The organism is Streptomyces sp. NPDC048257 (assembly GCF_043201855.1).
GTDB lineage: Bacteria > Actinomycetota > Actinomycetes > Streptomycetales > Streptomycetaceae > Streptomyces.
Genome location: NZ_JBICZI010000018.1, coordinates 54,171 through 157,131 on the forward strand (window position 1 = coordinate 54,171; position 102,961 = coordinate 157,131).

The following is a 102,961-nucleotide window of genomic DNA, read 5'->3' on the forward strand; positions in this document are numbered from 1 at the left end:
GCAGGTCGTCGATTCCGAAGCTCACTGGGTGGGCACCTTCCAGCCGAAGCGCGCCTTCAGGGCGGCGCCGTGCGCGGGCAGGTCCTCGGCCTCGGCGAGCGTCACCACGTGGTGGGTGACCTCGGCGAGGGCGTCCCGCGTGTAGTCGACGATGTGGATGCCGCGCAGGAAGGACTGGACGGACAGGCCGGAGGAGTGGCAGGCGCAGCCGCCGGTGGGCAGCACGTGGTTCGACCCGGCGCAGTAGTCGCCGAGCGAGACCGGGGCCCACGGGCCGACGAAGATCGCGCCGGCGTTGCGTACGCGGGCGGCCCAGGCGGCGGCATCGGCGGTCTGGATCTCCAGGTGCTCGGCGCCGTACGCGTCCACGACCTTGAGGCCGTCCTCCAGGCTGTCGACCAGCACGATCGCGGACTGCTTGCCGGCGAGCGCGGGCTTGATCCGGTCCTCGACGTGCTTGGTCGCGGCGACCTGCGGCTCCAGCTCCTTCTCCACGGCGTCCGCGAGCTCCGCGGAGTCCGTGACGAGCACGGCGGCGGCCAGCGGGTCGTGCTCGGCCTGGCTGATCAGGTCGGCGGCGACGTGCACCGGGTCGGCCGTGGAGTCGGCGAGGACGGCGATCTCGGTCGGGCCGGCCTCGGTGTCGATGCCGATCTTCCCGGTGAAGTAGCGCTTGGCGGCGGCGACCCAGATGTTGCCGGGGCCGGTCACCATGTTGGAGGGCAGGCACTCGTCGGTCCCGTACGCGAACATCGCGACGGCCTGGGCCCCACCGGCCGCGTACACCTCGTCCACGCCGAGCAGCGCGCACGCGGCGAGGATCGTCGGGTGCGGCAGGCCGCCGAACTCCCTCTGCGGCGGGGACGCGAGCGCGATCGACTCGACGCCCGCCTCCTGGGCCGGTACGACGTTCATGACGACGGAGGAGGGGTACACCGAGCGGCCGCCCGGGGCGTACAGCCCCACGCGCTCGACGGGAACCCACTTCTCGGTCACGGTGCCGCCGGGGACCACCTGGGTGGTGTGCTCGGTGCGGCGCTGGTTGCGGTGCACGATCCGGGCGCGCCGGATCGACTCCTCGAGGGCGGCGCGGACGGCCGGGTCCAGCTGCTCCAGGGCGGCCTCGATGGCCTCCGCGGGCACCCGGACCTGCGAGAGCTCGACCCCGTCGAACTTCTGCGCGTACTCGATCAGCGCCGCCGTGCCACGATGATGGACGTCCTCGCAGATGGGCCGCACCTTCTCCAGGGCAGCTTCTACGTCGAACTCGGCACGGGGCAGCAGATCGCGCAGGGCGCCACCCTCGGGGAGGGCGTCACCGCGCAGGTCGATACGAGAGATCACCTCACAATTCTCTCAGACCGCTTCGCGCCACCGTTCGCCCGTATCACTGGCTGATACAGGCCCCGGATGTCACAGGTGCCCGTTAGCGTTCCCTCTCCACGTAGATGACCGCGGAGGGGGGCCGCCGTGACCGAGGCGCGCACGGACGAGGAACCGGCGGATCTCACCGCTGCCGAACGCCGCATGTGGGACGCGTACCGCACGGGCAGCGTCTGCGACCTCAGCGCCCGCGCCGCCGACCGGGACGATCCGCACGCCGAGCACGTCTGGGGGCCCGAGCGCAGCGTCCGCGCCCGGGTGGTCGCCCGGCTGCTGCTGCACGGGCCGCCGCCGGTGCCGGGCCGGGTGGCCTCGCTCAAGCTGCGCGGGGTGCGGATCAGCGGGCGGCTGGAACTGTCCGGTGGCACGGTGGCCCCGTACGTGGAGCTCCAGTCGTGCCGCTTCGACAGCGAGATCCAGCTGTCGGAGGCCCGTTTCGGCACGCTGCGGATGGTCAACTGCGCGATACCGCGGCTGGAGGCCGCCCGTCTGCACACCGAGGGCGATCTGCACCTGCCGCGCTGCCGCGTGGCGCGCGGGATCCGGCTGACCGACGCGCAGATCGGCACCGACCTGCTGGTCAGCCAGGCCGTGGTGCAGCGGGACAACAAGGGCCGGGCGATCGCCGCCGACGGGCTGTCCGTCGCGCAGGACTTACAGGGCGAGCTGCTGGAGACGTACGGGGAGGTGAGCCTGCGCGGCGCCAAGGTCGGCGTGTCGATGAACCTGCGCGGGGCCCGCCTGCTCAACCCGTCCGGGCGGTTCGCGCTCAACGCTCCGCAGCTGACGGTCGAGCGGACCCTGTACCTGACCTCCATCGCGCTGGACTACGCGGCGTACGGGGGCTCCTCCACTCCCCCGTACGGGCTGGGGCCGACGCCCACCCGCGGCCGGCGGGCCCGGCACTTCGAGTGTGACGGCGGGCTGCGGCTGGACGACGGCCGGTTCGGGGACGCCATCGACTTCTACGGCGCGCGGTTCACGCTCACCCCCGAGCAGGAGATATCCCTGCGCCGGATCCAGACGCCCGAGTTCCGCTTCGTCGGCGAGCGGCCGGAGCAGGGGCGGGTGGTGGTGTCCGGGGCCAAGGTGGTCAAGCTGGTCGACACCTCCACGAGCTGGCCGGGCCCGGGCGCGGTGTCCATCGAGGGGTTCGTCTACGAGAACCTCGCGCCCCGCGGGCATTTCCCGCTCTCCCGCCGCCTGGACTGGGTGGAGGCGGCCACTTTGGAGTACTCGCCGGAGCCGTACGAGCGGCTGGCCGCCGTACTGCGGGCCAGCGGCGAGGACGCGGACGCCCGCGAGGTGCTGCTGGCCAAGCAGCGCCGGCGCCGGACGACCCTGCCGCCCTGGCCGAAGGCGTGGGGGTACCTCCAGGACTGGACGGTGGTCTACGGGTACCGGCCGGGCCGGGCCGCGCTGTGGATGGCGGTGCTGTGGGCGGCGGGGGCGCTGCTGTTCTCCCAGCTCGACCCGCCGGCGATCAAGGAGGACGAGCACCCGCAGTGGAGCGCCGCGCTGTACGCGCTGGACCTGCTGCTCCCGGTGATTGACCTCGGCCAGCAGGGGCAGTGGAAGCTGGAGGGCGGCTGGCAGTGGGGGGCGGCGGGCCTCGTCATCATGGGCTGGATCCTGGCCACGACGGTGGCGGCGGGGGCCTCCCGGCTGCTGCGGCGGGGGTGACGGCCGCGGGGGGCGTCCGGTGGATCCCGGGCCTGCGGCCGTCCGCCCCTCAAACGCCGGACACCCTCCGGGTCCCTGGCGATTACCCTGTGCCAGTGACCACCGTTCGCCTGCCCCTCTTCCCGCTGAACACGGTGCTGTTCCCGGGACTCGTCCTCCCGCTGAACATCTTCGAGGAGCGTTATCGCGCCATGATGCGCGAGCTGCTGAAGACGGGCGAGGACGAACCGCGCCGCTTCGGGGTCGTCGCGATCCGCGACGGCCGGGAGGTCGCGCCCACCGCGCCAGGCCTGCCGGACCAGACGGCCCTGCCCGAGCGCGGCCCCGCGGCGGGCTTCGGGCCCGACCCGATCCAGGCCTTCCACCGGGTGGGCTGCATCGCCGACGCGGCGACCGTACGGGAGCGCGAGGACGGCAGCTTCGAGGTCCTGGCGACCGGTACGACACGGGTCCGGCTGATCTCGGTCGACGCCTCGGGCCCCTTCCTGACGGCGGAGCTGGAAGAGCTCCCGGAGGACGCGGGCGACGGCGCGGGCGTACTGGCCGAGGGGGTGCTGAGGGCCTTCCGCAGCTACCAGAAGCGGCTGGCCGGGGCCCGCGAGCGGTCCCTGACCGGCGCGGAGCTCCCCGACGAGCCCTCGGTGGTCTCGTACCTGGTGGCAGCGGCGGCGGTCCTGGACATCCCGGCGAAACAGCGGCTGCTCCAGGCCCCGGACACCGCGACCCGCCTGGCGGAGGAGCTGAAGCTGCTGCGTACGGAGACGGCGGTCATCCGCCACCTCCCGTCCCTGCCGGCGGTGGACCTGACCCGTGCCCCGACGAGCCCGAACTGAGCGCACACCGATGGCGAAGAAGTCCAGGCAGGCAGCAGGAACCCCGGCGATCGTCGCCCTGACGGCGGCGGGGGTCGCGTTCACCACGCACGCGTACGAGCACGACCCGGCCCATTCCTCGTACGGGGAGGAGGCGGCGCAGGCGCTCGGCGTCTCGCCCGCGCAGGTCTTCAAGACCCTGGTCGCGGACGTGGACGGCGTCCTGACGGTGGCGGTGGTCCCGGTCTCGGGGTCACTGGACCTCAAGGCCCTGGCCACGGCGGTCGGCGGCAAGCGTGCGGCGATGGCCGACCCGGCCCTGGCGGAGCGCACCACGGGCTACGTCCGCGGGGGCATCTCCCCGCTGGGGCAGCGCAAGCGGCTGCGCACGGTGATCGACGCCTCGGCCTCGGCACACCCCACGATCTGCTGCTCGGCGGGCCGCCGCGGCCTGGAGGTCGAACTCTCCCCGTCGGACCTGACGACCCTCACCTCGGCCACCCTGGCCCCGATCGCCCGCCCTTAGCCTGCGGCGCCGGCACCCCTCCAGCCCCGCCGGCGTTTGAGGCGCGGGGTCCGGGGCGGAGCCCCGATCTTTCAGCCCCGCCGGCGTTTGAGGCGCGGGGTCCGGGCAGCGCCCGGCAGGATCAGCCGCGCGGAGCCTCCGACGCCGAGGGGGCCGCGTCGGCAGGCGGCGGCGCCTGGTAGTACCCCGTCCAGCCGATCACCGGCACGGGATCCGGATCCCGCGGCGCCCACAACGCGGTGAGCCCCAGATGCAGCAGCACGGCCGTCATCGGCCAAGCCAGCAGCGCCCCGTGCGCGAGCAGCTCCAGCGGCGCATCGAACGGAACCCCCTTGCCCGCCTCCTTCGCGGCGGCGACCAGGTCCGACGACGGCCCCAGCCACAGCCCGAACCGCCACCCCACCAGCGCGCCGAAGACGGACCCGACCGCGAGCCCGATCACCATCGGCACGCCGCCGGCCCGGCGCCACAGGAACGCCCCGACGGCGCTGAGCACGCCCAGCCCCAGCGACAGCAGGAAGAACGTGCCGTCGGAGGCGATCCGCGCCTCGCTCTCGCTGTTGCTCAGGAACACCGCCTCTCCGTTGGAGACGTACTGCACCCGGGGGGCCAGCCACACCCACAGCAGGCCGAGGAGCAGACCGGCCACCCCGACCAGCAGGGCGACGACGGCCCCGTCCCGGATGTCCTCGGGGGTGATCGCCCCGGAGGCACCGCCCGGCTTCTCGGGCGGGAGCGGCGGCGGGTCGAGAGGGGACTGCGGGGTCACGGCTTCGGTCACCCCCACATCGTGCCAGGTGTGCCCGGCGGCGGCGTCGGCGGACCGCGTCAGCGGACGGCCGCCCGGCGGTACGCCCAGGTCGCGACGGTCAGCGAGAGGAACCCCACGGCCCCGCACACGCCCAGGTCGAAGGCGACGGCGGCCCAGTCCGGCTCGGGCGCGAAGGTACGGGCGAACGCCTCGACCCCGTACGTGGACGGCAGCAGGTCCCGCGCCCACACGATCACGTCCGGCATCCGCTCCGGCGGCAGCACCCCGAGCAGCAGCGCCGCCGACATCCCGAGCTGCCCCGCGAGGGTGGCCAGCTCCTGCCGCGGTGCCAGCAGTCCCAGCGCCGCGCCGAGCCCGGCCAGCGCGGCCCCGGCCAGCGGTACCACCGCGGCCAGGATCCACAGCCCGCTCATCGGCAGCCCGAAGAGCACGCACCCGAAGACGGCGGTGACCAGGGTCCCCGGCAGGGTGAAGGAGGCGTACGCGGCGGCCGCGCCCAGCACCACCGACGCGGGCGGCACCGGCAGGGTGGCGTAGTGGTCGAGTCCGCCGCCGGCCCGCAGCTGCCCGAAGTACTGGGCGAGCAGGTTCAGCGCGACGAAGGCGACGACGAGCACCGAGGATCCGGCGACGACGGCGCGGGCCTCGGAGCCCCCGTCGACGACGCCCCGCATGAGGATCATGATCCCGACGGACTGGAAGGTGGCGACGAACAGCAGCGGGATGCGTGCCACCCGGGCCCGGGACAGCTGGGCCCGGTACACGGCGGCCAGCGCGGGGAAGAACCGCGCCCTCGGCGCGAGGACCCCTACGGCGGTGGTGGTCATGACTTCACCAGACCCTTCGTCCGCCCGCCCAGCGCCAGGTAGACGTCCTCCAGGCTCGGTGTCGCCAGCGTGAAATCGTCGAGGGCGGCGAAGGCCGGTCCGCCGGTGACCGCGGCCACCGCGGCGCGGGCCTCGTCCGGCGCCAGCCGCAGCACCCAGCGGCGTCCTGCCTCGGCGGCCTGCGGAGCGAGCGCCGCGACCTCCGGGACCTCCAGCGGCGGGGCGGAGCGCCAGACCAGCTCCAGCCGGACCTCGCCCGCGACGGTGGCCTTCAGTCCGGCCGGGGTGTCGCAGGCGATGACCTGGCCCTGGTCGATGACGGCGACCCGGTCCAGGACGGTCTCGGCCTCGATGACGTTGTGGGTGACGAGCAGGACGGTCGCGCCGTGCTCCGCACGCCGCCGGTCGACCGCGGACCACACGGCCCGCCGGGCCACCGGGTCCATGCCGGTGGTGGGCTCGTCGAGGACCAGTACGGGCCGCTCCCCCACCAGCGCGGTGGCGAAGCAGGCGAGGCGGCGCTGGCCGCCGGAGAGTTTCTTCAGGGGCCGTCCCGCGATCGGGGTCAGCCCGAGTTCCTCCAGGACGGCGTCGCGCGCGGCCCGGGCCGATCGGACGTCGAGCCCGCGCAGCCGCCCGGTGGTCTCGGCGGCCAGCGACACCGTCAGCTCGTCCAGGGCGGTGGATTCCTGCCCCAGGTAGGCGAGCAGCCGGGAGGCCCGCTCGGGGTGCCGTACGAGGTCGTGGCCGAGCAGGGTCACGGAGCCGGAGTCCGGTCGCATCAGGCCGGTGAGCTGGCGGACCAGGGTGGACTTGCCGGCGCCGTTGGGGCCGAGCAGGCCGAAGACCTCGCCGCGCGCGACGTCCAGGGAGATCCCGTCGTTGGCGCGGGTCTCGGGCAGGGCGGGAGCCCCGCGCCGGCCACGTACCGCGGGATACGTCTTGACCAGGTCACGCACCGCGCAGATGACGTCCGGCGCCGCTCCCGCGGCCGCCGCCGTGCCTTCTCGCGCCTGTGCTGTGCCCGTACTCACGAGGGAGCAGCCTACGGGGTTCCCGGCCCTACTCGGCCGTCGGGGTCAGCGGGGCGGGGAGGTCGCCGGGGCCGGCTCCGGGTGCCGAGGCCGGTACCGCGGCCACGTGTTCGGCGGCGGCGCGGACGTCGATCTCCCGCCAGAACCCGGCGCGGATGGCGTACCGGTCGTGCTCGTCGATCTGGTCGTCCTTGTGCGCGAGCAGCCCGAACCGGGCGGCGTATCGCAGTAGTTCGCCGTCGATCCGGTGCGGGATCCGCGGGTACATCGTGGCCAGCTTCTGCAGGTGCACGGCCTCCGGGAGCCGCTCCATCCAGCGCCGGGCGAACACCTGTCCCACCTCGAACGGGTCGCCGCCGACGGTGGTGATGTCCTCCTCCCGGTCCGCCCAGCGCTGTTCGGCGCTGGTGAGCTGGGCGAGGGTGGGCAGCGAGGCGGTCTCGGCGGGCTCGCCCAGCGGTCCGGCGCGGTCGATCCAGCCCTTGTCGGAGGACCAGCGCAGGGCGCTGGCCGGGGCGTGGGCGCCGCTCGGCCCGGCCTGCGGGCCGCTCTGCTGGCCGGGGGCGCGCAGGGCTCCGGCCAGGTCCTTGGGCGTGGGCACCGGCTTGCCGCCGGGGGCGGTGGGGGCCGGCACGGGGACCCCGTCGCGGTCCTCCTCCCCGGTGGCGGCGGCGCCGTTGCGGGCGGCCTCGGCGAGCGCCGCCTCGGGCAGCGGGGCCGAGAGAATGGCCGCGATGTCCGGGCGCGGTGCGGGCGGCGGGGAGCACAGTCCGGTGAGGTCCTTGGCGCGGACGGCCCGGGTGATCCAGGCCCGGTCCAGGACGCGGCGTTCGTCGGCCTCGGCGACGAGGTCCTCGGACTGGTTGTAGTCCCCGTCGGCGGCCTGGACGGCCCACAGGTGGACGGCGACCCCGTGTTCCTTGGCGGACATCAGGCCGGGCAGCAGGTCTCCGTCGCCGGTGACCAGGACGACGTCGGAGCAGGCGCGGTTGCGGGCGAGCTCGGTGAGCTCGGCGTGCATGGCGGCGTCGACGCCCTTCTGCGCCCAGCGGCCGTCGCTCCGGGTCAGGGCGCCCAGGCGGACGGTGACGCGGGGCATGACGCGCAGCCGCCGGTGCTCGGGCTGGGGCACCCGGTCGGGTGCGCCGTCGAACCAGTAGATGCGCAGCAGGGGCTGCTCGGTGTCGGCCTCGGCCCGCTCGCGCAGGCCCTGGATGAGGGCGGCATGGTCGATGGTGATCCGGGACCGGGAGGGCTCCCCGGCGAGAAGGCTGGCGGCGGCACCCAGCAGGTAGCCGGCGTCCACCAGGACGACGCAGCGGTCCACGCGTTCCACCCTCTTCCCTGGGGGTCCTCTGTAGTTTCGGCGGGTTCCCCGAGTCTGCCCGACCCCAAGGGTGTTGAAGGCCGGAACTCGATCATCGGCGTGGCGGATCTCACTGACGGAGGGCTGTGGGGCATCGGCTACGCGCAGTAATGATCCAAAATGCGCGGTTTCCGGCCCTGTGTGAGTGTGAAGGCGGTCCTGGCCCCTAGACCCTCATGGAGGCTCCACCATGGCCAAGAACAAGAACCAGAAGCAGCCCGCCAAGCAGCAGCCCCGGTCGGGGCAGGATCCGATCAAGGGCACGTCGGAGACCGAGTCGATGTCCTCCTCCTCGGCACCGAGCCCGATGGACATGGCGCACAAGCGCAAGGAGAAGAAGTTCGGCCACAACTGACGGCCGCACTCGGACGCGGAAGGGCCCGCCCGGCAGCACCGGGCGGGCCCTTCCGCAGGTACCGCCGGGGTCGCGCCCCGGGGTGTCATCCGGCCAGGCAGGACGGACCGAGCAGCACCTTGAGGTCGCCGAAGAGGGCGGGGTCGGGCTTGACCCGGTGCTTGTCGAGGCGGAGCACGGTGGTGGTGCGCGGTCCCTGGAGCTTGATCCGGACCTCGCTGTTGCCCTGGTGGTGGCGCAGGATCTCGCCCAGACGGGTCACCATCGGCGGAGTGACCTTGACGGTGGGGATGGTGAGGACCACCGGGGCGTTGGTGCCGGCCGAGGAGAGGTCGGGGACCATCATCTCCATGGCGACCAGGCGGGGGACGTCCTCGCGCTTGTCGAGGCGGCCCTTGACGAAGACCACCGTGTCCTCGACCAGCTGGGTGGAGACGAGCTGGTAGGTCGCCGGGAAGAACATGCATTCGATGGAGCCGGCCAGGTCCTCCACGGTGGCGATGGCCCAGGCGTTGCCCTGCTTGGTCATCTTGCGCTGGAGGCCCGAGATGATGCCGCCGATGGTGACGACCGCGCCGTCGGAGTGCTCGCCGCCGGTCAGCTGGGAGATACCGGCGTCCGTCTTGTCGGACAGCACGTGCTCCAGGCCGAAGAGCGGGTGGTCGGAGACGTAGAGGCCGAGCATCTCGCGCTCCTGGGCGAGCAGGTAGGACTTCTCCCACTCGACGTCGGAGAACTCCACGTCGAGGCCGAATCCGGGCTCGTCGCCCGCGTTCTCGTCACCCATTCCGCCGAACAGGTCGAACTGGCCCTCGGCCTCCTTGCGCTTGACCGCGACCACATTGTCGATCATCGACTCGTGGTGCGCGACCAGCCCCTTTCGGGTGTGGCCCATCTCGTCGTAGGCGCCGGCCTTGATCAGCGACTCGACGGTGCGCTTGTTGCAGACGACGGCCTCGACCTTGTCCAGGAAGTCGGGGAAGGAGGAGAACTTCCCCTTCGCCTTCCTGGTCTTGATGATCGACTCCACCACGTTGGTGCCGACGTTGCGCACCGCGGTGAGGCCGAAGAGGATCACGTCGTCGCCCTGGGCGGCGAAGTTCGGCTCGGACTCGTTCACGTTCGGCGGGAGCACCTTGATGCCCATGCGGCGGCACTCGTTCAGGTAGATCGCGGACTTGTCCTTGTCGTCCTTGACCGAGGTGAGCAGGCCGGCCATGTACTCGGCCGGGAAGTTCGCCTTGAGGTAGGCGGTCCAGTAGGAGACCAGGCCGTACGCGGCCGAGTGGGCCTTGTTGAAGGCGTAGCCGGCGAAGGGGACCAGGACGTCCCACAGGGCCTTGATCGCCTGGTCGCTGAAGCCCTTCTTCTTGGCGCCTTCCTCGAAGATGACGAAGTTCTTCGCCAGCTCCTCGGGCTTCTTCTTGCCCATCACGCGGCGCAGGATGTCGGCCTCGCCGAGCGAGTACCCGGCGATGATCTGGGCGGCCTTCTGAACCTGCTCCTGGTAGACGATCAGGCCGTAGGTGACCGCGAGCACCTCTTCGAGCGGCCCCTCCAGCTCCGGGTGGATCGGGGTGATCTCCTGCTGCTTGTTCTTGCGCAGGGCGTAGTTCGTGTGCGAGTTCATGCCCATCGGACCCGGCCGGTACAGGGCCGAGACGGCGGAGATGTCCTCGAAGTTGTCGGGCTTCATCAGGCGCAGCAGGGAGCGCATGGGCCCGCCGTCGAACTGGAAGACGCCGAGGGTGTCACCGCGGCCGAGCAGTTCGAAGGTCTTGGGGTCGTCGAGCGGCAGGCCCAGGAGATCGATGTCGATCCCCTTGTTGGCCTTCACCATCTTGACGGCGTCGTCCATGATCGTGAGGTTGCGCAGGCCGAGGAAGTCCATCTTCAGCAGGCCGAGCGACTCGCAGCTCGGGTAGTCCCACTGCGTGATGGTCACGCCGTCCGTGTGCCGCACCCAGACGGGTACGTGGTCGGTGATCGTCTCGCTGGACATGATCACGCCGGCCGCGTGCACGCCCATCTGGCGGACCAGGCCCTCCACACCGCGGGCGGTGTCGATGACCTTCTTCACGTCCGGCTCGTTCTCGTACATCCCGCGGATCTCGCCGGCCTCGCCGTAGCGGGGGTGCTGCGGGTCGAGGATGCCGGAGAGCGGGATGCCCTTGCCGAGGACGTCGGCGGGCATGGCCTTGGTGAGGCGGTCGCCCATGGCGTACGGGTAGCCCAGCACGCGGGCCGAGTCCTTGATCGCGTTCTTCGCCTTGATGGTGCCGTAGGTGCCGATCATGGCGACCTTGTCGGCGCCGTACTTGTCGGTCACGTACCGGATCACCTCGACGCGCCTGCGCTCGTCGAAGTCGATGTCGACATCGGGCATGGAGACGCGCTCGGGGTTCAGGAAGCGCTCGAAGATCAGGCCGTGCGTGAGCGGGTCGAGGTCGGTGATGCCCATGGCGTACGCGACGATCGAACCGGCCGCGGAACCACGTCCGGGGCCCACCGCGATGCCCTGGTTCTTGGCCCACATGATGAAGTCGGCGACCACGAGGAAGTAGCCCGGGAAGCCCATCGAGATGATCGTGTCCATCTCGTACTCGGCCTGCTGCATCCGGTCCTCCGGAATGCCTCCGGGGTAGCGGCGGTGCATGCCGCGCATGGTCTCCTCGCGGAACCAGCTGACCTCGGTGTGACCGTCCGGGATGTCGAACTTCGGCATCAGGTTCCGGAACTTGAACATGCCCTCGGTGTCGACCTGGTCCGCGACCAGCCGCGTGTTGGCGCAGCCCTCCTGCCAGGCGTCCGAGGAGTCGATCGCGTACATCTCGTCGGTCGACTTCAGGTAGTAGCCGGTGCCGTCGAAGCGGAAGCGGTCCGGGTCCGAGAGGTTCTTGCCGGTCTGGATGCAGAGCAGGGCGTCGTGGGCGGTGGCCTCGCTCGCGTACGTGTAGTGCGAGTCGTTCGTCACCAGCGGCGGGATGCCGAGCTTCTTGCCGATCTCCAGCAGCCCGTCGCGGACCCGGCGCTCGATCTCGATGCCGTGGTCCATCAGCTCCAGGAAGTAGCGCCCCTCGCCGAAGATGTCCTTGTAGTCGGAGGCGGCCTGCACGGCCTCGTCGAACTGGCCGAGCCGCAGCCTGGTCTGCACCTCGCCGGACGGGCAGCCGGTGGAGGCGATCAGGCCCTCGGACCACTTGGAGATGGTCTCCTTGTCCATCCGCGGCCACTTCGTGAGCCAGCCCTCGGCGTACGCGTCGGAGGACAGCCGGAAGATGTTGTGCAGACCGGTGGCGTTCGACGCCCAGATCGTCTTGTGCGTGTAACCGCCGGAACCGGAGACGTCGTCGCGCTTCTGGTGCGGCTGGCCCCACTGGATGCGCCGTTTGTTGCGCCGGGACTCGGGGGCGACGTACGCCTCGATGCCGATGATCGGCGTGATGCCGGCCTTCTTCGCGGTGTGGAAGAAGTCGTACGCCCCGTGCAGGTTTCCGTGGTCGGACATGGCGATGTGCGTCATGCCCATCTCGTTGCACGCGTTGAACATGTCCTTCAGCCGCGCGGCACCGTCCAGCAGCGAATACTGGGTGTGGACGTGCAGGTGCGTGAACGGCGGCTTTGTCACGGCGCGGGTCCTCCGGGGGCGGGGTGAGGGGGCAGCTTCGAATCCTACGTCGGCCGGGTGACAGCTCACGGGCACTGAGCGGTACGGTCGGGCGTTGCAGAACCAGGAGGACCGATCCGGCGTCCAGTCGATCGGCCCTGAACCAGCCCGTGCACCAGGAGGAACCCGCCATGGCGGTCCCCGAGACGACCGACGAGCAGCGCGCCGAAGAGATCCTCGACGTGTTCGACACCGCGTTCGGTGAGCTGCTCGCCGCCGACCCCGCTGCCTTCCAGGTCAAGTTCCGCAAGATGGCGGCCTCGGCCTTCGCCTTCTACCGGGGCACGGCGTGCCTCTTCTACTCCGACCTGGAGCGGGACCGGCACGGCGGCCCGTACCTGGACGAGCGGACGGGCCGGGTGTGGATCCACGGAGACCTGCACGCCGAGAACTTCGGCACGTACATGGACTCCAACGGCCGGCTGATCTTCAACGTCAACGACTTCGACGAGGCCTACGTCGGCCCCTTCACCTGGGACCTGAAGCGGTTCGTCGCCTCGGTCGCCCTGATCGGCTACACCAAGGCGCTCAGCGACGACCAGATAAGCGAGCTGGTGCGGATCTACGCCGGTGCCTACCGGGAGCGGATCCACCGGCTGGCCGCGGGGGCCAAGCACGAGGAGGTGCCCTCCTTCACGCTGGACACCGCCGAGGGCCCCCTGCTGGCCGCACTGCGCTCGGCCCGCTCCCGCACCCGCTTCTCCCTGCTGGACTCCATGACGGAGATACGGGACTACGAGCGCCGCTTCACGGCCGACGGCGGCTCCATCGAGCTGGACGCCGCCACCCGCTACAAGGTGCTGGCCGCCTTCGACGGGTACCTGGAGACCCTCCCCGACGAGTCCCTCGTACGGCCCGACTCCTACCGGGTCAAGGACGTGGTGGGCCGCCGGGGCGTCGGCATCGGCTCGGCGGGCCTGCCCTCCTACAACATCCTGCTGGAGGGGCACAGCGACGCCTTGGAGAACGACGTCGTGATCTACCTCAAGCAGGCGCAGACCCCGGCGGCCTCCCGGCACATCACGGACCGGGCGGTGCGGGAGTACTTCCAGCACGAGGGGCACCGTACGGTCATCTCCCAGCGCGCCCTGCAGGCGCACGCCGACCCGTGGCTGGGCTGGACGGAGCTGGACGGGGCCGGGCAGCTGGTGGCGGAGGTCTCCCCGTACGCGGTGGACCTGGACTGGTCGGACCTGGACGACCCGGAGGAGATCGCGGCCGTCGTCGCGGACCTGGGCCGGGCTACCGCGACCATGCACGGGGCCGCCGACGCGGACGAGAGCGGGCAGACGCTGGTCCCCTTCTCCACCGAGCGGGCCATCGACGCGGCGATCGCGGCGGACGAGGAGGGCTTCGCGGATCTGCTCGTGGACTTCGCCCATGCCTACGGTGCCCGGGCGCGCGCCGACCACCAGATCTTCGTGGACCTCTTCCGTAACGGGCGTCTCACTCCCTGAGCCGCTGTTCCACAGGAACGCGTGGCACACTCGCGAGGATGGACGTTTCCGGGACGGGACTCAGGGGGCTGCGGGCCGCGCTGTTCAGCGCACTCGTCGTGCTGCTCTCGTCCGGCTCGCACGTCCTGATGTCCCGGGTCCCGCTGCCGCCCTCGCTGGTGGCCGGGGCCTTCGCTGGTGTGTTCGTGATCGCCTACGCGCTCGCGGGCCGCGAACGGGGCTTCGCCCCCATCGCCGGGCTGCTCGTACCGCTGGAGCTGGCCGCCGACACCGTCTTCACCACCGGACAGCACCTCTGCTACGGCCCGGCCGGCGGCCCCGTCGCGGGTCCGCTGCGGGCCATGGGCCTGGACGCCCTGTGTGGCGGCACGCCGGTGGGCGGGCCGCTGACCGAGGTGGCCGGGCCGGCCGAGGCGGCCGCACTGCTGGCCTCGCCCGGGCCGTACACGCCGTGGCTGCTGCTCGGCGCCCACGTCTCGGTGGGGCTGCTCGCGGCCGCGTGGCTGCGCCACGGCGAGCGGGCGCTGGGCCGGCTGCTGCGGGCGGTGGCGGCCCTCGCGTTCCGGCCGCTGCTGCTGGCGGTGGCCTCGGTGGCGGGGGCCTGCCGGCCGGCGCGAGCGCTGCTGCGGTCGGCCCTCCCGGGCGCCGGGGCTCGTACGCGGTTCCCCGCACACTCCGTGGGACGGCGGGGACCCCCCGTGCTCGGCGCGCTCGCCCGCGCCTGACGCACGTACGGCAGTCCCTTTCACACGTCACACCCCACGGAGATCACGATGAGTTCACGCAACAGCCACGCGAACAAGGCAGCGGCCCGCGAGCGTCTGCGCGCCGAGCGCGAGGCCCAGGCCAAGAAGGACAAGATGCGCCGCCAGGTGATCGTGGCGGGCGGCGTCGTCCTCGCGCTCGGCGTGATCGGCGCCATCGGCTACGGGGTCATGCAGGCCAACCAGCCGGGCCAGTGGGAGAAGGCCGCCAAGGCCGAGCTGGTCAAGCCGAAGAACACCACGGGCGAGGACGGCACCACGGTCGTCGTCGGCAAGGCCGACGCGAAGAAGACCCTGGAGCTGTACGAGGACTCGCGCTGCCCGGCCTGTGCCTCCTTCGAGCAGGCGGCCGGTGAGCAGGTCAAGAAGGACGTGGACGCGGGCAAGTACAAGCTTCAGTACTTCGGCGCCACCTTCATCGACAACGCCGTCAAGGGCGAGGGCTCGAAGAACGCGCTGAGCGCCCTGGGCGCGGCGCTGAACGTCAGCCCGGAGGCCTTCCTTCAGTACAAGGCGGCGCTCTACTCCAAGGAGCTGCACCCGGAGGAGACCGTCGACAGCTTCGCCAAGGACGACTACCTGCTGAAGGTCGCGGACACGGTCCCGGCGCTCAAGGGCAACGCCGAGTTCAAGAAGGCCGTCGAGGACGGTACGTACGACCGGTGGGCGCTGGAGATGTCGAAGGTCTTCGACAAGTCCGGGGTGAAGGGCACGCCGGCCCTGAAGATGGACGGCAAGAAGATCGAGACCCCGCAGACGGCGGAGCAGTTCACGGCGGCGATCGACAAGGCCCTGCAGGGCTGATCCCCGGCCAACCGGGGACGCTTTCCGGCCAGACCGCTTGAACGGGCGGGCGAACTCCGAGAGTTCGCCCGCCCGTTGCGCTCCGACACCTGTTCCCAGGGGTGTACCCGTCGGTAATGTGCTGGCCCGTGACCAGTCATCTCTCCTCCTCCCCGACCTCGGCATCGCCCCGCCGCCGTACGGTCGTTCTCGCCGCGGCGGCCACGGCCGCGCTGGCGCCCCTCACCTCGCTGGGTGCCTCCGCCGCCCACGCGGCGGGCACCGGGCCGGCCTTCCTGCACGGCGTCGCCTCGGGCGACCCGCTGCCCGACGGGGTCCTGCTGTGGACCCGTGTCACCCCCGCCCCCGAGGCCGTACCCGGCTCCGGGCTCGGCCCCGCCACCCAGGTGGGCTGGGAGGTGGCCTCCGACAAGGACTTCTCCCGCGTCGTCGCCTCCGGAGCCGCCACCGCGAGCGCCACCACCGACCACACGGTCAAGGTGGACGTGCGCGGGCTCCAGCCACAGACGCCGTACTGGTACCGGTTCACCACCGGCGCCGCCGTCTCGCCCGTCGGACGCACCCTGACCACCCCGGCCCACGAGACGACGACCGCCGGGGTCCGCTTCGGTGTGGTCTCCTGCGCCAACTGGGAGTCCGGCTACTTCTCCGCCTACCGCCACCTGGCGACCCGTACGGACCTGCACGCGGTCCTGCACCTGGGCGACTACGTCTACGAGTACCAGTCCGGGGGATATCCGGAGGCGAAGTACGTCGTACGCCCGCACGAGCCGAGGCACGAGATCGTCTCGCTCGCCGACTACCGCACCCGCCACGGCATGTACAAGACGGACGCCGACCTCCAGGCCCTGCACCACGCGCACCCGGTCATCGCCATATGGGACGACCACGAGTTCGCCAACGACACCTGGGCCGGCGGCGCCGAGAACCACACCCCGGGGGCCGAGGGCGAGTGGGCGGCCCGCGCGGCCGCAGCCAAGCAGGCGTACTTCGAGTGGATGCCCGTACGCGCGTCCATCGCGGGGACCTGTTACCGGAGGCTGCGCTTCGGCACCCTGGCCGACCTGCACCTGCTGGACCTGCGCTCCTTCCGTTCGCAGCAGACCAAGGTGGGCAGCGGCTCGGTGGACGACCCGGAGCGCACCATCACCGGGCGCGCCCAGCTGGACTGGCTCAAGTCGGGCCTCACGGGCTCGGCCGCGACGTGGAAGCTGGTCGGCACCTCGGTGATGATCTCGCCGGTGGCCTTCGGTTCGCTGCCCGCGCACCTGCTCAAGCCGCTGGCCAAGCTGCTCGGTCTGCCCGAGGGCGGGATCGCGATCAACGTGGACCAGTGGGACGGGTACACGGACGACCGCAAGGAGCTGCTGGGCCACCTGAAGGACCGGGGCGTCAAGAACACCGTGTTCCTGACCGGCGACATCCACATGGCCTGGGCGAACGAGGTCCCGATGAACATGGCCACGTACCCGGGCTCGGGGACGGCCGCGACCGAGTTCGTCGTCACCTCGGTGACCTCCGACAACCTCGACGACATCCTGCACGTCCTGCCGGACACCCTCTCACTGGTCGCCGAGACGGCCGTCAAGGCCGCCAACCGGCACGTGAAGTGGCTCGACATGGACGCGCACGGCTATGGCGTGCTGGACGTGACGGCGGAGCGCTCGCAGATGGACTACTACGTGGTGTCCGACAAGCGGCAGCCGGGTGCCACATCCGCATGGACCCGGTCGTACCGGACGCCGAACGGGACCCAGAAGGTGGAGCGGGCCTATCAGCCGGTTCGCTGATCGACCGTCAATCCTTCTGTCACGTGGGGCGCCTGGTACATACCAGGCGCCCCACGTGCGTCAGAGGCAACAAATCTTTTACGTAAGACACTTGACCTGAATATGTCATGCACACATAAGCTTCGCGCCAGCTGAAGAAGATCCTTCAGGCCACCACCCCCCGCAACCCCCCACGCGAGGAGCACACGTGCGCGCAGTTGCCCGCATATCCCCCCTTCTCCGCCGCCGCCTGATGGGCACGGCAGTCCTGGCCGGAACCTTGGCTTTCACCCCGCTCGCGGCCCCCACCACGCTCGCGGCCGCCAAGTCCCCCGCCGAGGTCTGCGCCGACCAGCCCGCCGCCTCCGGCGCCGCCAACGCCCGGGTGGCCCGCGCCCACGACGAGCACGCGGACGAGCCCAACGCCGTCAGTGACGCGCAGGCGAAGGCCATGGACGCCGACCTCAAGGCGAAGCTCGACAAGGCCCTCAAGAACCAGCCGCAGCGCAGCCTCGCCGCCGCCGAGGCCGTCGTGAACATCCCCGTGTACTTCCACGTCGTGCACTCCGGCGCCACCGGCAAGCTGACGGCCACGGACGTCGGCAAGCAGCTCGCGGTCCTCAACGCCGCCTACGGCGGCCAGGGCACCGGCAACGTCAACACGAACTTCCAGTTCACCCTGGCGGCCACCGACTACACGGACAACGCCTCCTGGTACAACCTGGCTTCCGGCTCCCAGGCCGAGAAGGACATGAAGAACACCCTGCGCAAGGGCGGCCCGGGCGCGCTCAACTTCTACACCGCCAAGCTCTCCGGCGGACTGCTGGGCTGGGCGACCTTCCCGACCTCCTACGCCTCCAGCCCCAAGATGGACGGCGTGGTCGTGCTCGACAGCTCGCTGCCGGGCGGCTCCGCGGCCAACTACAACGAGGGTGACACCGCCACCCACGAGGTCGGCCACTGGCTGGGCCTCTACCACACCTTCCAGGGCGGCTGCAGCGGCAACGGCGACTACGTCTCCGACACCCCGGCCGAGAAGAGCGCCGCGTACGAGTGCCCGACCGGGCGCGACAGCTGCGCGAGCAAGCCGGGCGCGGACCCGATCCGCAACTTCATGGACTACACGTACGACTCCTGCATGTACCAGTTCACCGCCGGTCAGGTGGCTCGCATGTCGAGCAGCTGGACCGCCTACCGGGCGGGCTGACCCCACCGGCAAGGGCCCGGTCCGGCATCCGCCGGGCCGGGCCCTGCGCCGTCCGCGCTCCTACAGGCCGTCGAGGAAGCCGACGGCGACCTTCCAGACCTGCTCGGCGGCCTCGGCGTCGTAGTCGTCCAGCCCCGGGTCGGTGAACAGGTGCCCGGCGCCCGGGTAGCTGTGGACCTCCACGTCGGCCCCCGCGCGCTGCATCCGCAGGTACCAGGCCGTCAACCAGTCGTGCGGCTCGAACGGGTCGGGGTCCGCGATGTGCAGCTGCACGGGCAGCTCGTCCACCGAGGCGCCGTCCTCCAGGTCCGCCGTCCCGTGCAGGAGCAGCAGCCCGCGCGCCTTCTCGTCGGCCATCGCCAGGTGCTGGGCGACGGAACCGCCGAAGGAGAAGCCCGCGTAGACCAGGCCCTGGTCCGAGTAGGGGGCGGAGGCGAGCACCGCGCGCTTCAGCAGTTCGTCACGGCCGATCTCGTCCCGGTGGGCCATGCCCTCCTCGACGGTCTCGAAGGTGCGTCCCCCGAAGAGATCCGGCACCTGGACCTCGTGCCCGGCCGCGCGCAGCCGGTCGGCCGCCGCGTGCACCGCGGGGCGCAGCCCGTACGTCGAATGGAAAAGCATGATGTTCATGCCTCCATCGTGCCAGCTACGTTCGTCCCCATGGAGATGGAGAACGTCCTGCGCCCCGTGATCGTCATCGGCGGCGCACTGGTCGCCACCCTGATCGCGGGCTGGCTGCTGGACCTGCTGCTGCGCCGGGCCGACGTCCGGCACACCGAGACCCCGCTGTGGGGCCTGCTGCGCCGCTGCCGACTGCCCTTCCAGGTCGTCCTGTGCACCTCGCTGCTCCGGGGCTCGTACCGGCAGGCGGAAATCCTGCCCGACCACACCTTCGGCGTCGGCCGGTTCCTCACCCTGGTCCTGATCGCCTCCGCGGTCTGGCTGGCGGTGCGGATCGCGACGGCCGCGGTCGACTCGACGTACGCGCGCTACGCGGCGGCGACCGAGGACGAGGCCCGGGTGCGCCGGGTCCGCACCCAGGTCACCCTGATCCACCGGGTGGTGACGGCGGTGGTGGTCGTGGTCGCCGCGGCGGCGATGCTGCTGACCTTCCCGCCGATGCGTACGCTCGGCGCCTCCGTGCTGGCCTCGGCGGGAGTCCTCGGCATCGTGGCCGGCATCGCCGCCCAGGCTTCGTTGAGCAATCTCTTCGCCGGACTCCAGATCGCCTTCGGTGACACCGTCCGGATCGGCGACACGGTCGTCGTCGACAAGGAGTGGGGCCGGGTCGAGGAGATCACCCTGACCTTCCTGACGGTCCGCACCTGGGACGAACGGCGCATCACGATGCCGGTCTCGTACTTCACGAGCAAGCCCTACGAGAACTGGTCGCGCGGCGGCGCGCAGATGACCGGCACGGTCTTCTGGCACCTGGACCACAGCGCGCCGATCGACCTGATGCGGGAGCAGCTTGGGCTCGTCCTGAGCGAGATCCCGGAGTGGGACGGCCGGGGCGGGACCCTGGCCGTGACGGATACCACACCGCACACCGTCCAGGTCCGCGCGGCGATCACGGCGAAGGACGCCGACGACCTCTGGACGCTGCGCTGCGCGGTCCGCGAACGCCTGATCACCTGGCTGGTGACCCACCACCCGTACGCCCTCCCCCGCATCACCACGGCCCAGGCGCCGCAGGCCCCTTAGCCGGCGGCCGTGGGCAGCAGCGCGGCCGCGCACTCCTCGGCGAGGTCCTCGGCGTGCGGCGGCAGCGGTTCGCCCGCGCGCAGGTGACGGCGGACCACCGAGAGCGGCAGGTCGATCAGGGCCAGGGTGATGCGGTCCCGGTCCTGGGGACCGGTCGCGCCGAGCGACGCGGCGAGGGCGCCGAGGGCGGCGTACACACGCTGATTGCCGGAATCGGCCCGCGCGGTGTGCTCGTCCGACCAGTCGGCGCGGCCGAACTCCCACGGCCCGTGGAGCAGGAGGGCGGCCTCCTCGGGGTGGGCGCGGCTCCACGCCACGACGTGCCGGGCGGCGGCGCGGGCGGCCGGGCCCGGGTCGGGGTCGCTGTGCAGGCTGGCGAAGTAGCCCTGCTGGAACCGCTCGACGGTACGCAGCCACACCTCGGCGAGCAGGGCGCTGCGCCCGGCGAAGCGGTGGTACATGGAGCCGCTGGGCGCGCCGATCGCCTGGGCGACGGCGGACATGCTCACACCGCCGGGTCCGCCGGAGGCGGCGAGCCGGACGGCGGCGTCGAGGATCTGGTCGGTGTCGAAGCGGGGTGGTCTCGCCATGAATCAGAGAGTACCCTCCAGATTATTAGAGACGCATCTCTAATAATCTGGAGGGGAGGACCCATGGGCGTCTACAACGTGCACGAGCGTCTGATCGCGGCGCCGGGGAGCGAGGTCGGCGCACTCGTCGACACACTGTCCGCCGGGGAGGACGACAGGCTGTGGCCCGGCCGCCTGTGGGAGGACATGGAGCTCGACCGCCCCCTGGGGGTCGGGGCCGCGGGCGGACACGGACCGGTGCGCTACACGGTGGCCGCGTACGTGCCGGGGACCTGGGTCCGCTTCACCTTCACCGGGCCCCGCGGATTCCACGGCTTCCACGAGTTCGCCGTGCTGCCCGTCGACGCCGAGCGCACCGTGCTGCGGCACACCATCGCGATGACGGTCAGCGGCCTCAGCCGCATCACCTGGCCGCTGGCCTTCCGCCCGGCGCACGACGCCTTCCTGGAGGACAGCCTGGACCGCGCCGAACTGGCGTGCACGGGCACGGTCGCCCGCCCGGCCCGCTGGTCCCCGTACGTCCGCTTCCTCCGCGGGCTGGAACGCCTCGTGTCGCGGCCCGCCCAGGCCCTGGCCGGGCCGCCCCGTCCCTAGGGGGCCCGCAGGCTGCGTACGTCCAGGTGCCGCAGCACCCGGTCCACGATCTCCGGGTCGGAGCCGGGTTCGCTGCGGGCCGCCAGGACCTCGTGGCGGGCGGCCGACATCATCTCCCGCTGGATCCGCTGGATGTCGCGGAGCCGCTCCACCCGCTTCGCGTACGCCTCGCGCCGTTCCTCGTCCACCATGTCGGGGCTGATCCTGGCCCCCACGTCGTACGCGCGCCGGTACAGCTGCTCGGCCAGGTCCTCCGGCAGCTCCTCCGCGTCCTGGATCTCCCTCAGCCGCTGCTTCGCGGCCTTGGCGGCGCGGATCGCCAGCTGCCGCTCCGCGTCCCGGTCGGCGTCCGTGTCGGCCTCCACCCCCAGCCGCCGTACCAGCCACGGCAGGGTCAGCCCCTGGCACACCAGGGTCGTCATGATCACCGCGAACGCGATGAAGATGATCTGGTCCCGCCCGGGGAACGGCTCACCGGCGTCCGTCCGCAGCGGAATGGCCAGGGCCAGGGCCACCGAAGCCACCCCGCGCATCCCGGCCCACCACATCACCACGCTCTCCCGCCAGCTCAGCGGGATCTCCTCGTCGTAGTCGCGCCGCCGGTGCAGCTTCTGCGCGACCCAGCCGGCCGGCAGCAGCCACAGCAGCCGTACCCCGACCACCACCGCGACCACGACCGCCGCCCACCCGGCCATCTCCCACTCGCGGTCCTTCGCCGTGCCGAACACGTTGTGCAGCTCCAGACCGATCAGCCCGAAGGCCACCCCCGTGACCAGCATGTCGACGACCTCCCAGAAGGTGTGCCCGGCCAGCCGCCCCAGCACGTCGTCGGCGTCGCTCGCGTACTCGGCGAGGAACAGGGCCGTCGTCAGCACGGCCAGCACCCCCGACCCCTGGAGTTCCTCCGCCACCACGTACGAGACGAACGGCACCAGCAGCGTCAGGCCGATCTGCAGGGTGGCGTCGCCGAGCCGCCCCATGAGCCGGTGGGTGGCCCAGCCGAGCGCGAGCCCGACGGCCACGGCCACCACGGCGGAGAGCACGAACTCCCCGAGCGCGTCGGGCCAGGAGAAACTGCCGCTCACGACGGCGGCGACGGCCACGTGGTAGAGCACGATCGCCGTCACGTCGTTGAAGAGCCCCTCGCCCTCCAGGATCGACACCATGCGGCGGGGCAGTCCCAGCGATCCGGCGACGGCCGTGGCGGCCACCGGGTCGGGCGGAGCGACGAGCGCGCCGAGCGCGACGGCGGCGGCGATCGGCAGGCCGGGCACGACGGCGTTGGCGACGGCGGCCACGGCGGCGGTGGTGACGAACACCAGGGCCACGGCCAGCAGCAGGATGGGCCGGACGTTGGCTGCGAACTGCCGCCAGGAGGTGCGCTGCACGGAGGCGTACAGCAGTGGCGGCAGCACCAGCGGCAGGATGTAGTCGGGCGGGATCTCGACGTTCGGCACGGCGGGCACCAGCGCGAGGACCACCCCGCCGATGGTCATCAGGACGGGCGCGGGCAGTCGGAGCCGGTCCCCGAGCGGCACGGTGACCACGGCCCCGAGCAGGAGCACGAAGAGCAGAGCAAGCTGATCCACTCCCCCACCCTGCCAGGCCGCTGCGCTCGGCGGTGCGGTGATGAGGTGCGGGCTCACCGTGTCGGGCTCCGCCCGAACCCTGTTACGGCGCTCCGCGCCCGCGCCTCAAGCGCCGGCGGGGCTGGATCTTCCAGCCCCGCCGGCGCTTGAGGCGCGGGGTCTGGGGCGGAGCCCCGGCAGCGGCGCCGCACGTGCGCATCCGGCTACGGCAGAGGGCGCCGCATCGCGCGGTGGGGGATGCCCGCGTCCTGGAACTCCGGGCCGTAGGCCACGTACCCGAGCCGCTCGTAGAAGCCCAGCGCATGGGTCTGCGCCCCGAGGTCGACGGCCGCCAGGCCCCTGCGCTCCGCCTCCGCCTCGATCGCCCGGACCAGCGCCACCCCGACGCCCAGCCCGCGCGCGGACTCGGCGACGGCCAGCCGCCCCAGCGAGCCCACACCCGGCGCCCCGCCGGTCTTGGCCAGCGCCGCGTCCCCGAACAGCAGCCGGCCCGTGCCGAGTGCGGTCCCGTCCTGCGCCACGGCCAGCACGTGCACCGCGTCCGCGTCGTACGCGTCGTACTCGATCGACTCCGGAACCGACTGCTCGACCACGAAGACCTCGTGCCGCACCGCGAAGCAGGCGGCCCGGTCGGTCTCCCCCTGCGCGACCCGGACCTCGTAGGCCGTCACTCGCTCTCGGCGCGGATCACGTCCAGCGCGTGCTGGAGGTCCGCCGGGTAGGTGCTCTCGAACTCGACCCACTGCCCGTCCGACGGGTGCTCGAAGCCGAGACGCACCGCGTGCAGCCACTGCCGGGTGAGGCCGAGCCGCTTCGCGACGGTCGGGTCGGCGCCGTAGGTCAGGTCGCCGACGCACGGGTGCCGGTGTGCGGCCATGTGCACGCGGATCTGGTGCGTACGGCCGGTCTCCAGCTTGATGTCCAGCAGCGAGGCGGCGCGGAAGGCCTCGATCAGGTCGTAGTGGGTGACGGAGGGCTTGCCCTCCTGGGTCACGGCCCACTTGTAGTCCGCGCTCGGGTGGCGGCCGATCGGCGCGTCGATCGTGCCGCTCATCGGGTCCGGGTGGCCCTGCACCAGCGCGTGGTAGCGCTTGTCCACGACCCGCTCGCGGAACTGGTTCTTCAGCGAGGTGTACGCGCGCTCCGACTTGGCGACGGCCATCAGGCCGGACGTGCCGACGTCGAGGCGGTGCACGATGCCCTGGCGCTCGGAGGCGCCGGAGGTCGAGATGCGGTAGCCGGCCGCGGCGAGGCCGCCGATGACGGTGGTACCGGTCCAGCCGGGGCTCGGGTGGGCGGCGACGCCCACCGGCTTCATGATGACGACGATGTCGTCGTCGTCATGGACGATCTCCATGCCGGGGACGGGCTCGGCGACGACCTCGACCGGCCGGGCCGGTGCGGGCATCTCGACTTCGAGCCAGGCGCCACCGTGCACACGCTCGGACTTCCCGACGACACTGCCGTCGACCGACACCTTCCCCGCGGCCGCGAGATCGGCCGCCTTCGTCCGGGAAAATCCGAACATACGGGCGATGGCGGCGTCGACGCGCTCGCCCTCGAGGCCATCGGGAACGGGCAGGGTGCGGATCTCGGGAATCGTACTCACCCGTCGAGTATGCAGGACGGGGCGGACGAGCCGTCCCGCGATCAGTCCTTGTGGACGGTGCCGTCCGGGTCCAGGCCCTTGAACGACAGCAGGACGATCAGGATGCCGCCGCACACGATCGCCGAGTCGGCGAGGTTGAAGACGGCGAAGTGGGCCGGCGCGATGAAGTCGACGACCGCACCCCGGAACACACCCGGCGCACGGAAGATCCGGTCGGTCAGGTTGCCCAGCGCGCCGCCCAGCAGCAGGCCCAGCGCGATCGCCCACGGCAGGCTGTACAGCTTGCGGGCCAGCCGCACGATCACCACGATCACGGAGGCCGCGATGCAGGTGAAGATGATCGTGAAGGCCTCGCCGAAGCCGAAGGCGGCGCCGGGGTTGCGGACCGCCTCGAACTTCAGCAGGTCACCGATGATCTCGATCGGCGGCTGGTGCTCCAGGTGCGCCACGACCAGCATCTTGGTGCCGAGGTCCAGCAGGTAGGCGAGCACCGCCACGACGAGCAGAGCCGTGATCCGACGGCGCCACTTGGGCCCGGCGGACTCAGGCTGGGTGTCGTCCCCGACCTCCGGCGTACCGATGATGCGCTCCGCCTCTGCCACGTGAGTCCCTCGAACTAGCTCGAACCAGGCTCCTCCTGGACCCTGACGGACACGAGGGTACGTCAGGGCCCCCGCCCACCGCCTGCCCGACCTCGCCAAGGCGCCCCCTAGTGCCGCCGCTCCTGCTTCTGCTTGCAGTCCACGCACAGCGTGGCCCGCGGGAAGGCCTGCATCCTGGCCTTGCCGATGGGCTGCCCGCAGTTCTCGCAGAGCCCGTACGTGCCCGCTTCGAGCCGTTCCAGGGCCCGCTCGGTCTGCTCCAGCATCGAGCTGGCGTTCGCCGCGAGCGCGAGCTCGGACTCCCGGGTGATGTTCTTGGTGCCCGTGTCGGCCTGGTCGTCGCCCGCGCCGTCCCCGGAGTCCCGCATCAGGCCGGTGATGGCCACCTCGGACGCGTCGAGCTCGGCCCGCAGTCGCAGCACCTCCGACAGGAGCTCCGCACGGGCGTCCTCGACCTCCTTGGGGGTCCAGGGGTCCTCCCCGGGCCGTACGGCGAGCTCGCCGGGGGCCAGGGCCGCCGTCGCCCGCGCCTTGGGGAGCCCACTGGTTGCGGCCGTGGCCGTCTTCCTCGCCGTACCCGCGCTCTTCTTGGCAACCACTTTCCGGACTCCCGTCTTCTTCGCGGCATGCGCCGCCCCCTCGGCCCCGGCCTTCTTGGCCGTGGCCGTCCGCTTCTCGACGGCGGTCGTCTTGTCGACGGCGGTCGCCTTCCCGTCCGGAGCGGGCGCGCCGGCAGCGGTCTTCCGGGTAGCGGTCGCCTTCTTGGCGGGAGCCGCGTCCTCGGTGACCGCCGCCTTCCCGGCGGCCTTCCCGACAGCCTTCTTGGCAGTACTCCCGGCGGTCTTCTTCGCCACCATGGCCGCGACCCCTTCACATACTGTGATCTTTGCTCGCGAATCGTGCCGGAACGATAAATCGACACCGGCCCCGCGGCAACGGGGCACGCATCCAGCGAGGTCAACCTGCATCCGTTGTGCCCATCAGGAGCCCTGGTAATCCGCCCCTCCCGCCCCACCCGAGCCGGGGACGCCGGCGCAGGCCCGTTCGGGTCACGCCGGGGGTCGCGCCGGGGCCCCGCGCGGGCCCTCCCCGCACCCCCGCCACGCCGGGCCGGCGGCCCCCGCACGGGCCCCCGTAAACCGGTCTGCCGTGCGCCCTGTGGGCCCGTACACTGGGCCCAGCGAAAGGCATGGACGGGGACGAGTAGCGTCGTACGCAGCCAGGAGCGACCCGGGGACGGTGAGAGCCCGGGGGCGAGCGCGATGTGAAGGATCACCCCTGAGCCGCCGGAAGAAAGCCGCACGGGATCCCCGTACGGCGAGTAGAACCGGCTTCGCACCCCAATGAGGGGGCCACCGGATCCGTCCGGCGGCCAAGGAGGGTGGTACCGCGGGAGCAGCAGTCGGCTCTCGTCCCTCCGGACGGAAGTGACACCCCGCCGGAGGAAGAGTTCAGCCTCATGACCACACCGCCGCAGTACCGCCCGGTACCCGCCCAGGTCGACCTGCCTGCCCTCGAGCACGCCGTCCTCGACTTCTGGCGCGAGAGCAAGACCTTCGCCAAGACCCTGGAGCAGTCCGAGGGCCGCCCCGAGTGGGTCTTCTACGAGGGCCCGCCCACCGCGAACGGCATGCCCGGCGCGCACCACATCGAGGCCCGCGTCTTCAAGGACGTCTTCCCCCGCTTCCGCACCATGCGCGGCTACCACGTGGCCCGCAAGGCCGGCTGGGACTGCCACGGCCTGCCCGTCGAGCTCGCCGTCGAGAAGGAGCTGGGCTTCAACGGCAAGCAGGACATCGAGGCGTACGGCATCGCCGAGTTCAACGCCAGGTGCCGCGAGTCCGTGACCCGCCACACCGACGCGTTCACCGAGCTCACGACCCGGATGGGCTACTGGGTCGACCTGGACGACGCCTACCGGACCATGGACCCCGAGTACGTGGAGTCCGTGTGGTGGTCGCTGAAGGAGATCTTCAACAAGGGTCTGCTCACCCAGGACCACCGCGTCGCCCCCTGGTGCCCCCGCTGCGGCACCGGCCTCTCCGACCACGAGCTGGCGCAGGGCTACGAGACGGTCGTCGACCCCTCGGTCTACGTCCGCTTCCCGCTGACCTCCGGCCCCCTCGCGGGCGAGGCGGCCCTGCTGGTCTGGACGACGACCCCCTGGACCCTGGTGTCCAACACGGCCGTCGCCGCGCACCCCGACGTCACCTACGTCGTTGCCACGCGCACCGGCGCCGAGGATTCGGAGAAGCTGGTCGTCGCCCAGCCGCTGCTGGAGAAGTCCCTGGGCGAGGGCTGGGAGGCCACCGGCGAGACCTTCACCGGCAAGGAGATGGAGCGCTGGACCTACGAGCGCCCCTTCGGCCTGGTCGAGTTCCCGGCCCCGGCCCACTACGTCGTGAACGCCGAGTACGTCACGACCGAGGACGGCACCGGTCTGGTCCACCAGTCCCCCGCCTTCGGCGCCGACGACCTCGCGGTCTGCCGCGCGTACGGCCTGCCCGTCGTGAACCCGGTCCGCCCCGACGGCACCTTCGAGGAGGAGGTCCCGCTCGTCGGCGGCGTCTTCTTCAAGAAGGCCGACGAGAAGCTGACCGCCGACCTGGACGCGCGCGGCCTGCTCTTCAAGCACATCGCCTACGAGCACAGCTACCCGCACTGCTGGCGCTGCCACACGGCCCTGCTCTACTACGCGCAGCCGTCCTGGTACATCCGCACCACCGCCGTCAAGGACGCGATGCTGCGGGAGAACGAGAAGACCAACTGGTTCCCGGACTCCGTCAAGCAGGGCCGCTTCGGCGACTGGCTGAACAACAACATCGACTGGGCGCTGTCGCGCAACCGCTACTGGGGCACCCCGCTGCCGATCTGGCGCTGTGAGGAGAACCACCTCACCTGTGTCGGCTCCCGCGCCGAGCTGTCGGAGCTCTCGGGCGAGGACCACTCGGCCCTGGACCCCCACCGCCCGTACATCGACGAGGTCACCTTCCCCTGCACGGCGGAGGGCTGCACCCTCACCTCGGTCCGCGTGCCGGAGGTCATCGACGCCTGGTACGACTCGGGCTCGATGCCGTTCGCGCAGTGGGGCTACCCGTACAAGAACAAGGAGATCTTCGAGAAGCGCTACCCGGCGCAGTTCATCTCGGAGGCCATCGACCAGACGCGCGGCTGGTTCTACACGCTGATGGCGGTCGGCACCCTCGTCTTCGACAAGTCCTCCTACGAGAACGTGGTCTGCCTGGGCCACATCCTCGCCGAGGACGGCCGCAAGATGTCCAAGCACCTGGGCAACATCCTCCAGCCCATCCCGCTCATGGACCAGCACGGCGCGGACGCGGTGCGCTGGTTCATGGCGGCCGGCGGCTCCCCGTGGGCGGCCCGCCGCGTGGGCCACGGCACGATCCAGGAGGTCGTCCGCAAGACCCTCCTCACGTACTGGAACACGGTGGCCTTCCAGGCCCTGTACGCCCGTACGTCGAACTGGGCGCCCTCCGCGGCCGACCCGGCCCCGGCCGACCGTACGGTCCTGGACCGCTGGCTCCTCTCCGAGCTCCATACCCTGACCTCCGAGGTCACGGAGGCGATGGAGTCGTACGACACCCAGCGCGCCGGCAAGCTGCTGTCCGCGTTCGTGGACGACCTGTCGAACTGGTACGTCCGCCGCTCGCGCCGCCGCTTCTGGCAGGGCGACAAGGCCGCGCTGCGCACCCTGCACGAGGTCGTCGAGACGGTCACCCGCCTGATGGCCCCGCTCACCCCCTTCATCACGGAGCGGGTCTGGCAGGACATGATCGTCCCGGTCACCCCGGACGCCCCGGAGTCGGTGCACCTGTCGTCGTGGCCGGTGGCCGACACGGCGGCGATCGACCCGGGCCTGTCCCAGCAGATGCAGCTGGTCCGCCGGCTGGTGGAGCTGGGCCGGGCGACGCGCGCCGAGTCCGGCGTCAAGACCCGCCAGCCCCTCTCCCGGGCCCTGGTCGCGGTCTCGGGCTTCGAGTCCCTCTCCCCCGAGCTGCACTCGCAGATCACGGAGGAGCTGAACGTCTCCTCCCTGGCCTCCCTGTCGGAGGTCGGCGGGTCCCTGGTGGACACGACGGCGAAGGCGAACTTCCGGGCGCTGGGCAAGCGCTTCGGCAAGGGCGTGCAGGACGTGGCGAAGGCGGTGGCGGCGGCCGACGCGGCGGCGCTCTCCCTCGCCCTGCGGTCCGGCACCGCGTCGGTCGGGGTGAACGGCGAGGAGGTGGCCCTCACGCCGGAGGAGGTCATCATCACGGAGACCCCGCGCGAGGGCTGGTCGGTGGCGTCCGACTCGGGCGCGACGGTGGCCCTGGACCTGGAGATCACCCCGGAGCTGCGCCTGGCGGGCCTGGCCCGTGACGCGATCCGCCTGATCCAGGAGGCCCGGAAGAACTCCGGCCTCGACGTGGCGGACCGCATCGCGCTCCGCTGGTCCTCCACGGACCCGGAGGTCGTCACGGCCCTGACCGACCACGCGGCCCTGATCGCGGACGAGGTCCTGGCGACGGACTTCGCCCCGGGCGAGGCGGACTCCTCCTACGGCGCCCCGTTCACGGACGAGCCCCTGTCCCTGACCTTCCGCCTCCGCAAGGCGTAACCCCGGCCCGAGCGGCCCGCACCCCCGCACCCGGGGGTGCGGGCCGCTCTGCTTTCCCCACCCCGCGGAAGATCAGCCCCGCTTCCAGCCCCGCCAACGCTTGAGCCCCGCCCTTCCAGCCTCGCCGGCGTTTGAGGCGCGGGGTCCGGGGCGGAGCCCCGCTCTCCCAGCCCCCCCGGGCTTGAGCCCCACCCCTCCAGCCCCGCCGGCGTTTGAGGCGCGGGGTCCGGGGCTGAGCCCCAGGGGCCCGGGCGGAGCCCGGGAACGGGAACGGGCCGGGCCCGGTGCCCCCGAAGGGGAACCGGGCCCGGCCCGTAGAGCGGCTGCCGACCGCAGAGACGGCGGCGGCGCCTAGTTGTCGTCCTCGTCGATCAGAAAGCCCCGCATCGGCGACGGCGCCTGCATCGGCTGCGGCGCATTCGGCCGCACCGGAGCCATCGGCTGGGTCATCGCCGGGGACATCTGCTGCTGGTTACCGCCGTAGGACGGCGCACCCATCGGGGAGGGACCGCCCATGGGGGACGGGCCACCCATCGAGGGACCGCCCATGGAGTGGCCCATCGCACCGGCCGGAGCCATCGACGGCGACGGCGACGGCGGCAGCGCGGGACCGGCCGGATTGCGCGGCGGGGCCAGGGAGTCGTCCGCCTGGGTCTCCAGCTGACGCAGCTGCGACTCGAGGTAGGACTTCAGACGCGTACGGTACTCACGCTCGAAGCCCCGCAGGTCCTCGACCTTGCGCTCCAGCGTGGCGCGGGCGGACTCCAGGGAGCCCATCGCGACGCGGTGCTTCTCCTGAGCGTCCCGCTCCAGCGCGTCGGCCTTGGCGCGGGCGTCCCGCTCCAGGCCCTCGGCGCGCGACCGGGCCTCGCCGACGATCTTGTTGGCCTCGGAGCGGGCCTCCGCGATCGCCTGGTCGGCGGTCTGCTGCGCCAGCGACAGGACGCGGGCGGCGCTGTCGCCACCGGGGCCCTGCTGCGGAAGCTGCGGCTGCTGCTGGTGCATCTGCTGCATGGGCTGCATCTGCTGCCCCATCGGCTGCATCTGCTGGCCCATGGGCTGCATCTGCTGGCCGAGCGGGTTCTGGCCGCCCATCGACTGCTGCTGCATGGGCTGCTGGCCCATGCCCTGCGGTCCGCCCATGGGGTGCTGCTGCATGGGGCCGCCCATCGGGCCGCCCATGGGGCCGGGGCCCTGCTGGCCCTGGCCGCCGGGGCCCGGCGGAAGCTGCGGCTGGCCGCCCGGGAGCTGCGGCGGGCCCATCTGCTGCTGCTGCTGCGGCGGGCCGGATATGGCCGCGGGCACGGGGGCGCCGGGGCCTCGCTGGTCCTGGGGTTCCGGCTTGCGCATGCCCTGCTGCTGCTGGTTCTGCGCGGCGGCACGCGTGGCGGCGGCCAGCTTGGCGCGCAGGTCCTCGTTCTCGCGCAGCAGGCGCGTCAGTTCGGACTCGACCTCGTCGAGGAAGGCATCGACCTCGTCCTCGTCATAGCCTTCTCGGAGGCGGACGGTCGTGAACTGCTTGTTCCGCACGTCCTCGGGAGTCAGCGGCATGTCTTCTTCACCTCTACGTAGTCGTCGGCAGTCGGCAAGACCGTATCGGGACTGTCCCCACGCGTGCGGGGAAGCTCATCGTTCACACGCTTCTCGCAGCGGTGCTCACGAAACTGATGAGGATGTAAACGATGATCATCAGAACGAAGAAGGACAGGTCGAGTGCCACGCCCCCGAGACGCAACGGCGGAATGGCCCGCCGAAGAAGCTTGAGCGGTGGATCGGTGACAGTGTAGGTGGCCTCCAGAACGACCACCATCGCCTTGCCGGGTGTCCATGAACGTGCGAACTGGAACACGTAATCCATGACCAGTCGGAAGATCAGCACGATGAGGAAGCACATCAGCGCGATGTAGACCACTTGCAGTGCGACGCCCATCCCGCGCTTCCCTCTCCCCGTTCCTCGCTCTGTTCCCGGCCCCGTGTCTGACGGATCGGTCTAGCTTTGGTTGAAGAACCCGCCCTCCGCGATGCGGGCCTTGTCCTCCGCCGTGACATCGACGTTAGCAGGCGACAGCAGGAACACCTTCTGTGTCACGCGTTCAATGCTGCCGTGCAGACCGAAGACAAGACCGGCGGCGAAGTCCACGAGACGCTTCGCATCCGTGTCGTCCATCTCCGTGAGATTCATGATCACCGGAGTGCCCTCACGGAAGTGTTCCCCGATGGTACGGGCCTCGTTGTAGGTCCGGGGGTGCAGCGTCGTGATGCGGTACGGCTCCCGCTCGGAGACGACCTTGGGCATGATCACGGGGGCGTTCTTCTCCAGGTTCGTGCGATCAGGTGTGATGGATGCCACGGGGGCGATTCGCGCAGGACGTCCGTTTTCCACCGGAATTGGGATGGGTTCACGCTGCGCCGGAGGCTGTACGGCTCGTACCGGTTCGTCCGGTACGGGCGATTGGTGCACGGGCTGCTGTCGGCGATCCCGAGCACGCTCCATCTCGGGCTCGGGCTCGAACTCGTCGTCGGGGTCGTACCCCGGGTTGTCGTACCGGTCGTCCTCCACGAGGCCGAGGTAGACCGCCATCTTGCGCATCGCGCCGGCCATTCTCCGAGTCCTCCGCTCTGTGGTGGATCGCCCTGTCGCAGGTGCCGCCGTGTCACGAATGTCACCAACTGCCCGCGATCCACGTGGTCTGCCCGCCCATCAGCGGGAATGACCATATTTTCTGCTGTGGTCCGACTTTCTTCGCGACGTTACCCGAGCCGGGGTCTCGCGCCGAGTACCGCAGTGCCGACGCGTACATGTGTCGCACCGGCCGCCACGGCCTGTTCCAGGTCTGCACTCATCCCGGCCGACACCATCGTGGCAGCCGGATGGTCCACGCGCATGCGGGATGACAATTCCATCAACCGCTCGAAAGCGGCCTGTTCGCGTCCCGCGTAGTGGCCGGATAGCGGAGCGACCGTCATCAGGCCGTCCATGCGCAGTCCGGGCGCCCCGGCGACGAGGTCCGCCAACTCCGCGAGCTGCTCCGGCGCCGCCCCTCCCCGGGCTCCGCGCCCGCCCGATTCGGCGTCGAGGGCGATCTGCACGAGGCACCCGAGCTCCCGGCCGGCGTTCACCGCGGCCGCCGAGAGGGCGGTGACGAGCTTCGGCCGGTCGACCGACTGCACGACGTGCGCGTATCCGGCCACGGAACGGACTTTGTTCGTCTGCAACTGACCGACGAAGTGCCAGGTGAGCGGCAGATCCGCGCAGGCCGCAGCCTTGGGGGCGGCATCCTGGTCACGATTCTCCGCCACATGACGGACACCCAGGTCCGCCAGCAGTCGTACGTCGCTCGCGGGGTAGGTCTTGGTGACCACGATGAGCGTCACCTCGTCCCGCCCGCGCCCCGCCGCCGCGCAGGCGGACGAGATACGTTCCTCCACCCGCGCCAGGTTCTCGGCGAGCTCCGACTTACGATCCGTCATTCTTCTTTTCCCCCGGGGGCCCGGGGGTTTCCCCCCGGGAAAGCTCTGTCAACCACACATATCCGGCAAGACGCCCGGTCACCCGGTCGCGGCGGTACGAGAAGTGGTCCCGCGACTCCAGTGTGCAGACCGGGGACCGGCCGCCGTTCACCACCCCCGCCCGAACCAGCTGGGCGTGCACCCCGGCGACGACGTCGACGGCCGGTGTCCCCCAGCTCGTCTCGGCCCGGGCGGCGGGGACCGCTTCGGCCACCGCCTCCCGCATCTCGGCGGGCACCTCGTAGCAGTGTCCGCAGACCGCGGGTCCCGTACGGGCGACGATCCGGCCGGGTTCGGCCCCGAGGGCGACCATCGCCTCGACGGCGGCGGGCACCACCCCGGCGACCAGTCCCGGCCGCCCCGCGTGGGCGGCCGCCACGACCCCGGCGACGGGGTCCGCCAGCAGGACGGGGGTGCAGTCGGCGGTGAGCACCGCGAGGGCGAGTCCCCGACGGGCGGTCACCACCGCGTCCACCGCGGGGATCTCCGCGTCCCCACCCCAGGGGCCGTCCACCACCGCCACGTCCCGGCCGTGCACCTGGTTCATCCAGACCACCAGGTCCGGGTCGAGCCCCAGGGACTTCGCCGCGAGCTCCCGGTTCGCGCGAACGGCGGCCGGGTCGTCTCCGACCGCGCCGCCGAGATTGAGCTCCTCGTACGGAACGGCGCTCACCCCGCCCCACCGGTCGGTGAAGGCGAAGTGGGCGCCGCCCACGTGATGCTGCTCCGGTGTCACTTCAAGAAGTCCGGGACATCCAGTTCCTCGGCCGGGCTGTCCTGGTACGGCCGGGCCGTGGGGACCTGCGGCGCGGGGGGCTGGACCTCGGCCGGGGCCGCCTCGACCGGAGCCGGGGGCTCCTCGCGCGGGGTGACCGAGCCGAGTCCGCCGAAGGCCGGGCGGGCCGGCTCGGCGGCGCGGACCGGAGCCGGGGCCGGCTCCTCGCGCTTGGTGGACGCGGCGCCGATGACGTTGTCCCGGCGGGCCGGGGGCTGTCCGCCGTCGAACCCGGCCGCGATGACGGTGACCCGTACCTCGTCGCCGAGCGCGTCGTCGATGACGGCGCCGAAGATGATGTTCGCCTCGGGGTGCGCGGCCTCGCTGACCAGCTGCGCGGCCTCGTTGATCTCGAAGAGACCGAGGTCCGAGCCACCGGAGATGGAGAGCAGCACGCCTCGGGCGCCGTCGATGGACGCCTCGAGGAGCGGCGAGGAGATCGCCATCTCGGCGGCGGCCACCGCGCGGTCGTCGCCGCGGGCCGAGCCGATGCCCATCAGGGCCGAGCCGGCCTCGGACATCACGGACTTGACGTCGGCGAAGTCGAGGTTGATCAGACCGGGGGTGGTGATGAGGTCGGTGATGCCCTGGACGCCCGAGAGCAGGACCTGGTCGGCCGACTTGAAGGCGTCGAGCACGCTGACCTGGCGGTCCGAGATGGACAGCAGTCGGTCGTTGGGGATGACGATGAGGGTGTCGACCTCTTCACGGAGCTCGGCGATGCCGTCCTCCGCCTGGTTCGCGCGGCGCCGGCCCTCGAAGGTGAACGGCCGGGTGACCACACCGATCGTCAGGGCGCCCAGCGAGCGCGCGATGTTGGCGACGACAGGTGCGCCGCCGGTGCCGGTGCCGCCGCCCTCACCTGCGGTGACGAAGACCATGTCGGCCCCCTTGAGGACCTCCTCGATCTCCTCGCGGTGGTCCTCTGCCGCCTTGCGACCGACGGCCGGGTTGGCGCCGGCGCCGAGGCCACGGGTGAGTTCCCGGCCGACGTCGAGCTTGACGTCGGCGTCGCTCATCAACAGCGCCTGGGCGTCCGTGTTGATGGCGATGAACTCGACGCCCTTGAGACCGACCTCGATCATTCGGTTGATGGCATTGACACCACCGCCGCCGACACCGATGACCTTGATGACTGCGAGGTAGTTCTGCGGTGCTGCCACGTCGAAGGCCTCTCGCCTCGAGTTACGTGTCGCCGCCTCGCGGGCCTGCGTTGCGACGACTGATGCCGAAATAGGGACGGTCCGAACGCGCCGACCCGAACCCTCACCCTGAAGTTTAGGGTTAGGGGTGTGTCTGTTCCTCGGACTCTTCCGAACAGGACACTAAGTCGACAAGTAGCGCGTGTTCAACGAACACGCCGAACCTCCCGTTTTTCTTTTCACCCTATGTGATCACCCGTATCGCTGGCCAACCAGGGTGCGCCGCTGTTGGACCGGACGTCAACTCCCGGACGCAGCAGGGGCGGTGGGGACGCTCACGTCGAAGTGAGCCGCCTTGGGCGCCGCTTTCAACAAAGCGTTCAGTGCGCGCCCCTTGGCGTCGCTCTGCTCGCCGCTCCCCCACGTCACGGACCGTCCCCGGGTCAGCTCCAGGACGACCGAATCATAGGAACCGACCTTGACCTGCACGGTTTCCCTGGCGATCGACGCCGGGAGGGCGCCCGCGACGAGTACGGCCTCGTGCAGCAGCCGTTCCTCGTCGAAGCGGCGGGCGCTCGGCGATCGGTCGGCGTTCAATTCGAGGACCGGAACACCCGCGGGTGCTTTCGGAACCGTGTCGAATCGCACACCCGATGCGTCCACTTCGACGAAGCTGGCGTCCTTTTTGATGAGCAGGACGGGTTTGCGTTCCGTCACTTTCAGACCGATGCCGTGCGGCCAGGCCCGCACCACGTCGACCGAATCGATGCGCGGCAGCCGGCCGCGGACGCGGCTCTCGATCTCCTCGGTGTCGACGCTCACCAGGGGCGCGCCGACCGGAACGGCCGCGGCGCCGAGGACCTGCTCGGAGGTGAGCACCTCCATGCCGGTGGCGGCGACCTTCTCCACGCGGAGCCAGGAGGAGCCGTAGAGCACCCAGGTGCCGCCCGCGACGAGGAGCACCGCGGCGGCCAGGGAGGCCAGCACGGGGCCCCGGCGCAGGCGTGCGCCGGAGCCCTTCGCCGGCCTGGCGGCCTTCGGGTCCTTGGGGGCCTTGGGCTCCTTCGGGCCCCTGGGGGCCTTCGGGGGCCTGGGAGGGCCGGCGCCCTTGCGGGCGGCCGGGCCGGGCCGATCAGAAAACGGTGTCCCGCGCCGTGCGGTCGTCCCTCCGGCCACTCCTGTGCCTCCTGCGTCTGCGCTACCCGCCTCAGCGGGACCTGTGGGCCGCGATCGCCTCGTACACCATGCCGACCAGGAGCTCGTCGGCGTCCCGCCGGCCGAACTCACCGGCGGCGCGGGACATCTCGTACAGGCGGTGCGGGTCGGACAGCACCGGGAGGACCTGGCTCAGCACCCACTCGGGTGTCAGCTCCGCGTCGTCCACGAGCAGGCCGCCGCCGGCCTTGACCACCGGCTGGGCGTTGAGCCGCTGTTCACCGTTGCCGATCGGCAACGGGACGTAGGCGGCGGGCAGCCCGACGGCGGAGAGTTCGGCGACGGTCATCGCGCCCGCGCGGCACAGCATCATGTCGGCGGCCGCGTACGCGAGATCCATCCGGTCCACGTACGGTACCGGCACATACGGCGGCATCCCGGGCATGTTGTCGACACGCGGCAGTTCGTTCTTCGGCCCGACGGCGTGCAGGATCTGGATCCCGGAGCGCTGGAGGGTCGGTGCGACCGCCTGGATCACCTCGTTGAGGCGGCGGGCGCCCTGCGAGCCGCCGGAGACGAGCAGCGTCGGCAGATTGGGGTCCAGGCCGAACGCGGCGCGTGCCTCGGGGCGTACGGCGGCCCGGTCCAGGGTCGAGATCGAGCGGCGCAGCGGGATGCCCACGTAGCGGGCGCCGCGCAGCTTGCTGTCGGGGGTGGAGACCGCGACGGCGTGCGCGTACCGGGAGCCGATCTTGTTGGCCAGTCCGGGCCGTGCGTTGGCCTCGTGGACGATGATCGGCACCCCGAGCCGCTTGGCCGCGAGGTAGCCGGGCAGGGCCACGTAGCCGCCGAAGCCGACGACGCAGTCGGCCTTGGTGCGCAGCAGGATCTCCTCCGCGGCCTTGATGGTGCCGCGCAGCCGTCCCGGGACGGTGATCAGTTCCGGGGTGGGCTTGCGGGGCAGTGGCACGGCGGGGATGAGCCCCAGCTCGTACCCGCGTTCCGGCACCAGGCGGGTCTCGAGTCCGCGCTCCGTGCCGAGGGCGGTGATGCCCACTGAAGGGTCCTGCCTGCGCAGGGCGTCCGCGAGGGCGAGCGCCGGCTCGATGTGGCCGGCGGTCCCCCCACCGGCGAGTACGACATGCACCGAAATTCACCGCTCTCCGGACGGACGCTTCTTGACGCGCCGTCTCATCGATTTCCATCTCACCCCGGTCCGCCACCAGCCGGTCTTCGGCTGCCGCATCGCGAGGGCCGCGCGCGCCGCCGGCTCCTCACGCGCGAAGGCGATGAGCAGTCCGACCGCGAACATGGTCGGCAGCAGGGCTGACCCTCCGTAGGAGAACAGCGGGAGCGGGACTCCGGCGATCGGCAGCAGGCCGAGCACCGCACCGATGTTGATCACGGCCTGCGCCGTGATCCAGGTGGTCACGCCTCCCGCGGCAAACCGTACGAAGGAATCCTCCGTGCGTCCGGCCACGCGGATACCCGCATAGCCTAGAGCCGCGAACAGGGCGAGCACCGACAGCGTCCCCGCGAGACCCAGTTCCTCCCCGGTGATGGCGAAGATGAAGTCGGTGTGGGCTTCGGGTAGTTGCCCCCATTTTTCCACACTTGCCCCCAGGCCGGAACCGAACCATCCGCCCGATGCGAGGGCGTAGATCCCGTGAACGGCCTGCCAGCAAAGGTCGTTCTTGCCCGGTTCTGTCGCACCGAGGCATTCAAGCCGGTCCATCCGGTGCGGGCTCGTCCTGATGAGCAGTGCGACGATCGCAGCCGCGAAGGCGAGCACCCCGACGAACATCCGGGTCGGGGCCCCGGCCAGCCAGAGCAGGCCGAACAGAATGGCGCCGAGGATCATCGCGGTGCCCATGTCCCCGCCCAGCATGATCAGCCCGAGCAGCAGGAAGGCCACCGGGACCAGCGGCACCAGCAGGTGCTTCCACTGGCTCAGCAGCCCCTTGTCGCCCTTGCGGGCCAGCAGGTCGGCGCCCCACAGGATCAGTGCCAGTTTGCCGAACTCACTGGGCTGCAGCATGAACGGACCGCCAAGGGAGATCCAATTCTGGTTGCCGTTGATCGCGACGCCTATCCCCGGGATCTGGACCAGGACCATCAGGAAGAGCGTGCCGGCGAGCACGGGGTACGAGAGCGCGCGGTGCAGTTTGACCGGCATCCGGGAGGCGACCAGCAGCAGGACGCCGCCGATGAGGGCGGCCAGGAACTGCTTCTTGAAGAAGTACGCGTCGCCGAGGCCGAGCTGGAGGGCCTTGATCATCGAGGCCGAGTAGACCATCACGAGGCCGAGCACGGTGATGAGCAGCGAACTGCCGAAAATCAGGTAATAGGCAGTGAGCGGTCGGTCCCAGGCCTTCTGCAACTGCCGCTGCGTGCGCCGCAACCCGGCCAGTGCGCCGCGTCCGGCGGGCCGCTTCGAACTCACCGCAGGGCGTTTGCGGCCCTGTGCCTTCACGGCGGACGGCCGCCGCCCCGGCAGCATCTGCTTGGCCGGCATCTGTGATCTTCCCCTCCACTCGTACGAGGCGAGCAGCCGGCCGGAGGGAACCTGTCCCGGAGCCCCCGGCCTAGGCCGTGTCCGCTGCGTTCTCGGCGGCCAGTTCGCGCACCGCGTCGGCGAATGCGTCCCCACGCTTGTTGTAGTTCGCGAACATGTCCATCGAGGCGCAGGCAGGTGCCAGCAGGACCGTGTCGCCGGGCTCGGCGAGCGCGGCGGCTTCCCGGACCGCTGCGAGCATCGCCCCAGTGTCGGTCCGGTCGAGGTCGACGACCGGGACCTCGGGGGCGTGTCGCGCCAGCGCCTCGGCGATCAGCGCCCGGTCGGCGCCCATCAGCACGACGCCGCGCAGCCGCTTCGCGGACTTCGTGACGAGCTCGTCGAAGGTCGCGCCCTTGGCGAGGCCCCCCGCGATCCAGACGACCGGCTCGAAGGCCGCGAGCGAGGCTTCCGCCGCGTGCGTGTTGGTGGCCTTGGAGTCGTCGATGTAGGTGACCGAGGCGACCTCGTCCACGTACGCGACGCGGTGGGCGTCCGGGCGGAAGTTCCGCAGCCCGTCGCGGACCGCGCGCGGCTCCACGCCGAAGGCACGGGCCAGGGCCGCGGCGGCCAGCGCGTTGGCGATGTTGTGCGGGGCCGGCGGGTTGACGTCCGCGACCTCGGCGAGCTCCTGGGCGTTCTTGTGCCGGTTCTCCACGAAGGCCCGGTCGACGAGGATGCCGTCGACGACGCCGAGCATGGAGGGGCCGGGGGCGCCGAGGGTGAAACCGATCGCCCGGCAGCCCTCTTCGACGTCCGCGTCGACCACGAGGTCCTCGGTGGCCTTGTCGGCGACGTTGTAGACGCAGGCCACCGTGTTGCCCTCGTAGATGCGGCCCTTGTCGGCGGCGTACGCCTCCATCGAGCCGTGCCAGTCGAGGTGGTCCGGGGCCAGGTTGAGCACGGCCGCCGAGTGGACGCGCAGCGAGGGCGCCCAGTGCAGCTGGTAGCTGGAGAGTTCGACGGCGAGCACGTCGTACTCCTGCTCGCCGAGCACCACGTCGATGATCGGGGTGCCGATGTTGCCGACGGCCGCGGTGCGCAGACCCGCGGCCTTCAGGATCGACGCCAGCATCTGGGTGGTGGTGGTCTTGCCGTTGGTGCCGGTGATCGCGAGCCATGCGGCGGGCCCGGCCGGGGCCCCCTCGCCGCCGGCGGCCTCGCCGGCCCCTTCGCCGGCGCCCGGCGCCGCGGCCCGGCGGGCGGCACGGAGTTCCGCGCCGGCCTCGCGCAGCCGCCAGGCGACCTCGACGTCACCGACGACGTCGACGCCCGCCCCGGCCGCGGCCAGGAAGAGCGGGCTCTCCGGCTGCCAGCCGGGCGAGGTGACGACCAGTTCGGTGCCCTCGGGCAGGGTCTCCCCGGCCCGGGCACCGTCGGACAGGTGGCCGAGGCGGACCTCGATGCCGAGCTCCGCGAGCTCGGCGGCCTTGGCCCGGTGTGCGTCGCCGTCGCCGTTGTCGACGACGGTCACGCTCGCGCCGAGCCCGGCCAGAGCCCGGGCGGCGCTGATGCCGCTGACACCGAGCCCGGCCACGGTGATCCGGCCCGGCAGACCGAACCGGCCCAGGGCGTCGGGGCCGAGCAGTCCGGCCAGGTCGGTGGCGCTCACTTGTCGGCTGCCCATCCCGCGTAGAAGAGACCGAGACCCACGATCACGCACATGCCCTGGATGATCCAGAAGCGGACCACGACGAGGACCTCGGACCAGCCCTTGAGTTCGAAGTGGTGCTGCAGCGGCGCCATCCGGAAGACCCGCTTGCCGGTCATCTTGAAGGAACCGACCTGGATGACGACCGACATCGTGATGAGCACGAAGAGGCCGCCGAGCAGCGCCATCAGGAACTCCGTGCGGGAGCAGATGGCGAGGCCCGCGAGCGCGCCGCCGAGGGCGAGCGAGCCGGTGTCACCCATGAAGATCTTGGCGGGCGAGGTGTTCCACCACAGGAAGCCGAAGCAGGCGCCCATGAGGGCGGAGGCGACGACCGCGAGGTCGAGCGGGTCACGCACCTCGAAGCAGGCGTTCGGGTTGGTGAGGTCGGCCGCCATCGCGCAGGACTCCTGGAACTGCCAGACACCGATGAAGGTGTAGGCACCGAAGACCATCACGGCGGCGCCGGTCGCGAGACCGTCCAGACCGTCGGTGAGGTTCACGCCGTTGGACATCGCCAGGATCATGAACAGCGCCCAGACCACGAACAGCACCGGGCCGATCGACCAGCCGAAGTCCGTGACGAACGACAGCTTGGTGGAGGCCGGGGTCAGGCCGCGGGAGTCCTTGAACTGGAGGGCCAGCACCGCGAAGGCGATACCGACGATCAGCTGGCCGGACATCTTCGCCTTGGCCCGCAGGCCCAGCGAACGCCGTTTGACGATCTTGATGTAGTCGTCCAGGTACCCGACGAGGCCCATACCGGCCATCAGGAACAGCACGAGCAGGCCCGAGAAGCTCGGTTCGCTGCCGGTGAGGATCTTCGTCAGGGCGTACGCGATGAGCGTCGCCAGGATGAAGGAGATACCGCCCATGGTGGGCGTGCCCTTCTTCCCGGCGTGGCCGCGGGGGCCGTCGTCGCGGATGAACTGGCCGTAGCCCTTGCGGGCCAGAAGCTTGATCAGCAGCGGAGTACCGATGAGCGTCAGGAACAGGCCGATGACGCCGGCGAACAGGATCTGCCTCATCGGTCGGCGACCTCGCCCTCGACAGTGCTGTCGAGCAGCGCTTGGGCCACCCGCTCCAGACCGGCCGACCTGGAAGCCTTCACCAGCACGACGTCACCCGGGCGCAGTTCACTGCGCAACAGGTCGACCGCCGCCTGTGCGTCGGACACGAGCACCGACTCCTCACCCCACGAACCCTCGTTATATGCGCCCAGTTGCAGCCAGGAGGCTTCCCTGCCCCCGACTGCGACGAGCTTGCTCACGTTGAGCCGGACGACAAGTCGTCCGACCGCGTCGTGCTCGGCGAGCGCGTCGTCTCCGAGCTCGGCCATCGGGCCGAGCACCGCCCACGTGCGTCCCCCGTTCGCCCTGTCGGCACCGCCCATCGCGGCGAGCGCGCGCAGTGCGGCCCGCATGGACTCGGGGTTCGCGTTGTAGGCGTCGTTGACGATCGTCACACCGTCCGCCCGTTCGGTGACCTCCATCCGCCACCGGGACAGCGTGCCCGCCCCGGAGAGCGCCGTGGCGATCTCCTGTGCGGACATGCCCAGGACATGGGCGACGGCGGCCGCGGCGAGCGCGTTCGACACGTGGTGCTCACCGTACAGCCGCAAGGTCACGTCACTGCACCCGGTCGGTGTGTGCAGTGTGAAGGAAGGCTGCCCCCTGTCCGTCATGCGGACTTCGGTGGCCCGGATTTCGGCGTCCTCGGCCTCGCCGAACAGGACCGTACGGGCCTTCGTGCGCGCGGCCATCCCACGAACCAGCAGGTCATCGGCGTTGAGGACGGCGACGCCGCCCTCCGCCTCGGCCGGCAGGGCCTCGACCAGCTCCCCCTTGGCCTGCGCGATCTGCTCCCGGCCGCCGAACTCGCCGATGTGGGCGGTGCCGACGTTGAGGACCAGTCCGATCCGCGGGGGCGTCAGTCCGGTGAGGTAGCGGATGTGGCCGATGCCGCGGGCGCCCATTTCCAGGACCAGGTGCTGCGTGTCCTCGGTGACGCGCAGCGTCGTGATCGGCAGGCCGATCTCGTTGTTGAGGTTCCCGGGGGTCCACACGGTCGGCGCGTGGTGCTGGAGCACCTGCGCGATGAGGTCCTTCGTGGAGGTCTTTCCGGCGGACCCGGTGAGGGCCACGACGTCGGTGCCCAGGCGGGCGACCACGGCTCGGGCGAGCGCTCCGAGGGCGGCCACCACGTCGGGGACGACGATGGCCGGTACGCCGACGGGCCGGGTCGCGAGGACGCCCACGGCGCCTGCGGACACCGCGCGTTCGGCGTAGTCGTGGCCGTCGACCCGCTCGCCGACGAAGGCGGCGAACAGGCTGCCCGGCCGGACCTCACGGGAGTCGTAGACCACGGGACCGGTGACCTGGACGGACGGATCCGGTATGTCGTGGGGCCGCCCGCCGGTGATGTCGGCGATCTCGGCGAGGGAAAGGGCGATCACTGGTTCACCTCGGCCTGTCGGCCCTGAGTCGTTTGATCGAGCACGGCTTGCTGCTCGATCGCGGCACGGAGCACCGTGCGGTCGTCGAAGGGGCGTACGACACCGGCGGTGTCCTGGCCCTGCTCGTGGCCCTTGCCGGCCACCAGCACGGTGTCACCGGGCCGGGCGCGCGCGACGGCGGCCGCGATGGCCGCGGCCCGGTCGGCGTCGACCAGCACGGTGCCCCGCTCGGCGGGCGGTACGGACACGGCGCCCTCGAACATCGCGGCGAGGATCGCGAGCGGGTCCTCGGAGCGCGGGTTGTCGGAGGTCAGGACGGCCACGTCGGCGAACCGGGCGGCCGCGGCGCCCATCGGGCCGCGCTTGGTGGTGTCGCGGTCGCCGCCGCAGCCGAGGACGACGTGCAGCCTGCCCTCGGTGACCTCGCGCAGCGCGCGCAGCACCGATTCCACCGCGTCGGTCTTGTGCGCGTAGTCGACGACGGCGAGGTACGGCTGTCCCGCGTCCACCCGCTCCAGCCGGCCGGGGACCCCGGGGACCGCGGCGACGCCGTCGGCGGCGGTCTGCGGGTCGAGGCCGGCGGCGGCGAGCGTGACGATCGCGGCGACGGTGTTGGCGACGTTGAACGGGCCGGGCAGCGGCGCGGTGGCCCGTACGCGCTGTCCCTCGGGGCCCACCAGGGTCAGGGTGGAGCTCGCCGGGCCGAAGACCACGTCCTCGGCGCGCCAGTCGGCGGCCGGGTCGCCCGCGGCGGAGAAGCCGACGACCGGGACCGTCGCCTCCTTGGCCAGCCGGCGGCCGTACTCGTCGTCGAGGTTGACCACGCCCAGGCGGGCCCGGCGGGGCGTGAAGAGCCCCGCCTTGGCCTGGAAGTAGTCCTCCATGTCGGAGTGGAACTCCATGTGTTCCGGGCTCAGGTTGTTGAAGACGGCGACGTCGAAGACGCAGCCGTCGACCCGGCCGAGCACCAGTGCGTGGCTGGAGACCTCCATGGCCACGGCCTCGACCCCGCGTTCGCGCATGACCGCGAAGAGGGCCTGGAGGTCGGTGGCCTCGGGGGTGGTCCGCTCGGACTTGATGCGCTCGTCGCCGATGCGCATCTCGACGGTGCCGACCAGTCCGGTGCTGCGGCCCGCCGCGCGCAGGCCGCCCTCGACGAGGTACGCCGTGGTGGTCTTGCCGGAGGTGCCGGTGATGCCGATCTGGAGCAGGTCCTCGCCCGGGTGCCCGTAGATCGCGGCGGCGAGCTCTCCCATCCGGCCGCGCGGGTCGTCGACGGTCAGGACCGGCAGGCCGGTCGCCGCGGCGCGCTCCGACCCCGCGGGGTCGGTCAGCACGGCGACGGCACCGAGGCCGGCCGCCTGGGCGGCGAAGTCGGCGCCGTGGGTCCTGGCTCCCGGCAGGGCCGCGTACAGGTCACCGGGGCGGACCGCACGGGAGTCGTGCGTGATGCCGGTGATCTGCGCCGCGCCGGGCGCCGGGATGCCCAGCAGGGTGGCCAGCTCGCCCAGCGGGCTCGGGCTGGCGGACGCGGGCCGGGGCGCTCCCGGCGGCGTTGCCGGGGCTTTCTGGGTGGTTCTGGGCTGATCAGCGTGGGGCACGGCGGTGAGCGTACCGGGCGCGGCGGGCCGCTCGCGAAGTGAGGCCCCGGCCTCGGCTTCGGCGGTCGTCCGGTTCCCGGGTTTCGGGGTGATCGTTGTCACTGATGGTGCCTCACGCTTTTCTGGCGGGCCGGCCGGGCGGTGGGTCACCGACCGGGCTGCGGACTGGGCTGCGGGGCGGGCTGCGGGGCGGCGTCGTAGGTGACGGGAAGCCCGGCGGGTGCGGTTCCCGTCGGGGCCACCTGGAGGGTCTTGAGCGCGAACTCCATGACCTTCTTGTAGATGGGGCCGCAGATCTGGCCGCCGAAGTAGCTGCCCTTCGTGGGGTTCTGGATGGCGCAGTAGACGGTGATGCGCGGGTTGTCCGCGGGTGCGAATCCGGCGAAGGAGGCGGTGTAGCCCTTGTAGCGGCCGGTGGCCGGATCCACCCGGTTGGAGGTGCCGGTCTTGCCGCCGACCCGGTAGCCGGGGATGCGGGCCTTGGTGCCGGTGCCCTCCTGGTCGTCGACCACGGATTCGAGCATCGCGGCGAGGGTCTTGGCGGTCTCCGCGCTGACCACGCGGTTCTGCTCGGGGGCCGGAGCCGGGGTGAAGCGGCCGTCGGGGCCCTTGATCCGGCGCACCAGGGTCGGCTCGATGCGGACCCCGCCGTTGGCGATGGTCGAGTACACGGAGGCCGCCTGCATGGCGTTGAGGGAGAGTCCCTGACCGAAGGGGATCGTGTACTGCTGGGAAGTGGACCAGTCCTCGGGCTTGGCGAGGATGCCGCGGGACTCGCCGGGGTAGTTCAGGCCGGTGGGCCGGCCGATGCCGAATTTGGTCAGGTAGGAGTGCAGGACCTTGTTGGCCTCGGGCTGGGTGGGCCCGAGCTGGCCGGTGGCCAGGATGGTGCCGATGTTGGAGGACTTGGCGAGGACCCCGTTGAGGGTCAGGTGCCAGGTCGGGTGGTCGATGTCGTCCTTGAAGAGCCGGTCGCCGCGGTGCAGCCGGTTGGGGACCTCTACCCGGGTCTCCGGGGTGGCCTTCTTCTCCTCGAGTACGGCGGCCATCGACATCACCTTGGCGGTGGAGCCGGGCTCGTACACGTCCTGGAGCGCGGCGTTGCCCATGGCCGCGGAGCGGGCGCCGGTCAGGTCGTTGGGGTCGAAGCCGGGGGCGTTGGCCATGGCGAGTACCTCGCCGGTGGTGGTGTCCTGGACGATGACGTAGCCGCGGTCGGCCTCGGACTTCTGGACCTGCTCGGCGATGGCGCTCTGCGCCGCCCACTGGATGTCCCGGTCGATGGTCAGCTCGATGTCGTCGCCGGGGACGGCGGGCTTCCCGTCGGAGCGGATGGTGGGCACCTGGCGGCCGCCGGACTGGGCGTAGGTGATCTCGCCGTCCTTGCCGGACAGCTTCTTGTCCAGGGAGGACTCGAGGCCGCCCCCGCCCTTGCCGTCGGCGTTGACGTAACCCAGTATCCCGGCGGCGAGGTCGCCGTTCGGGTACACGCGCTTGCTGCTGTCCTCCTTGAACACGCCGGCGAGGACGTTGGCGCCGGGGCCGTTGCTGCGCTTGTCGGCCGCCGCCTTCTCCGCGAAGACCCGCTTCAGGTCCTTGATCTGGTTCCAGACCTGGGGGGTCTGTCGCTGGGCGAGGACGACGTACCGGGAGTTCTTGGTGCTCAGCCGCTTGGTGAGCTCTGCGGCGTCCTTGCCGAGGATGGGCGCGAGGAGGGCGGCGGCCTGCTGGGGGGCGTCCGGGGCCTTGCTGTCCTGCGGGGTGAACATCTTCGGGTCGGCGGTGATGTCGTACGCGTCCACGCTGGTGGCCAGGGCCACGCCCTTGCGGTCGGTGATCTCACCGCGCTCGGCGGCCAGCTTGACGCTGGTGTAGCGGTTCTTGGAGGCCTCGGCGGAGAACGCGGAGGCGTCGACGGCCTGGACCTGGAGCAGCCGGACCACGAAGGCCAGCATGACGAGGGTCAGGCCGACGCTGACCAGGCGCAGCCGGGGCCGCGGGCTGCCGAGCCGGATCGTGTGCGGGGTCCGGGGCCCCGCCGGGCGCCGGGTCGCCGGGCGCGAGGCCGGGCGGGCCCCTGCCCGGGCCCGGTCGCCTGGCCGGGACGGTCGGGCCGGTCCGGGCACCCGTCGCCGGGGCGGCTCCTGCGGGCTCACGCGGCCACCGCCGGGGCGGCGGCGGGGCTCCGCACCGGACCCCGCGCCTCGAACGCCGCCGAGGCCGAAAGCCCGGGGCTCCACCACGGACCCCGCTCCTCAAACGCCGGAGGGGCTGGATGGGAACGGTGGATCACGGCGTCACCTTCCGGGGGTCTGGTTGGGCTGCGGGGAACCACTGGCCGCCGGCGGCGCGGCGGAGGCCGCCGGCTGGGCCGGGACCGACGCGGGGGCGGACGCCGCCGGTGCGCCCGAGGATCCGGCCGGGGGTGCGGCCGGGGCGCTCGGGGGCGGGGTCGGCGACGGCGGGGCCTCGGCCGGTGCGGCGCTGCCTGCGATCTTGCCGTCCGGGCCGATGAAGACCGGGCTGCCGCCGGGGACCAGGCCCAGCTCGTGCGCCCGGCGCTGGAGCGCGTCGGGGGCCGAGTGGGCGTCCACGTCGCGCTGCAGCGCCTGTTCCTCGTCGGTGAGGGCGGTGGTCTCCTTCTTCAGCTTGGTCAGCTGGAAGGAGCCTTCGTTCAGTGCCGAGTTCAGCAGCAGCAGGCTGATCAGGCCGCCGCCGAGCAGGGCCACGACCAGCAGGACGAACGGCATCCGGGCCGCCTGCCCGCCGGGGCGCGGCCGGGCCGGGCGGGCGCCGAGCGCCCGGCCGAGGCGGGCCGCCTGCCCGCGGGTCAGCGTGGCCACCTTCCCGGCCTTGGTCACAGCCGCGCCTCCCGGATGCGTTCGACCCCGCGGAATCTCGCCGGGGCGGCCCGCCGGTTCTCGGCGATCTCCTCCTCGGTGGGCAGTTCGGCGCCGCGCGTGAGCAGTTTCAGCTTGGGCTGGTACTTCTCCGGGACCACCGGCAGGCCGGGCGGGGCCGTGGAGGTCGCGCCGGCCGCGAAGACCTGCTTGACCAGGCGGTCCTCCAGCGAGTGGTACGAGAGCACCGCGATCCGGCCACCGACCGCGATCCGGTCCACCGCCGCCGGAATGGCCCGCTCCAGGCCCGAGAGCTCCCCGTTGACCTCGATCCGCAGCGCCTGGAAGGTCCGCTTCGCCGGGTTGCCGCCGGTCCGCTTGGCGGCCTGCGGCAGGGAGTCCCGGATCAGTTCGACCAGCCGGGCGCTGTTGGTGAAGGGCTCCTTCTCGCGCTCCCGGACGACCGCGGACACGATCCGCTTGGCCTGCTTCTCCTCGCCGTACTGGCGCAGGATCCGGACGAGCTCGCCCGGCGCGTAGCTGTTGAGGACCTCGGCGGCGCTGATGCCCGTCGTCTGGTCCATGCGCATGTCCAGCGGAGCGTCCTGGGCGTACGCGAACCCGCGGTCGGCCTCGTCCAGCTGCATGGAGGAGACGCCCAGGTCGAAGAGGATGCCCTGGACGGCCGGGATGCCCAGCCCGTCCAGGACCTCGGCGAGGTCGGCGTAGATCGCGTGGACGAGCGTGGCCCGGTCGCCGAAGGGCGCGAGCCGCTCGCCGGAGAGCCGCAGGGCCTCCTTGTCGCGGTCGAGGCCGATCAGGTGGGCCTCGGGGAACCGGGTCAGCAGGGCCTCGCTGTGGCCGCCGAGGCCGAGGGTGCAGTCGACGACGACGGCCCCGGGCCTCTCCAGCGCCGGGGCCAACAGGTCCAGGCACCGCTGGAGCATCACCGGGACATGTCGGGACTCGCTAGTCAAAGCGCCCTCTCAGATAACGGCGCGGCAGGCCTACGCACCGCCTGGTCCCCGCATCCGCGACCGGCGCCGGGGAAGGTGGCGCCGGCCGGCCGGTGAGCGGGAGAGGGCCGGGCCGTACGTACGCGCCGCGCACGCGGAGTGTTCATCGGGGCCGGGCGGCCGGTCAGGGCCGGGCTCCGGCCGGTTCGCGTCACTTTAGTGCAACGGTCCCCGCGGTCAACGAACCGCCTCGCGCGCCGTGCGCGACTCTCGGACCGAACCGGCAAAAGCCGCGAATCACCCGGACGGCCGCCTCACCCCCACCCCTGTGGGTTAGCTCACAACAAGCCTCGTTGACGTTCTTTGTCCGCTCTCACACGAGGCCTTAAGCAGCGGTGACCATTAACGTCGTACCCATGACGACTTCCGCATCCCTGCCTGCCGAGTCCGCGTCCGCGGCATCCGTCCGCGGATCCGTCACCGACCGACTGGTCGAGGCGAATCAGCGATACGCGGCACAGTTCTCCGATCCCGGCATGGACGCCCGCCCCGTCCTCCAGGTGGCCGTCGTGGCCTGCATGGACGCCCGCCTCGACCTGCACAAGGCCCTCGGCCTGGAACTCGGCGACTGTCACACGATCCGCAACGCGGGCGGCGTGGTGACCGACGACACCATCCGCTCCCTCACCATCAGCCAGCGGGCCCTCGGCACCCGCACGGTGATACTCATCCACCACACCGGCTGTGGTCTCGAAAACCTGACCGAGGACTTCCGGCACGAGCTGGAGGACGAGGTCGGCCAGCGTCCCGCCTGGGCCGTCGAGGCCTTCCGGGACGTGGACCAGGACGTCCGCCAGTCCATGCAGCGGGTCCGCACGAACCCGTTCCTGCCCCACAAGGACGATGTGCGAGGCTTCGTCTTCGATGTGCACACCGGGCTCCTGCGGGAGATCGATCCCAGCTCTTGAGTGACACAAGGCCCTAACGCCGTCAAGAATGCGGGATGGCACCACCCGGGATCCTCCCGGGAGGTGTCCGTGTTTCGGGGTGGGCCGGTTCATGCGCCAAGGGCGTCGGCCCTGGGAATGGGCCGAGGAGAACCAAGGTGACGACGTACGACGACCGAGCGAGCCTCGCGGATCTGACCAGCACGGCGGAGCGGGTGCGCCAGTCGGTCGAGAGCGTGATCGAGGGCAAGCCCGAGGTCGTCCGCCTCGCGCTCACCGTGCTGCTCGCCGAGGGACACCTGCTGATCGAGGACGTCCCCGGCGTCGGCAAGACGATGCTCGCCAAGACGCTCGCCAAGTCCATCGACTGCTCGGTGCAGCGCATCCAGTTCACCCCGGACCTGCTGCCCTCCGACATCACCGGTGTCAGCATCTACGACCAGCAGCGCCGCGAGTTCGAGTTCAAGCCGGGCGCGATCTTCGCGCAGATCGTCATCGGTGACGAGATCAACCGCGCCTCGCCCAAGACCCAGTCCGCGCTGCTGGAGTCGATGGAGGAGCGCCAGGTCACCATCGACGGCACGACCTACACGCTGCCCAGCCCCTTCATGGTCGTCGCCACCCAGAACCCGGTGGAGATGGAGGGCACGTACCCGCTGCCCGAGGCGCAGCGCGACCGCTTCATGGCCCGCGTCTCCGTCGGCTACCCCAGCCCCGAGGCCGAGCTCCAGATGCTCGACGTGCACGGCGGGGTCTCCCCGCTCGACGACCTGACGTCCGTCGCGCACTCCCACGAGATCGTCAAGCTCATCGAAGCGGTCCGCGAGGTGTACGTGGCCGAGCCCGTCCGGCGCTACGTCGTCGACCTGGTCTCCGCCACCCGCACCCACCCCGACCTGCGGCTCGGCGCCTCGCCCCGCGCCACCCTGCACCTGCTGCGCGCCGTGAAGGCCTCCGCCGCACTCGCCGGCCGGGACTACGTCCTGCCCGACGACGTCCAGGCCCTGGCCGCCCCGGTCCTCGCACACCGGCTGCTGCCCACCGCGCAGGCCCAGCTGAACCGCCGCACCGCCGAGCAGGTCGTCGGCGAGATCCTGCAGCGCACCCCCGTCCCGGCCGCGCACGCCCGCGGCGAGATGCCGCCCGGCGCGGGCATCCGGGGCTTCTGATGAGCGCCGGTGCCCCGCGCGGCGCCGGCGGCCCGGGGGAACGCGGCGGCCTGCGCGCGTCGCTGTCCGGGCTGACCACCCGCGGCCGCTCGTTCCTGGCCGCCGGGATAGCCGCCGCCGTGTGCGCGTACGTCCTGGGCCAGGGCGAACTGCTGCGCGTCGGCCTGCTGCTCGCCCTCCTGCCGCTGATCTGCGTCTACGCCCTGCACCGCACCCGCTACCGGGTCTCCGGCAGCCGCCGGCTGAGCCCCGGGCGGGTCCCCGCGGGCGCCGAGGCCCGGGTGCAGCTGCGCATGGACAACGTCTCCCGGCTGCCCACCGGCCTGCTGATGCTCCAGGACCGGGTGCCCTACGTCCTCGGCCCGCGCCCGCGCTTCGTACTGGACCGGGTCGAGCCCGGCGGCCGCCGCGAGGTGTCCTACCGGGTCCGCTCCGACCTGCGCGGCCGCTACCCGCTCGGCCCGCTGCAGCTGCGCCTCTCCGACCCCTTCGGGCTGGTCGAGCTGACGCGCTCCTTCAGCACGTACGACACCCTCACCGTCATCCCGCGCACCGAGCCCCTGCCGCCGGTCCGCCTGGCCGGGGAGTCCAACGGCTACGGCGACGGCAGCCGCCGCTCCCTGGCCCTGGCCGGCGACGACGACGTGATCCCCCGCGGCTACCGGCGCGGCGACGACCTGCGCCGGGTGCACTGGCGCTCCACCGCCCGCTACGGCGAGCTGATGGTCCGCCGCGAGGAACAGCCGCAGCGCAGCCGCGCCACCGTCCTGCTGGACACCCGGCGCCTGGCCTTCGACGGCGCCGGCCCCGACTCCGCCTTCGAGTGGGCCGTCTCCGCGGCCGCCTCCAGCCTGGTGCACGTCCTGGAACAGGGCTACTCGGTACGGCTGCTCACCGACACCGGCAACTCGGTGCCCGGTGAGGGCGGCGGCGGCTTCTCCTCCGGCGGACAGGAGTCCGCGGAGGCCGCCGGGCTGATGATGGACACCCTCGCGGTCGTCGGGCACTCCGACGGCGCCGGGCTCTCCCGCGCCTACGACGCCGTGCGCGGCGCGGGCAGCGGCGGCTTCGGCGGAGCCGGCGGCGACGGGCTCCTCATCGCCTTCTTCGGCGACCTGGACGACGTACAGACGGAACTGGCGGCCAGGATGCGCCAGCGCACCTCCGGTGCGGTGGCCTTCGTACTGGACTCCGCGAGCTGGGGCGGCCGGCCCGCACCGGGGCACGACGTGCCCCCGCTGCAGGAGCGGCTGCGCAGGCTGCGCGACGCGGGCTGGACGGCACTGGCCGCCCCGCCCGGGGTGGCCTTCGGCGAGCTGTGGCGCCAGGCCGGGACCGCGCGCGTCGGTACGGGAACCTCCGGAGGTCGGGAATGAGCGGGCGGGCGAAACTGACGCTGTTCGCGGCACTGGCGACGCTGCTCACCTCGTGGTCGCTGAACCCCCTGGTGGACTCGCAGGCCTGGCTGCTCCAGGCGGCGCTGCTGCTGCTCGTGCAGAGCGCGGTCGGTGCCGGGGCCCGGCGGGTGCCGCTGGCCCGGACGCTGACCGTGGCCGCGCAGCTGCTGGTGTCGCTGCTGCTGCTCGCGTTCCTCTACGCGGGCAAGGGCGAGTCCCACGGGGACGGGCCGCTGGCCTACCTGGTGACGGACTTCGGCGCGCTGTTCGGCCAGGGCGTCCAGGACGTGGGCGAGTTCGCGATCCCGGCTCCGCTGACGGACGGCATCAAGCTGCTGCTGGTGTCCGGCGTCCTGCTGATCGGGCTGCTGGTGGACCTGCTGGCGGTGACCGTACGCACGGCCGCCGCGGCCGGACTGCCGCTGCTCGCGCTGTACTCGGTGGCCGCGGGCCTGTCGGGCGGCGGGGACGCCTCCTGGTTCTCCTTCCTGCTGGCGGGCTGCGGCTACCTGTTGCTGCTGCTGTCCGAGGGCCGGGACCGGCTCGCCCAGTGGGGCCGGGTCTTCGGCGCCGCCCCGCGCCGGGGCGCAGCCGACTCCGGGCTCGCGAACGGGGCGGGCGGGCAGGCGACGGCCCCCGTGAAGTTCGGGCGGCGGATCGGCGTGATGGCCCTCGGCCTGGCGCTGGCGGTGCCGGCCGTCCTGCCCTCGCTCGGCGGCGGGCTGCTGGGCGGCACGCAGGACGGCGGCGAGGACGGCAGCGGGGCGGGCGGGACGATCTCGGCGGTCAACCCGCTGGTCTCCCTGCAGAGCAACCTGAACGCGCAGGACAACCGCGTGATCCTCAAGTACCGGACGGACAACCCGCAGCAGGGCGAGCAGTACCTGCGGATCCTGGCGCTGGACGAGTTCAACGGCGTCAAGTGGGAGGCCTCCGGGCGGGCCCTGACCGACGTGCCGGAGCGGCTGCCGAACCCGCCGGGGCTCGGCGACCAGGTCCGGGTCTCCGCGGCGGAGGTGCGTACCAGCATCTCGGCGGCGGACAACTACACCCAGCGCTACCTGCCCATGCCGTACCCCGCCACGTCGGTGGAGATCGGCGGCAAGTGGCGGTTCGAGCCGGTCGGCCGGACCCTGGTCGGCGACCAGCTGGGCCGGGACAAGTTCCAGAACGTCCAGGGCGCCATGTACACGGTGCGCAGTCTGCTGCTGAAGCCGACGGCGCAGCAGCTGCAGAAGGCCCCGGTGCCCGACCCCGCGGTCCGGGAGGAGTACACCAGGCTCCCGGACAACCTGCCGCCGGTGGTCGCCGATACCGCCCGCCAGGTGACGCAGGGGGCGAGGGACGACTACACGCGGGCCGTGAAGCTGCAGGACTACTTCGCCGTGAACGGCGGCTTCCGCTACAACACGAAGACGGCCTCGGGCACGGGTCCGCAGGCGGTGGCCCGGTTCCTCGCCGACAAGGAGGGCTTCTGCGTCCACTTCGCCTTCTCGATGGCGGCGATGTCCCGCTCGCTGGGCATCCCGGCCCGGGTCGCGGTGGGCTTCACCCCCGGCGAGAAGCAGTCGGACGGCAGCGTGAACGTGTCGATGCGCGACGCGCACGCCTGGCCCGAGCTGTACTTCGAGGGCGTGGGCTGGACCCGCTTCGAGCCGACGCCCCGCTCCGGCATCAACGTCCCGGACTACTCGCGTCCGCAGGCCCCGGCCGCCCAGCCGTCCGCGCCGGCTCCGCTGCCCTCGCAGGGTGCGACGCAGCCGGCGACGGCGCCCACGGCGACGCCCGAGTGCCCGCCGGCGCTCAAGAAGCTCGGCGAGTGCGGTGCGGCGGCGCCCGCACCGACCACCCCCCAGGACGACGGGCCGTCGGTGACGACGGTCCTCGGCTGGGCGGCGCTCGTGGTGGCGGTGCTGGGTCTGCCGCTGCTCCCGCTGCTGTGGCGGACCCGGCTTCGGGCCCGGCGCCTGGCGACCGGGGAGGTGCTGACGGCCTGGCGGGAGCTGGGCGACACCGCCTGGGACGCGGGTGTGGTCCCGGACGAGGCGCTGTCCCCGCGCCGGACGGCGAGCCGGATCGTGGACCTGGGCCGCCTGGAGCCGGAACCCGCGGCAGCCGTGCACCGGGTCGCCGGTGCGGTGGAGCGGGCCCTGTACGCACCCTCGGGCACGGAGGTCCCGTACCCGGAGCTGGCGGACGACGTGCTGCTGGCCCGTACGGGCCTGCTGGCGGCCGCGGACCGGCTGCCGCGGCTGCGCGCCCTGCTGCTGCCGCGCTCGGCGGCCCGCCTCTCGTGGGCGGCCTCGGCCCGCTGGGCCTCCGTGGCGGCATCGGCCTCGGCCCGCCTGACGGCACTGCGCCAACGGCTGCCCCTGAGAGGCCGCGTCTGAGACGCTCCCTGCTCCTCAGCCCCGCCGGCGCCTGAGGCGCTCCCCTCAGCCCCGCCGGCGCTTGAGGCGCGGGGTCCGGGGCGGAGCCCCGGCAACGGTGCCGCGCCCACCCCCGCGCCGCGGGCCACCGCACGAACCGCCAAACCCGCGGACGCGAAACGGCGAGGCTCGATCCCCCCGAGCCCCGCCGTTTCGCGTACTGCGTCACCGGGCTGACGTCCCCCGTCGTCCCCCGTCCCGGTCACGGGAGGAGGTACCCGGTCCGCTCCGCAGCCCCGTGTCGGCGGTGCGGACCGGGTCTCCTGTCCGTTGCTCCCAGTCTGGCGTCTGCGCAGGTGGGAGCCCATCCGCGCGCGTACTCATTTCCGTGCCTAGGTACGGATACTCAGCCGTCGCGGCAGGTGTCACCAGTTCTACGGGGCGACGCGCCCGCGCGGCACCGCCGACTGGGGGGTCGTGGCGGCCGGACCGCGCTTCAGCGGTTGCCGCTGACCCGGCCCCGCAGCAGCAGCGACAGCGCCGAGTGCACGTCGTCCAGGGACCGCTCGCTCTGGAAGGACTTCCAGTCCAGGGCGGCCACCAGCACCATTCCGACCATCGCGGCCGCCGTGAGCGGCACATCGATCTCGGCGCTCAGCTCACCGCGCTCGACGCCCTCGCGCAGCACCGTCTCCACGACGGCCACCGCCTCCTGCCGGACCACCATCAGCGTGGACTGCCACGTGCGGTTGGTGCGCCACAGCTCGGCGACGTACAGCTGGGTGAAGGCCGGGTAGCGGTCGATGAAGACGAGCCCCGCGCGGATCATCGCGTCGAGCGCCTCGACGCGGCTGCCGCCGCGGGCCTCGGTCTCCTCCGCCGCCGTGCGCAGCGAGACCGTCAGCAGGCCGACGCCGTGCCGCAGCAGTTCCTCGAAGAGGTCGTTCTTGCTCGCGAAGTTGTAGTAGACGGTGCCCTTCGCGACGCCGGCGCGCTCGGCGATCTCATCGACCGTGGTCGCGGAGAAGCCCTGCTCGGCGATGAGGGTCACGGCCGCTTCGTAGAGCTTCTGCCGGGTGGCGGCGCGACGGCCCCCGCCGGTACCCGTACCGGTGCTGCTGCTTTCCATGGCGCTGATTGTCACAGGTCAACACGTCCCTACAGGCTCAGTTCGGGGTGCAGTCGGTCCATGGTCCACACCTGCTTGCCGCGGGCGGCGAGCGCGGTGAGGGCGAGGGCGCCGACGGTGAAGGCCAGCAGGACCGCGCTGCCTTGCCAGACCGGGGTGAGGTCGCCACCGGTGATGAGGCGGCGCAGGCTCTCGACGACGTACGACATCGGCAGGTACGGGTGGATCCAGTTGAAGAAGGCCGGGCTGGTCTGAACGGGGTACGTACCGCCCGCCGAGGTCAGCTGGAGCATCAGGACGGCCAGCACCAGGATGCGGCCGGCGGCGCCGAACTTGGCGTTGAGCCACTGGACGATCGCGGCGAAGCAGCCGGTGACCAGCATCAGGAAGCCGATGGTGAGGGCCGGGTGGGCCATCTTCAGGCCGAGGCCGGGCGCCCAGTGCAGGACGGACATCAGCAGGCCCACCTGCGCCGCGCCGAGGCCGGCCACGGGCAGCCAGCCCGCGAGGGCGACCCGCCAGGGCGAGGCACCGGAGGCCAGGGCCCGCCGGTTCAGCGGGGTGATCAGCATGTAGGCGACCATCGCGCCGACCCAGAGGGAGAGCGGGATGAAGTAGGGGGCGAAGCCGGTGCCGTAGTTGGGCGCCTTGTGCAGGGACTGGTTGGCGAGCTTGATCGGGTCGGCCATGACCTGGGTGCGCTGGTCGCGCTGCTGCTGGTCGTAGTCGGGGATCTTGCCGGCGCCCTCGTGCAGGCCGCCGGCGAGCTCGCCGGTGCCGTCGACGAGCTTGTACATGCCGCCGTCGAGGCGGTGGGCGCCGTCGCCGAGCTTGCCGACGCCGTCGCTGAGGGCACCGGAGCCGGTGGTGGCGGTGCCGAGACCGGTGTGCAGCTGGTTCATGCCGCTGGAGACCTTGTGGGCACCGGCGTTGAGGGCGTTGACCTTGGCGACGGCCGCGTCGAGGTCGCCCGCGAGCTGCGGGGCCTTGTCGACGAGCTCGCGGGCCTTCTTCTCCAGGTCGGTCAGCTGGGTGCGGAGCTTGCCGACGTCACCGTTGGCGTTCTTGACCAGGGTGCTGACGTCCCCGCTGAGCTCGGCGGCCTCGGCCGTGCTGTCCTTGATCTTCTTCAGGTCGGGGCAGGAGGCGAGGTGCGGTTCGCCGCCGGGGGTGACGCAGTGCTTGGTGTAGTACGCGTCCGCGCCGGTGGCGGCCTTCTTTGCGGCGGCCGCGGCGGCCGGCGCCTTCTCGGCGAACGTGTCGAGGTGGTTGCCGACGACCTTCGCGCTGTCGGCGACCAGCTCGGCGGTGTCCGCCAGGTTCTTGGGGTCCTTGACGAAGGGGCGGGCCTTGTCCGCGGCCCCGTTGACCTTGTCGGCCAGGGCCTGGGTGCCGTCCGCGACGTCCTTCGAGCCGGTCTCCAGCTTGCCGGCCGCCGAGTTGAGCTTCTGCAGGCCGCTGTTGAGCTCGCCGGTCTTCTCCCCCGCCGTGTCGAGGCCGTCGGCGAGCTCTTTGGCGCCTTCCTTGGCCTTGCCCGCGCCGTCCTTGAGCTTGTCGGCGCCGTCGGCCGCCTCGGCGGTCTTGTCGTGCAGGTCGGAGAAGTTGACGAAGATCTTGTCGAGGAAGCCGCGGGAGGCGTTGGTGGACGCCGCGGAGCGGACCTCGGAGAAGACGGACCGCGAGATCGAGCCGACGATGTAGTTGTTGGCGTCGTTCGTGCGGACCTGGAGGGCCCCGGTGGTGGGGTCCTCGCCGGAGCTGGAGGCGATCTTCGCGCTGAAGTCCGCGGGCATGGTCAGGGTCAGGTAGTACGTACCGTTCTCCAGGCCCTTGGCCGCCTCCTTGGCGCTCACCTCGCGCCAGTCGAAGGTCTTGCTGGCGTGCAGCTTCTTGGTGATCTCGTCGCCGGCGTCGAGGCGCTTGCCGTCGACGGTGGTGCCCTTGTCGGCGTTGACGAGGGCGACGGGCACCTTGTCGAGGCGGCTGTACGGGTCCCAGAAGGACCACAGGTACAGGGCTCCGTAGAGCAGCGGCAGCAGGAGCAGCGCGACGAGAGCGGCCCGGGGCAGCTTCCCCCGCCCGAACCGCTTCAGCTCAAGCGCGGCCAGCTTCGGCGAGCGCATCGTCCGCCCCCTTCGTGTCGTCGTTCTCGGTGTCGGTGTCGGTGTCGGTGTCGTTCTTCGTGTCGCCCTCGGCCTCGGGCTCGGCGTCGGGCCCGGCGGGCGTCCGCGGGGCGTCCGGCTCCTTGGGGCAGGTCCGCAGGACGAGCGCGTCGGCGGGCGCCTCGCTGCACACCGCGAGGACCGTGATCCCGCGGGCGGCGACCGAGCGGAGCAGGTCCCAGGCCTGGGCACGTTCGGTGTCCGACAGCTTGAGGTCGAGGTCGTCGAGGGCCAGCAGCCCCGGGGAGCCCAGCAGGGCGATGGCGACCGACAGCCGTACGGATTCCAGGCGTTCCAGGTCCCGTACGGTGGTCCGCTCGCCCTTGGGCAGCGTGGCGAAGTCCAGCCCGGCGGCGTCCAGGGCGGCGGCGATGCGTGCCTCGGAGCGGGCGCGGCGCTCGGCGCGGGGCCGCAGCATCGCGCGGACCGGAGCGTCGTAGTGGCGCTGGAGCAGGGCGCCTTCGCGCAGCTGTTCCGCGACGGTGAGGGCCTTGTCGAGGTCGGTGACCCCGGAGACCGGGCCGAGGGCGGCGATCCGGCGGACCGCTGCCATCTTCTTCGGCAGCCGGTGGCCGCCGACCTCGGCGTGTCCCTGGGTGGGTTTCATCCGTCCGGTGAGGGCAAGGAGCAGGCAGGTCCGGCCGCTGCCGGAGGGGCCTTCGACCGCGATGAGCGAGCCGGGCGCCGCGTCGATGCCAACCCCCCGGAAGGCCCAGCCCCGCGGGCCCTTGAGTCCGAAGTCCTCGGCTTTGACGGACGCGCCGTGCGGGCTGTCCATGCCGTCCCCCCTTCTTTTTGAACTGACCGGTCAGTTCAAAAAGTAGCATCCTTCTGCGCACCTGGTGTGCAGGAGGGGGGAGTTGCCCGATTCGTGGTCGTAAATCCGCAGGTCAGCGCGATTGTCAGTGGGGCCCGTCACGATGGGGGCAACGCATCGACAGGAGGTTCGTCATGGCCACACCGTCCCCGTCCCCTGTCCACCCCGTCCTGCGGAAGTCGACGGCCCCACCGGCCGCCCTCGACCTGCTCGACAAGGCCCACAGCGGCCTGGCCGAGGCCGCCCGGCTGACCCGCCCCAACGAGCGCTACGCCACCGCCCACCTCGCCGCACTCCGCACCGCCGCGGCCGTGCTCGCCGCGCGCGGCCGGCCCGAGCCGGTGAACCCGCGGCGGCGGCCCCGGATCCGCAGCGCGTGGGAGGTGCTCCCGGAGATAGCGCCGGAGCTGACCGAGTGGAGCGCGCTCTTCGCCTCCGGCGCCGCCCGCCGGGCCAGGGCCGAGGCGGGGATAGCGGACGCGGCGAGTGACCGGGACGCGGACGATCTGGTGCGCGCGGCCTCGATGTTCCTGCGCCTGGTGGAGCGGATGCTCACCGTCCGGGCAGCGCCCCAACCCTTGTCACAGACCCTGCCGCAACCACGCCCGGAGCATCCCGACGCGGGATGAGCTGCCCGGTCGCGGAAGGCAATAGGGTGGGCCAGGACCGTTCACCCTTTACCGCGCCGAGGAGCCATCAGCCGTGTCGGACACTTCCCGCCCCCGTGCCTCCCTCCGCACCGCCGTGGTGTGGGAGGTCCTCAAGGAGGCACTCGACCGCCGGGTGAAGGCGACCGGGCGGGACGTGCTGGACGTGCTCGACACCGGTGGCGGCACCGGAAAGTTCGCCGTGCCGGTGGCCCGTCTGGGCCACCGGGTCACCGTGGTCGACCCCAGCCCGAACGCCCTGTTCGGGCTGGAGCGCCGGGTGGCCGAGGCCGGTGTCGCCGATCTGGTGCGCGGCGTCCAGGGCGACGCCCAGGGCCTGTTGGACGTCGTCGAGCAGGACGCGTACGACGTCGTGCTCTGCCACGGCGTCCTGGAGTACGTGGACGACCCGGCCGAGGGCGTGGCCAACACCGCGGCCGCGCTCCGCGCCGGCGGCACGCTCAGCCTGCTGGCCGCCGGTCTCGGCGGAGCCGTGCTGGCCCGCGCGCTGGCCGGGCACTTCACGGAGGCGCGTACCGCCCTCACCGACCCGGCCGGCCGCTGGGGCTCCGGCGACCCGGTGCCGCGCCGCTTCACCGCCGAGCAGCTCTCCGAGCTGGTCGGTGGCGCCGGCCTCGCGGTCGGCGCCGTGCACGGCGTGCGGATCTTCGCCGACCTGGTGCCCGGGGTCCTGGTGGACACCGAGCCCGGCGCGGTGGAGGCACTGCTGCGTCTGGAGGAGGCCGCGGCCGAGCTGCCCGCCTTCCACGCGGTCGCCACCCAGCTGCACGTCCTGGGCGAGAAGCAGGCCTGAACTGCGATCTTCCGCGCACGGAGTACGCCGCACACCCTCCGATCCGGCCGTCGGCCCCGTATGATCAGGTGCAGTGACCGGCATGGTGGACGGGCCATTGGGGAATAAGGGCCTCAGTGACCGCCCCCTCGGCGGTACGGTTTTCTCGCAGTGCCTTTACCGGCTGCGCCATTTCTGGGCCGTGTCTTTTTGGGACGTGGCGTAGTGGGCGGGTGTCACGGGGGCGATTCCCCGCCTATCCTGAAGGGGACCCCTGGTCGCTACCCCCGCGACCGACGGATGAGGAGGACTCCCGTGCCGCTCTCGGAGCACGAGCAGCGAATGCTCGAGCAGATGGAGCGAGCGCTGTACGCCGAAGATCCCAAGTTCGCGACAGCGCTTGAGGGAAGCGGACTGCGTACGTACACCCGGCGACGGGTCTACCAGGCAGTCGCAGGCATTGTGGTGGGTATCGCGCTCCTCATGACCGGTGTGATCATTCCGAACGTGCTCTGGATCAGCGTGGTGGGGTTCCTCGTCATGCTGGGCTGTACGGTCCTGGTGGTCACCGGTTGGCGCAAGGCACCCAAGCCTGGCGAGCAGCCCGTCTCCGGAAGTACCGGTGATCCGGCTCACGGCCGGAACCGGCAGCGTCGGTCGGTGATGAACCGCATCGAGGAACGGTGGCAGCGCCGCCGTGACGAGCAGGGGCACTAGCCCCGGACAACGTGGGTGAGGGGATGGCCGCCGTGCGGCCGTCCCCTCACTTTTCTGCGGTCACGTACGGCATGATGACCCGATGAGTGTGCTCCCCCTGGTCTTCACCAGCGGCTGGGCCAGTGGGATCAACGCTTACGCCGTGGTCCTCCTGCTCGGCATCTTCGGCCGTACCGGCCTGACCGACGGCGTCCCCGCCTCGCTGCAGCGCACGGACGTGCTGGTCGTCGCGGCGGTGCTGTTCCTGTGCGAGGCGGTCGCCGACAAGGTCCCGTACATGGACTCGATATGGGACACCGTCCACACCGTGATCCGCCCGGTGGCCGGCGCCGTGGTCGGCGCCCTGCTGGCCGGGCAGAGCGGTTCGCTCTCCGACATCACCGCCGCCGCGGTCGGCGGCTCCACGGCGCTGGCCAGCCACTTCGTCAAAGCCGGCACCCGGATGGCGATCAACACCTCGCCCGAGCCGTTCACGAACGTGGGCATGAGCATCGCCGAGGACCTCGGCGTGGCCGGGCTCGTCACCTTCGCGATGTTCAACCCCGAGGCCGCCGCGATCATCGCGGCCGTGCTGCTGGCCATCGGACTGGCCATACTGATCTTCCTCTGGAGCCGGATCCGCCGCTTCCTGCGCCGCCGGGCCCAGCGCCGTGAGGAGAAGCGGCTGGCCGCCGGGGCCCGCGAGACCACCGGGGCCCCACCCCGCTGACCTCAGGGCCCCCACCTGGGTGGATAGGCTCGGCCGCATGGCACGTATTGCGGTGATCGGCGCCGGCATGGGCGCGATGGCGACGGCGGCCCGGCTGGCCGTGGCGGGGCACCGGGTGACGGTGTACGAACGCGGGACGACCTACGGCGGAGCCGTCGGCCGGTACGAGCGCGAGGGCTTCGCCTTCGACACGGGACCCGGGCTGCTGCACCTGCCGGCCGTCTACCGCGACCTCTTCGTGAAGACCGGCAAGCGGTCGCTGGAGACGTGCGTCGACATGGTCCAGCTGGACCCGGCCGTCCGGCACGTCCTGCCCCACCACGGCATCGACGTCACCCTCCCCGGCGCCTCGCACGGCGGGGTCGCCACCGCTCTGGACTCCGCCTTCGGCCGGGGCGCGGGCGAACGCTGGAACGCCGTCCTGGGCCGTGCCCGTGACGCCTGGGACGCCACCCGGCGCCCCCTGCTGGAGGAGCCGCTGCGGCCCGGCGCCCGGCAGAGTCTGGGCGAGGACCCGTACCCGGCCCTGCGCCGGAGCGGGCTGCTGCGCCGCCGTACGCCGACCCTCGCCGAGATGGCCGACCGGGAACTGGGCGGCGCCCTCGCGGAGGTACTGACCGGCCTGGTGCACGGGTACGGGATCGACCCCGCCACCGCACCCGCCTCGGCGGCCGTGCTCCCGTACATGGAGCAGACCTTCGGCAGCTGGTACGTGCGCGGCGGGATGCGCGCCCTGGCCACCGCCGTGTACGAGCGCTGCCTGGAGCGCCAGGTGGAGTTCGCCTTCGGGGCGGAGGTCCGGGAGGTCCTGGTGCGGGACGGCCGGGCGGCCGGTCTGCTGCTGGCCGACGGAAGCGAGGCGGCCGCCGACACCGTCGTGTGCGGGATCGACCCCCGTCGACTGCCGGCCGGCTCGCTGCCGTGGCCGCCGGAGGCCGTCCCCGCCCGCGGGGACGGCGTACCCGGGCGGATCACACTGCTGCTCGCGCTGCGCGGCGCCCGCCCCGCCACGGCCGTGCACCGCACCCTGGTGCACGCCTCAGGGGCGCAGGTCACCGTCCTGCGCCCGGACGACCCGGCCACCCGGCCCGACGGGGAGCACGAGGCGGTCACCGTGAGCGCCGTGCACGGCCCCGGGACCTCGGAGCCCGCGGAGCTGTTGAACCTCGCGGAGAAGGCCGTACAGGGGCTGCGGGAGCGGCTGTTGTGGCACGAGGTGCGCACCCCGGCCGACATCGAGGCGGCGACGGGTGCGCTGGGCGGCGCGGTGCCCCCGCCCGCCCTCGCGGGGGCCGGGGGCCGGCTGCTCCAGCCGGCCAACACCACGGCCGTGCCCGGGCTGTACCTGGCGGGCGGCTGGGCCCACCCCGGCGGCGGGCTGGCTCACGCCGGGATGACCGGGGCCCTGGTGGCCGGACTGATCGTGGAGGGCGCGGAGTTCCGCGGCTCCCAGTGACCGGCGGCGGTGCTCAGTAGCGGTACTGCTCGTACTCGCCCTGCTGGGGGTAGGGGTACTGCTGGGGCGGGCCGCCCTGCTCGTCCAACGGGTAGGCCTGGCCGGCGCCGTCGGTGGAGCGCTGCTGCGGGACCCAGACCCCGCCGGGCGGGGTGTCCGTGGAGTACTGCTGCTGCCCGTAGTCGGCGTACGGGGTGTAGTCGTACGGCTGGGGCGGTGCGACGCCGCCGCCGGTGCCGATGTACGGGTCCGAGTAGGCGGCGTAGACCTGCTGCTGGTCGCCCGTGGGGTAGCCGCCCGAGTAGTCGTAGCCGCCCTGGTTCTGCTGGTCGTAGTACGCCGCGTACTGGTGGGCGTCCTGCTCGGCCGTGGTGAACGGGGAGGCGAAGGCCGTCCGGTCAACGTCGGGGGCCGGGGCGAAACTCTGTATCCCGTACGACCCGGTCTCCTCGGGCACCGGCTGCGGGCTGTAGACCTCCTCGGCCTCGGCCCGGAACGGCCGCTCGTCCGCGGCTCCGGCCGTGTCCTCGTACTCCAGCGCGGTGACCTGGAGCGCGGGCTCCTGCTTGGTGCCCGCAGACCGGCGGCGGCGCGTCTGCCGTACGGGCTCGCCGCCGCGGCGCAGTGCCCAGCCGGCCACGAAGCCCTTGCGGAAGGACAGCGTCACCAGGGTCTGGCCCACGGCGAACGCGGCCGCGCCGGCGCCGATGACCAGCACCGACGGCAGGATCACTCCGGCGACCACGCCGAGGAAGCCGGCGAACGCGAGCAGGCGCCAGCGGAGCCGGGCCTTGTACTGCATCAGGACCTCGGCAAGCAGCCACAGCGCGACGAAACCGAACGCGATGTAGAGGACCGTCATTCCCATGCATGGCCCCTCTCGGTACGGCCGCCGGCGCGGGAACGGGGGACGGCCGATCAGGCCCGCTGGTGCAGGCCCAGGTTCTCGTAGATCTCGAGAGTCGCCGTGGAATTGTTGAGCGTGATGAAGTGCAGCCCCGGGACACCCTCGGACAGCAGTCGCGCGCAGAACTCCGTGGCGAACTCGATGCCAATGGAGCGTACAGCGGCCGGGTCGTCCTTGACGGCGAGCATGCGCTCTTTCACGTTCTCGGGGAAGAGCGCATTGCTGAGTTGGGGCAGTCGGTCGAGCTGCTTGATACCCACAACAGGCATGACCTCGGGGATGATCGGGGTCTCGCAGCCCGCCTTCTCGGCGCTGTCGCGCAGCCGCAGATAATTCTCCGGATCGAAGAACATCTGGGTGATCGCGTAGTCGGCACCGGCGCGGCACTTGTCCACGAAGTGCCGGATGTCCGTGTCCCAGTCCGTCGAACGCGGGTGCATCTCGGGGAAGGCGGCGACGCCCACGCAGAAGTCGCCGGACTCCTTGACCAGTCGGACCAGGTCGGCGGCGTAGTGGACGCCCTCGGGGTGCGCGACCCACTCGCCCATCGGGTCGCCCGGCGGGTCTCCGCGCACGACGAGCATGTTCCGGATCCCGGCGTCCGCGAACTGCCCGATGACATTGCGCAGCTCGGCGACCGAGTGGTCCACGGCGGTGAGGTGCGCGACGGGGGTCAGGGTGGTGTCCGCGGCGATTTCCTGGGTGGCCTTGACGGTGCCGCCGCGGGTGGAGCCGCCGGCTCCGTAGGTCACGGAGACGAAGCTGGGGGATACCGCTTCGACCCGGCGCAGGGCGTTCCAGAGGTTGCGTTCGCCCTTCTCCGTCTTCGGGGCCCAGAACTCGAAGGAGTACGAGCGCCCGGACGCGAGGAGGTCGCGGACCGTGTGTGCACGATCCGACCAGGTGGAAGCGGTACCAGAGGCCATGTGGGCAGGTTAGACGCGGCCCGGCGGACACCGAAGCGTTGTCCACGTTTTGGACACGTTTTTGGACACCTGGAGCCTAGGCTCTGGCCGAATACGGTCCGTACGGGGTCCGCACGGGGTCCGCACGAGGTAGGGGCCGCACACCGGAGCCCTCCCGCCGTCCGGGTCGACGGGACTCAGGCGAGGCGGGCCCGGACCCGCTTGGCGAGCTCCGCGGCGGCCGCCCCGGGGTCGGTGGCCTCGGTGAGGGCGCGGACGACCACGACGCGGGTGGCGCCGGCGTCCAGTACCTCGTCCAGGTTCGAGCCGTCGATGCCGCCGATGGCGAACCACGGACGGTCCTGGTCCAGGGAGGCCGCGTACCGGACCAGATCGAGGCCGGGGGCGTGGCGGCCGGGCTTGGTGGGGGTGGGCCAGCAGGGGCCGGTGCAGAAGTAGTCCACTCCGGCTTCGGCGACGGCCGCGTCGACCTCGCTCTCGGCGTGGCAGGACCGGCCGATCAGCACCTGCTCGCCGAGGATGGCGCGGGCGGCGGGGACGGGGATGTCGCCCTGGCCGAGGTGCAGGACGTCGGAGCCGATGGCGTGGGCGACGTCGGCGCGGTCGTTCACGGCGAGGAGCCTGCCGTGGCGGCGGGCGGCCTCGGCGAACACCTGGAGGTGCTCGAGCTCCTCCCCCGCCTCCATGCCCTTGTCGCGCAGCTGGACGATGTCCACGCCGCCGGACAGGACGGCGTCGAGGAACTCGGGGAGGTCACCCTGGCGCTTGCGGGCGTCCGTGCAGAGGTAGAGCCGGGCGTCGGACAGCTGCATGGGTGTACCCCCCGGGATGGAGGCGGTGTACGGGCCGCGGCCCGTACACCGCTGTGGAGCGAGAGCGATCAGGTCAGAGGGCGAGCGCCTGGGCGCGGCGCTTCACCTCCGTACCGCGATTCTCACTCAGCGCCTGCACGGGGGTGCCGGGCAGGGTCGGATCCTCGGTGAAGAGCCACTCCAGGATCTCCTCCTCGGTGAAACGGTCGTCGCGCAGCACGGTCAGCAGACCGACGAGGCCCTTGACGACCTTGTCACCGTCGATGAAGGGGGCCGGAACCTGCAGGGAGCGGTTCTCGCCCCGGCGGACGGCGATGAGCTGCCCTTCCTTGACCATCTGGCGGACCCGGGTCACCTCGATGTTCAGCATCTCCGCGATGTCGGGGAGGTACAGCCACGAGGGGACAAGGGCATCGATCTTTGCGTCAATCTCGGTCACAGGGACAAGCCTGCCATCTCGGCTGCGCCGCCGGTACCTGAGCAGCCCCGTCCGGGTCGCGGCCCATGCCCCCGGGCACGCTCTTCCGGCCCGTCCGGCGCCCCAGGACCGGGCCGGGCCGGGCGTCAGACGGTGGCCGACTTCAGTGGGGTCGCGGGGTCGCGGACCTTGGCGGGGTCCAGAGGGACCGCCGCCTCGATCAGGCGGCGGCCCTGCGCCAGGTCGCGGGGGCGGCCCACGGCCAGGACGGCGACGAGTGCGCCGTCCCGCAGCCAGCACACCGACCAGGCCGGACCGGCCGGGTCGCCGCGCAGCAGCAGGGCGTCGGCCCCGCCGTGGTGGCCGGCGTACTGCACGAAGCGTCCGAACTGCTCCGACCAGAAGTACGGCACCGGGTCGTAGACCTGGGCCGGCTCCCCGGCCAGGATGTTCGCCGCGACCGTCCTCGGCCCCTGGAGCGCGTTGTCCCAGTGGTGCACGAGCAGCCGCGTCCCGTACCGCCCGGACGGGAAGGAGGCGCAGTCGCCGACCGCGTACACCCCGGGCAGCGAGGTCCGCAGGTGGGCGTCCGCGGTGATCGAGCCGTCGGGACCGCGTTCCACGCCGGTCCCGGCCAGCCATCCGGTGGCGGGGCGCGCGCCGATGCCGACCACCACCGCGCCGGCGGGCAGGACGCGCCCGTCCGCGAGCAGGACCCGGCCCTCCTCGATCCCGGCGACCCTCGCCCCGGTGATCAGCTCGGCGCCGGCCTCCTCGTACCAGCGCGCCATCGGCTCGGCGGCCTCGGCGGGCAGCGCCCCCGCCAGCACCCGGTCCGCCGCCTCGACGACGGTGACCTCGCAGCCCGCCTCCCGGGCGGCGGTGGCGAACTCGGCGCCGATCCAGCCCGCCCCGACGACCACGGCCCGGGGCGCGGTCGCCAGTACCGGGCGCAGCCGGGCCGCGTCGTCCAGCGTGCGCAGCAGGTGGACGCCCGGGACGCCCTCGGTGCCGGGCAGGGTCAGCGGCTGCGCGCCGGTCGCCAGCACGAGGACCCCGTACGGGACCGGGCCCGCCTCGGTGTCCAGCTCGTGGTCGGCGGCGCGCAGTCCGGTGACCTCGGTGCCGAGCCGGAGGTCGATCTCGAGTCCTTCGAAGTCCACGTCGAAGGCGGAGTCCTCGGCCTTGCCGAGGAGGACCGCCTTGGACAGCGGGGGCCGGTCGTAGGGCTGGTGGGGTTCGGCTCCCAGCAGGGTCACGGGCCCGGTGAAGCCCTGTTCGCGCAGGGCGACCGCGGTCTGCACCCCGGCCATTCCGGCGCCGACGATCACGACGCCGCGCTGATTCTGTTCCGTCTGCTCGCTCACTCGGCCACCCTAGTCACCTGACGCTCCGTCAGGAATAGGTGCCGCCTTACCCGCCGTCCACGGCCGGGTTAGTCTGGCCACCGTACCTATCGCGGGAGTCCGGCGCACCGGGCTGAGAGGGAGGCTGGCCGGCCTCCGACCGTACGAACCTGATCCGGGTCATGCCGGCGAAGGGAGGGGCTGGACGCCCATGCACTCATCTCGAAAGGATTCCGCCACGGGATCCGACGTCCTCGTCATCGGGGGCGGGATCATCGGCCTGGTCACCGCCTGGCGGGCCGCCGCGCGCGGACTGAGCACCACACTCGCCGACCCCGCACCCGGCGGCGGCGCCGCCCAGGTCGCGGCCGGCATGCTCGCCCCCGTCACCGAACTGCACTACGGCGAGGAAGCCCTGCTCGGCCTCGGCCTCGCCTCCGCCGCGCGCTATCCGCAGTTCGCCGCCGAGCTCGCCGAAGCGAGCGGCGGCATGGACATCGGCTACCGCGCCTGCGGCACCCTCGCCGTCGCCCTCGACTCCGACGACCGCCTCCACCTGCGCGAACTGCACGCCCTGCAGCGCCGCTGCGGCCTGGAGTCCGAGTGGCTCACCGGCCGCGAGTGCCGCCGCCTGGAGCCCTTGCTCGCCCCCGGCGTACGCGGCGGCCTGCGCGTCGACGGCGACCACCAGGTCGACCCCCGCCGGCTCGCCGCCGCCCTGCTGGCCGCCTGCGAACGGGCCGGCGTGATCATCCACCGTGCGGCCGCGGAACGGCTGCTCACCACCACCGACCGGGCGACCGGCGCCCTCCTCGACGACGGTACGGAGCTGCTCGCCGACCAGGTGGTCCTGGCCGCGGGCTCGCTCACCGGTCGGCTGGCGGGCGTACCGCCGGAGGTCGTGGCCCCCGTACGGCCGGTCAAGGGCCAGGTCCTGCGGCTCACCGTGCCGGCGGCGTACGCGCCGTTCCTCTCGCGGACCGTACGGGCCGTCGTGCGCGGCAGCCACGTCTACCTGGTGCCGCGCGAGAACGGCGAACTCGTCATCGGCGCCACCAGCGAGGAACTCGGCTGGGACACCACCGTCACCGCGGGCGGGGTCTACGAACTCCTGCGCGACGCCCACGAACTGGTCCCCGGCATCACCGAACTCCCGCTCACGGAGACCCGGGCGGGACTGCGCCCCGGATCCCCCGACAACGCCCCGCTGCTCGGCCCGACCGACCTGCCGGGCCTGCACCTGGCGACCGGGCACTACCGCAACGGAGTGCTGCTGACCCCGCTCACCGGCGAGGTCCTCTCCGAGCTGCTGGCCACCGGCGAACTCCCGGAGATCGCGCGTCCCTTCACCCCCCGCCGGTTCTCCGCCGCACGTCAGGAGTCGTACGCATGACCATCTCCGTCAACGGCGAGCCGCGCGAGATCGCCGCCGGCGCCACCCTCGACACGGTGGTCGCCACCCTGACCACGGCCCCCTCCGGCGTCGCCGCCGCGCTCAACGAGACCGTGGTCCCGCGCGGGCAGTGGCCGGCGACGCGGGTCGACGAGGGCGACCGCATCGAGATCCTCACCGCGGTCCAGGGAGGCTGAGCGGCATGGCGGACGACCTCTTCACCCTCGGCGGCCGGACGTTCTCCTCCCGCCTGATCATGGGCACGGGCGGGGCCCCGAGCCTGGACGTACTGGAACGCGCCCTCGTCGCGTCCGGCACCGAGCTCACCACGGTCGCGATGCGGCGGCTGGACCCCACGGTCCAGGGCTCCGTCCTGTCCGTGCTCACCAGGTTGGGCATCTCGGTCCTGCCCAATACGGCGGGCTGCTTCACGGCGGGCGAGGCCGTCCTCACGGCCCGGCTGGCCCGGGAGGCGCTGGGCACGGACTGGATCAAGCTGGAAGTGGTCGCGGACGAGCGGACCCTCCTGCCGGACGGTGCCGAACTGCTGGACGCCGCCGAGATCCTGGTGGACGAGGGCTTCACGGTCCTCCCGTACACCAACGACGACCCGGTCCTCGCGCGGAAGCTGGAGGACGTGGGCTGCGCGGCGATCATGCCGCTCGGGTCCCCGATCGGCTCGGGCATGGGCATCCGCAACCCGCACAACTTCGAGCTGATCACGGAGCGCGCGTCGGTCCCGGTCATCCTGGACGCGGGCGCGGGCACCGCGTCGGACGCGGCCCTGGCGATGGAACTGGGCTGCGCGGCGGTGATGCTGGCCTCGGCGGTGACCCGCGCGCAGGAGCCGGTCCTGATGGCATCGGCCATGCGGGACGCCGTCTCGGCGGGCCGCCTCGCCCACCGCGCGGGCCGCATCCCCCAACGCCGCTTCGCGGAGGCCTCCTCCCCCACGGAGGGCAGGGCGTCACTGGACCCGGAACGCCCGGCGTTCTGAGGGGGCGGGGGCGGGGGCGGGGGCTTCGGTGGCGGGGGCGCCGGCTGGTCGGGGTGGTGACGCGGGGCGGGGGCTCCGGGTGTGCGGGAGCCCCTTGATCGGCATCAGAGTGGCGCATGGGGGCTTCCCGTCAGTCTCATCGTCTCTCCGGTCCGGGCCGGTCCCTCAAGGGCGCTCGTTCCTCGCGTCGCTTCGCGATGTCGCTGCGCTCCACCCTTGACCGACCGGCCCGCCCCGGAAAGTCGAAGACAGCCGGGAAACCCCCAAAAGAACGAGCCGGGCCAAGGACAAAGGGACGGCCTCATCGGAGACGCCCGCCCCGGTCGGGCGCAAGCAGCCACGACCGACAGACGGGGCCCATGCCCGCCGTCGGCCGGGTCGGTGGGGCGCGTCCAATCGCTACGCGCTCCTCACGTCTCAGCGTCAGCGACCCGTCTCTGGCTGGACATAGGCCGCCCACGACCTCTGTTCCGATGCTCGACATGCGTCCGACGACCGTCTGGGTACGGCAAAGACCGCCCACGACCGTGGTTCGGTGCCCGCTGTGCGTCCGGCGACCGTCTGCGGCTGGGCATAGGCCGCCCACGACCCTCGGGTGCTCCTCATGTGATGCGTCTGAAGGCTGTTGGGGGGGGTGGAGGCGCGTCTGACGGCGGCTATGTCGAGGTGGGCTCGGGTCAGTGAGTGTGTGCGGCTCGGAAGGCTGACTGTTTACCCCAATTGCCCTTGTTTGTGAGTGGATTTGTGGTGCTGTCCTCGCGCTGACCCGCCCCCACCTCGGCTGAGCCGAGGAATCAGCCGCCAGCCCCTCTCAACGGCCCCTGACGGCGGCCGGTCGCAGTCAAAGAGAGTGTGCTGAGGCTGTGGGCGGCTTTTGCCCAGCCATAGACGGTCGTCGGACGCATGTCTGGCGCCGAACCGAGGTCGTGGGCGGCGTATGCCCAGCCCCAGGCGGTCGTCGGACGCATAGCGGGCACAGAACTGAGGTCGTGGGCGGCCTATGCCCAGCCCAAGACGGTCGTCGGACGCTGAGAGGTGAGGAGCGCGTAGCGATGTGGCGCGCCTCATTGACCCGGCCGGTGCATGGCATGGGCCCCGCCTGTCGGTCGTGCCTCTCGCGCCCGACCGGGCTGGGCATCTCCGACGAGGCCGTCCCTTTGTCCTTGGACCGGCTCGTTCTTTTGGGGGCTTCCCGACAGTCTTCGACTTTCCGGGGCGGGACGGTCGGTCAAGGGTGGAGCGCAGCGACATCGCGAAGCGACGCGAGGAACGAGCGCCCTTGAGGGACCGGCCCGAACCGGAGAGACGATGAGACTGACGGGAAACCCCCATACACATCCCTGATGCCGCCCGCCAGGATCCCGCCCACTCGAAGCCACCGCCCCGGGTCCTGATGCCGCCCGCGCGACTCCCGCACACCCGGACCCCCGCCGCACTTCCCGACCCCGCCCAGCCGGCTCCCGCCCACCGAAGCCCCCGCCCCACCTCACCACCCCGTCCGCGCGGCCCCCCCGCCCGTCCGTCCCCACGTCACAGCTGCGCTGCAAGGCGACCCGCCGAGGACGGGCGGTTCGTGGCGGCTCGTAGAATCGCCGGGTGGATACGACCCTGGATGACCCCCTCGTCGGGCGCGTGCTCGACGGCCGCTACCGCATCGACGCCCGCATCGCGGCCGGCGGCATGGCCACGGTCTACCGGGCCGTCGACACCCGCCTCGACCGGGTGCTCGCCCTGAAGGTGATGCACCCGGCCCTCGCCGCCGACGCCGGCTTCGTGGACCGGTTCATCCGGGAGGCGAAGTCCGTCGCCCGGCTCGCCCACCCCAACGTGGTCGCCGTCTTCGACCAGGGCACGGACGGGCCGTACGTCTACCTGGCCATGGAGTACGTCTCCGGCTGCACCCTGCGCGACGTGCTCCGCGAGCGCGGCGCGCTCCAGCCCCGCGCGGCCCTTGACATCCTCGAGCCGGTCCTGGCCGCCCTCGGAGCCGCCCACCGGGCCGGTTTCGTCCACCGCGACATGAAGCCCGAGAACGTCCTGATCGGGGACGACGGCCGGGTCAAGGTCGCGGACTTCGGGCTGGTCCGGTCGGTCGACTCGGTCACCAACACCACCGGCTCCGTCCTCGGCACCGTCTCCTACCTGGCCCCCGAGCAGATCGAGAACGGCATCACCGACACCCGCGTGGACGTCTACGCCTGCGGTGTCGTCCTCTACGAGATGCTCACCGGCTCCAAGCCCCACCTCGGCGGCACCCCCGCGCAGGTGCTCTACCAGCACCTGCACGAGGACGTCCCGCCCCCGTCCGCCGTGGTCCCCGGGCTCCCCGTCGGACTCGACGAGCTCGTCGCGCACGCCACCGCCCGCAACCCCGAGCTGCGCCCGTACGACGCGGCCGCCCTGCTCGGCCTCGCCCGCGAGGCCCGCGCGCTGCTCAGCGATGCCGAGCTGGACGCCGCACCGCCGCAGGCACGCGCCGAGGAGCGTTCGTCCGCCGAGGACCGCACCGGCGTGATCCCGCGTCCGGTGGCCGCGCAGCAGCCCGTGCAGCACACCTCCCGTCTGGAGATGCCGCCCCCGGTGGCCGCTCCGCCCTCGCACCGGCCGGCCGGCGCCGTGTCCCGGCGGCCCAGCCGCGGGGTGCTGCTCGTCATCGCGGGCGTGCTGCTGGCGCTCGGCCTCGGGGTCGGCGTCTGGTACATCAGCTCCGGCCAGTTCACGAAGGTCCCCAATCTGCTCGGCAAGACCGAGGAGCAGGCCCGCTCCCAGCTGTCCGCGGCCGGACTCGGCGTGAAGGGGGTCGACCGGAAGTTCAGCAACGCCTTCGACCGCGGGACGGTGATGAACACCGATCCTCCGGGCGGCCGGCGGATCCGCGGCAACGGCGCGGTGACCATCACCATCTCCCGCGGCCCCGAGGTCGTGGCGGTGCCCAACCTGAAGGGCCGGCCCCTGGAGGAGGCCAAGGCCGAGCTGACGCAGTCCGGGCTGGCGCCCGGCATGGTCACGCAGGCTTTCAGCCAGGACGTCGCCCAGGGCTCGGTGATCAGCACCAATCCGGCGGGCGGCGAGAAGCGGGCGCCCGACACGGCCGTCTCGCTCCTCGTCAGCAAGGGCCGTCCGGTGCCGGTTCCGAGCGTGACGGGGACCCCCGTCGACCAGGCGAAGGCGGCCCTGGAGGCTCTGGGCCTCAAGGTCGCGACGGCCCCCGAGCAGGTCAACTCCCCCACCGCGGCCGGTACGGTCGCCAACCAGTCGATCGGCGCGGGCACCCAGGCCGCGGCCGGGGACACGGTCACGCTGACCGTGTCCAAGGGCCCCCGCCAGCTCCCGGTCCCGGGTGTGACCGGCCAGGAGGTGGACGCGGCCCGCAAGGCGCTGGAGGCCGCCGGCTTCAAGGTGAAGGTGGACCGGCCGCTGATCTCCTTCAGCAACACGGTGGACACCCAGTCGGTGCCGGCCGGACAGAGCGCCCCCGAGGGCAGCACGATCACCATCAGGACCAAGGGGCTGTAAGCCGTAGTGATGCGCAATCCAGTGGGCGGGCACGTCCCCGTTGCCGGGGGGCTCGCCTCCGTCGGACTGACCTACGCCCGGGAGATGGGCGCCGAAGCCGTCCAGGTCTTCGTCGCCAATCCGCGCGGCTGGGCCACCCCGGTCGGCAATCCGGCTCAGGACGAACGGTTCCGGGCGGAGTGCGCGGCCGGGTCCATCCCGGCGTACGTGCACGCCCCGTACCTGATCAACTTCGGCTCGCACACCGAGGCGACCGTGGAGAAGTCGGTGGAGTCCCTGCGCCACTCGCTGCGCCGTGGCCGGGAGATCGGCGCGCTCGGGGTGGTCGTGCACACCGGGTCGGCGACCGCGGGCCGCCCGCGGGAGGCGGCGTACGCGCAGGTCAGGGAGCACATGCTGCCGCTACTGGACGAGCTGACGCACGACGACGACCCCTTCCTGCTGCTGGAGTCCACGGCCGGGCAGGGCTTCTCGTTGTGCTCGCGCACCTGGGACTTCGGGCCGTACTTCGAGGCGCTCGACCATCATCCGAAGCTGGGGATCTGCCTGGACACCTGCCACATCTTCGCGGCCGGTCACGATCTGGCGGAGCCGGGCGGGGCGAAGCTGACGCTGGACCTGCTGGTGGACACGGTGGGCGAGGGCCGGCTGAAGCTGGTCCACGCGAACGACTCCAAGGAGGGCGTCGGCGCCCACAAGGACCGGCACGCGAACATCGGCCGGGGGCACATCGGCCGGGACGCCTTCGCGGAGCTGTTCACGCACCCCGCGATGGACGGCGTGCCGCTGATCATCGAGACGCCCGGGGGCCCGGAGGGGCACGCGGCGGACATCGCGCTGCTGAAGGAGCTGCGCGGCCCGCAGTGATCCACCGACTCCCGAGGAATACCCTCGGGGGGTATATGGGTTTCCGGTCATATCGACGGAGCCGCTACCCGCCGTTCCCACGAGGGGGTTGTCATGGAGCAGATGCACCAGGGACACGAAGGTCACGAGGGTCACGAGGGTCACGAGGGTCACCAGCACCACGGGCACGCACACGGCGCCGGCGGCCCCGTCAGCTGGGGAATGGCCGCCCGGGCCACCCTGCACTGCCTCACCGGATGCGCCATCGGCGAGGTGCTCGGCATGATCATCGGTACCGCTCTCGGCTGGGGGAACGTGCAGACGATGATCCTGGCGATCGTCCTCGCGTTCTTCTTCGGCTACGCGCTCACCCTGCGCGGGGTCCTCGCCGCGGGCGTCGACCTCCGTACGGCAATCCGGGTGGCTCTGGCCGCCGACACCCTCTCGATCGCCGTCATGGAGCTGATCGACAACGGGGTGATCGCCCTGTGGCCCGGGGCGATGGACGCGCACCTGTCGGAGCCGCTGTTCTGGATCGTCCTGGCGATCGCGCTCGCGGCCGCCTTCGTGATCACGACCCCGGTCAACAAGTGGATGATCGGCCGCGGCAAGGGTCACGCGGTCGTGCACCGATACCACCACTGAGCGCGGGGCGCCCTTACAGTTCGGGGCCCTCCCCGGGCTCCTCCTGGTACGAGTAGCGCTGCTCGCGCCAGGGGTCGCCGATGTTGTGGTAGCCGCGCTCCTCCCAGAAGCCGCGGCGGTCGGCGGTCATGTACTCGATGCCGCGGACCCACTTGGGGCCCTTCCAGGCGTACAGGTGCGGAACCACCAGCCGTACCGGGAAACCGTGCTCGGCGGTGAGCAGTTCACCGCCCTCGTGGGTGGCGAAAACGGTCCGCTCGGAGGCGAAGTCGGCGAGGCGCAGGTTGGAGCTGAAGCCGTACTCGGCCCACACCATCACGTGCGTGACCTGCGGCGCGGGCGGCGCCAGGGCGAGGACCTCACGGGCGAGCACACCGCCCCATTCGGCGCCCTGCATGCTGAACTTCGTGACGCAGTGCAGATCGGCCACGACGGAGTCGAACGGCAGGGCCGTGAACTCCTCGTGATTCCAGCAGTGCTTGTCCCCGTCGGCCGTCGCACCGAAGACGCGGAACTCCCAGCGGTCCGGCTTGAACTTGGGTACGGGCCCGTAATGGGTGACCGGCCAGCCCCTCTGCAGCCGCTGTCCCGGTGGAAGCTCCAGCTGCTCTGCTCCCGGAGATTCCCGGCTTTCCGGCTGACCCATGACTCCATGGTGACAGACTGGGCAGGGTGGTCATGACCAGGTCTGGGCCGATTCGGGCAAGTCGCGGTAACTCCCACTAAGGAGGCACTTACTGGACGGCCCCTGGCGGCGGTGCAAGGATGCGCGCAACTGCCCCGTCACATAGCTGACATTGCCTGGAAGGAGCCTCTGCGATGCAGGGCGACCCCGAGGTCCTTGAGTTTCTGAACGAGCAGCTGACCGGCGAGCTGACGGCCATCAACCAGTACTGGCTGCACTACCGCATCCAGGACAACAAGGGCTGGACCAAGCTCGCCAAGTACACGCGTGAAGAGTCCATCGACGAGATGAAGCACGCGGACAAGATCACCGAGCGCATCCTGATGCTCGACGGTCTTCCGAACTACCAGCGCCTCTTCCACGTACGCGTCGGGCAGACCCTGACGGAGATGTTCCAGGCGGACCGCCAGGTCGAGGTCGAGGCGATCGACCGGCTCAAGCGGGGCATCGAGGTCATGCGCGGCAAGGGTGACATCACCTCGGCGCGGCTCTTCGAGGAGATCCTGGAGGACGAGGAGCACCACATCGACTACCTCGACACCCAGCTGGAGCTCATCGAGTCCCTGGGCGAGCCGCTCTACATCGCGCAGCTGATCGAGCAGCCGAGCTAAGCGACCACCGGGCCCTACGGCCCTACGGCTCTCGGGCTCTAGGCCGCTTCCGCCAGCTCCGCCGAACGGGCCGAACCCGGGTCCGCGGCGAGTACGGTCGCCGCCTCGCCCTTCTCCAGCAGCTCCCGGCGCGGGCACGCCCCACGGCCGAGGATGCCCTGGATGGTGCGGACGCAGGAACCGCAGTCGGTGCCGGCCTTGGTGGCCGAGGCGATCTGGCGCGGGGTGCAGGCCCCGGCGGACGCGTGCTCCTTGACCTGCTTGTCGGTGATCCCGAAGCAAGAGCAGACGTACACGCGGTTCACCTCCCAGGGCGGAATGGTTCTGCGGTTCAGCGAGCCATCCCCATTTCGGTGAGGCTTACCTAACCGTACCCAAAGTTAGGGTCACCTAAAAGCCCCGGATACGACAGTGGGGCGCGGATCACATCGATCCGCGCCCCACTGTCGTACGAAGGTACCGAGTGATCCCTACTGGTCGCGGTACATCTCGGCGACCAGGAACGCCAGGTCCAGGGACTGGCTGCGGTTGAGCCGCGGGTCGCAGGCCGTCTCGTAGCGCTGGTGCAGGTCGTCGACGAAGATCTCGTCGCCGCCGCCCACGCACTCGGTGACGTCGTCACCGGTGAGCTCGACGTGGATGCCGCCCGGGTGGGTGCCGAGGCCCTTGTGGACCTCGAAGAAGCCCTTGACCTCGTCGAGCACGTCGTCGAAACGGCGCGTCTTGTGGCCCGAGGCCGCCTCGAAGGTGTTGCCGTGCATCGGGTCGGTGACCCAGCCGACGGTCGCGCCGGAGGCGGTGACCTTCTCGACCAGCTCGGGGAGCTTGTCGCGGACCTTGTCGGCGCCCATGCGGACGACGAAGGTCAGCCGGCCCGGCTCGCGCTCGGGGTCGAGACGGTCGATGTAGGTCAGCGCCTCGTCCACCGTGGTGGTGGGGCCCAGCTTGATGCCGATCGGGTTGGCGATCTGCGCGCAGAACTCGATGTGCGCGTGGTCCAGCTGGCGGGTGCGCTCACCGATCCAGACCATGTGGCCGGAGGTGTCGTACAGCTTGCCGGTACGCGAGTCGGTGCGGGTCAGGGCGCCCTCGTAGTCGAGCAGCAGCGCCTCGTGGGAAGCGTAGAACTCGACGGCCTTGAACTCGGCCGGGTCGGTGCCGCACGCCTTCATGAAGTTCAGCGCGTTGTCGATCTCCCGCGCCAGCTGCTCGTACCGCTGACCGGACGGGCTGGACTTCACGAAGTCCTGGTTCCAGGCGTGCACCTGGCGCAGGTCGGCGTAACCACCGGTGGTGAAGGCGCGCACCAGGTTGAGCGTCGAGGCGGACGCGTTGTACATGCGCTTCAGCCGCTCGGGGTCCGGGATCCGGGCCTCTTCGGTGAAGGCGAAGCCGTTGACGGAGTCGCCGCGGTAGGTCGGCAGGGTGACGCCGTCGCGGGTCTCGGTGTCCTTGGAGCGCGGCTTGGAGTACTGGCCCGCGATGCGGCCGACCTTGACGACGGGCACGGAGGCCGCGTACGTCAGGACGGCGCTCATCTGGAGCAGCGTCTTCAGCTTCGCGCGGATGTGGTCGGCGGAGACACCGTCGAAGGCCTCGGCACAGTCGCCGCCCTGGAGCAGGAACGCCTCGCCCTTGGCGACGGCTCCCAGACGGGCACGCAGCTGGTCGCATTCGCCCGCGAAAACGAGCGGAGGATACGACTCGAGGTCCGCGACGACAGCGCGCAGAGCCTCGGCATCGGGGTACGAAGGCTGCTGCGCCGCGGGAAGGTCTCGCCAGGTCGCCTTGGCGGCGGGGGCTTGGGTTTCAGCGTTCACGGTCACCTCGTACACATTACGGCGTTACACGCCGCGTTCGGCCCCCCGCCCACAACGTGAGACGAACCAGCTCAAAGGTTGCGGGCGCCCAGCGGAACGGAATCCATGGTTCAGCCCACGCCGTGAGACGGATCCTGCGCCACGGGGGCGCTCTGGGCTAAGGTGCCCACCATGTACGTGCACGCGCACCAGAACTGGTGGTGGCCCGCTCCCGGCGGTCCACTTCTCGCGCGTACCTGAAGACACGCACGACGCGAAGGCCGCCCCGAGGGGCGGCCTTCCGCGTTTTCGACCGTGCTGTCGAATCCCGGGGGCCGCTCCTCCCACCGGAAGGACGCTCCGCCCCATGGATTCCAGCCGACCCAACCGACTGAGCCGACTGCTCGACCCCTCCTGCCCGCCGTTCGCCCTGCTGCGCCGGCGCACCCCCGGCCGCGACCACGACACCGTCGAAGTGCTGATCGGGCAGGTCAGTGAGGTCGAACGGCTCGCCGACCTGCCCGTGGGCGAGTTGCCCGCCCTCGCCCTCGTCCCCTTCCGGCAGATCCGCGAGCGCGGCTTCGACGTACGCGACGACGGCACGCCGCTGAGCGTGCTGGTCGCCGAGGAGGCGTACGAGATCCCGCTCGCCGAGGTGATGGCCGCACTGCCCCGGCACCCGGTGCGGGTCGACGGCGGGGCCTTCGACGTCCCCGACGAGGAGTACGCGGCCACCGTCCGGCGGGTGATCGAGGACGAGATCGGCCGCGGCGAGGGCGCGAACTTCGTCATCCGGCGCACCTTCGAGGGCCGCATCGACGGATTCGGCCCGGCCGACGCGCTCGCGCTGTTCCGGCGGCTGCTGGAGGGCGAGCGGGGCGCGTACTGGACGTACGTCGTCCACACCGGGGAGCGGACCCTCGTCGGGGCCAGCCCCGAGGTGCACGTGCGGATGTCGAGCGGGAGGAGCGGGCGCGAAACGCTCCCGGTCGACGGTGGCGGCGGCCGACGGGTGGGCGGCACGGTCGTGATGAACCCGATCAGCGGCACGTACCGCTATCCGGCCGGCGGGCCGACGGCCGAGTCCCTCCTCGCCTTCCTCGGCGACCGCAAGGAGACCGAGGAACTGTCGATGGTGGTGGACGAGGAACTGAAGATGATGTGCACGGTCGGCGACATGGGCGGGGTCGTCGTCGGGCCGCGGCTGAAGGAGATGTCCCACCTCGCGCACACCGAGTACGAGCTGCGCGGCCGGTCCTCGCTGGACGTGCGGGAGGTGCTGAGGGAGACCATGTTCGCGGCGACGGTCACCGGCTCTCCCGTGCAGAACGCCTGCCGGGTCATCGAGCGGTACGAGACGGGCGGGCGCGGCTACTACGCGGGGGCGCTGGCGCTGCTGGGCCTGGACCCCGCCGGGGCGCAGACCCTCGACTCCCCCATCCTGATCCGCACCGCCGACATCACGGCGGACGGCGTGCTGCGGGTGCCCGTCGGCGCCACCCTCGTCCGGCACTCCGATCCGGCGGCCGAGGTGGCGGAGACCCACGCGAAGGCGGCGGGCGTGCTGGCGGCGCTCGGGGTGCGTGCGGCGGCCCCGCGCCCGGCGTTCGAGGGGGCCGGGCTGGCGGACGACCCCCGTGTGCAGGCGGCCCTCGAAGCGCGCCGCCAGGACCTGGCACCGTTCTGGCTGCGGATGCAGGAGCGGCCGGCTCCGGCGACCGGCCACGCGCTGGTGGTGGACGGCGAGGACACCTTCACGGCGATGCTGGCGCACGTCCTGCGGGTGGCCGGGCTGGAGGTGACCGTACGCCGCTACGACGATCCGGGGCTGCGGGCGGCGGCCCTGGCCTGGGAGGGCCCGGTCGTCCTCGGCCCCGGCCCGGGCAACCCGGCCGAGTCGGCGGACCCGAAGATGCGGATGCTGCGCGCGCTGGCGGCCGGGCTGCTGGCCTCGCACCGCCACGGCCTGGTCGGAGTCTGCCTGGGCCACGAGCTGCTGGCGGCGGAGCTGGGCCTCCCGCTGATCCGCAAGGCGGAGCCGGCGCAGGGGGCGCAGACCCGGATCGATCTGTTCGGGGCCGAGGAGGTGGTCGGCTTCTACAACACGTACACCGCGCACTGCGACGACGCCCGGGCCGCCCGGCTGGCGGAGCGGGGCGTCGAGGTGGCCCGTGACCCCGGAACGGGCGAGGTGCACGCGCTGCGCTCCCCCGCCGGGGGCTTCGCGGGGGTGCAGTTCCACCCGGAGTCGGTCCTCACCCTGCGGGGCGCGGACGTGCTGCGCGAGCTGCTGACCGGAATCCGGGCGGCGTCCCCGGCGTAGCCCCTGCCGCCTTCGGCCGCCGGGCGGGATGGATCCGTCAGCCGTCCCGGTGTTCGAGGCGCGGGGCTCCGTCGCGCCGGAGGTGGCGCACCAGCTGCCAGGTCATGACCGGGCCCAGAGCCACCAGCGCGCACAGCAGCGCGGTGAGGTCGCCGGCCGCGAGCGCCACCGACGCCGCCGCGCCCCCCACGTGATCGGCGAGGGCCAGCCGCGCGTCCACCCGCTGCCCCGGCCGGGACCGAAGCGCGGGCTTCAGGGCCCGGACGGCGTACACGATCTGGATCGCGGCAAGGGCCAGCATGAGCCACCGGCCCACGGAAGGGATGTCCACGCGGACGAACCTAGCCGCCGGCCCGCTCCGCGGGCATGGCCGTCCGGCGAAGCCCGGGTGAACTCAAGGGGCCGCGGCACCATGGGCCGCGCGTCACCGTACGGCCCATGGTCTCGGGTCCTCGCTCAGCCGAAGAAGACCCCGGCCTCCTTGTAGAGCGCGGGATCCACCGTCTTGAGCTTCGACGTGGCCTCGGCGATCGGCACCCGGACGATGTCCGTTCCCTTGAGTGCGACCATCTTCCCGAAGTCGCCGTCGCGCACCGCCTCGATCGCGTGCAGCCCGAACCGGGTCGCCAGCCAGCGGTCGAAGGCGCTCGGCGTGCCGCCCCGCTGGATGTGCCCGAGGACCGTCGTACGGGCCTCCTTGCCGGTCCGCGCCTCGATCTCCTTGGCCAGCCACTCGCCCACGCCCGACAGCCGGACGTGGCCGAAGGAGTCCAGGGTGCCGTCCTTCAGCACCATCTCCCCGTCCTTGGGCATCGCGCCCTCCGCGACCACCACGATCGGCGCGTAGCTCGCCTTGAACCGGGAGGTCACCCAGGCGCAGACCTCGTCCATGTCGAAGCGCTGCTCCGGGATGAGGATGACGTTGGCGCCGCCCGCGAGCCCCGAGTGCAGGGCGATCCAGCCGGCGTGGCGGCCCATGACCTCGACGACCAGGACCCGCATGTGGGACTCGGCCGTGGTGTGCAGCCGGTCGATGGCCTCGGTCGCGATGCCGACGGCGGTGTCGAAGCCGAAGGTGTAGTCGGTGGCCGACAGGTCGTTGTCGATGGTCTTCGGCACGCCGACGCAGGGGATGCCGTACTCCTCGTACAGCCGGGCGGCGACCCCGAGGGTGTCCTCGCCGCCGATCGCGATGAGCGCGTCCACCTCGTACTTCGCGAGGTTGTCCTTGATGGCCCGCACGCCGTTCTCCGTCTTGAACGGATTGGTGCGCGAGGAGCCGAGGATGGTGCCGCCGCGGGGCAGGATGCCGCGGACGGCGGGGATGTCGAGGGGGACGGTCCGCCCGTCGACCGCGCCCCGCCAGCCGTCCTTGAACCCGACGAACCCGCAGCCGTACTCCTGCTCGCCCTTGCGGACGACGGCCCTGATCACCGCGTTGAGCCCGGGGCAGTCGCCGCCGCCGGTCAGCACTCCGACCTTCATGGAATCTCCAATCGCCATGACGGTCACGCTAGTGGTGACCCAGGTCACAGCAAGGGGCCTGGAGAGGTCAATTCCGGTGGAATCGTGAGGCGTTGCGTACGTCCGTTCACTCGTACGAGGACGTAAGTACGATCGACGGGCGGTGCGGACGTCCCCCGGGCCGGCCTACGCGTCGTCGAGGCCGCGTTCTATGGCGTACCGGACGAGCTCCACCCGGTTGTGCAACTGCAGCTTGCCCAGGGTGTTCTGGACGTGGTTCTGGACGGTGCGGTGCGAGATGACCAGCCGCTCGGCGATCTGCTTGTACGACAGCCCCTTGGCCACCAGCCGCAGTACCTCGGTCTCCCGGTCGGTCAGTTGCGGCGCCTTCGGCTCGTCGGAGGTGGCCGGCAGCGGATCGGTGGCCAGGCGCCGGTACTCGCCGAGCACCAGACCGGCGAGGCCCGGGGTGAAGACCGGGTCGCCGGCCGCCGTGCGGCGCACGGCGTCGATGAGCTCCTGGGCGCCGGCGGACTTCAACAGGTAGCCGGTCGCGCCGGACTTCACCGCCTCCAGGACGTCCGCGTGCTCACCGCTGGCCGACAGGACCAGGACCCGCAGGGCGGGGTTGGCGCCGACCAGCTCCTTGCAGACCTGCACCCCCGGCATGCCGGGCAGGTTGAGGTCGAGGACCAGCACGTCGGGGGTGACGGCGCGGGCCCGGCGTACGGCCTCGGCGCCGTCGCCCGCGGTGGCGACGACGTCGAAGCCCGCGGCGGCCAGGTCGCGGGCGACCGCGTCCCGCCACATCGGATGGTCGTCGACGACCATCACCCTGATCTCGTGCAGTGCGTTCGGCCTGTTCGGGTCGTTCACGTCGGTGCGCTCGCTCATCTCTTGTCCGTCCTCCCCCTGGGTACCTTCAGTTCCACTTCGGTGCCCTGCCCGGGGACGGACACCAGATCGGCGCTTCCGCCGAGGTCGCGCAGCCTGCCGCGGATGGACAGGGCCACTCCCATCCGGCCCTCCCCCTCCGCCTGGTCGAGCCGGCCCGCGGGAATGCCGGGGCCGTCGTCGCGAACGGTCACGATCACCTCGTCGCCCCAGTCCTCGACCAGGATCCAGGCCCGTGCCCCTTCCCCGGCGTGCTTGCGCACGTTGTCCAGGGCGGCGCCGACCGCCGCGGCCAGTTCCTTCGCGGCGGGCACCGGCAGCGGTACCGGGGTGCCCGGCTCGGCGAAGCTCACCCGGGACCCGGCGTGCGGGGCGAGGAGCGAACGCAGGTCCAGCTCGTCGTCGGCGCCGGGCTCCTCCACCTCGTACGTGTCCACCAGCGCGCCCCGCGACTCGTCGCGGGAGACCCGGGAGGGCTGCACCAGGCCACTGGAGACCAGCGTGCGCAGCGCCACCTCCTGCTCCCCCGCCATCCGGCCGAGCTCCTCGGCCTCGCCGCCCAGCTCGGTGCCGCGCCGCTGGACCATGGCGAGGACCTGGAGGACCCCGTCGTGGATGTCGCGGGCGAGGCGCTCGCGCTCGCGGGTGGCGGCCTCGATCTCCAGGGCGCGGGCGAGGGTGTTCTCACTGGCCCGGGCGACCTCGACGACGTAGCCGATGGCCACGGAGGCGACCCAGACCAGCAGGACGTTGTGCAGGGTGTCGCGGGTGGGCTGGCCGCTGTGTATGACGATGTTGGCGGCCGCCACGATGGTGGAGGCGAAACAGGCCCAGCGCCAGCCGCCCTTGATGGCGAAGCCGAGGACCGCGCCCGCCGTCCAGATGGTGGGGAGGGTGGGGCCGCCCGCCGTGATCCGCTCGTGGGTGTCGGCGATCGGCGTGAGCACGATCCCGACGATCGCGACGGTGAGGTCGGCGACGAGGAAGCCCTTGGTGCAGCTGGCGGCGTTCGCCACCTTGCGGGAGGTGGCGAGGGTCCAGACGGCGAGGAAGCCGAGGTAGCCGCCGGCGACACCGGGGTGCGGGAAGTCCTTGTACGCGGAGGCGAACAGCAGCACCGCGTAGACCATGGTGAGCAGCCGGTACCCCGTCAGGGCGCGCCAGAGCGGCTGCTCGACCGACATGCGTACGACGCGCTCGCGTTTCGCCATCTCCCCCACCCCTCACGGGCGGTACCACCCGTACCGCCCGCGCGCAGCTACTCCGACGTGCCGTCGGGCTTCTCGGCCTTGTCCGTCTTCTCGGCCTTGGCGGCCTTCTCGGCCTTCTCGGCATCGGCGATCTGGCGCTTGGCCGCCGTCGCGTAGATGTCGACGTACTCCTGGCCGGAAAGCTTCATGATCTCGTACATGACCTCGTCGGTCACCGAGCGGAGGATGAAGCGGTCGTTGTCCATGCCGTGGTAGCGGCTGAAGTCCAGCGGCTTGCCGATCCGGATGCCCGGGCGCATCAGCTTCGGGACCACCTTGCCGGGCGGCTGGATCTTCTCCGTGTCGATCATCGCCACGGGGATCACGGGCGCACCGGTGGCCAGGGCCACGCGGGCCAGGCCGCCGGGCTTGCCGCGGTACAGGCGTCCGTCGGGTGAACGCGTGCCCTCGGGGTAGATACCGAACAGCTCCCCGCGCTCGATGACGTCGATGCCGCTCTTGATCGCGGCCTCGCCGGCCCCGCGGGCGCCGGAGCGGTCCACCGGGAGCTGGCCGACGCCCTTGAAGAAGGCGGCCGTCAGCCTGCCCTTGACGCCCGGGGAGGTGAAGTACTCCGCCTTCGCGATGAAGGTGACCTTCCGGTCCAGCACCGCCGGCAGGAAGAAGGAGTCGGAGAAGGAAAGGTGGTTGCTCGCGAGGATCGCCGGCCCCTCCGCGGGAATGTTCTCGAGGCCCTCCACCCACGGCCTGAAAGCAAGCTTCAGTGATCCGCCGATCGAGAACTTCATTGCGCCGTAGATCAACTCGAAAGCCTTCCTGTGTCTGTCGAACAGACCATATCCCGTGCCTACACCGGCAGCGGCCCGACGACCCTGGCCGGTGCCACCCCGGTCGCGTACGGTGAAGTCACACAGAGCAACGCACCCACCCGACGTACATCATGATCAAGGAGACCCTGGTGCCCGTCCTCCCTGGAGCCGAGCCGTTCCGCCACGAGGGCGGAGAGGTCGGCGTCCTCCTCTGCCACGGCTTCACCGGTTCCCCGCAGTCGCTGCGCCCCTGGGCCGAGTATCTCGCCGGGCAGGGCCTGACGGTGTCACTGCCGCTGCTGCCCGGGCACGGAACGCGCTGGCAGGACATGCAGCTCACGGGCTGGCAGGACTGGTACGCCGAGGTGGACCGCGCCCTGCGGGAGCTGCTCGACCGGTGCGAGCAGGTGTTCGTCTTCGGGCTGTCGATGGGCGGGGCGCTGTCCCTGCGGCTGGCGGCCAAGCACGGGGACGCCATCAGCGGCATCGTGCTCGTCAACCCGGCCAACAAGGTGCACGACCCGCGGGCCGTGACCCTGCCGGTGACCAAGCACTTCATCCGCTCCACCCCGGGCATCGCGAGCGACATCGCCAAGCCGGGCTCGGAGGAGGTCGGCTACGACCGGGTCCCCACCCGGGCCGCGCACTCGCTGCGGAAGTTCCTGCAGCTGGTGGACGCCGATCTGCCGCAGGTGACGCAGCCGTTGCTGCTGCTGCACAGCCCGCAGGACCACGTCGTACCGCCCGTCGACTCCGCGCGGGTGCTGGCCCGGGTCTCCTCGACGGATGTCACCGAGACCCTGCTGGAACAGAGCTACCACGTCGCGACGTTGGACCATGACGCGGAGCGGATCTTCGCGGACAGCTATGCGTTCATCGGCCGACTGGCGGAGAGCGTGGGCAGGGAGGGGGCGGAGGCCGGTGGCTGAGCACGAGGAGCAGTCGGGCGGGGTTCCGCCGCTGGACGAGGAAGCGGCGTGGGCGGCGATCGTCGCCGGGTACGGGCAGGAGCCGCCGGACCCGCCGGGGGCCCGGCCGTTCAAGCCGATCGAGAACCTTCTCCTGCCGGAGGAGGACGTGAAGCCGCTGCCGAAGCCGGAGCCCCAGGCCGGGGCCGGGGCCGAGGCGGCACCGGACGCCGAGCCGGAGCCTCCGGCGGCGCTGGGGAGTTCCGTGGTGTTCGCCCCGGGCGTGGGCATGGCCGGTCCCCGGGACCACGCGCTCGCGGAGCCGAAGGACGACGACCTGACTCCCGCGGAGGAGGGCCACTTCGTTCCCCCGGAGCCGGAGCTCCCGCCGGCGGACACGACGGCGAAGTTCGCGTGGCTGGCGGTGGTCGGCGGCCCGGTGCTCCTGCTGCTGGCGGTGCTCCTGCAGTGGGAGATGACCTGGTGGCTGACGACGCTGGGCATCGGCGGTTTCCTGGGCGGCTTCGCGACACTGGTGGCCCGCATGGCACACGGCGACGAGGACGATGACGACGACCCGGGCCGCGGCGCGGTCGTCTGATCCCCGGCGGGGCTGAATTCGGCTCCGCCGGTGTTCGAGGCGCGGGGGCACTTCAGCCCCGCCGGCGTTTGAGGCGGGGGGGCCGGGGGCAGCGCCCCCGGCAACGGCGCCGCTGCCGGAGTACGGGACCGCCGAGCTACGTCGTGGCCGCGACGCGGAGGGCCGCCAGCACCGGCAGGTGGTCCGTCGCCGCACGGAGGTCCGTGGCCGAGAGGCCCGGCAGGTCCTCGGGGACGCCGCAGGCCAGCACCTCCACCCCCTTCGTGGCGAACACGGCGTCGATCCGGCGGTCCGGCGCCGCCGCCGGGAAGGTCGGTCCGCCGCCCCACGGGGCCACCGCCCGGCAGTCCTGGAGCTCGGCGGCGAGCAGTCCGTACGCCGGCCCGTCCGGGCCCTCGTTCAGGTCGCCCGCGACGATCGCGTACGGCACGTCCATGCCGGCCAGCCGGTCCAGCAGCAGCCCCGCATGGGCCCGCCGCTCCGCCGCCTGGAGCGAGAGGTGCACGGAGGCCAGGCCCACCCGGACGCCCCCGACCCGGATCACCGCCGTGGCGAAGCCCCTGCGGTGCAGGCCGGGGGTGCGCGGCAGCAGGACGTCGTCCGTGCGCTCCACGAAGACCCGCAGTGAGCACAGCAGCAGCGGCCCGGCCGCCGTCGCGCCCCCGCCCAGCACCACCAGGTCGCACCGGGCGGCCAGCCGCGCCGCGTGTTTGCGCCATCGGAAGAACCGCGGGGCCTCCTGGACGAGGACGAGGTCGGGCTCGCAGGCCCGGATGACCCGGACCAGCGCCTCCTCGTCGTCGCGCAGCGAGCGGATGTTGTAGCTGAGTACCCGGATCACGGCAGAACCGTCGGGCTCCGTACGGGACTTCGGCAGCTGGTCCATGCCCCGCAAGATACGCAGCCGCCCGCCGCTCCCCCAAGGGGCGCGGCGGGCGGCTGCGTGTGGAAATGAAGGACGGGAAGGACCGTCAGCCCTGGCGGGCCAGGTCGGCCGCGCCGACGAGCCCGGCCTTGCCGCCGAGCTGCGCGGCGAGCACCTGCGCGTGCGGCCGCCAGGCGCCGCCGACCAGCCAGCGCTTGAACGACTTGCGGATCGGGTCGAGGACGAGGTCGCCCTCGTCGGAGACGCCGCCGCCGACGATGAACGCGGACGGGTCGAACAGGGAGGCCAGGTCGGCCAGGCCCGCGCCGGCCCAGCGGGCCAGCTCGCGGAAGGCGTCGATGGCCACCAGGTCGCCCTGCCGGGCGGCCTCGCTGATGTGCTTGCCCTCGATGCTCTCGGGGGTGCCGTCGCCGAGGGCGAGCAGGATCGCCGCGTTCTCGGGGGTGGCGTTGGCGCGCTGCTTCGCGTACCGGACGAGCGCGCGCCCGGAGGCGTACTGCTCCCAGCAGCCCTGGCTGCCGCAGCCGCACAGCAGTCCGTCGGGGACGACCCTGATGTGCCCGAACTCGGCGGCCACGCCGAAGCGTCCGCGCCGCAGCTTGTTGCCGATGATGATGCCGCCGCCCAGGCCGGTGCCGAGCGTGATGCAGATGACGTCCTCGTGGCCCTGTCCCGCTCCGAAGCGGTACTCGCCCCAGGCCGCACAGTTCGCGTCGTTCTCGACGACCACGGGCAGGCCGATGCGCTGCTCGACCTTGTCCTTCAGCGGTTCGTGCCGCCAGTTGATGTTGGGCGCGAAGAGTACGGTCGCGCGCTTGTCGTCCACGTATCCGGCGGCGCCGATGCCGACGGCGTCGATGGTGTGGTTGCTGCTGACCTCGGAAACGGCGGCGCAGATGGCCTCCGTCACTCCGTCCGCGGTCGGCGGGGTGGGCACCTTGTACGTCTCAAGGATCGTGCCCTCTTCGTCGACCACGCCGGCCGCGATCTTCGTGCCGCCGATGTCGACGCCGATGGTGAGTCCCATTAGTCCCTCGGTTTCCGGTCAAACCCCGCCACGGCCAACGGTACCCGAGGCTTCCGGAGGATCAGTCGAGATCGATCCGCTCGGAGGGGCCGTCGTCGGGGCCCTCGTCGCGGGGATCACGGTCGTGGGAGGCCTGGCGGGGGGCCGGGGGTTCGTCCCGCGTCCAGCGGCGTTCGTGGCCCTCGACGGCCGAGCGGTAGGCGGCGAGGAGTTCGGAGCCGGCGGCCGCGAGGTGGTCGAACACCTCGGGGTTGCGCTCGATGACGGGCTTGGCGGCGGTCTTGGCCTGGTCGACGATCTGGCGCACCGCGCCCTGTGCGGCCACGCCGAACAGCGGGTTGTTCAGCCCGGAGACCTTGTCGGCGACGGCTTCGAACAGCTTGAACAGCTCTTCGGCGGCGGTGCCGGTGCCGGTGCCACCGGCTCCGGCCTGGCCCTGTCCGCGCAGGCGCTCCTTCTCCGCTGCGAGGTCCTCGGCGCAGGCCCTGGCCCAGGCGTCGTCGTCGGTGGGGCGGTCGGTGGCCTCGCTCATGGCGGACTCTCTCCTGCGGCGGCTGCTGGACGTGCGGTACGGACTACCTTCGACGGTACCCGAACGGGGGTACGCGGTTCACTGCGTACGCGGCCACAGTCCCGGGTCCGGGGTGAAGCGGATGCGGAGCTCCCCGTGGGCGAGGGCGGCGCCGGAGACGGTGCAGCGGCGCAGCGCCGCGGGCAGCGGAACGATCCTGCGGTAGGGGCCGGCGGTGAGCAGCAGCTCGTCGCCGCGGCGTACGAGGTCGAGGTCGCTCCTGTGCGCGCCGGGCAGCGGTACCGCCCAGACCAGTACCCCGTCCTCGGCGAGCCGGTCCTCGACGGCCCAGGGCCGGCGGGGGGCGGGCGCCTGCGGTACGAGCCCGTCGGTGTCGGCGAGCTGCTCCAGGTCCTGCGGGCCTCGCGGGTCCCGGCCGAGGTGGGCGAGGGGCACCACCGGGAGCTCGGCGGCCCACTCGGCGGCGTACTTCTCCTGCTGGGCGGCGATACCTGCGAGCCACGGGTCGGCGGAGTCCTGGGGGACCATCCGGTTGGCGACGACCGCGGAGACGGGCAGCTGCTGGAGGGCGAGCCCGAGCCGGCCGAGGCGCAGCGCGTCGGCGGCGGCCGGGCCGGGTTCGGCGACCAGGCGCAGCTCGGTGGTGCCGGCCTCGATGACGGCCTGGACGGCGGCCAGCTCCTCGTCCCAGCGGGCGGCGGTCTGGTAGAGCCACTGCGCGGGCATGGGGACGCCGGCGAGCTGGGCGAGTACGGGCCGCAGGGCGCGGGCGGCCTGCTTCTCGGCGGGGAGCAGCCGGGCGAGGTAGCGGCGCAGCTGGGCGGGGAGGGCGAGGGTGGCCACGGCCTGGTGGAGCGGCGGCAGGTCGACGACGACGAGGTCGGTGCTCGGTGCGGCGGCGGCCCGCCGCAGGGCGCGGAGCAGGGCGAATTCCCCGGCGCCGGGCAGTTCGGTGATCTCCTCGGCGCCCAGGGGCCGGGCTCCGACCATGCCGAGGAGGGCGGATCCGCGCTGCTGGAGGGCGACGAGCTCTTCGCGGAACTCCTCGCCGGAGTCGACGCGGGCCACCCGTAGCCCGGGTACGGCCGGGGCTGCGAGCAGGGCGCCCTGGGGGTCTCCCACGTCGCCGGAGAGCAGCAGCACCCGCCTTCCGCTGCGGGCCGCGGCGAGGGCGGTGGCCGCCGCGACGGTGGTCCGCCCGGCCCCGCCGGGGCCGGTGATCAGCAAGGTGTGCATGTGCGGGTGCTCCGGGGTGCGGGGAGGCGGGCTCGGACGCTCGGGCGTCCCGGACAGCTGGGACGGCTCGGACGCCCGCACTCCTCAGACGGTTTCGACGCGCTTCTTCAGGCCCGCGAGCGCCCGGTCGATGATGACCTTCTCGGCCTTGCGCTTGATCATGCCGAGCATGGGGATCTTGACGTCCACGGTCAGCTGGTAGGTGACCTCGGTGCGCCGGCCGCCGTCGACCGCCGCGAGCCGGTACGAGCCGTCGAGCTGGCGCAGCATCTGGGACTTGTCCAGGGTCCAGCTGACCTCGTCCGTGCCCTTCCAGGTGTAGGCGAGGGTGTGGTCGTCCTTGATCGCGCCCGCGTCGAGCAGCAGGCGGACCTTCTCGGCGCGCCCCTCGGCGTCGGTGGCCAGCACCTCGGCCTCCTTCACCTCGCCGGTCCACTCGGGGTAACGGGCGAAGTCGGCGATCACGGCCATCACGTCGGTGGGCGCAGCCTCGATCGTGATGCTTGAGCTGGTGTGTTCCGCCATCGCGGTCGCTCCTCCGGGCTGGGGTTACCTCCCAGCGGCAGCTGGGGGAGTTCGAGGATGTGTGCGGCCTGGGGCCGCCGCGTGAAGGCTACCGCGCGTGCGGACTCCGCCACTCCAGCGCCTCCCGCACCCTGTGGGCGCCCGCCGTGAACCGGCTGGATCTCTACCATTCGAGGACCCAGGGCCGGCCGGTCGCCGCGAAGTGGCCCACGTTCACGCACTCGGTGTTCCCGATGCGCATCCGCCGGGCCAGCGGCTGGTGGACGTGCCCGAAGAGTGCGTAGCGGGGGCGGGTGCGGCGGATGGCGGCGAGCAGGGCCTCGCTGCCGCGCTCGAAGCGGCGTGCGACCGTGTCGTAGCAGAGCTCGGGCACCTCCGGCGGGATGTGGGAGCACAAGACGTCCACCTCGCCGAGGGCCTCCACCTTGGCGGCGTACTCCTCGACGTCCACCTCGTAGGGGGTGCGCATCGGGGAGGGCAGTCCGCCGCCGACGAAGCCGAAGACGCGGCCGCCGATCTCCACCCGCTGGCCGTCGAGCACGGTGATGCCGTCGCGGTCGGCGTACTCCGGCCACAGGCCCGGGACGTCGACGTTTCCGTAGGTGGCGTAGGTGGGGCTGGGGAAGGCGGCGAACATCTGGGCGTACTGGCGGCGCACCGCGCCCTCGATCAGGGAGTCCCGGTCCAGGCCGGTCCACAGCTGCCGCCCGAAGGCGTGGGCCTCCTCGAAGCGGCGCGCGGTGCGCAGCTCGACGATCCGGTCGGCGTTCTCGACGCCGAAGAGGTCGGGGAAGATCCCGCGCGAGTGGTCGGCGTAGTCGAGGAAGAGCACGAGGTCGCCGAGGCAGATCAGGGCGTCGGCGCCGTCGCCCGCCCGGGCGAGGGCTTCCGTGTTGCCGTGTACGTCGCTCACGACGTGGACCCGGGTACGGCCTGATCCGCACGTCCCCGACCGCTCTCCCCGCATGCTGCCAGCCATGCGGCCAACCCTAGAGCTGCCTGGTGGCGGCGGGTAGTGCGGGTGACGGAAGCGGCCGGACCTGCGGTTACTTCCGAGTCTCAAGGGGGGTCGACTACTGTCGGCACGTCGGGGGCGAGTGGGGTAAGTACAGAATGTGACGCACGGAACATCTGGCCGGTTCCCCCTATCGGGAACCCACTACCGGTGGGTAACGTCCGGTCGGTCCACATGGTGGCGATGGCGCCCAGAGGAGCAGCAGTCTTGCGCGAGTTCAGCCTTCCGGCCCTGTACGAGGTCCCGTCGGACGGGAACCTGACGGATCTCATCCGCCGCAACGCCGCTCAGCATCCAGACACCGCCGTCATGAGCCGCAAGGTCGACGGCCGGTGGCAGGACGTGACGGCGACCGAGTTCCTCGCCGAGGTCCGGGCCGCGGCCAAGGGCCTCATCGCGGCCGGCATCCGGCCCGGCGACCGGGTCGCCCTCATCTCCCGCACCCGCTACGAGTGGGTGCTGTTCGACTTCGCGATCTGGAGCGCGGGCGGCGTCACCGTCCCCGTGTACGAGACCAGCTCCCCCGAGCAGGTCCAGTGGATCCTCGGCGACTCCGGCGCCGTCGCCGTCATCGTGGAGAGCCCGGCGCACAGCGCGTCCGTGGCCTCCCTGCGCGACCGGCTGCCGGAGCTGCGCGAGGTCTGGGAGATCGAGCAGGGCGCGCTGGAGACGCTGAAGGCCGCCGGCGCGGAGATCTCCGACGCCGAGGTCGAGGAGCGCAGCAGCTTCGCCAACGCCGACGACCCGGCCACCATCGTCTACACCTCGGGCACCACCGGCCGCCCCAAGGGCTGCGTGCTGACCCACCGCAACTTCTTCGCCGAGTGCGGCAACGTGGTGGAGCGCCTGAGCCCGCTCTTCCGCACCGGCGAGTGTTCCGTGCTGCTCTTCCTCCCGGCCGCGCACGTCTTCGGCCGCCTGGTGGAGGTGGCGGCCGTGCTGGCGCCGATCCGCCTGGGCTGCGTACCGGACATCAAGAACCTGACGGACGAGCTCCAGTCCTTCCGTCCCACGCTGATCCTCGGCGTCCCGCGCGTCTTCGAGAAGGTCTACAACTCGGCGCGCGCCAAGGCGCAGGCCGACGGCAAGGGCAAGATCTTCGACGCGGCGTCGGACACGGCGATCGCCTACAGCCGCGCGCTGGACGCCCCGGGCGGCCCGTCGCTGGGGCTGCGCCTCAAGCACAAGCTGTTCTCCAAGCTGGTCTACAGCAAGCTGCACACGGTCCTCGGCGGGCGCGGGGAGTACGCGATCTCCGGCGGCGCCCCGCTGGGCGAGCGGCTCGGCCACTTCTTCCGCGGCATCGGCTTCACGGTGCTGGAGGGCTACGGCCTCACCGAGTCCTGTGCGGCCACGGCCTTCAACCCGTGGGACAAGACGAAGATCGGTACGGTCGGCCAGCCGCTGCCCGGCTCCGTGGTGCGCATCGCGGACGACGGCGAGGTGCTGCTGCACGGCGAGCACATCTTCAAGGAGTACTGGAAGAACGAGACGGCGACCGCCGAGGCGCTGACCGACGGCTGGTTCCACACCGGCGACGTCGGCACCCTCGACGAGGACGGCTACCTCGCGATCACCGGCCGCAAGAAGGAGATCATCGTCACGGCGGGCGGCAAGAACGTCGCGCCGGCCGTGATCGAGGACCGGATCCGCGCGCACGCGCTGGTCGCGGAGTGCATGGTGGTGGGCGACGCGCGGCCCTTCGTGGCGGCGCTGGTCACCATCGACGAGGAGTTCCTCGGCCGGTGGGCCGCGGAGAACGGCAAGCCGGCCGGTGTGACGGCGGCGGAGCTGCGCGAGGACGCGGAGCTGATCGCCGCCGTCCAGAAGGCCGTGGACGACGGCAACGCGGCGGTTTCCAAGGCGGAATCGGTGCGGAAATTCCGCATTCTTCCCTCCCAGTTCACGGAGGAGTCGGGTCACATCACGCCGTCCCTGAAGCTCAAGCGCAATGTGGTGGCGAAGGACTTCGCGGACGAGATCGAGGCGCTGTACCGCGGCTAGGGCGGCGTCCGGTGATTCAGCGAGGGTCCTCGGCGAGGATCCGGGCCATGTTCCGCTCCGCGAGGGCGGTGACGGTCACGAACGGGTTCACGCCGAGCGATCCGGGGATCAGGGAGCTGTCGACCACGTACAGCCCCTGGTAGCCCTTCGCCCGCCCGTAGAGGTCGGTGGCGTCCCCGAGGACGCAGCCGCCGAGCGGGTGGTAGGTGAAGTTGTCGGCGAAGGCCTTGTTGTCGCCGAAGAGGTCGTACCGGTACATGGTGAAGTTCCGCCGGTTGATGCGGTCGAAGAGGTTCTTCGCCGCGTTGACCGAGGGCGTGTTCTGGTCCCGCCGCCAGTTGAGGCGCGCCGAGTCGGTGGCGGCGTCGTACGTGAAGTGCCCGCGCTCCCGGTTCTTGGTGATGGCCAGGTACATCGAGATCCAGTGCTCGATGCCCATGGGGAGCGGGGCGATCTCGGCGAAGACCGGGTTCGAGGGGTTGTCCCAGTCGTCGATGCCCATCGCGGGCATGGTGGCCTGGTTGCAGCCGACCGTGTCCCACAGGTGGTTGGCGCGGGCGGTCATCACGTTGCCGTTGTGGCCCCAGCCGAGCCCGACCCTGTCGCTGAGCGCGGGCAGCGTTCCGCTCTCGCGGGCCCGTAGCAGGATCTCGGTGGTCCCCAGGCTCCCGGCCCCGAGGAAGAGCTGCCGGCAGCCGAGTTCGCGGACCTGGGTGACCCGTCCGGTGACGTCGCTGGTCCGCACCGTCAGGACGTATCCCCCGGCCGGCTCGGGCCGTACGCCGACCACGCGCTGCATGGTCTCGATGGTGACGTTCCCGGTGCCGAGGGCCGCGGCGAGGTAGGTCTTGTCGACGCTCTTCTTGCCGTGGTTGTTGCCGTAGATGACCTCGCCGGCCAGTGCCGAACGTGGGGCGGTGCCGGCCGCCTCGCGCTTCATGTGCTCGAAGTCGTAGACGTTGGGGACGAAGACGGTCTTCAGGCCGGTGTTCTGGGCGTGCTTGCGGGAGATCCGGGCGAAGCGGTACCACTCGGTGGACTCGAACCAGGCCGGGTCGATGTCGTTGACACCGAGCATGGCGCGGGCGCGCGGGTAGTACGTGCCGTACATCTCGTCGGCGTCGACCTGGGGCATGACCTCGGAGAAGTACGAGCGCCGGGGCGTCGGGGCCATCCCGCCGTTGACGAGCGATCCGCCGCCGACCCCGCGGCCCACGTACACGGACATGTCGCCGTAGTTCACGCGGTCGAGGACGCCGGGGTACGGGCTGATGTCGCGGTTGACCACGTCGAGCCAGAGGAACTGGGCGAGCGGGGCCTCGGTGCGGTTGCGGAACCACATGGAGCGCTGGTCGGGCGCGGAGGTGGAGGGGAAGACCTTGCCGTCGGCCCCGGGGGTGTCCCAGAGCCGGCCCATTTCCAGGACGACGGTACGTACGCCCGCCTGCCCGAGCCGTAGGGCGGCGACGGCGGAGCCGTAGCCGGAGCCGACGACGATGGCGGGGGCGTACGGGGCGGCGGCGGGCTCCACGGCCGCGGCGGAGGCCGCCCCGATCCGGGTGAAGCCGAGCGCGGCGGCGGTCGAGAGGGCGCCGAGGCCGAGCATTTGACGGCGCGTCAGATTTGATGTCATGGCCGCATCATGAGCGGAATCCAGCCGTCCGCCCAGACGCGGTATTGACAGACATCTGAGGAACAGTCAGACGTGGCTGAGCGGGCTTCCGCTGCGCGCGCTTTCGCTGCGCGGAGCCTGTCCCCGCCCCGCCCTTTCGCCGTTTCCCGGGGCTCCGCCCCGAACCCCGCGCCCAAACGCCGGCGAGGCTGTCCCTTTCAGCCCCTCCGGCGTTTGAGGAACGGGGCCTGGGGCGCAGCCCCGGCAGCGGCGGCACGGACGCAGAACTACAGCAGCTCGCGCAGGCGTTCCGCCAGGAGGTCCCAGCGCCACTTCTCCTCGACCCATTCCCGGCCCCGCTCGCCCATCCGGCGGCGCAGTTCCGGATCCTTCAGCAGGGTGACGATCCGGTCCGCCGCGTCCTCGGGGGATCCGCCCCGCACGACCCAGCCCGTCTCGCCGTCCAGCACCGCGTCCGGCGCTCCGCCCGAGTCGCCCGCGATCACCGGCAGACCCGTGGCCGAGGCCTCCAGGTAGACGATGCCGAGCCCCTCCACGTCCAGCCCGCCCCGCCGGGTCCGGCACGGCATGGCGAAGACGTCCCCCGCGCCGTAGTGGGCCGCGAGTTCCGCCCACGGGACGGCTCCGGTGAAGACCACGGAGTCCGAGACACCCGTCGAGACGGCCAGCGCCCGCAGGTCCGCCTCGTAGGGCCCGCCGCCCACGATCAGCAGCACCGCGTCCGGCACCGCTGCCAGGATCCGCGGCATCGCCTCGATCAGCGTGTCCTGCCCCTTGCGCGGCACCAGCCGCGAGACGCAGACGACCACCGGCCGGTCCGTCAGCCCGAGCCGGGCCCGGACCTCCGCCCCGCCCGAGCCGGGGTGGAAGGTCTTCTCGTCCACCCCCGGCGGGAGTTGCACCATCCGGGCCGCCGCCCGGTCCGTCACCGCCGAGGCGATCCGCGAGCGCGTGTACTCCCCCAGGTAGGTCAGCGTGTCCGTGCCCTCGCCGATCCGCCGCAGCAACTGCCGCGCCGCCGGCAGCTGGGCCCAGCCCGCCTCGTGCCCGTGGGTGGTCGCCACGATCCGCCGCGCACCCGCCCGCCGCAGCGCGGGGCCCATCAGCCCGAGCGGAGCCGCCGCTCCGAACCACACCGACTCACATCCGTGTTCGCGCAGCAGGCCCACGGCCCGCCGGGTCACGCGCGGGGTCGGCAGCAGCATCGTCGTACGGTCGCGGACCACCTGGAACGGCTGCTCCGCGTCGAAGGCCGCGGTGGCCTCGCGGCCTTCCGCACTGTGCTTCCAGGTGGAGGCGTAGACGACGATCCGGTCGGGATCCAGCCGCAGTGCCATGTTGTGCAGGAAGGCCTGGATGCCGCCCGGTCGCGGCGGGAAGTCGTTGGTCACGATCAGCGTCTTGTGCATCGTCCGCCGACAGTACCGGAAGCGGTCAGCGCAGCTCGCTGCGCACTGCCTGCTGCCAGGCCCGGGTCAGATCGGCCTCGTCCACGCCCAGCGCGTCGCGCAGCGCCGTCGGCAGCGGCTGCCGCCCGGCCCGCTCGTACAGCTCGACCAGCGCGGGCTCCCCCCACTTCTGCGCGATCAGCCGGCAGAGCAGCCAGGAGCCCTCGTAGGCCCGGGCCAGCGCCTCCGGGTCGCCGCCGAAGGCGAAGTCCTCCGCGCGGGGCGGCGCGCCCGGCACCTCGCCCCGCCGTACGGCCCGGGCCAGCGCCGGGGCGGCCTGCTCCGGGGTCGCGGCGGTGCCGCGGTACGCCGCCCAGTCCGCGAAGCCCTCGGAGAGCCACAGCGGGGTGGTGGCGGTGGTCGCCGCCCGGGTGGCCACATGGGTGACCTCGTGGGTCAGGATGACCCCGCGGCCCGCCGGGCTGAGCTCCGCCCACCCCTCCGGGTTGACGACGACCCGGTCGGCGGGGGCGGGCGCCGCGCCCACCCGGCCGGTCGTGACGGCCCCCATGCCCCGGTACTCGGCGGCCGGGCGGCCCAGCAGCTCCGCCATCCGGTCCAGGGACCCGGGGACCAGCACCACGGCCCGTCCCGCCCAGGGGCCCGGCCAGGCGGCGCTCGCCGCGGGCACCGCCCGGTCGGCCTCCGCCGCGATCGCGGACAGCGTCGCGGCGTCCTGCCCGACGCCCAGCACCAGCGCGTGTGCCCCGCGGACCGCCGCCACCGGGCCCTGGTCCCACAGCTGGGGCCGCGCGCCCGGTGCGGCCCGGTCGCCGGCGACCCGCCACCGTCCGTCCTCCCGGGTGAGGCGCACCTCGCGCGCCGAGGCGGCCGCGGCCGCGTCGTAGCCCGTGAGCCGGTAGCGCAGCTCCGCGCGGGCGGTCGCCCGCGCGCCGTCCCGCCGGACCGCGGAGACCTCGTACGCCCACCCCTCCAGCGGGATCCCGGCGAGCTGCGCGGGCGGGGTCCGCGACCAGTCGGCGACGGCGTCCCGGATGTCCCGCTCGGCGGCGTCGCGCGGGGCGGGCGCGCCGCACCCGGCGAGCAGCGCGCTCAGCAGGAGCGGCAGCACGCGTACGAGGGACCGGCGGACGGGGGGCATCCGACGATCGTACGCACGGGTGCGGTCAGGGGCGGGTCACCGCGGAGACGGGCATCATCCCGACGGGGTCGTAGCGGACCCGGGCCCCCGGGTACGGGGCGTGCACCACCTGGCCGTTGCCGACGTACATGCCGACGTGGCTGGCGTCCGAGCGGTACGTCACCAGGTCGCCCGGGCGGGCCTGCGACAGCGGCACCTGCCGCCCGGCGTGCCGCTGGGCCTGCGAGGTGCGCGGCAGCGAGACGCCCGCCTGCCGGTACGACCAGACCATCAGCCCGGAGCAGTCGAAGCCGGAGGGGCCGGTGGAGCCCCACACGTACGGCCGGCCGACCGCGGCCCGGGCCGCCATCACGGCGGTCGCGGCGCGCCCCGAGGAGGCGCCGGGGGCGGGCAGCTCGGGCAGTCCCTCGGAGCGGCCCCCCGAGCGCGAGGAGCGCTCGTAGTCGGCCCGCTCCTCGGAGGGCATGGCGTTGAGCAGCCGGCGGGCGGCGGCGAGCTTCGCGGTGACGGAGCGCTTGTGCCGGGCCACGTCGGAACGCAGGGCGTCGAGTTCGGCGAGTTTGCGGGAGGCCTCCTGGCGCTCCTGGCCGAGTTCGCGCTGCTCCTCGCGGAGTTCGTCGAGCTGCCGGGCCTGGCGGCCGGTCAGCCGGTCGAGGGCGGCGGCCTGCTCCAGGTACGCGTCGGGGTCCTCGGCCAGCATCAGCCCGACGGCGGGGTCGATGCCGCCGCTGCGGTACTGGGCCCCGGCGAAGGTGCCGAGGACGCCCCGCATGGTGTTGATGCGCTCCTGGCCGCGGGCCACCGCGTCCTGGGCCCGGTTGACCTCGACGCGCAGCCGGTCGGCCTTCTCGCCCGCCTCGTTGAAGCGCTCGGTGGCCTGCTCTGCCTCCTCGAAGAGCCGGTCGACCTGGGCGCTGATGCCCGTTCTCGCCGCGCCGCCCGGTTCGTGCGGGAGGCCGGGGGCCGCGCTCGCGGGTACCCCCGTCATGGCGACCGCGGCCGTGGCCGCGGCGGCGGTGAGGACGGTGACCTTCGTGTTCCGGTCGAGGCTGCCGAGCCCGGCCCGGCGATGGGACGCCACGTGAAACCGCTCCCTTCCGCTGTGCGGGGCCCGGGCCCGCCCCCCGTGGACGGTCGTGTGCCGGGTTCCGCGCTGGCAGACAGTAGCGGCGCGACCACGCACCGGCCAACGGCCGCCGGAGGGCGCACATGCCGACGCCCCGCAGGAGACGCAGGTCACCGGCGGGGCGTGTGGTCACAGGGAGGCCCGGGAATTCGCCCGGATGGGCGGTGTACGGCGCGTCCCGGACGGCGGGGCGGAGCGGTCAGCCGATCCGGACGCCGAACTGGAACGGCATGTTGTCCATGGACTCGTACTTGATGCCGCTGCGCGGGTTCGAGGCGTGCAGCGTCATGTTGTTGCCGGCGTAGAGGCCGACGTGGTGCAGGTCCCCGTAGAAGAAGACCAGGTCACCGGGCTGGAGCTGGCTGCGGCTGATGCGGGTGCCGTCGTTCGCCTGGGTGTAGGTGACGCGGCTGATGTTGACGCCGGCCTGCTTGTAGGCCCACTGCGTCAGCCCGGAGCAGTCGTAGACGTTGGGCCCGGTGCCGCCGGACTGGTAGGTGAAGCCCAGCTTCGTCTTGGCGGCCGCGAGGGCGGCTCCGGCGCGGCCGGAGGCCTTCACGTCGCCGAGGTCGACGCGGGAGCTGTCGCTGCGGCTGGCGCGCGACTCCTCGTCCTTGAGCGCGGCGCGCTCCTGGGTGGTGAGGGTGTTCAGGAGGGCCTGGGCCGCGGCGAGCTTCTCGGCCGAGGCCTTCTTCTTCTCGGCGAGCTCCTTGCGGGTCGCGTCGAGGTCCGCGAGCTTGCCGGCGGCCTCCTGGCGCTGCTGCGCGAGCGTGCGCTGCTTGGCCTGGATCTTCTGGACCGCCTCGACCTGCTTGCCGCTCAAGTGCTCCAGGGAGGAGGCCTTGTCGAGGTAGCTGTCGGGGTCCTCGGAGAGCAGGAGCGCGAGGGAGGGGTCTATGCCGCCGTTGCGGTACTGCGCGCTGGCCATCGAACCGAGCGTGCTGCGCAGGTCGTTGAGGTCGCCCTGGCCGCGTGCGACCTGGTCCTGGAGCTGGGCTATCTCCTTCTCGAGCTTGTCCTGGCGCTCCTGGGCGCCGTTGAACTTCTCGGTGGCCTGCTCCGCCTCTTCGTAGAGCGCGTCGACCTGGGTCTTGACCTCGTCCTTGCTCGGCTTCGCCGGCGCGGCGGAGGCGCTCTGGGCGGTGAGTGCGACGGCCGCGGCCGCGGTGGCGGTGAGCAGGGTCACACGAGCGCGGTTCGGCTGCTTGGGTCGACGGTGGGACGCCACGAAGGCGAGCTCCTTCTTCCTAGAGCCGCCGAAGAACGCAACTCGGCAGCACCTTCGCCGCCACCCCGAATGGGTGATCTACCGCACGAAGGTTTGACCAGACCCTAGTGACCCAGCTGTGATCAGTTCAAATCCTGCCGGGCAAAAACTCGCCCTCCGACCAGGTTCTTTACCTACAGCGCACGCTCTGTGCAGGGGACTTGACGGTGTGTCCCCCGCGAGTCCCGTCAATTCGGGCATTGGAGCCAGGAGTTACGAAACGCGCGAAAGCCGCTTCAGCAACAAAGCGGACGTCACCGGCCGCGCACCCGCCTTGGCCACCCCGTCGGCGACCTCGCGGTCCGTGGAGACCACGACCACCGGCCGGCCGGGCGGCTCCGCACGCACCAGCTGACGGATCAGTTCGTCCGCCGTCACCCCGGCCTTGGAGAACAGCACCCGCACCCCGCGCGGCGGCGCGAGCAGCACCGGGGCCGCCAGCTCCGCCCCGTCGAAGACACACGTCATCTCCGCGCCCGTCTGCGCGGCCAGCATCGACAGCCCGCCCAGCAACCGCAGCCTCTGCTTCTCCAGCGGCATCGTCGGATAGCCGGTCTTGGTCACGTTGTAGCCGTCGACCACCAGATGGGCCTGCGGCAGCGCCAACAACTGGTCCAGCAACGCCGGATCGGTCTCCGACAGAGCCCGCGCCGCGATGTCCTTCGGCGTCATCCGGCCCGGCTCCACCGCCTCCACGGTGTCCGCCGGACGCGTCGAGACCGGCGGCAGAGCCAGCTCCCGGCGCAGGCCCTGGGCCGCGTCCAGCACGGTGTCCAGCAGCAGCCGCAGCCGCATGTCCTCGATGCTGCGCCCCTCGCGGGTGGCCCGGCGCGAGGTCTCCAGCGCCGTCTCCACCTCCGCCAGACGGGACTTGAGCCGCCGGGTCTCGCTCTCGGCGGCGGCCACCCGGGCAGCCGCGTCGCCGCGGATCCCGTCGATCTCCGCATTCACCTTGCGCAGGGCAGCGTCACCCCGCTTGACGTCGCTCAGGGCGCTGCGCAGCTTGCGCTGAAGCGATTCCGCTTCCTTGCGGGCCGCCTCCAGCTCGGCGCGGACCTGCTCCCCGCCCGTGCGCTGCAGCTCCCGTACGTGGGCCAGCTCCTCGCGCAGGCGCTCCAGCTCGCGCCGGGTCTCCTCGCCGATCCGCTCGGCGTCGGCGCGCTGCGCCTCCTCGCCCGCGGCGGCCACCAGCTTGACCCAGCCGGCCGGCCGCAGGACGAAGGCGGCGGCCGCCACGTCCAGCGGATCCGCGGCGGCCGGCGCAGCGCCGGCCTCCAGCGCGGCGGCCAGGTCGGACTGCGCCTCGCGCAGCTTCTCGGCGACCCTGCTGCGGAACACGGCATCGGTCTCGACCGCCGCGGCCATGGCATTGCCCGCGAACTTGGCGCGCCGGGTCGGGGTGAACCGGGCGTACTGGCGCAGCTGCGCCGGGAGGTCCGCGACCGTCAGTCCGCCGAAGGCGTCCGAGACGAGCGCGACGACCCGGCGCCGCACGCCTTCCGGCAGCGGGTGGTCGAGCGCCTCGGCGGCGTCGCCGGCCGCGTCGGCCGGCTCAGCGCCGCTTGCTGGCTCCACAATCCGTCACCCCTACCGTGATCTCCCTGAGGGTGCGCCTCCGTCAGGAGTCCGCGCCCGGCCTGTCCACGAGCTCGATCTGGTCCACCGCGTTGCACCAGCGGCAGCGGACCGACTCGATGGTCTCATTGACCACCTCGCGCTCCTCGACCTTGGGCTCCCCGGCGAGGTCCAGGTGGACGTACTCCACGACCTTCGACGACCGGGTGACGTCGAAGCGCGTGAGGTTGCCGCACAGGGTGCAGCGCCACCGGGTGGTGTCGGTCGGCAGGGGAACCGTCATCAGGCCGCTCTCTCCTTCGTAGCTGATTCAATTAAAGCCGCCCGCGCCGCCGTATGCGTCGTCCTGCGGACCGCAGCTCGTAACCCTACGGCCTGCCACCGCCTCAGGTGGGTCCGCTTGCGTCATGCTCTGTCACATGATCGTAAGGTGGCGGGCCGTTCGCGAGGCTGCCCGGGGACCGGTGGTCACCCATGCGCTGATCGCGGGCTGCGCGGTGGTGTTCGTCCTCGGCCCGGCCTCGGGGCTCAACCCGGTCTACGGGACGGGGGAAGGGCTGCTGTCCGCCGGGGAGGCGTACTTCCGGCGCTGGGGCGTGGTCCCGGACGAGCTCTTCACGGGCAGCCCGCGCGCCTGGCTGACCCCGCTGACCGCGCTGTTCGTCCACGGCAGCTGGCTGCACCTGCTCGGGAACATGCTCTTCCTGTACGTCTTCGGCGCGATGGCGGAGGAGCGGATGGGCCGCCCGGCCTTCCTCGTCTTCTACCTCTGTACGGGGTACCTGGCGATGGCGGCGTACGCGGCGGCCAACGCGGGATCCCCGCAGACGCTGGTCGGGGCCTCCGGTGCCATCTCGGCCGTGCTGGGCGCCTTCCTCTTCCTGCTGCCGCGGGCGAGGGTGACGAGCCTGTTCCCGTTCCTCTTCTTCCTGCCGCTGCGGTTCCCCGCGTGGATCGTGCTGCTGTTCTGGTTCGCCCTCCAATGGGTGGCGGCGCAGCGCGCGGGCAGTGGGCCGGGTGTCGCCTATCTGGCCCATCTGGTGGGCTTCTCGCTCGGCTTCCTCTACGCGTGGGCCCGCTATCGGGGTACGACTAGAGTGAATCGACCAGCGACGGCCACCGAGGGAGACAGCCAGCCGTGATCACCGCGATCGTGCTCATCAAGACCAGCGTGGACCGGATCCCCGAGATCGCCGAGTCCATCGCCGCCCTCGAAAACGTCAGCGAGGTCTACTCCGTCACGGGGACGTACGACCTGATCGCGCTGGTCCGCGTGGCCCGTCACGAGAACCTGGCGGACATCATCCCCGGCCGCATCAGCAAGATCCCGGGCGTCGAGGCGACGGACACCCACGTGGCCTTCCGCACGTACTCCCAGCACGACCTGGAGGCGGCGTTCGCGATCGGCCTCGACGCGTAGCGCTGGCTTCCGCGGACCGGTGCTGCCTGGCGCTGTGCCCTGCGGGCGGCTCGGCCCGGGGTACATGCCGGGCGCTGCCCGGCCCCGCGGTTGCCCTGCGGGCGGCTCGGCCCGGGGTGTATGCGGATGCCGGGCGCTGCCCGGTCCCGCGGTTGCCCTGCGGGCGGCTCGGCCCGGGGTGTATGCGGATGCCGGGCGCTGCCCGGTCCCGCGCCTCAATCGCCGGCGGGGCTTGGGTGGTGCGGGCTCGTCGGCAGGGGTCGGTGCGTGGGGACGGGGCGGGGTGTCTCCTCGGCTCGGCGCGTGCGGGCATGTCTCGGCTGTGCAGGCTGGGTTGCGCGCTCGTCCTGCGGGGACACCCCGCCCCGTCC

93 protein-coding genes and 1 riboswitch (1 of these 94 running past the window's edge) are annotated in these 102,961 nt (G+C 72.0%); of the genes, 34 read left to right on the forward strand and 59 right to left on the reverse strand.

The annotated features are described in order from the left end of the window. Positions 1 to 25 carry the 5' portion of a histidinol-phosphate transaminase gene (locus tag ACGFZK_RS27415; protein ID WP_393851517.1) on the reverse strand. The gene continues 1,085 nt to the left of window position 1, outside the view, so the window shows 25 of its 1,110 coding nt (coding positions 1–25); it begins with the start codon at positions 23 to 25; the stop codon falls past the left edge of the window. Then, entirely contained in the window at positions 22 to 1,344 is a 1,323-nt protein-coding gene (gene hisD, locus ACGFZK_RS27420; protein WP_393851518.1) for a histidinol dehydrogenase, read from the reverse strand. The genes ACGFZK_RS27415 and hisD overlap by 4 nt, the downstream gene beginning before the upstream one ends. A 126-nt stretch (positions 1,345 to 1,470) precedes the next feature. On the opposite strand from hisD, the gene ACGFZK_RS27425 reads away from it, so the two are divergent. The 3 genes from ACGFZK_RS27425 to ybaK all read left to right on the forward strand — a co-directional run bounded on the left by ACGFZK_RS27425 (position 1,471) and on the right by ybaK (position 4,404). Further along, positions 1,471 to 3,066, forward strand: a complete 1,596-nt coding sequence (locus ACGFZK_RS27425; RefSeq protein WP_393851519.1) for an oxidoreductase — start codon at positions 1,471 to 1,473, stop codon at positions 3,064 to 3,066. A gap of 95 nt (positions 3,067 to 3,161) precedes the next feature. After that, entirely contained in the window at positions 3,162 to 3,899 is a 738-nt protein-coding gene (locus ACGFZK_RS27430) for an LON peptidase substrate-binding domain-containing protein (RefSeq protein ID WP_393851520.1), read from the forward strand. A 10-nt stretch (positions 3,900 to 3,909) separates the two neighbouring features. Beyond that, entirely contained in the window at positions 3,910 to 4,404 is a 495-nt protein-coding gene (gene ybaK / locus ACGFZK_RS27435) for a Cys-tRNA(Pro) deacylase (protein WP_393851521.1), read from the forward strand. 121 nt (positions 4,405 to 4,525) lie between these two features. Here the strand turns inward: ybaK and ACGFZK_RS27440 are convergent, their stop codons facing one another. The 4 genes from ACGFZK_RS27440 to ACGFZK_RS27455 form a co-directional block, all read right to left on the reverse strand. Beyond that, a complete protein-coding gene (locus ACGFZK_RS27440; protein ID WP_393851522.1) occupies positions 4,526 to 5,185 on the reverse strand; it encodes a hypothetical protein in 660 nt (219 codons plus the stop codon). 47 nt (positions 5,186 to 5,232) lie between these two features. Then, on the reverse strand, positions 5,233 to 6,003 hold the full coding sequence (locus tag ACGFZK_RS27445) for an ABC transporter permease (RefSeq protein WP_393851523.1): 771 nt from the start codon (positions 6,001 to 6,003) through the stop codon (positions 5,233 to 5,235). After that, entirely contained in the window at positions 6,000 to 6,971 is a 972-nt protein-coding gene (locus ACGFZK_RS27450; RefSeq protein ID WP_393851599.1) for an ABC transporter ATP-binding protein, read from the reverse strand. Before ACGFZK_RS27450 ends, ACGFZK_RS27445 begins: the two co-directional genes overlap by 4 nt. 94 nt (positions 6,972 to 7,065) lie before the next feature. Then, complete coding sequence (locus ACGFZK_RS27455) at positions 7,066 to 8,373, reverse strand: NYN domain-containing protein (protein WP_393851524.1); 1,308 nt, start codon at positions 8,371 to 8,373, stop codon at positions 7,066 to 7,068. Positions 8,374 to 8,593: 220 nt separating this feature from the next. Here ACGFZK_RS27455 and ACGFZK_RS27460 point away from each other — a divergent pair, with 220 nt between their 5' ends. Continuing rightward, complete coding sequence (locus ACGFZK_RS27460; protein ID WP_393851525.1) at positions 8,594 to 8,758, forward strand: hypothetical protein; 165 nt, start codon at positions 8,594 to 8,596, stop codon at positions 8,756 to 8,758. A gap of 85 nt (positions 8,759 to 8,843) precedes the next feature. Here ACGFZK_RS27460 and dnaE read toward each other — a convergent pair whose 3' ends face one another. Next, entirely contained in the window at positions 8,844 to 12,386 is a 3,543-nt protein-coding gene (gene dnaE / locus ACGFZK_RS27465; RefSeq protein WP_393851526.1) for a DNA polymerase III subunit alpha, read from the reverse strand. Positions 12,387 to 12,556: 170 nt separating this feature from the next. On the opposite strand from dnaE, the gene ACGFZK_RS27470 reads away from it, so the two are divergent. The 5 genes from ACGFZK_RS27470 (at position 12,557) to ACGFZK_RS27490 (ending at position 18,426) form a co-directional block, all read left to right on the forward strand. Then, positions 12,557 to 13,882 (forward strand): DUF2252 domain-containing protein, encoded by a 1,326-nt coding sequence (locus tag ACGFZK_RS27470; protein ID WP_393851527.1) that lies wholly within the window; start codon positions 12,557 to 12,559, stop codon positions 13,880 to 13,882. 38 nt (positions 13,883 to 13,920) lie between these two features. Next, a complete protein-coding gene (locus tag ACGFZK_RS27475; RefSeq protein ID WP_393851528.1) occupies positions 13,921 to 14,607 on the forward strand; it encodes a hypothetical protein in 687 nt (228 codons plus the stop codon). Positions 14,608 to 14,655: 48 nt separating this feature from the next. After that, positions 14,656 to 15,450, forward strand: coding sequence for a DsbA family protein (locus ACGFZK_RS27480; protein WP_393851529.1), 795 nt, complete (start codon positions 14,656 to 14,658; stop codon positions 15,448 to 15,450). Positions 15,451 to 15,566: 116 nt separating this feature from the next. Then, entirely contained in the window at positions 15,567 to 17,240 is a 1,674-nt protein-coding gene (locus ACGFZK_RS27485) for an alkaline phosphatase D family protein (RefSeq protein ID WP_393851530.1), read from the forward strand. A 232-nt stretch (positions 17,241 to 17,472) separates the two neighbouring features. Then, positions 17,473 to 18,426: a zinc metalloprotease gene (locus ACGFZK_RS27490; protein WP_393851600.1), complete on the forward strand. Its 954-nt coding sequence runs from the start codon at positions 17,473 to 17,475 to the stop codon at positions 18,424 to 18,426. A 60-nt stretch (positions 18,427 to 18,486) separates the two neighbouring features. Here the strand turns inward: ACGFZK_RS27490 and ACGFZK_RS27495 are convergent, their stop codons facing one another. After that, positions 18,487 to 19,056, reverse strand: coding sequence for a dienelactone hydrolase family protein (locus ACGFZK_RS27495; RefSeq protein WP_393851531.1), 570 nt, complete (start codon positions 19,054 to 19,056; stop codon positions 18,487 to 18,489). A 36-nt stretch (positions 19,057 to 19,092) separates the two neighbouring features. Here ACGFZK_RS27495 and ACGFZK_RS27500 point away from each other — a divergent pair, with 36 nt between their 5' ends. After that, the gene (locus tag ACGFZK_RS27500) at positions 19,093 to 20,130 is read left to right on the forward strand and encodes a mechanosensitive ion channel family protein (RefSeq protein ID WP_393851601.1); all 1,038 of its coding nucleotides are present in this window, start codon (positions 19,093 to 19,095) and stop codon (positions 20,128 to 20,130) included. On the opposite strand, the gene ACGFZK_RS27505 is transcribed toward ACGFZK_RS27500, so the two are convergent. Continuing rightward, complete coding sequence (locus ACGFZK_RS27505) at positions 20,127 to 20,720, reverse strand: TetR/AcrR family transcriptional regulator (protein ID WP_393851532.1); 594 nt, start codon at positions 20,718 to 20,720, stop codon at positions 20,127 to 20,129. The genes ACGFZK_RS27500 and ACGFZK_RS27505 overlap by 4 nt on opposite strands. Positions 20,721 to 20,783: 63 nt before the next feature. Between ACGFZK_RS27505 and ACGFZK_RS27510 the strand changes: the two genes are divergently transcribed. Then, a complete protein-coding gene (locus ACGFZK_RS27510; RefSeq protein WP_393851533.1) occupies positions 20,784 to 21,314 on the forward strand; it encodes an SRPBCC family protein in 531 nt (176 codons plus the stop codon). Here ACGFZK_RS27510 and ACGFZK_RS27515 read toward each other — a convergent pair. The 5 genes from ACGFZK_RS27515 to ACGFZK_RS27535 form a co-directional block, all read right to left on the reverse strand. Next, positions 21,311 to 22,903, reverse strand: coding sequence for a Na+/H+ antiporter (locus ACGFZK_RS27515; protein ID WP_393851534.1), 1,593 nt, complete (start codon positions 22,901 to 22,903; stop codon positions 21,311 to 21,313). The genes ACGFZK_RS27510 and ACGFZK_RS27515 overlap by 4 nt on opposite strands. Before the next feature lie 203 nt (positions 22,904 to 23,106). After that, positions 23,107 to 23,574, reverse strand: a complete 468-nt coding sequence (locus ACGFZK_RS27520) for a GNAT family N-acetyltransferase (RefSeq protein WP_393851535.1) — start codon at positions 23,572 to 23,574, stop codon at positions 23,107 to 23,109. Beyond that, positions 23,571 to 24,512 carry an RluA family pseudouridine synthase gene (locus ACGFZK_RS27525; protein ID WP_393851536.1) on the reverse strand — a complete coding sequence of 314 codons (942 nt, stop codon included), beginning with the start codon at positions 24,510 to 24,512 and terminating at the stop codon, positions 23,571 to 23,573. Before ACGFZK_RS27525 ends, ACGFZK_RS27520 begins: the two co-directional genes overlap by 4 nt. A 41-nt stretch (positions 24,513 to 24,553) precedes the next feature. Next, the gene (lspA, locus tag ACGFZK_RS27530; protein WP_393851602.1) at positions 24,554 to 25,093 is read right to left on the reverse strand and encodes a signal peptidase II; all 540 of its coding nucleotides are present in this window, start codon (positions 25,091 to 25,093) and stop codon (positions 24,554 to 24,556) included. 128 nt (positions 25,094 to 25,221) lie between these two features. Next, the gene (locus tag ACGFZK_RS27535) at positions 25,222 to 25,971 is read right to left on the reverse strand and encodes a TraR/DksA family transcriptional regulator (RefSeq protein WP_393851537.1); all 750 of its coding nucleotides are present in this window, start codon (positions 25,969 to 25,971) and stop codon (positions 25,222 to 25,224) included. A 602-nt stretch (positions 25,972 to 26,573) separates the two neighbouring features. Here ACGFZK_RS27535 and ileS point away from each other — a divergent pair. After that, positions 26,574 to 29,732 (forward strand): isoleucine--tRNA ligase, encoded by a 3,159-nt coding sequence (ileS, locus tag ACGFZK_RS27540; RefSeq protein WP_393851538.1) that lies wholly within the window; start codon positions 26,574 to 26,576, stop codon positions 29,730 to 29,732. A 351-nt stretch (positions 29,733 to 30,083) separates the two neighbouring features. Here ileS and ACGFZK_RS27545 read toward each other — a convergent pair whose 3' ends face one another. The 16 genes from ACGFZK_RS27545 to rsmH form a co-directional block, all read right to left on the reverse strand. After that, positions 30,084 to 31,283 carry a DivIVA domain-containing protein gene (locus ACGFZK_RS27545; RefSeq protein ID WP_393851539.1) on the reverse strand — a complete coding sequence of 400 codons (1,200 nt, stop codon included), beginning with the start codon at positions 31,281 to 31,283 and terminating at the stop codon, positions 30,084 to 30,086. A gap of 82 nt (positions 31,284 to 31,365) precedes the next feature. After that, positions 31,366 to 31,662 (reverse strand): YggT family protein, encoded by a 297-nt coding sequence (locus ACGFZK_RS27550; RefSeq protein WP_030385571.1) that lies wholly within the window; start codon positions 31,660 to 31,662, stop codon positions 31,366 to 31,368. A 60-nt stretch (positions 31,663 to 31,722) separates the two neighbouring features. Continuing rightward, a complete protein-coding gene (locus ACGFZK_RS27555) occupies positions 31,723 to 32,334 on the reverse strand; it encodes a cell division protein SepF (protein WP_393851540.1) in 612 nt (203 codons plus the stop codon). A 149-nt stretch (positions 32,335 to 32,483) separates the two neighbouring features. Further along, entirely contained in the window at positions 32,484 to 33,203 is a 720-nt protein-coding gene (locus tag ACGFZK_RS27560; RefSeq protein ID WP_393851541.1) for a YggS family pyridoxal phosphate-dependent enzyme, read from the reverse strand. Beyond that, entirely contained in the window at positions 33,190 to 33,957 is a 768-nt protein-coding gene (pgeF, locus tag ACGFZK_RS27565) for a peptidoglycan editing factor PgeF (protein WP_393851542.1), read from the reverse strand. The genes ACGFZK_RS27560 and pgeF overlap by 14 nt, the downstream gene beginning before the upstream one ends. Positions 33,958 to 33,974: 17 nt before the next feature. Next, the gene (gene ftsZ / locus ACGFZK_RS27570) at positions 33,975 to 35,180 is read right to left on the reverse strand and encodes a cell division protein FtsZ (RefSeq protein WP_393851543.1); all 1,206 of its coding nucleotides are present in this window, start codon (positions 35,178 to 35,180) and stop codon (positions 33,975 to 33,977) included. Between the two features lie 279 nt (positions 35,181 to 35,459). Next, entirely contained in the window at positions 35,460 to 36,335 is an 876-nt protein-coding gene (locus tag ACGFZK_RS27575; protein WP_393851544.1) for a cell division protein FtsQ/DivIB, read from the reverse strand. 31 nt (positions 36,336 to 36,366) lie between these two features. Then, entirely contained in the window at positions 36,367 to 37,461 is a 1,095-nt protein-coding gene (gene murG / locus ACGFZK_RS27580; protein WP_393851545.1) for an undecaprenyldiphospho-muramoylpentapeptide beta-N-acetylglucosaminyltransferase, read from the reverse strand. A gap of 6 nt (positions 37,462 to 37,467) precedes the next feature. Continuing rightward, the gene (gene ftsW, locus ACGFZK_RS27585; RefSeq protein ID WP_393851546.1) at positions 37,468 to 38,829 is read right to left on the reverse strand and encodes a putative lipid II flippase FtsW; all 1,362 of its coding nucleotides are present in this window, start codon (positions 38,827 to 38,829) and stop codon (positions 37,468 to 37,470) included. Between the two features lie 70 nt (positions 38,830 to 38,899). Continuing rightward, the gene (murD, locus tag ACGFZK_RS27590) at positions 38,900 to 40,495 is read right to left on the reverse strand and encodes a UDP-N-acetylmuramoyl-L-alanine--D-glutamate ligase (RefSeq protein ID WP_393851547.1); all 1,596 of its coding nucleotides are present in this window, start codon (positions 40,493 to 40,495) and stop codon (positions 38,900 to 38,902) included. Then, the gene (gene mraY, locus ACGFZK_RS27595) at positions 40,477 to 41,547 is read right to left on the reverse strand and encodes a phospho-N-acetylmuramoyl-pentapeptide-transferase (protein WP_393851548.1); all 1,071 of its coding nucleotides are present in this window, start codon (positions 41,545 to 41,547) and stop codon (positions 40,477 to 40,479) included. The genes murD and mraY overlap by 19 nt, the downstream gene beginning before the upstream one ends. Beyond that, positions 41,544 to 42,974 (reverse strand): UDP-N-acetylmuramoyl-tripeptide--D-alanyl-D-alanine ligase, encoded by a 1,431-nt coding sequence (gene murF, locus ACGFZK_RS27600; RefSeq protein WP_393851549.1) that lies wholly within the window; start codon positions 42,972 to 42,974, stop codon positions 41,544 to 41,546. Before murF ends, mraY begins: the two co-directional genes overlap by 4 nt. Next, positions 42,971 to 44,677: a UDP-N-acetylmuramoyl-L-alanyl-D-glutamate--2,6-diaminopimelate ligase gene (locus ACGFZK_RS27605; protein WP_393851550.1), complete on the reverse strand. Its 1,707-nt coding sequence runs from the start codon at positions 44,675 to 44,677 to the stop codon at positions 42,971 to 42,973. The genes murF and ACGFZK_RS27605 overlap by 4 nt, the downstream gene beginning before the upstream one ends. 44 nt (positions 44,678 to 44,721) lie before the next feature. Next, positions 44,722 to 46,731 (reverse strand): peptidoglycan D,D-transpeptidase FtsI family protein, encoded by a 2,010-nt coding sequence (locus ACGFZK_RS27610; RefSeq protein WP_393851551.1) that lies wholly within the window; start codon positions 46,729 to 46,731, stop codon positions 44,722 to 44,724. A 141-nt stretch (positions 46,732 to 46,872) separates the two neighbouring features. After that, positions 46,873 to 47,436, reverse strand: a complete 564-nt coding sequence (locus ACGFZK_RS27615; RefSeq protein ID WP_393851552.1) for a hypothetical protein — start codon at positions 47,434 to 47,436, stop codon at positions 46,873 to 46,875. After that, on the reverse strand, positions 47,433 to 48,362 hold the full coding sequence (gene rsmH / locus ACGFZK_RS27620) for a 16S rRNA (cytosine(1402)-N(4))-methyltransferase RsmH (protein WP_393851553.1): 930 nt from the start codon (positions 48,360 to 48,362) through the stop codon (positions 47,433 to 47,435). Before rsmH ends, ACGFZK_RS27615 begins: the two co-directional genes overlap by 4 nt. 425 nt (positions 48,363 to 48,787) lie before the next feature. Between rsmH and ACGFZK_RS27625 the strand changes: the two genes are divergently transcribed. The 4 genes from ACGFZK_RS27625 (at position 48,788) to ACGFZK_RS27640 (ending at position 54,274) form a co-directional block, all read left to right on the forward strand. Next, positions 48,788 to 49,339, forward strand: coding sequence for a beta-class carbonic anhydrase (locus tag ACGFZK_RS27625; protein WP_393851554.1), 552 nt, complete (start codon positions 48,788 to 48,790; stop codon positions 49,337 to 49,339). Between the two features lie 137 nt (positions 49,340 to 49,476). Then, positions 49,477 to 50,487 carry an AAA family ATPase gene (locus tag ACGFZK_RS27630; protein ID WP_393851555.1) on the forward strand — a complete coding sequence of 337 codons (1,011 nt, stop codon included), beginning with the start codon at positions 49,477 to 49,479 and terminating at the stop codon, positions 50,485 to 50,487. Continuing rightward, positions 50,487 to 51,863 (forward strand): DUF58 domain-containing protein, encoded by a 1,377-nt coding sequence (locus ACGFZK_RS27635; protein ID WP_393851556.1) that lies wholly within the window; start codon positions 50,487 to 50,489, stop codon positions 51,861 to 51,863. Before ACGFZK_RS27630 ends, ACGFZK_RS27635 begins: the two co-directional genes overlap by 1 nt. Further along, on the forward strand, positions 51,860 to 54,274 hold the full coding sequence (locus ACGFZK_RS27640; protein ID WP_393851557.1) for a transglutaminaseTgpA domain-containing protein: 2,415 nt from the start codon (positions 51,860 to 51,862) through the stop codon (positions 54,272 to 54,274). The genes ACGFZK_RS27635 and ACGFZK_RS27640 overlap by 4 nt, the downstream gene beginning before the upstream one ends. Before the next feature lie 475 nt (positions 54,275 to 54,749). On the opposite strand, the gene ACGFZK_RS27645 is transcribed toward ACGFZK_RS27640, so the two are convergent. Genes ACGFZK_RS27645 through ACGFZK_RS27655 form a run of 3 tightly spaced genes read right to left on the reverse strand, consistent with a single transcriptional unit; the run spans position 54,750 to position 58,322 of the window. Continuing rightward, entirely contained in the window at positions 54,750 to 55,382 is a 633-nt protein-coding gene (locus tag ACGFZK_RS27645; RefSeq protein ID WP_393851558.1) for a TetR/AcrR family transcriptional regulator, read from the reverse strand. Positions 55,383 to 55,411: 29 nt separating this feature from the next. Beyond that, a complete protein-coding gene (locus tag ACGFZK_RS27650; protein ID WP_393851559.1) occupies positions 55,412 to 57,505 on the reverse strand; it encodes a YhgE/Pip family protein in 2,094 nt (697 codons plus the stop codon). Beyond that, positions 57,477 to 58,322 carry an ATP-binding cassette domain-containing protein gene (locus ACGFZK_RS27655; protein ID WP_393851560.1) on the reverse strand — a complete coding sequence of 282 codons (846 nt, stop codon included), beginning with the start codon at positions 58,320 to 58,322 and terminating at the stop codon, positions 57,477 to 57,479. Before ACGFZK_RS27655 ends, ACGFZK_RS27650 begins: the two co-directional genes overlap by 29 nt. A gap of 173 nt (positions 58,323 to 58,495) precedes the next feature. Between ACGFZK_RS27655 and ACGFZK_RS27660 the strand changes: the two genes are divergently transcribed. The 5 genes from ACGFZK_RS27660 to ACGFZK_RS27680 all read left to right on the forward strand — a co-directional run bounded on the left by ACGFZK_RS27660 (position 58,496) and on the right by ACGFZK_RS27680 (position 62,683). Next, on the forward strand, positions 58,496 to 58,990 hold the full coding sequence (locus tag ACGFZK_RS27660; RefSeq protein ID WP_393851561.1) for an SAV_6107 family HEPN domain-containing protein: 495 nt from the start codon (positions 58,496 to 58,498) through the stop codon (positions 58,988 to 58,990). A 73-nt stretch (positions 58,991 to 59,063) separates the two neighbouring features. Next, positions 59,064 to 59,822, forward strand: coding sequence for a class I SAM-dependent methyltransferase (locus tag ACGFZK_RS27665; RefSeq protein ID WP_393851562.1), 759 nt, complete (start codon positions 59,064 to 59,066; stop codon positions 59,820 to 59,822). A gap of 294 nt (positions 59,823 to 60,116) precedes the next feature. Next, positions 60,117 to 60,518, forward strand: coding sequence for a DUF3040 domain-containing protein (locus ACGFZK_RS27670; protein WP_393851563.1), 402 nt, complete (start codon positions 60,117 to 60,119; stop codon positions 60,516 to 60,518). 82 nt (positions 60,519 to 60,600) lie between these two features. Further along, positions 60,601 to 61,227 carry a DUF4126 domain-containing protein gene (locus ACGFZK_RS27675; protein ID WP_393851564.1) on the forward strand — a complete coding sequence of 209 codons (627 nt, stop codon included), beginning with the start codon at positions 60,601 to 60,603 and terminating at the stop codon, positions 61,225 to 61,227. A gap of 37 nt (positions 61,228 to 61,264) precedes the next feature. Continuing rightward, a complete protein-coding gene (locus tag ACGFZK_RS27680) occupies positions 61,265 to 62,683 on the forward strand; it encodes a phytoene desaturase family protein (protein WP_393851565.1) in 1,419 nt (472 codons plus the stop codon). Positions 62,684 to 62,696: 13 nt separating this feature from the next. Here the strand turns inward: ACGFZK_RS27680 and ACGFZK_RS27685 are convergent, their stop codons facing one another. The 5 genes from ACGFZK_RS27685 to ACGFZK_RS27705 all read right to left on the reverse strand — a co-directional run bounded on the left by ACGFZK_RS27685 (position 62,697) and on the right by ACGFZK_RS27705 (position 67,113). Next, positions 62,697 to 63,551, reverse strand: coding sequence for a hypothetical protein (locus ACGFZK_RS27685; protein WP_393851566.1), 855 nt, complete (start codon positions 63,549 to 63,551; stop codon positions 62,697 to 62,699). Positions 63,552 to 63,601: 50 nt separating this feature from the next. Beyond that, entirely contained in the window at positions 63,602 to 64,516 is a 915-nt protein-coding gene (gene metF / locus ACGFZK_RS27690; RefSeq protein ID WP_393851567.1) for a methylenetetrahydrofolate reductase [NAD(P)H], read from the reverse strand. Positions 64,517 to 64,692: 176 nt separating this feature from the next. Further along, positions 64,693 to 65,328, reverse strand: a complete 636-nt coding sequence (thiE, locus tag ACGFZK_RS27695) for a thiamine phosphate synthase (protein ID WP_393851568.1) — start codon at positions 65,326 to 65,328, stop codon at positions 64,693 to 64,695. Between the two features lie 73 nt (positions 65,329 to 65,401). Continuing rightward, positions 65,402 to 65,767 (reverse strand): Rv2175c family DNA-binding protein, encoded by a 366-nt coding sequence (locus ACGFZK_RS27700; protein ID WP_030724382.1) that lies wholly within the window; start codon positions 65,765 to 65,767, stop codon positions 65,402 to 65,404. Positions 65,768 to 65,892: 125 nt separating this feature from the next. Beyond that, positions 65,893 to 67,113 (reverse strand): NAD(P)/FAD-dependent oxidoreductase, encoded by a 1,221-nt coding sequence (locus tag ACGFZK_RS27705; protein ID WP_393851569.1) that lies wholly within the window; start codon positions 67,111 to 67,113, stop codon positions 65,893 to 65,895. 81 nt (positions 67,114 to 67,194) lie between these two features. Continuing rightward, positions 67,195 to 67,306: riboswitch (TPP riboswitch) on the forward strand. Here ACGFZK_RS27705 and thiO point away from each other — a divergent pair. From thiO to ACGFZK_RS27735, 6 genes are all read left to right on the forward strand, one after another. Continuing rightward, a complete protein-coding gene (thiO, locus tag ACGFZK_RS27710; RefSeq protein WP_393851570.1) occupies positions 67,304 to 68,485 on the forward strand; it encodes a glycine oxidase ThiO in 1,182 nt (393 codons plus the stop codon). (Overlaps the previous riboswitch by 3 nt.) Further along, the gene (gene thiS, locus ACGFZK_RS27715) at positions 68,482 to 68,682 is read left to right on the forward strand and encodes a sulfur carrier protein ThiS (RefSeq protein WP_393851571.1); all 201 of its coding nucleotides are present in this window, start codon (positions 68,482 to 68,484) and stop codon (positions 68,680 to 68,682) included. Before thiO ends, thiS begins: the two co-directional genes overlap by 4 nt. Before the next feature lie 5 nt (positions 68,683 to 68,687). Further along, positions 68,688 to 69,482: a thiazole synthase gene (locus ACGFZK_RS27720; RefSeq protein WP_393851572.1), complete on the forward strand. Its 795-nt coding sequence runs from the start codon at positions 68,688 to 68,690 to the stop codon at positions 69,480 to 69,482. A 1,596-nt stretch (positions 69,483 to 71,078) separates the two neighbouring features. After that, positions 71,079 to 72,998 carry a Stk1 family PASTA domain-containing Ser/Thr kinase gene (pknB, locus tag ACGFZK_RS27725; protein WP_393851573.1) on the forward strand — a complete coding sequence of 640 codons (1,920 nt, stop codon included), beginning with the start codon at positions 71,079 to 71,081 and terminating at the stop codon, positions 72,996 to 72,998. Positions 72,999 to 73,007: 9 nt separating this feature from the next. Then, on the forward strand, positions 73,008 to 73,865 hold the full coding sequence (locus ACGFZK_RS27730; protein ID WP_393851574.1) for a deoxyribonuclease IV: 858 nt from the start codon (positions 73,008 to 73,010) through the stop codon (positions 73,863 to 73,865). A gap of 93 nt (positions 73,866 to 73,958) precedes the next feature. Next, positions 73,959 to 74,489: a DUF4396 domain-containing protein gene (locus ACGFZK_RS27735; protein ID WP_393851575.1), complete on the forward strand. Its 531-nt coding sequence runs from the start codon at positions 73,959 to 73,961 to the stop codon at positions 74,487 to 74,489. Between the two features lie 13 nt (positions 74,490 to 74,502). On the opposite strand, the gene ACGFZK_RS27740 is transcribed toward ACGFZK_RS27735, so the two are convergent. After that, positions 74,503 to 75,135: a sulfite oxidase-like oxidoreductase gene (locus tag ACGFZK_RS27740; RefSeq protein ID WP_327262083.1), complete on the reverse strand. Its 633-nt coding sequence runs from the start codon at positions 75,133 to 75,135 to the stop codon at positions 74,503 to 74,505. A 173-nt stretch (positions 75,136 to 75,308) separates the two neighbouring features. Between ACGFZK_RS27740 and bfr the strand changes: the two genes are divergently transcribed. Further along, entirely contained in the window at positions 75,309 to 75,785 is a 477-nt protein-coding gene (bfr, locus tag ACGFZK_RS27745; RefSeq protein ID WP_030010525.1) for a bacterioferritin, read from the forward strand. Positions 75,786 to 75,823: 38 nt separating this feature from the next. Here bfr and ACGFZK_RS27750 read toward each other — a convergent pair whose 3' ends face one another. Further along, a complete protein-coding gene (locus ACGFZK_RS27750) occupies positions 75,824 to 76,090 on the reverse strand; it encodes a bacterioferritin-associated ferredoxin (protein ID WP_393851576.1) in 267 nt (88 codons plus the stop codon). A gap of 165 nt (positions 76,091 to 76,255) precedes the next feature. Then, positions 76,256 to 77,605, reverse strand: coding sequence for a class II 3-deoxy-7-phosphoheptulonate synthase (locus ACGFZK_RS27755; RefSeq protein ID WP_393851577.1), 1,350 nt, complete (start codon positions 77,603 to 77,605; stop codon positions 76,256 to 76,258). 346 nt (positions 77,606 to 77,951) lie between these two features. On the opposite strand from ACGFZK_RS27755, the gene ACGFZK_RS27760 reads away from it, so the two are divergent. Then, positions 77,952 to 79,907 carry an anthranilate synthase family protein gene (locus ACGFZK_RS27760; RefSeq protein ID WP_393851578.1) on the forward strand — a complete coding sequence of 652 codons (1,956 nt, stop codon included), beginning with the start codon at positions 77,952 to 77,954 and terminating at the stop codon, positions 79,905 to 79,907. Positions 79,908 to 79,944: 37 nt separating this feature from the next. Here ACGFZK_RS27760 and ACGFZK_RS27765 read toward each other — a convergent pair whose 3' ends face one another. From ACGFZK_RS27765 to ACGFZK_RS27785, 5 genes are all read right to left on the reverse strand, one after another. Continuing rightward, the gene (locus ACGFZK_RS27765) at positions 79,945 to 80,238 is read right to left on the reverse strand and encodes a hypothetical protein (protein ID WP_393851579.1); all 294 of its coding nucleotides are present in this window, start codon (positions 80,236 to 80,238) and stop codon (positions 79,945 to 79,947) included. Between the two features lie 125 nt (positions 80,239 to 80,363). Beyond that, positions 80,364 to 81,392 carry a 6-phosphofructokinase gene (locus tag ACGFZK_RS27770; protein WP_393851603.1) on the reverse strand — a complete coding sequence of 343 codons (1,029 nt, stop codon included), beginning with the start codon at positions 81,390 to 81,392 and terminating at the stop codon, positions 80,364 to 80,366. 165 nt (positions 81,393 to 81,557) lie between these two features. After that, positions 81,558 to 82,202 carry a response regulator transcription factor gene (locus ACGFZK_RS27775; RefSeq protein ID WP_189964683.1) on the reverse strand — a complete coding sequence of 215 codons (645 nt, stop codon included), beginning with the start codon at positions 82,200 to 82,202 and terminating at the stop codon, positions 81,558 to 81,560. Positions 82,203 to 82,261: 59 nt separating this feature from the next. Then, positions 82,262 to 83,476, reverse strand: coding sequence for a MacS family sensor histidine kinase (gene macS / locus ACGFZK_RS27780; RefSeq protein ID WP_393851580.1), 1,215 nt, complete (start codon positions 83,474 to 83,476; stop codon positions 82,262 to 82,264). A 47-nt stretch (positions 83,477 to 83,523) separates the two neighbouring features. Further along, positions 83,524 to 84,264 carry a lysophospholipid acyltransferase family protein gene (locus tag ACGFZK_RS27785; protein WP_393851604.1) on the reverse strand — a complete coding sequence of 247 codons (741 nt, stop codon included), beginning with the start codon at positions 84,262 to 84,264 and terminating at the stop codon, positions 83,524 to 83,526. 170 nt (positions 84,265 to 84,434) lie between these two features. On the opposite strand from ACGFZK_RS27785, the gene ACGFZK_RS27790 reads away from it, so the two are divergent. Next, positions 84,435 to 85,214: an alpha/beta hydrolase gene (locus ACGFZK_RS27790; RefSeq protein WP_393851581.1), complete on the forward strand. Its 780-nt coding sequence runs from the start codon at positions 84,435 to 84,437 to the stop codon at positions 85,212 to 85,214. Continuing rightward, positions 85,207 to 85,794 (forward strand): hypothetical protein, encoded by a 588-nt coding sequence (locus tag ACGFZK_RS27795; protein ID WP_393851582.1) that lies wholly within the window; start codon positions 85,207 to 85,209, stop codon positions 85,792 to 85,794. Before ACGFZK_RS27790 ends, ACGFZK_RS27795 begins: the two co-directional genes overlap by 8 nt. A 136-nt stretch (positions 85,795 to 85,930) precedes the next feature. Here ACGFZK_RS27795 and ACGFZK_RS27800 read toward each other — a convergent pair whose 3' ends face one another. The 6 genes from ACGFZK_RS27800 to ACGFZK_RS27825 all read right to left on the reverse strand — a co-directional run bounded on the left by ACGFZK_RS27800 (position 85,931) and on the right by ACGFZK_RS27825 (position 90,967). Beyond that, the gene (locus tag ACGFZK_RS27800) at positions 85,931 to 86,680 is read right to left on the reverse strand and encodes an endonuclease/exonuclease/phosphatase family protein (protein ID WP_393851583.1); all 750 of its coding nucleotides are present in this window, start codon (positions 86,678 to 86,680) and stop codon (positions 85,931 to 85,933) included. Between the two features lie 85 nt (positions 86,681 to 86,765). Continuing rightward, complete coding sequence (locus ACGFZK_RS27805) at positions 86,766 to 87,707, reverse strand: ROK family glucokinase (protein WP_393851584.1); 942 nt, start codon at positions 87,705 to 87,707, stop codon at positions 86,766 to 86,768. Positions 87,708 to 87,768: 61 nt separating this feature from the next. Then, the gene (locus ACGFZK_RS27810; protein WP_393851585.1) at positions 87,769 to 88,239 is read right to left on the reverse strand and encodes a DUF5304 domain-containing protein; all 471 of its coding nucleotides are present in this window, start codon (positions 88,237 to 88,239) and stop codon (positions 87,769 to 87,771) included. Positions 88,240 to 88,317: 78 nt separating this feature from the next. Further along, positions 88,318 to 89,475: an ArsA family ATPase gene (locus ACGFZK_RS27815; protein WP_393851586.1), complete on the reverse strand. Its 1,158-nt coding sequence runs from the start codon at positions 89,473 to 89,475 to the stop codon at positions 88,318 to 88,320. A gap of 84 nt (positions 89,476 to 89,559) precedes the next feature. Beyond that, positions 89,560 to 90,000, reverse strand: a complete 441-nt coding sequence (locus ACGFZK_RS27820) for an SRPBCC family protein (protein WP_393851587.1) — start codon at positions 89,998 to 90,000, stop codon at positions 89,560 to 89,562. 163 nt (positions 90,001 to 90,163) lie between these two features. Beyond that, positions 90,164 to 90,967 (reverse strand): metallophosphoesterase, encoded by an 804-nt coding sequence (locus ACGFZK_RS27825; RefSeq protein WP_393851605.1) that lies wholly within the window; start codon positions 90,965 to 90,967, stop codon positions 90,164 to 90,166. A gap of 255 nt (positions 90,968 to 91,222) precedes the next feature. Between ACGFZK_RS27825 and ACGFZK_RS27830 the strand changes: the two genes are divergently transcribed. Continuing rightward, on the forward strand, positions 91,223 to 93,019 hold the full coding sequence (locus ACGFZK_RS27830; RefSeq protein ID WP_393851588.1) for an AMP-dependent synthetase/ligase: 1,797 nt from the start codon (positions 91,223 to 91,225) through the stop codon (positions 93,017 to 93,019). Positions 93,020 to 93,035: 16 nt separating this feature from the next. Here ACGFZK_RS27830 and ACGFZK_RS27835 read toward each other — a convergent pair whose 3' ends face one another. The 7 genes from ACGFZK_RS27835 to ACGFZK_RS27865 form a co-directional block, all read right to left on the reverse strand. Next, a complete protein-coding gene (locus ACGFZK_RS27835) occupies positions 93,036 to 94,652 on the reverse strand; it encodes a GMC oxidoreductase (RefSeq protein ID WP_393851589.1) in 1,617 nt (538 codons plus the stop codon). Positions 94,653 to 94,918: 266 nt separating this feature from the next. Beyond that, entirely contained in the window at positions 94,919 to 96,061 is a 1,143-nt protein-coding gene (locus ACGFZK_RS27840; protein WP_393851590.1) for a glycosyltransferase family 4 protein, read from the reverse strand. A gap of 25 nt (positions 96,062 to 96,086) precedes the next feature. Continuing rightward, the gene (locus ACGFZK_RS27845; RefSeq protein ID WP_393851591.1) at positions 96,087 to 97,202 is read right to left on the reverse strand and encodes a hypothetical protein; all 1,116 of its coding nucleotides are present in this window, start codon (positions 97,200 to 97,202) and stop codon (positions 96,087 to 96,089) included. A gap of 25 nt (positions 97,203 to 97,227) precedes the next feature. After that, on the reverse strand, positions 97,228 to 98,283 hold the full coding sequence (locus tag ACGFZK_RS27850) for an NlpC/P60 family protein (protein ID WP_393851592.1): 1,056 nt from the start codon (positions 98,281 to 98,283) through the stop codon (positions 97,228 to 97,230). Between the two features lie 244 nt (positions 98,284 to 98,527). Continuing rightward, positions 98,528 to 99,556, reverse strand: a complete 1,029-nt coding sequence (locus ACGFZK_RS27855; protein WP_393851593.1) for an NlpC/P60 family protein — start codon at positions 99,554 to 99,556, stop codon at positions 98,528 to 98,530. Positions 99,557 to 99,808: 252 nt separating this feature from the next. After that, positions 99,809 to 101,173: an NYN domain-containing protein gene (locus ACGFZK_RS27860; RefSeq protein WP_393851606.1), complete on the reverse strand. Its 1,365-nt coding sequence runs from the start codon at positions 101,171 to 101,173 to the stop codon at positions 99,809 to 99,811. Positions 101,174 to 101,213: 40 nt separating this feature from the next. Beyond that, positions 101,214 to 101,453, reverse strand: a complete 240-nt coding sequence (locus ACGFZK_RS27865) for a hypothetical protein (protein WP_008738811.1) — start codon at positions 101,451 to 101,453, stop codon at positions 101,214 to 101,216. A gap of 124 nt (positions 101,454 to 101,577) precedes the next feature. Here ACGFZK_RS27865 and ACGFZK_RS27870 point away from each other — a divergent pair, with 124 nt between their 5' ends. Together ACGFZK_RS27870 and ACGFZK_RS27875 are read left to right on the forward strand one after the other, a co-directional pair. Beyond that, on the forward strand, positions 101,578 to 102,312 hold the full coding sequence (locus ACGFZK_RS27870; RefSeq protein WP_393851594.1) for a rhomboid family intramembrane serine protease: 735 nt from the start codon (positions 101,578 to 101,580) through the stop codon (positions 102,310 to 102,312). Next, positions 102,309 to 102,590 carry an Lrp/AsnC family transcriptional regulator gene (locus tag ACGFZK_RS27875; protein ID WP_030013053.1) on the forward strand — a complete coding sequence of 94 codons (282 nt, stop codon included), beginning with the start codon at positions 102,309 to 102,311 and terminating at the stop codon, positions 102,588 to 102,590. The genes ACGFZK_RS27870 and ACGFZK_RS27875 overlap by 4 nt, the downstream gene beginning before the upstream one ends. Positions 102,591 to 102,961 lie beyond the last annotated feature (371 nt).

Coding starts and splice junctions, on each gene's coding strand:
- ACGFZK_RS27460 (WP_393851525.1), top strand. CDS start 8,594: ATGGCCAAGAACAAGAACCAGAAGCAGCCCGCCAAGCAGCAGCCCCGG.
- ACGFZK_RS27775 (WP_189964683.1), bottom strand. CDS start 82,202: ATGGTCGTCGACGACCATCCGATGTGGCGGGACGCGGTCGCCCGCGAC.
- ACGFZK_RS27680 (WP_393851565.1), top strand. CDS start 61,265: ATGGCACGTATTGCGGTGATCGGCGCCGGCATGGGCGCGATGGCGACG.
- ACGFZK_RS27760 (WP_393851578.1), top strand. CDS start 77,952: ATGGATTCCAGCCGACCCAACCGACTGAGCCGACTGCTCGACCCCTCC.
- ACGFZK_RS27720 (WP_393851572.1), top strand. CDS start 68,688: ATGGCGGACGACCTCTTCACCCTCGGCGGCCGGACGTTCTCCTCCCGC.
- ACGFZK_RS27470 (WP_393851527.1), top strand. CDS start 12,557: ATGGCGGTCCCCGAGACGACCGACGAGCAGCGCGCCGAAGAGATCCTC.
- ACGFZK_RS27625 (WP_393851554.1), top strand. CDS start 48,788: ATGACGACTTCCGCATCCCTGCCTGCCGAGTCCGCGTCCGCGGCATCC.
- ACGFZK_RS27560 (WP_393851541.1), bottom strand. CDS start 33,203: ATGACGGATCGTAAGTCGGAGCTCGCCGAGAACCTGGCGCGGGTGGAG.
- thiO (WP_393851570.1), top strand. CDS start 67,304: ATGCACTCATCTCGAAAGGATTCCGCCACGGGATCCGACGTCCTCGTC.
- ACGFZK_RS27650 (WP_393851559.1), bottom strand. CDS start 57,505: ATGCGCTCGCCGAAGCTGGCCGCGCTTGAGCTGAAGCGGTTCGGGCGG.
- ACGFZK_RS27785 (WP_393851604.1), bottom strand. CDS start 84,264: ATGAAGTTCTCGATCGGCGGATCACTGAAGCTTGCTTTCAGGCCGTGG.
- ACGFZK_RS27870 (WP_393851594.1), top strand. CDS start 101,578: ATGCTCTGTCACATGATCGTAAGGTGGCGGGCCGTTCGCGAGGCTGCC.
- ACGFZK_RS27820 (WP_393851587.1), bottom strand. CDS start 90,000: ATGGCGGAACACACCAGCTCAAGCATCACGATCGAGGCTGCGCCCACC.
- ACGFZK_RS27845 (WP_393851591.1), bottom strand. CDS start 97,202: ATGCCCCCCGTCCGCCGGTCCCTCGTACGCGTGCTGCCGCTCCTGCTG.
- rsmH (WP_393851553.1), bottom strand. CDS start 48,362: ATGCTCCAGCGGTGCCTGGACCTGTTGGCCCCGGCGCTGGAGAGGCCC.
- ACGFZK_RS27805 (WP_393851584.1), bottom strand. CDS start 87,707: ATGGGACTCACCATCGGCGTCGACATCGGCGGCACGAAGATCGCGGCC.
- ACGFZK_RS27500 (WP_393851601.1), top strand. CDS start 19,093: ATGGAGAACGTCCTGCGCCCCGTGATCGTCATCGGCGGCGCACTGGTC.
- ACGFZK_RS27640 (WP_393851557.1), top strand. CDS start 51,860: ATGAGCGGGCGGGCGAAACTGACGCTGTTCGCGGCACTGGCGACGCTG.
- mraY (WP_393851548.1), bottom strand. CDS start 41,547: ATGAGGCAGATCCTGTTCGCCGGCGTCATCGGCCTGTTCCTGACGCTC.
- ACGFZK_RS27485 (WP_393851530.1), top strand. CDS start 15,567: ATGTGCTGGCCCGTGACCAGTCATCTCTCCTCCTCCCCGACCTCGGCA.
- ACGFZK_RS27835 (WP_393851589.1), bottom strand. CDS start 94,652: ATGACATCAAATCTGACGCGCCGTCAAATGCTCGGCCTCGGCGCCCTC.
- ACGFZK_RS27770 (WP_393851603.1), bottom strand. CDS start 81,392: ATGAAGGTCGGAGTGCTGACCGGCGGCGGCGACTGCCCCGGGCTCAAC.
- ACGFZK_RS27635 (WP_393851556.1), top strand. CDS start 50,487: ATGAGCGCCGGTGCCCCGCGCGGCGCCGGCGGCCCGGGGGAACGCGGC.
- ACGFZK_RS27505 (WP_393851532.1), bottom strand. CDS start 20,720: ATGGCGAGACCACCCCGCTTCGACACCGACCAGATCCTCGACGCCGCC.
- thiS (WP_393851571.1), top strand. CDS start 68,482: ATGACCATCTCCGTCAACGGCGAGCCGCGCGAGATCGCCGCCGGCGCC.
- ACGFZK_RS27475 (WP_393851528.1), top strand. CDS start 13,921: ATGGACGTTTCCGGGACGGGACTCAGGGGGCTGCGGGCCGCGCTGTTC.
- ACGFZK_RS27480 (WP_393851529.1), top strand. CDS start 14,656: ATGAGTTCACGCAACAGCCACGCGAACAAGGCAGCGGCCCGCGAGCGT.
- ACGFZK_RS27740 (WP_327262083.1), bottom strand. CDS start 75,135: ATGGGTCAGCCGGAAAGCCGGGAATCTCCGGGAGCAGAGCAGCTGGAG.
- ACGFZK_RS27840 (WP_393851590.1), bottom strand. CDS start 96,061: ATGCACAAGACGCTGATCGTGACCAACGACTTCCCGCCGCGACCGGGC.
- thiE (WP_393851568.1), bottom strand. CDS start 65,328: ATGCAGCTGTCCGACGCCCGGCTCTACCTCTGCACGGACGCCCGCAAG.
- ACGFZK_RS27815 (WP_393851586.1), bottom strand. CDS start 89,475: ATGCACACCTTGCTGATCACCGGCCCCGGCGGGGCCGGGCGGACCACC.
- ACGFZK_RS27510 (WP_393851533.1), top strand. CDS start 20,784: ATGGGCGTCTACAACGTGCACGAGCGTCTGATCGCGGCGCCGGGGAGC.
- ACGFZK_RS27810 (WP_393851585.1), bottom strand. CDS start 88,239: ATGAGCGAGGCCACCGACCGCCCCACCGACGACGACGCCTGGGCCAGG.
- ACGFZK_RS27645 (WP_393851558.1), bottom strand. CDS start 55,382: ATGGAAAGCAGCAGCACCGGTACGGGTACCGGCGGGGGCCGTCGCGCC.
- ACGFZK_RS27445 (WP_393851523.1), bottom strand. CDS start 6,003: ATGACCACCACCGCCGTAGGGGTCCTCGCGCCGAGGGCGCGGTTCTTC.
- ftsW (WP_393851546.1), bottom strand. CDS start 38,829: ATGCCGGCCAAGCAGATGCTGCCGGGGCGGCGGCCGTCCGCCGTGAAG.
- ACGFZK_RS27675 (WP_393851564.1), top strand. CDS start 60,601: ATGAGTGTGCTCCCCCTGGTCTTCACCAGCGGCTGGGCCAGTGGGATC.
- ACGFZK_RS27555 (WP_393851540.1), bottom strand. CDS start 32,334: ATGGCCGGCGCGATGCGCAAGATGGCGGTCTACCTCGGCCTCGTGGAG.
- ACGFZK_RS27535 (WP_393851537.1), bottom strand. CDS start 25,971: ATGGTGGCGAAGAAGACCGCCGGGAGTACTGCCAAGAAGGCTGTCGGG.
- ybaK (WP_393851521.1), top strand. CDS start 3,910: ATGGCGAAGAAGTCCAGGCAGGCAGCAGGAACCCCGGCGATCGTCGCC.
- ACGFZK_RS27550 (WP_030385571.1), bottom strand. CDS start 31,662: ATGGGCGTCGCACTGCAAGTGGTCTACATCGCGCTGATGTGCTTCCTC.
- ACGFZK_RS27825 (WP_393851605.1), bottom strand. CDS start 90,967: ATGCGGGGAGAGCGGTCGGGGACGTGCGGATCAGGCCGTACCCGGGTC.
- ACGFZK_RS27490 (WP_393851600.1), top strand. CDS start 17,473: ATGGGCACGGCAGTCCTGGCCGGAACCTTGGCTTTCACCCCGCTCGCG.
- ACGFZK_RS27495 (WP_393851531.1), bottom strand. CDS start 19,056: ATGAACATCATGCTTTTCCATTCGACGTACGGGCTGCGCCCCGCGGTG.
- ileS (WP_393851538.1), top strand. CDS start 26,574: ATGACCACACCGCCGCAGTACCGCCCGGTACCCGCCCAGGTCGACCTG.
- macS (WP_393851580.1), bottom strand. CDS start 83,476: ATGGCGAAACGCGAGCGCGTCGTACGCATGTCGGTCGAGCAGCCGCTC.
- ACGFZK_RS27730 (WP_393851574.1), top strand. CDS start 73,008: ATGCGCAATCCAGTGGGCGGGCACGTCCCCGTTGCCGGGGGGCTCGCC.
- ACGFZK_RS27655 (WP_393851560.1), bottom strand. CDS start 58,322: ATGGACAGCCCGCACGGCGCGTCCGTCAAAGCCGAGGACTTCGGACTC.
- bfr (WP_030010525.1), top strand. CDS start 75,309: ATGCAGGGCGACCCCGAGGTCCTTGAGTTTCTGAACGAGCAGCTGACC.
- ACGFZK_RS27660 (WP_393851561.1), top strand. CDS start 58,496: ATGGCCACACCGTCCCCGTCCCCTGTCCACCCCGTCCTGCGGAAGTCG.
- ACGFZK_RS27545 (WP_393851539.1), bottom strand. CDS start 31,283: ATGCCGCTGACTCCCGAGGACGTGCGGAACAAGCAGTTCACGACCGTC.
- ACGFZK_RS27735 (WP_393851575.1), top strand. CDS start 73,959: ATGGAGCAGATGCACCAGGGACACGAAGGTCACGAGGGTCACGAGGGT.
- murD (WP_393851547.1), bottom strand. CDS start 40,495: ATGGGCAGCCGACAAGTGAGCGCCACCGACCTGGCCGGACTGCTCGGC.
- ACGFZK_RS27685 (WP_393851566.1), bottom strand. CDS start 63,551: ATGGGAATGACGGTCCTCTACATCGCGTTCGGTTTCGTCGCGCTGTGG.
- ACGFZK_RS27865 (WP_008738811.1), bottom strand. CDS start 101,453: ATGACGGTTCCCCTGCCGACCGACACCACCCGGTGGCGCTGCACCCTG.
- ACGFZK_RS27800 (WP_393851583.1), bottom strand. CDS start 86,680: ATGGACCAGCTGCCGAAGTCCCGTACGGAGCCCGACGGTTCTGCCGTG.
- metF (WP_393851567.1), bottom strand. CDS start 64,516: ATGGCCTCTGGTACCGCTTCCACCTGGTCGGATCGTGCACACACGGTC.